The 110,912-nt window shown below is 59.3% G+C and carries 107 protein-coding genes and 1 riboswitch (1 of these 108 only partly in view); of the genes, 49 read left to right on the top strand and 58 right to left on the bottom strand.

Features of this window, described 5'->3' with window-relative positions; genetic code table 11:
• The 3 genes from ACZRMH_RS01295 to ACZRMH_RS01285 all read right to left on the bottom strand — a co-directional run.
• A protein-coding gene (locus ACZRMH_RS01295) for an SfnB family sulfur acquisition oxidoreductase (protein WP_464011806.1) crosses the window boundary here: on the bottom strand, positions 1-739 show its 5' portion. It extends 458 nt beyond the left edge of the window; only the first 739 of its 1,197 coding nucleotides appear in the window; the start codon lies at positions 737-739; its stop codon lies beyond the left edge, outside the window.
• Positions 740-753: 14 nt separating this feature from the next.
• Positions 754-1,995: an SfnB family sulfur acquisition oxidoreductase gene (locus tag ACZRMH_RS01290; protein WP_464011805.1), complete on the bottom strand. Its 1,242-nt coding sequence runs from the start codon at positions 1,993-1,995 to the stop codon at positions 754-756.
• A 219-nt stretch (positions 1,996-2,214) separates the two neighbouring features.
• The gene (locus tag ACZRMH_RS01285; RefSeq protein ID WP_464011953.1) at positions 2,215-2,979 is read right to left on the bottom strand and encodes a hypothetical protein; all 765 of its coding nucleotides are present in this window, start codon (positions 2,977-2,979) and stop codon (positions 2,215-2,217) included.
• 649 nt (positions 2,980-3,628) lie between these two features.
• Here ACZRMH_RS01285 and ACZRMH_RS01280 point away from each other — a divergent pair.
• The gene (locus tag ACZRMH_RS01280; RefSeq protein WP_464011804.1) at positions 3,629-4,561 is read left to right on the top strand and encodes an SdiA-regulated domain-containing protein; all 933 of its coding nucleotides are present in this window, start codon (positions 3,629-3,631) and stop codon (positions 4,559-4,561) included.
• A gap of 100 nt (positions 4,562-4,661) precedes the next feature.
• The gene (locus ACZRMH_RS01275; RefSeq protein ID WP_464011803.1) at positions 4,662-5,570 is read left to right on the top strand and encodes an SdiA-regulated domain-containing protein; all 909 of its coding nucleotides are present in this window, start codon (positions 4,662-4,664) and stop codon (positions 5,568-5,570) included.
• 118 nt (positions 5,571-5,688) lie between these two features.
• Here ACZRMH_RS01275 and rpiA read toward each other — a convergent pair whose 3' ends face one another.
• Complete coding sequence (gene rpiA, locus ACZRMH_RS01270) at positions 5,689-6,360, bottom strand: ribose-5-phosphate isomerase RpiA (protein WP_048361307.1); 672 nt, start codon at positions 6,358-6,360, stop codon at positions 5,689-5,691.
• A 141-nt stretch (positions 6,361-6,501) separates the two neighbouring features.
• Here rpiA and ilvA point away from each other — a divergent pair, with 141 nt between their 5' ends.
• Together ilvA and ACZRMH_RS01260 are read left to right on the top strand one after the other, a co-directional pair.
• A complete protein-coding gene (ilvA, locus tag ACZRMH_RS01265; RefSeq protein WP_464011802.1) occupies positions 6,502-8,019 on the top strand; it encodes a threonine ammonia-lyase, biosynthetic in 1,518 nt (505 codons plus the stop codon).
• Between the two features lie 37 nt (positions 8,020-8,056).
• The gene (locus ACZRMH_RS01260; RefSeq protein WP_464011801.1) at positions 8,057-8,485 is read left to right on the top strand and encodes a DUF2269 family protein; all 429 of its coding nucleotides are present in this window, start codon (positions 8,057-8,059) and stop codon (positions 8,483-8,485) included.
• Positions 8,486-8,603: 118 nt separating this feature from the next.
• On the opposite strand, the gene ACZRMH_RS01255 is transcribed toward ACZRMH_RS01260, so the two are convergent.
• On the bottom strand, positions 8,604-9,260 hold the full coding sequence (locus ACZRMH_RS01255) for a histidinol-phosphatase (RefSeq protein WP_464011800.1): 657 nt from the start codon (positions 9,258-9,260) through the stop codon (positions 8,604-8,606).
• Positions 9,261-9,403: 143 nt separating this feature from the next.
• Between ACZRMH_RS01255 and ACZRMH_RS01250 the strand changes: the two genes are divergently transcribed.
• Positions 9,404-9,883: an RNA pyrophosphohydrolase gene (locus tag ACZRMH_RS01250; RefSeq protein WP_003444551.1), complete on the top strand. Its 480-nt coding sequence runs from the start codon at positions 9,404-9,406 to the stop codon at positions 9,881-9,883.
• A gap of 21 nt (positions 9,884-9,904) precedes the next feature.
• Complete coding sequence (gene ptsP / locus ACZRMH_RS01245) at positions 9,905-12,184, top strand: phosphoenolpyruvate--protein phosphotransferase (protein WP_464011799.1); 2,280 nt, start codon at positions 9,905-9,907, stop codon at positions 12,182-12,184.
• Positions 12,185-12,313: 129 nt separating this feature from the next.
• Here the strand turns inward: ptsP and ACZRMH_RS01240 are convergent, their stop codons facing one another.
• Entirely contained in the window at positions 12,314-13,060 is a 747-nt protein-coding gene (locus tag ACZRMH_RS01240; RefSeq protein ID WP_464011798.1) for an NRDE family protein, read from the bottom strand.
• Positions 13,061-13,190: 130 nt separating this feature from the next.
• Here ACZRMH_RS01240 and ACZRMH_RS01235 point away from each other — a divergent pair, with 130 nt between their 5' ends.
• From ACZRMH_RS01235 to ACZRMH_RS01225, 3 genes are read left to right on the top strand one after another with little or no spacing between them, the layout of a single operon-like run.
• Complete coding sequence (locus ACZRMH_RS01235) at positions 13,191-13,973, top strand: sulfite exporter TauE/SafE family protein (RefSeq protein ID WP_464011797.1); 783 nt, start codon at positions 13,191-13,193, stop codon at positions 13,971-13,973.
• A 12-nt stretch (positions 13,974-13,985) separates the two neighbouring features.
• A complete protein-coding gene (gene lgt, locus ACZRMH_RS01230) occupies positions 13,986-14,789 on the top strand; it encodes a prolipoprotein diacylglyceryl transferase (RefSeq protein ID WP_464011796.1) in 804 nt (267 codons plus the stop codon).
• A gap of 53 nt (positions 14,790-14,842) precedes the next feature.
• Complete coding sequence (locus ACZRMH_RS01225; protein ID WP_095036207.1) at positions 14,843-15,814, top strand: thymidylate synthase; 972 nt, start codon at positions 14,843-14,845, stop codon at positions 15,812-15,814.
• A 122-nt stretch (positions 15,815-15,936) separates the two neighbouring features.
• Here the strand turns inward: ACZRMH_RS01225 and cadR are convergent, their stop codons facing one another.
• Positions 15,937-16,386 (bottom strand): Cd(II)/Pb(II)-responsive transcriptional regulator, encoded by a 450-nt coding sequence (gene cadR / locus ACZRMH_RS01220; protein WP_464011795.1) that lies wholly within the window; start codon positions 16,384-16,386, stop codon positions 15,937-15,939.
• Positions 16,387-16,472: 86 nt separating this feature from the next.
• Here cadR and ACZRMH_RS01215 point away from each other — a divergent pair, with 86 nt between their 5' ends.
• The 7 genes from ACZRMH_RS01215 to ACZRMH_RS01185 all read left to right on the top strand — a co-directional run bounded on the left by ACZRMH_RS01215 (position 16,473) and on the right by ACZRMH_RS01185 (position 25,397).
• Positions 16,473-18,713 carry a heavy metal translocating P-type ATPase gene (locus tag ACZRMH_RS01215; protein WP_464011794.1) on the top strand — a complete coding sequence of 747 codons (2,241 nt, stop codon included), beginning with the start codon at positions 16,473-16,475 and terminating at the stop codon, positions 18,711-18,713.
• A 16-nt stretch (positions 18,714-18,729) separates the two neighbouring features.
• The gene (locus ACZRMH_RS01210) at positions 18,730-19,593 is read left to right on the top strand and encodes a LysR family transcriptional regulator (protein WP_464011793.1); all 864 of its coding nucleotides are present in this window, start codon (positions 18,730-18,732) and stop codon (positions 19,591-19,593) included.
• A gap of 127 nt (positions 19,594-19,720) precedes the next feature.
• A complete protein-coding gene (locus tag ACZRMH_RS01205; protein WP_464011792.1) occupies positions 19,721-20,797 on the top strand; it encodes a putative 2-aminoethylphosphonate ABC transporter ATP-binding protein in 1,077 nt (358 codons plus the stop codon).
• Position 20,798: 1 nt separating this feature from the next.
• Complete coding sequence (locus tag ACZRMH_RS01200; protein WP_464011791.1) at positions 20,799-22,523, top strand: putative 2-aminoethylphosphonate ABC transporter permease subunit; 1,725 nt, start codon at positions 20,799-20,801, stop codon at positions 22,521-22,523.
• Between the two features lie 27 nt (positions 22,524-22,550).
• Positions 22,551-23,573, top strand: coding sequence for a putative 2-aminoethylphosphonate ABC transporter substrate-binding protein (locus ACZRMH_RS01195; RefSeq protein ID WP_464011790.1), 1,023 nt, complete (start codon positions 22,551-22,553; stop codon positions 23,571-23,573).
• 139 nt (positions 23,574-23,712) lie between these two features.
• The gene (locus ACZRMH_RS01190) at positions 23,713-24,840 is read left to right on the top strand and encodes a TIGR03364 family FAD-dependent oxidoreductase (RefSeq protein ID WP_464011789.1); all 1,128 of its coding nucleotides are present in this window, start codon (positions 23,713-23,715) and stop codon (positions 24,838-24,840) included.
• Positions 24,840-25,397 (top strand): phosphonate degradation HD-domain oxygenase, encoded by a 558-nt coding sequence (locus ACZRMH_RS01185; RefSeq protein ID WP_464011788.1) that lies wholly within the window; start codon positions 24,840-24,842, stop codon positions 25,395-25,397. The genes ACZRMH_RS01190 and ACZRMH_RS01185 overlap by 1 nt, the downstream gene beginning before the upstream one ends.
• A gap of 108 nt (positions 25,398-25,505) precedes the next feature.
• Here ACZRMH_RS01185 and ACZRMH_RS01180 read toward each other — a convergent pair whose 3' ends face one another.
• Entirely contained in the window at positions 25,506-26,870 is a 1,365-nt protein-coding gene (locus ACZRMH_RS01180; protein ID WP_464011787.1) for a DUF3482 domain-containing protein, read from the bottom strand.
• Positions 26,863-28,245, bottom strand: coding sequence for a DUF2868 domain-containing protein (locus ACZRMH_RS01175; protein ID WP_464011786.1), 1,383 nt, complete (start codon positions 28,243-28,245; stop codon positions 26,863-26,865). Before ACZRMH_RS01175 ends, ACZRMH_RS01180 begins: the two co-directional genes overlap by 8 nt.
• An 89-nt stretch (positions 28,246-28,334) precedes the next feature.
• Between ACZRMH_RS01175 and ACZRMH_RS01170 the strand changes: the two genes are divergently transcribed.
• Complete coding sequence (locus ACZRMH_RS01170; RefSeq protein ID WP_464011785.1) at positions 28,335-28,847, top strand: dihydrofolate reductase; 513 nt, start codon at positions 28,335-28,337, stop codon at positions 28,845-28,847.
• A gap of 102 nt (positions 28,848-28,949) precedes the next feature.
• Here the strand turns inward: ACZRMH_RS01170 and ACZRMH_RS01165 are convergent, their stop codons facing one another.
• Entirely contained in the window at positions 28,950-30,341 is a 1,392-nt protein-coding gene (locus tag ACZRMH_RS01165; RefSeq protein WP_464011784.1) for an L-cystine transporter, read from the bottom strand.
• Between the two features lie 221 nt (positions 30,342-30,562).
• Here ACZRMH_RS01165 and ACZRMH_RS01160 point away from each other — a divergent pair, with 221 nt between their 5' ends.
• Positions 30,563-31,618 carry an HAD family hydrolase gene (locus ACZRMH_RS01160; protein ID WP_464011783.1) on the top strand — a complete coding sequence of 352 codons (1,056 nt, stop codon included), beginning with the start codon at positions 30,563-30,565 and terminating at the stop codon, positions 31,616-31,618.
• Between the two features lie 138 nt (positions 31,619-31,756).
• On the opposite strand, the gene ilvD is transcribed toward ACZRMH_RS01160, so the two are convergent.
• A complete protein-coding gene (ilvD, locus tag ACZRMH_RS01155) occupies positions 31,757-33,604 on the bottom strand; it encodes a dihydroxy-acid dehydratase (protein ID WP_464011782.1) in 1,848 nt (615 codons plus the stop codon).
• A gap of 381 nt (positions 33,605-33,985) precedes the next feature.
• Between ilvD and ACZRMH_RS01150 the strand changes: the two genes are divergently transcribed.
• On the top strand, positions 33,986-35,677 hold the full coding sequence (locus tag ACZRMH_RS01150) for a DUF4153 domain-containing protein (protein WP_464011781.1): 1,692 nt from the start codon (positions 33,986-33,988) through the stop codon (positions 35,675-35,677).
• A gap of 108 nt (positions 35,678-35,785) precedes the next feature.
• Here the strand turns inward: ACZRMH_RS01150 and ACZRMH_RS01145 are convergent, their stop codons facing one another.
• The gene (locus tag ACZRMH_RS01145; protein WP_016782615.1) at positions 35,786-36,982 is read right to left on the bottom strand and encodes a class I SAM-dependent rRNA methyltransferase; all 1,197 of its coding nucleotides are present in this window, start codon (positions 36,980-36,982) and stop codon (positions 35,786-35,788) included.
• A 150-nt stretch (positions 36,983-37,132) separates the two neighbouring features.
• On the opposite strand from ACZRMH_RS01145, the gene mutM reads away from it, so the two are divergent.
• Positions 37,133-37,945, top strand: a complete 813-nt coding sequence (gene mutM / locus ACZRMH_RS01140; protein WP_464011780.1) for a bifunctional DNA-formamidopyrimidine glycosylase/DNA-(apurinic or apyrimidinic site) lyase — start codon at positions 37,133-37,135, stop codon at positions 37,943-37,945.
• Positions 37,946-38,085: 140 nt separating this feature from the next.
• Here the strand turns inward: mutM and ACZRMH_RS01135 are convergent, their stop codons facing one another.
• The 5 genes from ACZRMH_RS01135 to ACZRMH_RS01115 form a co-directional block, all read right to left on the bottom strand.
• Positions 38,086-38,337, bottom strand: a complete 252-nt coding sequence (locus ACZRMH_RS01135) for a YfhL family 4Fe-4S dicluster ferredoxin (RefSeq protein WP_016782613.1) — start codon at positions 38,335-38,337, stop codon at positions 38,086-38,088.
• Positions 38,338-38,436: 99 nt separating this feature from the next.
• Positions 38,437-38,919 (bottom strand): pantetheine-phosphate adenylyltransferase, encoded by a 483-nt coding sequence (coaD, locus tag ACZRMH_RS01130; RefSeq protein ID WP_016782612.1) that lies wholly within the window; start codon positions 38,917-38,919, stop codon positions 38,437-38,439.
• Positions 38,920-39,034: 115 nt separating this feature from the next.
• Positions 39,035-40,630, bottom strand: coding sequence for a GMC family oxidoreductase (locus ACZRMH_RS01125; RefSeq protein WP_464011779.1), 1,596 nt, complete (start codon positions 40,628-40,630; stop codon positions 39,035-39,037).
• A 136-nt stretch (positions 40,631-40,766) separates the two neighbouring features.
• Positions 40,767-41,312, bottom strand: coding sequence for a twin-arginine translocation pathway signal protein (locus ACZRMH_RS01120; protein ID WP_464011778.1), 546 nt, complete (start codon positions 41,310-41,312; stop codon positions 40,767-40,769).
• 12 nt (positions 41,313-41,324) lie between these two features.
• The gene (locus tag ACZRMH_RS01115; RefSeq protein ID WP_464011777.1) at positions 41,325-42,755 is read right to left on the bottom strand and encodes a coniferyl aldehyde dehydrogenase; all 1,431 of its coding nucleotides are present in this window, start codon (positions 42,753-42,755) and stop codon (positions 41,325-41,327) included.
• A 164-nt stretch (positions 42,756-42,919) separates the two neighbouring features.
• Between ACZRMH_RS01115 and ACZRMH_RS01110 the strand changes: the two genes are divergently transcribed.
• Together ACZRMH_RS01110 and ACZRMH_RS01105 are read left to right on the top strand one after the other, a co-directional pair.
• Complete coding sequence (locus ACZRMH_RS01110) at positions 42,920-43,588, top strand: TetR/AcrR family transcriptional regulator (RefSeq protein ID WP_464011776.1); 669 nt, start codon at positions 42,920-42,922, stop codon at positions 43,586-43,588.
• Between the two features lie 30 nt (positions 43,589-43,618).
• Positions 43,619-44,473, top strand: coding sequence for a sulfurtransferase (locus tag ACZRMH_RS01105; protein ID WP_464011775.1), 855 nt, complete (start codon positions 43,619-43,621; stop codon positions 44,471-44,473).
• A 514-nt stretch (positions 44,474-44,987) separates the two neighbouring features.
• On the opposite strand, the gene ACZRMH_RS01100 is transcribed toward ACZRMH_RS01105, so the two are convergent.
• The 7 genes from ACZRMH_RS01100 to ACZRMH_RS01070 form a co-directional block, all read right to left on the bottom strand.
• Positions 44,988-45,821, bottom strand: a complete 834-nt coding sequence (locus tag ACZRMH_RS01100) for a helix-turn-helix domain-containing protein (RefSeq protein ID WP_464011774.1) — start codon at positions 45,819-45,821, stop codon at positions 44,988-44,990.
• A complete protein-coding gene (locus tag ACZRMH_RS01095; protein WP_464011773.1) occupies positions 45,821-46,864 on the bottom strand; it encodes a hydrolase in 1,044 nt (347 codons plus the stop codon). The genes ACZRMH_RS01100 and ACZRMH_RS01095 overlap by 1 nt, the downstream gene beginning before the upstream one ends.
• A gap of 76 nt (positions 46,865-46,940) precedes the next feature.
• Entirely contained in the window at positions 46,941-48,368 is a 1,428-nt protein-coding gene (locus ACZRMH_RS01090) for a M16 family metallopeptidase (RefSeq protein ID WP_464011772.1), read from the bottom strand.
• Complete coding sequence (locus ACZRMH_RS01085; RefSeq protein ID WP_464011771.1) at positions 48,361-49,707, bottom strand: M16 family metallopeptidase; 1,347 nt, start codon at positions 49,705-49,707, stop codon at positions 48,361-48,363. Before ACZRMH_RS01085 ends, ACZRMH_RS01090 begins: the two co-directional genes overlap by 8 nt.
• A 198-nt stretch (positions 49,708-49,905) precedes the next feature.
• Positions 49,906-50,502, bottom strand: a complete 597-nt coding sequence (rsmD, locus tag ACZRMH_RS01080) for a 16S rRNA (guanine(966)-N(2))-methyltransferase RsmD (RefSeq protein WP_464011770.1) — start codon at positions 50,500-50,502, stop codon at positions 49,906-49,908.
• On the bottom strand, positions 50,502-51,992 hold the full coding sequence (locus ACZRMH_RS01075; RefSeq protein WP_464011769.1) for a M16 family metallopeptidase: 1,491 nt from the start codon (positions 51,990-51,992) through the stop codon (positions 50,502-50,504). The genes rsmD and ACZRMH_RS01075 overlap by 1 nt, the downstream gene beginning before the upstream one ends.
• Positions 51,985-53,340 (bottom strand): M16 family metallopeptidase, encoded by a 1,356-nt coding sequence (locus ACZRMH_RS01070; protein WP_464011768.1) that lies wholly within the window; start codon positions 53,338-53,340, stop codon positions 51,985-51,987. The genes ACZRMH_RS01075 and ACZRMH_RS01070 overlap by 8 nt, the downstream gene beginning before the upstream one ends.
• A 356-nt stretch (positions 53,341-53,696) precedes the next feature.
• On the opposite strand from ACZRMH_RS01070, the gene ftsY reads away from it, so the two are divergent.
• The 4 genes from ftsY (at position 53,697) to rpoH (ending at position 57,794) form a co-directional block, all read left to right on the top strand.
• Positions 53,697-55,139 carry a signal recognition particle-docking protein FtsY gene (gene ftsY, locus ACZRMH_RS01065; RefSeq protein WP_464011767.1) on the top strand — a complete coding sequence of 481 codons (1,443 nt, stop codon included), beginning with the start codon at positions 53,697-53,699 and terminating at the stop codon, positions 55,137-55,139.
• Complete coding sequence (gene ftsE, locus ACZRMH_RS01060) at positions 55,136-55,807, top strand: cell division ATP-binding protein FtsE (protein ID WP_464011766.1); 672 nt, start codon at positions 55,136-55,138, stop codon at positions 55,805-55,807. Before ftsY ends, ftsE begins: the two co-directional genes overlap by 4 nt.
• Positions 55,804-56,826, top strand: coding sequence for a permease-like cell division protein FtsX (gene ftsX / locus ACZRMH_RS01055; protein WP_464011765.1), 1,023 nt, complete (start codon positions 55,804-55,806; stop codon positions 56,824-56,826). The genes ftsE and ftsX overlap by 4 nt, the downstream gene beginning before the upstream one ends.
• 113 nt (positions 56,827-56,939) lie before the next feature.
• Entirely contained in the window at positions 56,940-57,794 is an 855-nt protein-coding gene (gene rpoH / locus ACZRMH_RS01050) for an RNA polymerase sigma factor RpoH (protein ID WP_004419731.1), read from the top strand.
• Between the two features lie 73 nt (positions 57,795-57,867).
• Here rpoH and mtgA read toward each other — a convergent pair whose 3' ends face one another.
• Positions 57,868-58,623 (bottom strand): monofunctional biosynthetic peptidoglycan transglycosylase, encoded by a 756-nt coding sequence (gene mtgA, locus ACZRMH_RS01045; protein WP_464011764.1) that lies wholly within the window; start codon positions 58,621-58,623, stop codon positions 57,868-57,870.
• 45 nt (positions 58,624-58,668) lie between these two features.
• On the opposite strand from mtgA, the gene ACZRMH_RS01040 reads away from it, so the two are divergent.
• The 4 genes from ACZRMH_RS01040 (at position 58,669) to trmB (ending at position 60,907) form a co-directional block, all read left to right on the top strand.
• Entirely contained in the window at positions 58,669-59,040 is a 372-nt protein-coding gene (locus ACZRMH_RS01040) for a DUF423 domain-containing protein (RefSeq protein ID WP_464011763.1), read from the top strand.
• A gap of 80 nt (positions 59,041-59,120) precedes the next feature.
• Positions 59,121-59,321 (top strand): sulfur carrier protein ThiS, encoded by a 201-nt coding sequence (gene thiS / locus ACZRMH_RS01035; RefSeq protein WP_016782550.1) that lies wholly within the window; start codon positions 59,121-59,123, stop codon positions 59,319-59,321.
• A 59-nt stretch (positions 59,322-59,380) separates the two neighbouring features.
• Positions 59,381-60,175: a thiazole synthase gene (locus ACZRMH_RS01030; RefSeq protein ID WP_019828053.1), complete on the top strand. Its 795-nt coding sequence runs from the start codon at positions 59,381-59,383 to the stop codon at positions 60,173-60,175.
• A 9-nt stretch (positions 60,176-60,184) separates the two neighbouring features.
• Complete coding sequence (trmB, locus tag ACZRMH_RS01025; protein ID WP_464011762.1) at positions 60,185-60,907, top strand: tRNA (guanosine(46)-N7)-methyltransferase TrmB; 723 nt, start codon at positions 60,185-60,187, stop codon at positions 60,905-60,907.
• Between the two features lie 136 nt (positions 60,908-61,043).
• Here the strand turns inward: trmB and ACZRMH_RS01020 are convergent, their stop codons facing one another.
• The 11 genes from ACZRMH_RS01020 to ACZRMH_RS00970 form a co-directional block, all read right to left on the bottom strand.
• Positions 61,044-61,367 (bottom strand): DUF3392 domain-containing protein, encoded by a 324-nt coding sequence (locus ACZRMH_RS01020; protein ID WP_016782547.1) that lies wholly within the window; start codon positions 61,365-61,367, stop codon positions 61,044-61,046.
• 9 nt (positions 61,368-61,376) lie between these two features.
• Positions 61,377-62,591: a radical SAM family heme chaperone HemW gene (gene hemW, locus ACZRMH_RS01015; RefSeq protein WP_464011761.1), complete on the bottom strand. Its 1,215-nt coding sequence runs from the start codon at positions 62,589-62,591 to the stop codon at positions 61,377-61,379.
• Entirely contained in the window at positions 62,588-63,184 is a 597-nt protein-coding gene (gene rdgB / locus ACZRMH_RS01010; RefSeq protein WP_464011760.1) for an RdgB/HAM1 family non-canonical purine NTP pyrophosphatase, read from the bottom strand. The genes hemW and rdgB overlap by 4 nt, the downstream gene beginning before the upstream one ends.
• Positions 63,181-63,618 (bottom strand): DUF4426 domain-containing protein, encoded by a 438-nt coding sequence (locus ACZRMH_RS01005; RefSeq protein WP_464011759.1) that lies wholly within the window; start codon positions 63,616-63,618, stop codon positions 63,181-63,183. Before ACZRMH_RS01005 ends, rdgB begins: the two co-directional genes overlap by 4 nt.
• A 25-nt stretch (positions 63,619-63,643) precedes the next feature.
• The gene (gene metW, locus ACZRMH_RS01000) at positions 63,644-64,264 is read right to left on the bottom strand and encodes a methionine biosynthesis protein MetW (protein ID WP_016782543.1); all 621 of its coding nucleotides are present in this window, start codon (positions 64,262-64,264) and stop codon (positions 63,644-63,646) included.
• 7 nt (positions 64,265-64,271) lie between these two features.
• Positions 64,272-65,411 carry a homoserine O-succinyltransferase MetX gene (gene metX, locus ACZRMH_RS00995; protein ID WP_464011758.1) on the bottom strand — a complete coding sequence of 380 codons (1,140 nt, stop codon included), beginning with the start codon at positions 65,409-65,411 and terminating at the stop codon, positions 64,272-64,274.
• A gap of 213 nt (positions 65,412-65,624) precedes the next feature.
• A complete protein-coding gene (locus tag ACZRMH_RS00990; protein WP_464011757.1) occupies positions 65,625-65,924 on the bottom strand; it encodes a DUF167 domain-containing protein in 300 nt (99 codons plus the stop codon).
• A complete protein-coding gene (locus ACZRMH_RS00985; protein WP_464011756.1) occupies positions 65,924-66,511 on the bottom strand; it encodes a YggT family protein in 588 nt (195 codons plus the stop codon). Before ACZRMH_RS00985 ends, ACZRMH_RS00990 begins: the two co-directional genes overlap by 1 nt.
• A 10-nt stretch (positions 66,512-66,521) precedes the next feature.
• Positions 66,522-67,340 (bottom strand): pyrroline-5-carboxylate reductase, encoded by an 819-nt coding sequence (gene proC / locus ACZRMH_RS00980; protein ID WP_464011755.1) that lies wholly within the window; start codon positions 67,338-67,340, stop codon positions 66,522-66,524.
• Between the two features lie 33 nt (positions 67,341-67,373).
• Complete coding sequence (locus ACZRMH_RS00975) at positions 67,374-68,060, bottom strand: YggS family pyridoxal phosphate-dependent enzyme (RefSeq protein ID WP_464011754.1); 687 nt, start codon at positions 68,058-68,060, stop codon at positions 67,374-67,376.
• Between the two features lie 155 nt (positions 68,061-68,215).
• The gene (locus tag ACZRMH_RS00970) at positions 68,216-68,863 is read right to left on the bottom strand and encodes a C40 family peptidase (RefSeq protein ID WP_464011753.1); all 648 of its coding nucleotides are present in this window, start codon (positions 68,861-68,863) and stop codon (positions 68,216-68,218) included.
• Between the two features lie 252 nt (positions 68,864-69,115).
• Between ACZRMH_RS00970 and ACZRMH_RS00965 the strand changes: the two genes are divergently transcribed.
• Complete coding sequence (locus ACZRMH_RS00965) at positions 69,116-69,532, top strand: NINE protein (RefSeq protein ID WP_464011752.1); 417 nt, start codon at positions 69,116-69,118, stop codon at positions 69,530-69,532.
• 398 nt (positions 69,533-69,930) lie between these two features.
• On the opposite strand, the gene ACZRMH_RS00960 is transcribed toward ACZRMH_RS00965, so the two are convergent.
• The 7 genes from ACZRMH_RS00960 to gshB form a co-directional block, all read right to left on the bottom strand.
• A complete protein-coding gene (locus ACZRMH_RS00960) occupies positions 69,931-71,202 on the bottom strand; it encodes a dihydroorotase (protein WP_464011751.1) in 1,272 nt (423 codons plus the stop codon).
• A complete protein-coding gene (locus ACZRMH_RS00955) occupies positions 71,199-72,203 on the bottom strand; it encodes an aspartate carbamoyltransferase catalytic subunit (protein ID WP_464011750.1) in 1,005 nt (334 codons plus the stop codon). The genes ACZRMH_RS00960 and ACZRMH_RS00955 overlap by 4 nt, the downstream gene beginning before the upstream one ends.
• 12 nt (positions 72,204-72,215) lie before the next feature.
• Positions 72,216-72,722, bottom strand: coding sequence for a bifunctional pyr operon transcriptional regulator/uracil phosphoribosyltransferase PyrR (gene pyrR, locus ACZRMH_RS00950; RefSeq protein ID WP_464011749.1), 507 nt, complete (start codon positions 72,720-72,722; stop codon positions 72,216-72,218).
• A gap of 83 nt (positions 72,723-72,805) precedes the next feature.
• Complete coding sequence (ruvX, locus tag ACZRMH_RS00945) at positions 72,806-73,246, bottom strand: Holliday junction resolvase RuvX (RefSeq protein WP_464011748.1); 441 nt, start codon at positions 73,244-73,246, stop codon at positions 72,806-72,808.
• The gene (locus ACZRMH_RS00940) at positions 73,246-73,818 is read right to left on the bottom strand and encodes a YqgE/AlgH family protein (protein WP_464011747.1); all 573 of its coding nucleotides are present in this window, start codon (positions 73,816-73,818) and stop codon (positions 73,246-73,248) included. The genes ruvX and ACZRMH_RS00940 overlap by 1 nt, the downstream gene beginning before the upstream one ends.
• Before the next feature lie 82 nt (positions 73,819-73,900).
• The gene (locus tag ACZRMH_RS00935) at positions 73,901-74,800 is read right to left on the bottom strand and encodes an energy transducer TonB (protein WP_464011746.1); all 900 of its coding nucleotides are present in this window, start codon (positions 74,798-74,800) and stop codon (positions 73,901-73,903) included.
• 75 nt (positions 74,801-74,875) lie between these two features.
• On the bottom strand, positions 74,876-75,829 hold the full coding sequence (gshB, locus tag ACZRMH_RS00930) for a glutathione synthase (protein WP_464011745.1): 954 nt from the start codon (positions 75,827-75,829) through the stop codon (positions 74,876-74,878).
• Between the two features lie 235 nt (positions 75,830-76,064).
• Between gshB and pilG the strand changes: the two genes are divergently transcribed.
• From pilG to ACZRMH_RS00890, 8 genes are all read left to right on the top strand, one after another.
• Entirely contained in the window at positions 76,065-76,472 is a 408-nt protein-coding gene (gene pilG, locus ACZRMH_RS00925) for a twitching motility response regulator PilG (RefSeq protein WP_464011744.1), read from the top strand.
• A gap of 42 nt (positions 76,473-76,514) precedes the next feature.
• Positions 76,515-76,892 carry a twitching motility response regulator PilH gene (gene pilH, locus ACZRMH_RS00920; protein ID WP_464011743.1) on the top strand — a complete coding sequence of 126 codons (378 nt, stop codon included), beginning with the start codon at positions 76,515-76,517 and terminating at the stop codon, positions 76,890-76,892.
• A 10-nt stretch (positions 76,893-76,902) separates the two neighbouring features.
• Positions 76,903-77,442: a chemotaxis protein CheW gene (locus tag ACZRMH_RS00915; protein WP_464011742.1), complete on the top strand. Its 540-nt coding sequence runs from the start codon at positions 76,903-76,905 to the stop codon at positions 77,440-77,442.
• 41 nt (positions 77,443-77,483) lie between these two features.
• The gene (locus ACZRMH_RS00910; protein WP_464011741.1) at positions 77,484-79,541 is read left to right on the top strand and encodes a methyl-accepting chemotaxis protein; all 2,058 of its coding nucleotides are present in this window, start codon (positions 77,484-77,486) and stop codon (positions 79,539-79,541) included.
• A gap of 27 nt (positions 79,542-79,568) precedes the next feature.
• Entirely contained in the window at positions 79,569-85,427 is a 5,859-nt protein-coding gene (locus ACZRMH_RS00905) for an Hpt domain-containing protein (RefSeq protein WP_464011740.1), read from the top strand.
• Positions 85,420-85,872 carry a chemotaxis protein CheW gene (locus ACZRMH_RS00900; RefSeq protein WP_464011739.1) on the top strand — a complete coding sequence of 151 codons (453 nt, stop codon included), beginning with the start codon at positions 85,420-85,422 and terminating at the stop codon, positions 85,870-85,872. Before ACZRMH_RS00905 ends, ACZRMH_RS00900 begins: the two co-directional genes overlap by 8 nt.
• Positions 85,873-85,945: 73 nt before the next feature.
• Positions 85,946-86,545 carry a nucleotidyltransferase domain-containing protein gene (locus ACZRMH_RS00895; protein WP_464011738.1) on the top strand — a complete coding sequence of 200 codons (600 nt, stop codon included), beginning with the start codon at positions 85,946-85,948 and terminating at the stop codon, positions 86,543-86,545.
• Positions 86,532-86,966, top strand: coding sequence for a hypothetical protein (locus tag ACZRMH_RS00890; RefSeq protein ID WP_464011737.1), 435 nt, complete (start codon positions 86,532-86,534; stop codon positions 86,964-86,966). The genes ACZRMH_RS00895 and ACZRMH_RS00890 overlap by 14 nt, the downstream gene beginning before the upstream one ends.
• Positions 86,967-87,003: 37 nt before the next feature.
• On the opposite strand, the gene ACZRMH_RS00885 is transcribed toward ACZRMH_RS00890, so the two are convergent.
• The 4 genes from ACZRMH_RS00885 to ACZRMH_RS00870 all read right to left on the bottom strand — a co-directional run bounded on the left by ACZRMH_RS00885 (position 87,004) and on the right by ACZRMH_RS00870 (position 89,419).
• Positions 87,004-87,318, bottom strand: coding sequence for a DUF6124 family protein (locus tag ACZRMH_RS00885; RefSeq protein ID WP_464011736.1), 315 nt, complete (start codon positions 87,316-87,318; stop codon positions 87,004-87,006).
• 340 nt (positions 87,319-87,658) lie between these two features.
• A complete protein-coding gene (locus ACZRMH_RS00880; protein WP_464011735.1) occupies positions 87,659-88,201 on the bottom strand; it encodes a chromate transporter in 543 nt (180 codons plus the stop codon).
• A 9-nt stretch (positions 88,202-88,210) separates the two neighbouring features.
• The gene (locus tag ACZRMH_RS00875; protein ID WP_464011734.1) at positions 88,211-88,756 is read right to left on the bottom strand and encodes a chromate transporter; all 546 of its coding nucleotides are present in this window, start codon (positions 88,754-88,756) and stop codon (positions 88,211-88,213) included.
• Positions 88,757-89,104: 348 nt separating this feature from the next.
• On the bottom strand, positions 89,105-89,419 hold the full coding sequence (locus ACZRMH_RS00870) for a DUF6124 family protein (protein ID WP_464011733.1): 315 nt from the start codon (positions 89,417-89,419) through the stop codon (positions 89,105-89,107).
• 538 nt (positions 89,420-89,957) lie between these two features.
• Between ACZRMH_RS00870 and trhA the strand changes: the two genes are divergently transcribed.
• Positions 89,958-90,575, top strand: coding sequence for a PAQR family membrane homeostasis protein TrhA (gene trhA, locus ACZRMH_RS00865; RefSeq protein ID WP_086795678.1), 618 nt, complete (start codon positions 89,958-89,960; stop codon positions 90,573-90,575).
• Positions 90,576-90,584: 9 nt separating this feature from the next.
• Here trhA and ACZRMH_RS00860 read toward each other — a convergent pair whose 3' ends face one another.
• Positions 90,585-91,433, bottom strand: a complete 849-nt coding sequence (locus ACZRMH_RS00860; protein ID WP_464011732.1) for a formate/nitrite transporter family protein — start codon at positions 91,431-91,433, stop codon at positions 90,585-90,587.
• A 194-nt stretch (positions 91,434-91,627) separates the two neighbouring features.
• Positions 91,628-92,029 (bottom strand): acyl-CoA thioesterase, encoded by a 402-nt coding sequence (locus tag ACZRMH_RS00855; RefSeq protein ID WP_464011731.1) that lies wholly within the window; start codon positions 92,027-92,029, stop codon positions 91,628-91,630.
• Positions 92,030-92,212: 183 nt separating this feature from the next.
• A riboswitch (S-adenosyl-L-homocysteine riboswitch) is annotated at positions 92,213-92,319 on the top strand.
• 22 nt (positions 92,320-92,341) lie between these two features.
• On the opposite strand from ACZRMH_RS00855, the gene ahcY reads away from it, so the two are divergent.
• The 3 genes from ahcY (at position 92,342) to ACZRMH_RS00840 (ending at position 96,888) form a co-directional block, all read left to right on the top strand.
• On the top strand, positions 92,342-93,751 hold the full coding sequence (ahcY, locus tag ACZRMH_RS00850) for an adenosylhomocysteinase (protein ID WP_464011730.1): 1,410 nt from the start codon (positions 92,342-92,344) through the stop codon (positions 93,749-93,751).
• 100 nt (positions 93,752-93,851) lie between these two features.
• Positions 93,852-94,697, top strand: coding sequence for a methylenetetrahydrofolate reductase [NAD(P)H] (gene metF / locus ACZRMH_RS00845; RefSeq protein WP_464011952.1), 846 nt, complete (start codon positions 93,852-93,854; stop codon positions 94,695-94,697).
• A 337-nt stretch (positions 94,698-95,034) separates the two neighbouring features.
• Positions 95,035-96,888, top strand: a complete 1,854-nt coding sequence (locus tag ACZRMH_RS00840; RefSeq protein WP_464011729.1) for a DEAD/DEAH box helicase — start codon at positions 95,035-95,037, stop codon at positions 96,886-96,888.
• A 130-nt stretch (positions 96,889-97,018) separates the two neighbouring features.
• Here the strand turns inward: ACZRMH_RS00840 and ACZRMH_RS00835 are convergent, their stop codons facing one another.
• Together ACZRMH_RS00835 and ACZRMH_RS00830 are read right to left on the bottom strand one after the other, a co-directional pair.
• A complete protein-coding gene (locus ACZRMH_RS00835) occupies positions 97,019-97,594 on the bottom strand; it encodes a YceI family protein (RefSeq protein WP_019828007.1) in 576 nt (191 codons plus the stop codon).
• A gap of 32 nt (positions 97,595-97,626) precedes the next feature.
• Positions 97,627-98,178, bottom strand: coding sequence for a cytochrome b (locus ACZRMH_RS00830; protein WP_464011728.1), 552 nt, complete (start codon positions 98,176-98,178; stop codon positions 97,627-97,629).
• Positions 98,179-98,452: 274 nt separating this feature from the next.
• Here ACZRMH_RS00830 and ACZRMH_RS00825 point away from each other — a divergent pair, with 274 nt between their 5' ends.
• Together ACZRMH_RS00825 and ACZRMH_RS00820 are read left to right on the top strand one after the other, a co-directional pair.
• Positions 98,453-99,859 carry an adenosylmethionine--8-amino-7-oxononanoate transaminase gene (locus ACZRMH_RS00825; RefSeq protein WP_464011727.1) on the top strand — a complete coding sequence of 469 codons (1,407 nt, stop codon included), beginning with the start codon at positions 98,453-98,455 and terminating at the stop codon, positions 99,857-99,859.
• Between the two features lie 133 nt (positions 99,860-99,992).
• Entirely contained in the window at positions 99,993-100,712 is a 720-nt protein-coding gene (locus tag ACZRMH_RS00820) for a 16S rRNA (uracil(1498)-N(3))-methyltransferase (RefSeq protein WP_237147576.1), read from the top strand.
• 25 nt (positions 100,713-100,737) lie between these two features.
• Here ACZRMH_RS00820 and ACZRMH_RS00815 read toward each other — a convergent pair whose 3' ends face one another.
• Positions 100,738-101,703, bottom strand: a complete 966-nt coding sequence (locus tag ACZRMH_RS00815; RefSeq protein WP_464011726.1) for a GlxA family transcriptional regulator — start codon at positions 101,701-101,703, stop codon at positions 100,738-100,740.
• A gap of 192 nt (positions 101,704-101,895) precedes the next feature.
• Here ACZRMH_RS00815 and ACZRMH_RS00810 point away from each other — a divergent pair, with 192 nt between their 5' ends.
• The 3 genes from ACZRMH_RS00810 (at position 101,896) to vapC (ending at position 103,308) form a co-directional block, all read left to right on the top strand.
• Positions 101,896-102,537: an HD domain-containing protein gene (locus ACZRMH_RS00810; RefSeq protein WP_464011725.1), complete on the top strand. Its 642-nt coding sequence runs from the start codon at positions 101,896-101,898 to the stop codon at positions 102,535-102,537.
• Positions 102,538-102,679: 142 nt separating this feature from the next.
• The gene (vapB, locus tag ACZRMH_RS00805) at positions 102,680-102,910 is read left to right on the top strand and encodes a type II toxin-antitoxin system VapB family antitoxin (RefSeq protein WP_464011724.1); all 231 of its coding nucleotides are present in this window, start codon (positions 102,680-102,682) and stop codon (positions 102,908-102,910) included.
• Positions 102,910-103,308, top strand: coding sequence for a type II toxin-antitoxin system tRNA(fMet)-specific endonuclease VapC (vapC, locus tag ACZRMH_RS00800; protein ID WP_464011723.1), 399 nt, complete (start codon positions 102,910-102,912; stop codon positions 103,306-103,308). The genes vapB and vapC overlap by 1 nt, the downstream gene beginning before the upstream one ends.
• Positions 103,309-103,326: 18 nt before the next feature.
• Here the strand turns inward: vapC and ACZRMH_RS00795 are convergent, their stop codons facing one another.
• Genes ACZRMH_RS00795 through ACZRMH_RS00785 form a run of 3 tightly spaced genes read right to left on the bottom strand, consistent with a single transcriptional unit; the run spans position 103,327 to position 105,866 of the window.
• Positions 103,327-104,229, bottom strand: coding sequence for a transporter substrate-binding domain-containing protein (locus ACZRMH_RS00795; protein WP_464011722.1), 903 nt, complete (start codon positions 104,227-104,229; stop codon positions 103,327-103,329).
• A 23-nt stretch (positions 104,230-104,252) separates the two neighbouring features.
• Positions 104,253-104,603: a RidA family protein gene (locus ACZRMH_RS00790; RefSeq protein ID WP_464011721.1), complete on the bottom strand. Its 351-nt coding sequence runs from the start codon at positions 104,601-104,603 to the stop codon at positions 104,253-104,255.
• Positions 104,604-104,633: 30 nt separating this feature from the next.
• Positions 104,634-105,866: a D-amino acid dehydrogenase gene (locus tag ACZRMH_RS00785; protein ID WP_464011720.1), complete on the bottom strand. Its 1,233-nt coding sequence runs from the start codon at positions 105,864-105,866 to the stop codon at positions 104,634-104,636.
• A gap of 109 nt (positions 105,867-105,975) precedes the next feature.
• Between ACZRMH_RS00785 and ACZRMH_RS00780 the strand changes: the two genes are divergently transcribed.
• Positions 105,976-106,884, top strand: coding sequence for a LysR family transcriptional regulator (locus tag ACZRMH_RS00780; RefSeq protein ID WP_464011719.1), 909 nt, complete (start codon positions 105,976-105,978; stop codon positions 106,882-106,884).
• Between the two features lie 119 nt (positions 106,885-107,003).
• Here the strand turns inward: ACZRMH_RS00780 and ACZRMH_RS00775 are convergent, their stop codons facing one another.
• From ACZRMH_RS00775 to ACZRMH_RS00765, 3 genes are all read right to left on the bottom strand, one after another.
• On the bottom strand, positions 107,004-108,992 hold the full coding sequence (locus ACZRMH_RS00775) for a pyrroloquinoline quinone-dependent dehydrogenase (RefSeq protein WP_464011718.1): 1,989 nt from the start codon (positions 108,990-108,992) through the stop codon (positions 107,004-107,006).
• On the bottom strand, positions 108,989-109,363 hold the full coding sequence (locus ACZRMH_RS00770; RefSeq protein ID WP_464011717.1) for a hypothetical protein: 375 nt from the start codon (positions 109,361-109,363) through the stop codon (positions 108,989-108,991). Before ACZRMH_RS00770 ends, ACZRMH_RS00775 begins: the two co-directional genes overlap by 4 nt.
• 196 nt (positions 109,364-109,559) lie before the next feature.
• Positions 109,560-110,819, bottom strand: coding sequence for a cation:proton antiporter (locus tag ACZRMH_RS00765; RefSeq protein ID WP_464011716.1), 1,260 nt, complete (start codon positions 110,817-110,819; stop codon positions 109,560-109,562).
• Positions 110,820-110,912 lie beyond the last annotated feature (93 nt).

Here is a 110,912-nt window from a genome sequence, read left to right as displayed (position 1 = left end):
TGTCGATGGCCGCGTGCAGTATCTGCGCCAGGGGGCCAACCGTGGTCGGGCGCTCAAAGGCGCTTTGAAACGGGATCACATCTTGTGCCGCGACCAGTACGTTGTCGAACACCACCGAGCCGCTGCCCGTGGTGCGCTGGCCAAAGCCGCTCCAGTCGTCTATCACGCTCAGGCCATCACTGTCGCGCTGCACAAACGCCAAATGCTGGATACCGGCATCGTCAACTACGGAGGTAGGAATACGTTGCGCATAGAGTGCGCCGGTGGCGTAGAACTTGCGTCCGGTAATGCGATAGCCGTGTTCGGCCTTGGCCAGGTGGGTGGTGCGCTCATGGGCGGTTTTGGTGCCGATTTCAGCAAGGGCATTGCCAAAGCGTTGCCCTGCCAACACTTCGCCATAGAGCCGCTGCTTTTGCTCGTGGCTGCCATTGACCCGCAGCACTTCGAGTGCATAAAAGTGGTTTTGCGGAATTTGCCCCAGCGAGGCGTCAGCGGCGGCGATTAGCGCAATCACTTGCGCCAGGGTGACATTGGACACGCCTGCGCCACCGTAGGCTTTGGGCACGCTGATGCCCCACAGGCCGGTATGGGAAAACAACTCCAGCTCATCAAAAGGCAGGCGGCGTTCGCGGTCGCGCAGGGCGCTGTCGCGTTTGAAATGTGCCGCCAGTTCACGCGCTACGCTCAGGGCCTCGGCATCGCTGTGGATAACCGGGACCTGTTTGGATATCAGTGACATGGGTGTCTCCGGGGTCAGATCCAGGAATGCCGGGCGGGCAGGGTGCCATTGAGGCGATAAGCGCCGATGGCGTGGTACTTCCAGCGCACCGGGTCATGCAGTGTGTGGACGCGGGCGTTGCGCCAGTGGCGATCAAGGTTGAATTCGGCAAGGCTGGCGCGGCTACCTGCCAGTTCGAACAGCTTTTCGCTGGCCAGCAATGACAGCTCAGTGCTCAGCACCTTGGCTTCGGCTACGGCGATCGAGGCGCGGGCAGCTGCGGCGGCGTCGATCGGCGCAGCGCTGACTTCATCGAGCACGCGACCGGCTTTGCGCAGCAACGCTTCGGCGGCGTGCAGTTCAATATGCAACTTGCCGATATCGGCAATCACATAGGGGTCATCGCTGTTGCGCTCGACCTTGGCGTCGATCCACGGCCGTGAGCGTTCGCGCACAAAGCTGATGGTGTCGGCAATGGCGCCGCGGGCGATGCCCAGGTCAATGGCCGCCTGGATCAGTTGCGACACTGCGCCCTGAATATGCGGGGTCTCGCCCAGGCGCCAGTTATCGAGCACCAGCTCGGCTTCAACCCGCACGTTGTTGAGCAAAACGGTGCCACTGGCGGTAGTGCGCTGGCCAAAACCGGACCAGTCATCCACAACCCGCAGCCCCGGGGTGCCACGGCGTACAAAGGCCATGACCTGTTTGCCGTCGTCATTGAGGGCCTTGACCGCGATCCAGTGGGCAAACAGTGCACCGGTGGAGTAAAACTTCTGGCCGCTGATAGCGAAATCTTCGCCATCAGCGTTGATGCGAGCCTGCATATCAAGGGTGTTTTTACTGCCGCGCTCCGGCCCGGCATTACCGATGCGCCAGCCTTGCAGCACGCTGGCGAACAACTGCTCTTTTTGCGGTTGGGTGGCGATGGCAGAAATCAGGTTGAGAATGCCAACCTGATTTTGCGGTATCTGACCCAGCGCCGGGTCGGCAGCCGAGATGATTGCGAACACCTCGGCCAGGGTCACGAATGACACCTGCGGCCCACCAAATTCCCGGGCAATGGAGATGCTTCCCAGCCCGCTACGGGTGAATTCTTCTATCAGCGACCAGGGCAGTTTGCGCTGCTGGTCGCGCTTGGCCGCGTGTTCACGGGCGCTGGCGGCCAGCTTACGGGCGGCTTCAAGGGCTTCGTTGTCGGTGCGCAGAACCTGCGCTGCGAGCAACAGAGGCGCGACATCCTGGTCGCTTTGCAGGTGTGCATTGGCCAAATTGGACATCAGTACCGCTCCTTGGCTGCACTCAATGCCCTGGCGTTATGCACAAGGGTGATTGTGTTACGGACCATACCTACCTCACGTTTCATGGGAGCGCCGCTTGAGCGGCGCGGATAAAAGTAGAGAGTCCGGTGGTCCGGTTCATATACCCTAATCGAGTATAAAAATTAAAAGAACTAACTTTTAGGAATATGAATAGATGATTCGATTGCTTGTCCGCCGCTAGCGGCGCCAGTTGGGCCGTGGTTCTGCGGCGCGTAACACCTCCCGTGGGGCCGGGTTGAGGTAGAGTCTTGGCGTGCCTACTCTGAGCATCCGTGCGGGCGCCCAGCGCGAATTGTTGCCCACGCGATCAATCACACAGTAAGTGACTTCCACGGTGGGGGCTTCGCCGGCCTCCTGGATGATGTGCGGGGGCACGAACACGCTGACGGGCTTGTCGATATCCACTTTGCGCAGTTTGGGCACGTCCAGCCGCACATCGCCCCAGAGCAGGGTGATTGCATCATCGCAAGCCATGTTGCGATAGGGTTCGATGGTCACGGGTACGCCGCGTTTCATCTGGCTGTGATTCACCCCGTAACGCTGGATGGGTTCCGGGATAATGAGCGGGGCGAGGCCCTGGTTTTCGTCGCCGATGGCTTCGCCACCAGGGCAGTCAAGTTTGACAAAAATTTTAAGTTGCGCAGAAAGAGCCGGGCTGCTGCCGATATGCATCACCCGGTAGTAAAGGCGTGCCGTACCATTTTGAATAAAACTCTGTGGCACTCTTAACAACACCGGCTGGCCGATGTCGGCCTTGTGAAGTTGTTGCGACGTGACATAACAACCGTCCCAGAACAACTCGACAAGGTCGCCTTCTTCCATGTTCGTGTAAGGGCTTATTGTAATAAGCAAATGTTCGGCAGCGTGGGCGCAAACAGTATGCCTGGCGGGGTTTGAGAGTGCAGGGGGCGCCAGTTTGTTGAGGCATGAGGTAAAGGGCATATTTAAAGATTCCTTTCCAGTATGTAAGGGAACGCTACACGTCTGCGCAGGCCGGGCACCCGGTTTATTGCCGAGGGTTACCTGCACCTTGATAACGTGATAAATAATGACTTGGCTTAACCGCCCGGGTTGATCGGTTTTTATTAGATAAGAGTCTGTAGCCATGAGTGTCAAGGGCGAATGGAGTTAATGTAAATGTCCCTCAGTTATTCGGAATGTTCCTACTGATAGAGTGCGATGAAGTTGTGCTGCAAGTCATTCTGGTGATGGGGTAGTGCATAATTAGCCTATAGGTATATAGGTTGTTTAATGGTCTGCTATCGACGACCTCTTGCACTTGCTCAATCACTGAGGGCCAGTGCGGTCATGATTTTTTTTGCGCTTTTGCCATTTATTTCACACTCCGTCTGCATAATCGCCAGGCGAGGCAGCCGGTCTGCCCGCTTTGTGATATCTAGTGTCCTGTCTCGCAAATACTGATCCCTTTTGACGGCGTCTGTTGTTGCCATGCTGCGTTGCCGCTCCTCCCCATAGCCAGCTATGAGTCGTCGCGGCGCCTTGCCTGACAACAACAGCCACTCGTCAAAAAAGGATCGTATTTGTGAGACAGGACACTAGATCTGGCCCAATTTTTCGGAAGCCCATACAAATGGCAACAGACCCACAGTTGATCCCGCCTGTACCCCGGTCCTCACGTTTGCGTATGCGCTGGTATTACTGGTTGTTACTGGTTGGCGCATTGCTCTATGTATTGGCGTCGGTCATGCATTGGGATGACCGCGGTGCGTTGTGGGTACTGGAGCGGTTTGAGAGCCCGACAGAACAGAGTGAAAGCATATGGCTGCCTGATTACACGGCAGTGATTGATGCCAAGGTATTGCCGGGCATGGAAAAGGACGAAGCGTCGGACCTGGCCTATAACCCGCTGACCAAAACGCTGTTTTCGGTCATGGGTAAGAACCCGTTTCTGGTGGAGCTAACCCTCGATGGTGACGTGTTGCGCAAAATCCCGCTGGTGGGCTGGAGCAACCCGGAAGGCTTGACGGTGATGGAGAACGGTCTGCTGGCCATTGTCGATGAGCGAGAGCATATGCTGAGCATCGTCAAGATCGATGCAGACACCAAAACCCTTAATATTGCCGACTTCCCCAAGTACGACCTGGGCCCTTCGGTAAACCAGAACAAGGCCTTCGAAGCCATTGCCTGGGACCCGCGCCGCCAGCAGCTGTTGCTGGGTGAAGAGCGTCCGCCACAGTTGTTTGTATGGAAAAGCGACGGCAGCCAGGTGCTCACCGGCAGCAAGCAGAAAGTACCCAGCGATGAGCTGGATCTGCGCAACCTGTCCGCCCTCAGCGTTGACCCGCGTACGGGGCATACGCTGGTGCTGTCGGCTGATTCGCATATGCTGCTGGAGCTTGATGAACTGGGTGAGCAAGTCAGCTTTATCACTTTGCTTGGTGGCTTCAATGGCCTGAAAAAAACCATTCCCCGGGCCGAAGGCGTTGCGATTGACGAGCACGGCACGCTGTATATGGTGAGCGAGCCGAACCTGTTCTATCGCTTCGAGAAAAAGGCCAGATAAGCGGTCGTTTTTGCTACAAGACAGGTTGTGTATTGAGGGTTAAGGTTGAATTCAGACAGTCGTGGTATTTCATTCGCCTGATCTGTTTAGAGTTCGACCCATGCGCCGTGTCAACCGTCCTACCGCTGTCACTTTTTTTATTGTGCTGGTGGCCCTGCTGGCCACCGGTGTAACCGCGCAACATTTTCGCCTGTTCGAACGAACCTGGTTCCAGATCAGCCAGATGTGGCACCCCGCCAACCCCAATGCCATCAACCTGGGTGACTATCGCGCCGTGTTGCAAGGCAAGGTCATCGAGGGGCTTGAGGATGATGTTTCGGCACTCACCTTCGATCCGCTGCGCAAAAGCCTGTTTACCGTAACCAACCAAAAAGCCGAACTGGTCGAGTTGTCCCTCGATGGCCGGATCTTGCGCCGGATCGCGCTGGTCGGGTTTGGCGATGCCGAGGCGGTCGAGTTTATTGGTGAAAATACCTACGTCATTACCGATGAGCGCCAACAGCGCCTGATCAAGGTAAAAATTGATGACAACACCAAGGTGCTGGATGCCCGCGATGCGGAGCAATTGACCCTGGGGCTCAATCGGTCAGGCAACAAGGGTTTTGAGGGGCTGGCCTACGACTCGGTGGGCAAGCGCCTGTTTGTGGCCAAGGAGCGCGACCCGATGCTGATCTATGAGGTGCGCGGTTTCCCTCAGGACAATCCGCAGCAGCCTTATGCCACCCATGTGGTGACCAACCCGCGACGTGATGCGCGGTTGTTTGTGCGGGACTTGTCGAGCTTGCAGTTTGACGAACGCACCGGGCATTTGCTGGCGCTGTCGGATGAGTCGAAATTGCTGCTTGAGCTGGATCTGGAAGGGCAGCCCATCAGCACCCTGTCCCTGAAAAAGGGCAAACAGGGTTTGACCCAATCAGTGCCACAAGCCGAGGGCGTTGCGATGGACGATGAAGGGACGATTTACGTGGTGAGTGAGCCGAATCTGTTTTACGTGTTCAAAAAACCTTAGCCAGTACAGAAACTACCTGTGGGAGCGGGCTTGCTCGCGATTGAATCGCTGCGGTGTAACCGTTACACCGCGTCGTTAGCATCGCGAGCAAGCCCGCTCCTACCAGTGTATGGCGGGGTTACTTGCTCAGGGTCTTCACGCCTTCAGGAGTGCCCAGCAACAGCAAGTCAGCCGGGCGGGCGGCGAACAGGCCGTTGGTCACCACGCCAACGATGGCGTTGATCTGACGCTCCAGCTCAACCGGGTTGGTGATCTGCATGTTGAACACGTCGATGATGATATTGCCGTTGTCCGTTACCACGCCTTCACGGTAAACCGGGTCGCCGCCCAGCTTGACCAGCTCGCGGGCCACGTGGCTGCGAGCCATCGGGATCACCTCAACCGGCAGCGGGAACGCGCCCAGCACGGGCACCAGCTTGCTGGCGTCAGCGATGCAGATAAAGGTCTTGGCCACGGCCGCGACGATCTTCTCGCGAGTCAGGGCTGCGCCGCCGCCTTTGATCAGGTTGAGGTTTTCGTCGCTTTCATCGGCGCCATCCACGTAGAACTCCAAGTCGCTGACCGTGTTCAGCTCATACACCGGAATACCGTGGCCCTTGAGGCGTGCAGCCGTGGCTTCGGAGCTGGCCACGGCGCCGTCGAATGCGCCCTTGTGCTGGGCCAGGGCGTCGATAAAGCAGTTGGCCGTGGAGCCGGTGCCGACCCCGACGATGCTCTTGTCATCCAGTTTTGGAAGGATGAAATCGACAGCAGCCTGGGCTACGGCCTGTTTGAGTTGGTCCTGGGTCATGCGGGCTCCGGGGCGGGAAGGGTAAACAGAAGGGCGCAAGTATAACTCAAGCTTGTAAAACCTTTGGATTCGTATGGTCGCCCGCGTAAACGCTGGGGTAGACTCCATGGTCCCTGCCAACCCGCCCAGTGAAGCTTTCCGATGCTCGAACAGTACGTTAAGAAGATCCTCACCTCGCGCGTTTATGACGTTGCCGTAGAAACCCCATTGCAAGCTGCCAATCAGCTGACCGCGCGGTTGGGCAATCAGATTTTGCTCAAGCGCGAAGACTTGCAGCCGGTGTACTCGTTCAAGATTCGTGGTGCCTACAACAAGCTGATGCACCTGACCGACGCCGAACGCGCGTGCGGTGTGGTGACCGCCTCGGCTGGCAACCATGCCCAGGGCCTGGCCCTGGCGGCGAAGGTGCTGGGGGTCAAGGCCACTATCGTGATGCCCAAGACCACTCCCGAGATCAAGGTTGAAGGCGTGCGCTCGCGGGGCGGTATTGTGGTGCTGCACGGTGATTCCTTCCCGGAAGCTCTGGCCTACTCGCTGCAACTGGTCGAGAAAGAAGGCTACGTCTACGTTCACCCCTACGATGACCCGCACACCATTGCCGGGCAGGGCACCGTGGCGATGGAAATTCTGCGCCAGCACCCGGCGCCGCTGGATGCGATCTTCGTCCCGGTGGGCGGTGGCGGGCTGATTGCCGGTATTGCGGCGTATGTGAAGTATCTGCGCCCGGACATCAAGATCATTGGCGTCGAGCCGGATGACTCCAACTGCCTGCAAGCCGCGATGGCGGCGGGCGAGCGCGTGGTGCTGCCAACCGTGGGGATTTTCGCCGATGGTGTGGCCGTGGGCCAGATTGGCCAGCACACCTTCGATATCTGCAAAGACTATGTAGACGAAGTGATCACCGTCAGCACTGACGAGATCTGCGCAGCCATCAAGGATATCTTCGACGATACCCGCTCGATCACCGAACCTGCTGGTGCGTTGGGCGTCGCCGGGATCAAGAAGTACGTTGAGCAACGCGGTGTTCGCGGCCAGACCCTGGTGGCGATCGACTCAGGTGCCAACGTCAACTTCGACCGCTTGCGCCATGTGGCCGAGCGCGCCGAGCTGGGTGAAGGCCGCGAAGCGATCATCGCCGTGACCATCCCTGAAGTGCCGGGCAGCTTCAAGGCCTTCTGCCAGGCAGTGGGCAAGCGTCAGATTACCGAGTTCAACTACCGTTATCACACCGGCAGCGAAGCGCATATTTTCGTTGGCGTACAGACTCACCCCGAGAACGACCCGCGCAGCGCACTGCTGACCAGCCTGACTGAGCAGGGTTTTCCGGTGGTCGACCTGACCGAGAACGAACTGGCCAAGTTGCATATCCGCCATATGGTCGGCGGGCATGCGGCCAAGGTCAGCGATGAATTGCTGTTCCGCTTCGAGTTCCCGGAGCGTCCGGGGGCGTTGTTCAACTTCCTCAACAAGTTGGGCGGGCGCTGGAATATCTCGATGTTCCATTACCGCAACCACGGCGCGGCCGACGGTCGGGTCATGGCGGGCCTGCAAGTGCCGGCTGATGAGCGCCATCTGGTGCCAGCGGCGCTCGAAGAAATCGGCTACCCGTATTGGGATGAAAGCGATAACCCGGCCTATCAGCTGTTTCTTGGCCGATAGGCGCTACGCTGGTTGAACGGATCAAGGGATTAATCAAATGGAAACGTTCACGGCGTTAAAACTGCTGCATGGCGTCTCGACACTGCTGTTGTTTGTCAGCGCCATTGCCTTGCTGGTGGTGGTGATTCGCCGCTGGCGGGCAGGGGATAAAAACCTGTCGGGCGGCGTGGTGCAGCGGCCCTGGGGATTTGTCTGGGCGTTGATGGGCCTGTGCTTGCTGGCATTGCCGGTCAGTGGCTGGTTTCTGGTGCATCTGGCCGGCTGGCCGCTGAGCCAGTTGTGGTTGCTGGCGGGCAGTTGTCTGTATCTGATGGGCGGTTTGAGCTGGTTGTGGCTGGTGGTGCGCCTGAATCGTTTACGGTTGGGGCGCGTGGCCAAACACCCCGGGTTCACCTTGGGCTTGGCGATTTTTTGTGCAATTTGCTTTATCGCCATTGCGGGATTGATGGGGGCAAAGCCGGTATAAGCACAATTGCTATTGTGGGAGCGGGCTTGCTCGCGATGCAGGCGCTGTGGTTTATCAGTTAAACCGAGCTGATGCCATCGCGAGCAAGCCCGCTCCTACAGATGTGGTTGTTTTTTGATCAGTCGCGCAGCGAGATCACCGGCCAGCCACGCTTGATAGCCTCAGCCCGCAGGTTCTCATCCGGGTCAACCGCCACTGGATGATCCACCTGCTCCAGCAGCGGCAAATCGTTCATCGAATCGCTGTAGAAGTAACTGTCTGCAAGGCTGTAGCCGTTTTCTTCGATCCAGCGGTTCAGGCGTGTCACCTTGCCTTCGCGGAAGCACGGCACGTCGGTGCTGCGCCCGGTGTAGCGGCCATCGACGATTTCACACTCGGTGGCAATCAGATGTTCCACGCCGAGTTTTTTCGCAATAGGGGCTGTCACCACACGGTTGGTGGCGGTGATGATCACCAGGATGTCGCCCGCCTCACGGTGCTTGGCCAGCAGGGCCTGGGCCTTGGGCAGCATCAGGCCATCAATGCAGTCGCGCATGAATTCGCGGTGCCACTGATCCAGTTGCGCCATGTCATGACGGCCAAAGATTTCCATGCTGAAATTAAGGTAGGCGGTGTTGTCGAGCTTGCCGGCCAGGTAATCCTGGTAGAACTCGTCGTTGCGCGCCTTGTAGGCGTCACCGTCGAGAATGCCGCGTTGGCACAGGTAGTCGCCCCAGGCGTGATCGCTGTCACCGCCCAGAAGGGTGTTGTCCAAGTCGAATAAAGCCAGACGCATTGAGGTTACCCGTTGAGTTGCCTGAGAAAAGGCCACAAGAATACGGTCTTTTAACAAGAGTGCACATAAGGCAGGAAGGCGCGTTGCTGCTTTCACAACCTTTGTGGAACAATGCGACGACATGCGTTTGCGAGGTTGTTGCCGTGATCGACCCCGATGGTTTCCGCCCTAATGTCGGGATTATTCTGACAAATGACGCTGGTCAGGTACTTTGGGCTCGCCGTATCAATCAAGACGCGTGGCAGTTTCCACAGGGAGGCATCAACCCTGATGAGACGCCGGAAGACGCCTTGTACCGTGAGCTGAACGAAGAAGTTGGCCTTGAACGCGAAGATGTAGAAATACTCGCCTGCACGCGAGGCTGGTTGCGTTATCGTTTGCCGCAACGCCTGGTGCGTACCCACAGCCAACCGCTGTGCATCGGCCAGAAGCAAAAGTGGTTTTTGCTGCGCCTGGTCTCTAACGAGAAGCGGGTGCGGATGGATTTGACCGGTAAACCGGAGTTCGATGGCTGGCGTTGGGTCAGTTATTGGTACCCGTTGGGCCAGGTGGTGACATTCAAGCGCGAGGTCTACCGTCGCGCTCTCAAAGAGCTTGCCCCGCGCCTTTTAACGCGCGCCTGACACGGAGTTCGACCCCGAGCCATGCTCAATACGCTGCGCAAGATCGTCCAGGAAGTTAACTCCGCCAAGGATCTCAAGGCGGCGTTGGGGATTATTGTGTTGCGCGTCAAAGAGGCCATGAGCAGCCAGGTCTGCTCGGTTTATTTGCTTGATCCAGAGACCAACCGTTTTGTCCTGATGGCCACCGAGGGCTTGAACAAGCGCTCGATCGGCAAAGTCAGCATGGCGCCCAACGAAGGCCTTGTCGGCCTTGTGGGTACCCGTGAAGAGCCTCTGAACCTCGAAAACGCCGCCGATCACCCGCGCTATCGTTACTTTGCTGAAACCGGTGAGGAGCGCTATGCCTCCTTCCTGGGTGCGCCGATCATCCACCACCGTCGTGTGGTTGGGGTTCTGGTCATCCAGCAAAAGGAGCGTCGCCAGTTCGATGAGGGTGAAGAAGCCTTCCTGGTGACCATGAGCGCACAGCTGGCCGGGGTTATTGCCCATGCCGAAGCCACGGGTTCGATTCGTGGCCTGGGGCGTCAGGGCAAGGGCATTCAGGAAGCCAAGTTCGTCGGCGTGCCGGGTTCTCCGGGTGCTGCGGTGGGTACGGCGGTGGTCATGCTGCCCCCAGCGGATCTGGACGTGGTGCCCGACAAGGCCATCACCGATATCCCCGCCGAAATTGCGCTGTTCAAGACCGCCCTCGAAGGTGTGCGCAACGATATGCGCGCGGTTTCGAAAAAACTCGCCAAGCAACTGCGCCCCGAAGAACAGGCGCTGTTCGATGTGTACCTGATGATGCTCGACGATGCATCGCTGGGCAGCGAAGTCAAAAATGTGATCAAGACCGGTCAGTGGGCCCAAGGCGCGCTGCGCCAGGTGGTGACTGATCACGTCAACCGTTTCGAATTGATGGACGACGACTACCTGCGTGAGCGGGCGTCGGATGTGCGCGACCTCGGGCGTCGCCTGCTGGCCTATTTGCAGCATGACCGCCAGCAAACCATGGTCTACCCCGACAACACCATTCTGGTCAGTGAAGAGCTGACCGCGACCATGCTCGGTGAGGTGCCCGAGGGCAAGCTGGCAGGCCTGGTGTCGGTACTGGGCTCGGGCAACTCCCATGTGGCGATCCTGGCTCGGGCCATGGGTATCCCGACCGTGATGGGCGTGGTTGACCTGCCGTACTCCAAGGTCGACGGCATCCAGATGATCGTCGACGGCTACCACGGCGAGGTCTACACCAACCCCAGCGAAGTGTTGCGCAAGCAATACGCCGAAGTGGTCGAGGAAGAGCGCCAGCTGTCCCTGGGGCTCGACGCCTTGCGCGAGTTGCCGTGCATCACCCCGGACGGGCATCGCATGCCGCTGTGGGTCAACACCGGCCTGCTGGCCGATGTGGCGCGGGCGCAACAGCGCGGCGCCGAGGGCGTAGGTCTGTACCGCACCGAAGTGCCGTTCATGATCAACCAGCGCTTTCCCAGCGAAAAGGAGCAGCTGGCGATTTATCGCGAGCAACTTTCCGCCTTCCATCCGCAACCGGTGACCATGCGCAGCCTGGACATTGGCGGCGACAAGTCACTGTCGTACTTCCCGATCAAGGAAGAAAACCCGTTCCTGGGCTGGCGCGGTATTCGCGTCACCCTCGACCACCCGGAAATCTTTCTGGTTCAGGCCCGGGCCATGCTCAAGGCCAGCGAAGGCCTGAACAACCTGCGTATTTTGTTGCCGATGATCTCCGGCACCCACGAACTCGAAGAAGCCCTGCACCTGCTGCACCGTGCCTGGGGTGAAGTGCGTGATGAAGGCACCGATGTGCCGATGCCGCCGATTGGCGTGATGATCGAAATCCCGGCTGCGGTGTACCAGACCAAAGAGCTGGCGCGCCAGGTGGACTTTCTCTCGGTGGGCTCCAACGACCTTACCCAATACCTGCTGGCCGTGGACCGCAACAACCCGCGGGTGGCCGATTTGTACGACTACCTGCACCCGGCGGTGCTGCAAGCCCTGCAATCGGTGGTGCGCGACGCCCATGCCGAAGGCAAGCCGGCGAGCATCTGCGGTGAAATGGCCGGTGATCCGGCGGCGGCGATCCTGCTGATGGCGATGGGCTTTGACAGCCTGTCGATGAACGCCACCAACTTGCCGAAAGTGAAATGGATGCTGCGCCAGGTCAGCCTGAGCCGCGCCAAGGAACTGCTGGCCGAAGTGATGACCATCGACAACCCGCAGGTGATTCGCAGCACGATCCAGTTGGCCCTGAAGAATATGGGGCTGACCCGGATGATGAATCCGGCGGCGATCAAACCGTATTAAAAAGGCCTCCCTTTGTGGGTGTGGAGGCATGTGTGGGAACGGGCTTGCTCGCGACAGGATCGACGCGGTGGTTCAGGCATACCGCGTCGTTTGCATCGCGAGCAAGCCCGCTCCCACAGGGTGTATGCCTCAGGCCTCTATCTTCACCTCGCCCAAACGCCCCCCTAGCGGCCCGAAGCTGTATTCCACCATCACCCTTGAGCCATCGGCATTCACAATCAACGCCGTACTGGCGCGGGTGCCGTAGCTGGGGCTGGCGATAAACACACTCGACAGCAAACTCTCCGTAGCCAGCCCTACGCCGGTGTCCGGCAGTTCGCTGAACGGTGCGGTCTGCGTATCTTTGAGCAAGGCCAGCAGCGCCTGCGGTTGCGGATCGCCCAGCACCTCGGCCAGGGCCGCCTTGGCCTTGAGCAACTTGGGCCAGGGTGTGTCCAGCCCGGCATTGGACAAACCATAAACCCCCGCGTCCAGTGGCTGCGGCGCCAGGTCTTTGGAATTGAAATGCCAGAGCTGATCGCGGGTGCCCAGCAGCAGATTAAACCCGGCATAGTCGACGGAACGTCGGCCAACGTGGGCGAAATATTCGGCAATTGACTGATTGCCGGTCAAAAAGTCCGCGACCAATTCACCCCGCGAGCGTCGCGAAGGCGGCTTGTGCGGTTCGCGAATATTGGTCAGGGCGGCAAAGCGCCCGTTGGCCCCCACCCCCAGCCAGGTGCCGCCTGCCTCAAGGTCGCGGCCGGCATACACCTGCGGTGCATTGGCCCACTGTGCCAATGGCTTGGCCGGGCGCGCATAGAATTCATCGCGGTTGGCCGCAACGACCAAAGGCTGTGCATGGCCGGGGCGCCAGGCGAAGACAATCAGACACATGGGCAGTCCTTAATGTTTTTTTAACCACACTACTTATAGATTGCTCAGGCGCCTTGCGCCATACCGTGCAGCGCAGTGGAGCCCAAGCCCTTGCTCCGTTACCATGCGGATCAAATTGGGAGGGGGCGTCATGGAATTTCTGCTCTATCTGGTGCTGGGAGGCTTTGCGGGTGTACTGGCCGGACTGTTCGGCGTAGGTGGTGGGATTATCATCGTGCCGGTGCTGGTGTTCAGCTTCACCTTGCAGGGTTTTAACAGCGAGGTGCTGACCCATCTGGCCGTAGGCACGTCATTGGCCACGATCATTTTTACCTCGATCAATTCGATTCGTGAGCACCACCGCAAAGGCGCCGTGCGCTGGCCGCTGTTTGTCTGGATGACCCTGGGCATCCTGATCGGCGCGGGTATCGGTGCGCTCACGGCAGAAGCCATTGCCGGCCCGCACCTGCAGAAAATCATTGGCGTGTTTGCCCTGGTGATTGCCGCACAAATGGCCTTTGGCTTGCAGCCCAAGGCCACTGGCACGGTGCCGGGCAAGTTAGGTCTGACCCTTGCGGGCACGGTGATCGGTTGGGCATCGGCGATTTTCGGCATCGGTGGCGGCTCGTTGACCGTGCCGTTCCTGAGCTGGCGTAGCGTGCCGATGCAACAAGCCGTGGCCACCTCGGCGGCCTGTGGATTGCCGATTGCCCTGGTAGGTGCATTAAGTTTCATGATCATAGGCTGGCATAACCCCGACCTGCCCGCGCATAGTCTCGGGTTTGTGTATTTGCCGGCGCTGCTCGGGATTGCCCTGACCAGCATGTTTTTCGCCCGTTTTGGTGCGCGGTTGGCCCACAAGCTTTCGCCACGCCTGCTGAAACGGCTGTTTGCCGCACTGTTGTTCTGTGTCGGTTTGAGTTTCCTGATCTAACAAGGAGTCGCAATGCTGCCTTACCCGCAGATTGACCCGGTGGCACTGGCCATCGGACCGCTGAAAATCCACTGGTACGGCTTGATGTACCTGATCGGCATTGGCGCCGCCTGGCTGATCCTGTCGCGCCGCCTTAACCGTTTCGACCCGACCTGGACCAAAGAGAAGCTCTCTGATCTGGTGTTCTGGGTGGCCATGGGTGTGATAGTCGGTGGCCGCTTGGGCTACGTACTGTTCTATGACCTGAGCGCCTATATCGCCAACCCGTTGCTGATTTTTGAAGTATGGAAAGGTGGCATGGCGTTCCACGGCGGTCTGATCGGCGTAATGCTGGCGGTATGGGGTTTTGGTAAGCGCAATGGCAAGTCGTTCTTCCAGATCATGGACTTTATCGCCCCTGTGGTACCGATCGGCCTGGGTGCTGGGCGTATTGGCAACTTTATCAATGCCGAACTGTGGGGCAAGGCCAGCGATGTGCCGTGGGCGATGATCTTCCCGACTGACCCGCAACAACTGGCGCGTCATCCGTCGCAGCTTTACCAGTTCGCCCTCGAAGGTGTGGCACTCTTCCTGATTCTTTGGCTGTACTCGCGCAAACCCCGTCCAACCATGGCGGTTTCCGGGATGTTCGCCCTGTTCTACGGCATCTTCCGCTTTATCGTCGAATTCGTCCGCGTGCCCGATGCCCAGCTGGGTTATCTGGCGTTTGGCTGGGTGACGATGGGGCAAATCCTCTGCATCCCGATGATCGCGGGTGGCCTGCTCCTGATCTGGTGGGCTTATCACCGCGACCCGGCGGCGCAAAAAGCTGCGTAACACATTCGAATGGCGGGGCTTGTAAGGCCCCGCATTCAAACGGTAGGAAAACCATGAAGCAATATCTCGACCTCGTTGCCAACGTCATTAAAAACGGCACCCTGCAAGCCAACCGCACCGGTGTGAAGACCATCAGTCTGCCCGGCGCCATGTTGCGCTATGACCTCAAGGAAGGCTTCCCGGCCATCACCACCCGGCGCATGGCATTCAAATCGGCCATTGGCGAGATGTGCGGTTTCTTGCGCCCGGTGAATAGCGCGGCAGATTTCCGCGCCTTGGGTTGCAAGGTGTGGGACCAGAATGCCAACGAAAATGCCCAGTGGTTGGCCAACCCATTCCGTCAGGGTGAAGACGACCTGGGCGAAATCTATGGCGTGCAATGGCGCAAGTGGCCAGCCTACAAGCAGGTCGATCGCAGCAATGTGGCCGCTATCGAGCTGTGCCTGAGCCAGGGCTATCGCCAGATTGCCGAAGGTGAAGAAGACGGTCAGGCCTACGTGGTGCTGTACAAGGCTATCGACCAAGTGCGTCAGTGTGTCGACACCATCATCAACGACCCGGGCAGCCGTCGTATTCTGTTCCACGGCTGGAACTGCGCCCAGCTCGATGAAATGGCTCTGCCACCGTGCCACCTGCTGTACCAGTTCCACCCGAATGTCGAGACAAAGGAAATCTCCCTGACCCTCTACATCCGCTCCAATGACCTGGGCCTGGGCACACCGTTCAACCTGACCGAAGGTGCTGCACTGTTGAGCCTGATCGGCCGCCTGACCGGCTACACGCCGCGCTGGTTTACCTACTTCATTGGCGATGCCCATGTGTATGAAAATCACTTGGACATGCTCAACGAACAGCTGACCCGCGAGCCGTTCCCGATGCCAAAACTGGTGATCTCGGATCGTGTGCCGGAATTCGCCAAGACCGGCGTGTACCAGCCAGAGTGGCTGGGCCTGATCGAGCCTGGCGACTTTAGCCTCGAAGGCTACCAGCACCACGCGCCAATGACCGCGCCAATGGCGGTGTAAAACACATCACCCACTCCACCCCCTGTGGGAGCGGGCTTGCTCGCGATCGCATCATCTCGGTGTTACAGATACATCGAGTTGCCTGCATCGCGAGCAAGCCCGCTCCCACAGGGTAGGGGGCGTCAATGCCCGTGGCTTCTGCCCACATGGCTTGGCTCGCCCTCCGGCGCGCTGACCGCCCCGCTGACTTCCAGCTGCTGCAAAATCCCGCAATGTTCGCCGTTCGGTCCTTCGCCACACTTTTGGCGCAGGTCGAGCAATTGCGCCTGCAAGGCCAGCAAACTGTCAACCCGTGCCTTGACGTGATGAATATGCTCGTCGATCAGTGCATTCACGCTTTCGCACTGGTCCTGCGGGCTGTCGCGCAGGTTGAGCAGGCTGCGGATCTCTTCCAGGGTCATGTCCAGGCTGCGGCAATTACGGATAAATGTCAGCCGCTCGACATGGGCCTGGGTGTACAAGCGGTAGTTGCCTTCACTGCGTGCAGGTTCCGGCAACAGCCCTTCGCGCTCGTAGTAACGGATGGTTTCGACCTGACAGTCGGTCAATTTCGCCAGCTCACCAATTTTCATCGTGCAGATCTCCAAAAGGATGCTTGACCCTATAGTGGCTACAGGGTCTTTACTTGGCAACAGGCACCTTTCCCGGACGCAACCTGATGAGCGATTCCATTCATACCCCGCACAAGCACGACCACGATCATGGCGACAAGCACGACCACGCCAGCCATGCCCATAGCTGCTGCTCGGCAGCGGCCGGGCCGAGTGTAATCAAGCTTGGCGCTACCTCCACGGCGGGCGCTCGCCTGAGCAGTTTTCGCATTGAAGCCATGGACTGCCCCACCGAGCAGACCCTGATCCAGAACAAACTGGGCAAGCTGGCGGGTGTACAGCAGCTTGAGTTCAATCTGATCAACCGGGTTTTGGGCGTGACCCACGACTTGCCGTCGACCGAGCCGATTATCGCGGCGATCAAATCCCTGGGCATGCAGGCCGACCCGATTGAAACCGGCGCGGATGCTGCGCCGGCTGCGCTACCTGCGAAAAAGCACTGGTGGCCGCTGGCCGTGGCCGGTGTCGGCGCGCTGGCTGCCGAAGTGCTGCACTTCACCGATGCTGCACCGACTTGGGTGATCGCGTTGGTGGCCCTGGTGTCGATTCTCAGCGGCGGCCTGACCACCTACAAAAAGGGCTGGATTGCCCTGAAAAACCTCAACCTGAATATCAATGCGCTGATGAGCATTGCGGTGACGGGTGCTGTGCTGATTGGCCAATGGCCAGAAGCTGCCATGGTGATGTTTCTGTTTACTGTGGCCGAGTTGATCGAAGCCAAGTCCCTGGACCGTGCCCGCAATGCCATCAGCGGGTTGATGCAAATGGCACCGGACAAGGCCACTGTACAAGAGGCAGATGGCTCCTGGGTGGAGCTTGAGGTCAAGGATATTGTCCTGGGCAGTCTGGTGCGAGTACGGCCAGGCGAACGGATCGGCCTGGACGGTGAGGTCGTGTCCGGCAGCTCGACGATCGATCAGGCGCCGATTACCGGCGAAAGCCTGCCTGTTGAGAAAACCCTGGGCGACAAGGTTTTTGCAGGCACCATCAACCAGTCCGGGGCCTTGGAATACCGGGTGACGGCCGAGGCCAGCCACTCGACCCTGGCGCGCATCATCCACGCTGTGGAACAGGCCCAGGGCGCACGGGCACCGACTCAGCGTTTTGTCGACAGCTTCGCGAAAATCTATACCCCGCTGGTGTTCGTATTCGCCCTGGCCGTGGCGTTGATCCCGCCGCTGTTTATGGGCGGCGTATGGTTCGACTGGATCTACCGCGCACTGGTCTTGCTGGTGGTGGCGTGCCCTTGTGCGCTGGTGATTTCGACTCCGGTAACCATTGTCAGCGGCCTGGCCGCAGCAGCCCGCAAGGGGATTCTGGTCAAGGGCGGGGTGTACCTCGAAAGCGGTCACAAGCTCGACTTTCTGGCCCTGGACAAGACCGGCACCATCACTCACGGCAAGCCGGTGCAAACCGATTACCTGCCCCTTGATCCGCTGGTTGCTGACAGCGCGCAACTGCTGGCCGCAAGCCTTGCCAGTCGCTCCGATCACCCGGTATCGCTGGCCGTGGCCAATGCGGCTGTGGATAAAAAGCGGCCATTGAGCGCTGTGGATAACTTCGCGGCGCTGGCCGGTCGCGGAGTGCGTGGCGAAATCGACGGCAAGCTCTACCACTTGGGCAATCACCGTCTGGTTGAAGAGCTGGGCCTGTGCTCTCCTGAGCTGGAAACCAAGCTGTTTGCGCTGGAAGAACAGGGCAAAACCGTGATCTTGCTGTGCGACAGTGCCGGCCCGCTGGCGCTGTTCGCCGTGGCAGACACAGTCAAGGAGACCAGCCGCGAAGCGATCCGCGAGCTGCATGAGTTGGGGATCAAGACCCTGATGCTTACCGGCGATAACCCGCATACCGCCAAGGCCATTGCCGCCCAGGTCGGCATCGACGAAGCGCAAGGCAACCTGTTGCCGGAAGATAAGCTCAAGGCGATCGAAGCGCTGTATGCCAAGGGGCATCACGTCGGCATGGTGGGTGATGGCATCAACGATGCCCCGGCGCTGGCCCGTGCCGAGATCGGCTTTGCCATGGCTGCAGCGGGTACAGATACCGCGATCGAGACCGCAGATGTCGCCCTGATGGACGACGATCTGCGCAAAATACCGGCATTTGTCCGCCTGTCACGGCAGACTTCGAGCATCCTCAAGCAGAACATTGCTTTGGCATTGGTCATTAAAGCGATCTTTCTTGGGGTAACCTTCCTCGGTATGGCCACCATGTGGATGGCCGTGTTTGCCGACATGGGCGTCAGCCTGTTGGTGGTATTTAACGGTTTGCGTCTGTTGCGCAAATAGACCAAGAGAGGCCGCTGTGCTGAGTGCCGAGCTGAAAGCGTTTTACCGGGTGGCCCAATTGGGCAGCATTACTCAGGCCGCAAAAAAGCTCGGGCTTAGCCAGCCGACCGTGACCACGCAGATCCGCAACCTTGAAAGCCAGTACGCGGTGGAGCTGTTCTACCGCGGTGGTCGGCGCCTGACCCTCAGCGATGACGGCGTGCGTCTGCTGCCGATGGTCAAGGCGCTGTTGCAGCAAGAAGCCGACATTGAGTTTTTTTTGCGCAACAGCGGCCAGGGCACTGGCACCTTGCGTATCGCGGCCACGGCGCCGTATTACATCCTCGATCTGGTCAAAGCCTTTCGCGAGCGTTTGCCGCAGATTGAAGTGTCGGTGGATATCGGCAATTCCCAGCAGGTACTGGAAGCGCTGGAGGAGTACCGGGTCGATATTGCCGCATCGTCGCAATTGCTCGAAGACCCACGGCTGATTCGCCGTGTGCTGGGCGCCGACCCGCTGGTGCTGGCGGTGCATCGCAATCATCCCTTGGCCAGTTTTGATCATGTGCCATTGAGTGCACTGGCCGGGCATTGTCTGTTGATGCGCGAGCAGGGCTCGACCACCCGTCAGTTGACCGAAGAGCTGCTGGAAAAGGCGGGCGTCGGTTTTGGTCCGCTGCTGGAAATCGGCAGCCGGGAATCGATCCGCGAGGCGGTGTTGCGCAATATCGGCATCAGCATCATTGCTCGCCAGGAGGTGCCTCATGACCCGCAGTTGCGGGTACTGACGCTGGAGAATGCGCCGGTGATCCATGAATACCTGTATTGCCTCAAAGAGCGGAAGGCCGCACGTTTGCCCGCAGCTTTTCTGGGGCTGGCGCAGGAAATGGCTCCGGCCTAGCTACAGGAATTCGGTAACCATCACACCCAAATCCACCAATACCACTATCGGCAGCTTTTGCCTTGCTGCCACATCTTGTACGCATTGCCTCTCTAGGATGACCCCATCTGCTTGATGAGGTGCATCCATGAACAGCTCGAACGCAACCGCTTTGACCCAACCCGGCGTGCCGATGAAGGTGCGCAATGTCAGCAAGCGCTTTGGCGCCTTTAGCGCGCTGGACAACGTCTCGCTGGACGTGGCCGCAGGTGAGTTGGTGTGCCTGCTCGGGCCCTCCGGCTGCGGCAAGACCACGCTGCTGCGCTGCATCGCCGGGCTTGAGCGTCAGGACAGCGGCGCGCTGTACCTGGGTGAGCGCGATGTATCCGAGCTTGCACCTCAAGCCCGTGACTACGGAATACTGTTCCAGTCCTACGCCCTGTTTCCCAATCTGACGGTTGAAGCCAACATCGCCTACGGCCTGGCCGGGAGCAATCGTGATGTGGTGCGCAAGCGGGTTGGCGACATGCTGGAACTGGTGGGTCTGACCGGCAGCGAAAAGAAATACCCGGGCCAGCTTTCCGGTGGCCAGCAACAGCGGGTCGCCCTGGCCCGTGCCCTGGCGCCGGCGCCATCCTTGCTGTTGCTTGACGAACCGATGTCGGCCCTCGACGCCCGGGTGCGCGAACATCTGTGTACCGAACTGCGCCAGCTGCAACGCAGCCTGGGCATCACCACCTTGATGGTGACGCATAACCAGGACGAAGCCATGCTGATGGCCGACCGTATTGCCGTGATGAACAACGGCAAGGTCGAGCAATACGCCACCCCGCAAGAAATCTACGATAAACCCGCTACCCCGTTTGTTGCCGAGTTTGTCGGCCAGGGCAACTGGCTGCCGTTCCAGCGCAGCAGCGCCAGCCATGCCCTGGTCGGCGGGATGAATATGCGTCTGGCAGACGATGCCGGGCGCGCAACCTCGGGCCGTCTGTTCTGCCGCCCCGAAGCCATCAGCGTCAACCCGGTGCTGCATCAGGAAAACCTGTTCCCGGCGCGGGTACGGGAAATCACCTTTCTCGGTAACCGCTGCCGCATGAGTTTTGAACTTAACCACTTGCCGGGTCACGCGCTGACTGCCGAAGTCGGCACCCAGGATTTGCCGCGCCTTGGCGCACCAGACATCTTTGTCGCCCTGCCGCCGGGCAGCCTGCAGGTGTTTGCCTGAGATGGCCGCTGAAATGGCCCTGCCACTGTCCGGCAAAATGCCCCGTAAAGCGTCAAGAGCGGAACTCGGTGACCGTATTTTCGTAGTCGGCGGCAAACTCCTGTTATTGCTGTTGTTGGGCGTTGCGGTGCTGATGCCGCTGCTGGCGATTTTCTGGCGCGGCTTCAGCGCCGAAGACGGCCAGGGCGGCGGTTGGGTCGCGGCCCGGGAACTGGTGACCAGCGCCAATTTCCACTGGCTGTTGGGCAATAGCCTTAAGGTTTCTCTTAGCGTGGCGGCGATTGTCGTACCGCTGGCGTATCTGTTTGCCTACGCCCTGCAACGCACCATGATCCCCGGCAAGCGCATCTGGCGTGGGCTGTCGCTGCTGCCGCTGATGGCGCCGTCGATGTTGCCGGGTATCGCACTGGTGTACCTGTTCGGTAACCAGGGCATGTTGCGCGGGCTGATTTCGGAGAATATCTATGGCTTCTGGGGCATTGTCCTCGGTGAAGCGATTTACACTTTTCCCCATGCGCTGATGATTTTGCTTTCGGCCCTGTCGCTGGCCGATGCGCGCCTGTTCGATGCGGCTTCGAGCATGGGCGCCGGACCATTCAAGGCGTTCCGCAGCATCACCTGGCCGGGCACCAAGCAAGCGGTATTCGCTGCGTTCTGTCTGGTGTTCACCCTGACCATCACCGACTTCGGTGTGCCCGTGGTGGTGGGTGGTGACTATCAAGTGCTGGCGCTGGAAGCCTACAAGGCTGTGGTCGGTCAGCAGCAATTCGGACGCGGCGCCTTGATCGGCATGGTCCTGCTGCTGCCTGCACTGTTCAGCTTCGGTGTTGATGCCTGGTTGCGCCGCCAGCATGGTGATTCCATGAGCGGCCGTGCCCAGGTGTTCAAGCCGGTGCCATCGAAGGTACGGGATCGCTGCTACCTGGCCATTGTGCTGTTGATTTGCGCCACGCTGCTGCTGGTGTTCGGCATGGCGGTGTACTCCTCGCTGGTCAAGTTCTGGCCGTACAACCTCTCGCTGTCGCTCAACCACTATCAGTTCAACGACACCGCAGGTGGTGGCTGGCTGGCCTATCGCAATAGCGTGACGATGGCGCTGTGTGCGGCGGTGATTGGCAGCGCGGTGATCTTCACCGGTGCCTATCTGATGGAAAAGAGCAAAACCCAGAAAGGCCTCAACCTGGCGCTGCGCATGCTCAGTTTTGTGCCGATGGCTGTGCCGGGGTTGGTACTGGGCCTGGGCTACGTGTTCTTTTTCAACCTGCCGGGCAACCCGCTGCATGTGCTCTACGGCACCATGACCCTATTGGTCGCCTGCACCATTGCTCACTATTTGACCACCGCACAAATGACGGCGACCACGGCCCTGCGTCAACTCGATAGTGAGTTCGAAGCCGCCGCGCTGTCACTGAAAGCGCCGCTGTATCGCCATTACTGGCGCGTCACCGTACCGATCTGCCTGCCCGCGCTGCTGGACATCATGCGTTACCTGTTTGTCTCGGCGATGACCACTGTGTCGGCGGCGATCTTCCTCTATAGCCCCGACACCATCCTGGCGGCGGTGGCAGTGCTGAATATGGACGACGCCGGCAACGTTGGCGGTGCGGCGGCCATGTCCACTTTGATTCTGTTCACCTCGGCGGGTGTGTCCCTGCTGCTGGCCTGGGCTTCGCGCGGTTTGCTGCGCCGCTCCCAGGCCTGGCGCCAGGGCGCTCCTGCTCAATAACCCACACAACCACAAAGGAACCGCACCATGTTCAAGCCACTTGCTCTTGCCGCTGCTGTCCTCACCGCTTTTAGCTTCAATGCGTTTGCTGCCAAAACCGAGCTGACCGTTTACACGGCTCTCGAAGCCGAGCAGCTGAAAACCTATAAGCAGGCTTTTGAGAAAGCCAACCCGGACGTCGAGATCAAGTGGGTGCGCGATTCCACGGGCATCATCACTGCCAAGCTGCTGGCTGAAAAAGCCCGCCCGCAAGCTGACGCCGTATGGGGGCTGGCAGCTTCCAGCCTGGCAATCCTCGATCAGCAAGGCATGCTACAAAGCTACGCGCCCAAGGACCTGGCCAAGATCGGCGGCAACTACCGCGATGCTGCCAACCCGCCTGCCTGGGTGGGGATGGACGTGTGGGCCGCGACCATTTGCTTTAACACCATCGAAGCTGAAAAACAGGGCCTGACCAAGCCGGTGAGCTGGCAGGACCTGACCAAGCCCGAGTACAAGGGCAAGATTGTCATGCCCAACCCGGCCTCTTCCGGTACCGGCTTTCTGGATGTGAGTGCGTGGTTGCAGACCTTTGGTGAGAAGCAGGGCTGGCAATTTATGGACGACTTGCATCAGAACATCGGCCAGTACGTTCACTCCGGCTCCAAGCCTTGCAAACTGGCGGCAGCGGGGGAGTTCCCGATCGGTATTTCGTTTGAATACCCGGCCGTACAGCTCAAACGCCAGGGCGCGCCGCTGGATATCGTGTTGCCAAAAGAAGGTTTGGGTTGGGAAATCGAAGCCACTGCGCTGATCAAAGGCTCGCCGCACGAAGAAGCGGCGAAAAAACTGGCTGACTTCTCCGCAAGCCCGGCGGCTATGGAGCTTTATAAAGAGAACTTCGCCGTTCTTGCCCAGCCTGGCATTGCCAAGCCGCAGACCGAACTGCCAGCGGATTATGAGCAGCGCCTGATCAAGAACGACTTCGCCTGGGCTTCGCAAAACCGCGACAGCATCCTGGCCGAGTGGCGCAAGCGCTATGACGGCAAGTCCGAGAAAGTGGCGCAGTAACTCCGGCGCTGCGAACAAACCTGTGGCAGCGGGCTTGCTCGCGATTGGTTCGCTGCGGTGCCCCAGATGCACTGCGGCGTTTGTATCGCGAGCAAGCCCGCTCCCACAAAAGAGTGAGGTTGCCTTTCAGGACATTGTTATGACTCAACCCATCCTTATCGTCGGCGCCGGCATTCTGGGCCTGTCCCATGCCTTCGCTGCTGCAAAACGCGGCCTTAAGGTGCATGTATTCGAGCGTACCGCCACGCCGCTAGGCGCTTCGGTACGTAACTTCGGCCAAGCGCTGGTCACTGGCCAGCCACCGGGGGTAATGCTCGATCTGGCCCGGGCCAGCCGCAGCATCTGGGCTGACTGGGCGCAGCGCGCCGGGTTTGATCTCAAGCGCAACGGTTCGTACCTGTTCGCTCGCACCGAAGCTGAAGAACACCTGCTCGAAGCCTTCTGCCAGGGCCGCGCCCGCGACCTTGGCTATCGCGTCGAACTGCTGCGCGGGGCGCAGATGGACGTGCTCTACGGTGGCCAATTCAGCCATCACCGTGCCGCCTTGCACGGTCTGGACGATCAGCAGGTTTACTCACGGGAAGCGATCCCGGCCCTGATCAGCTATCTGCAACGGGAGCTGGGCGTCGAGTTTCATTTTTCGACCCTGGTACGTGAGGTCGAGCCTGGTCAGGTCCACACCACAGCGGGCAGTTTCAAAGGCTCGCAGGTGATCGTGTGCTCCGGTCACGATTACCTGACGTTGCTGGCCGAGCCGCTGGCCAAACTGAACCCACGGATCTGCCGCCTGCAAATGCTGCGCGTGCGGCCCAAGGTCGACTTGAAGCTTGAGCATGCCCTGCTGACCGGCCTGAGCTGCGTGCACTACGGCGCCTTTGCCGACTTGCCGCAAGCGGCGGCGGTGCAGGCCGAAATCCTGCGCGACAGCCCGTATCTGGATGAGCATGGCATCCATCTGCTGATCAGCCCCACGCCTTACGGTGATTTGATCGTCGGCGATTCTCACGATTACAGTCGGGATCCATCGCCCTTCAGCGGTGAACAGGTTGATAACTGGATGCTGCAACTGTGCGAAGAAACCCTGGGCTGTGACGTGCAGGTGGTCGAGCGCTGGCAGGGCGTCTATGGTGCAAAAGGGGCCAAGCCGTTTACCTGGTTGCAGGTGGCGCCCGGCTTGAATGCGGCGTTGATGCACACCGGCGTGGGCATGAGCGTGGGCCCGGCGATGGCCGAGGGCAATATCGCCCGGATGCTGGAGGAGATGTGATGACACACGCACAGCAAGTGGTTGAAGAGGTTTTTGGGCTGTATCAGCAATATGGCACCGATGATTACATTGGCGAGCCGGTGTCGCAGATCGAGCATATGTCCCAGGCTGCGCAGCTGGCGCTGAATGAGGGCTGTGACGATGAAGTGGTGTTGGCGGCGTTCTTTCACGATATTGGGCACTTCTGCGTCAATGATGCGAAGAACATGGATGGTTATGGCGTAGTCAGCCATGAGCTGGTGGGCGCCAACTACCTGCGCCGTGCCGGGTTTAGCGAACGGCTGGCCAAACTGGTGGAATACCACGTGCAGGCCAAGCGATACCTGACCTTGCGCCAGCCGGGCTATTACGATTTGTTGAGCGAAGCCAGCATCCGTACCCTGGGTTATCAGGGTGGGGTGATGAGCGAGGCCGAAGCGGATGCGTTCGAGCAAGACCCTTTGTGCCAGCTCAGCCTGCGCATGCGGGTGTGGGATGAGCAGGCCAAGGAAGAGCATGTGCCGCTGATGGACCTGCAAATGCTCAAGGACAAGGCGATACGTTTGCTCGACGCCTGATCCCTGATTCTTGTGGGAGCGAGCCTGCTCGCGAAACAAACGACACGGTGCATCAGCGAACCAATCGCGAGCAGGCTCGCTCCCACAGGGAGGGGGTAGAGGTGGCGGTCATATCTGCTGGGCCAACATCTCGATCTGCTCCTGTCGCTCCGCCTGGCTCAGTTTGGGGTGCGGGTTTAGCGACGACCATTGCGGGTGCGCCCGGGCCTTGTTCAGGGCTTCGGGCAGTTTGCCTTCGCGCCAGGTCTTGTCCTGCGGGGTGGCGACCTTGATGCTGTCGACCGCCGCATGCCCTCGCGCATTCAGTGCATGCAGCAATTGCCGTTGGCGCAAGGCCAGCAGGCGCAGCACGCTGTCGTCCACCGTCAATTCGCGCTGACCCTTGAGCTTGCCCAGCAGGCGACTGCCATAACTGCGGGCGGTTTGCAGCGCGCCCCCGGCAATGGCTCCGGCCAGAGCGGCGGCACCCAGGGTCAGACCGCCGACCATCAAGTCCACACCCGCCCCGGCCGCCGCACCTGCGGCAATCCCGCTACCCACCCGTACGCCCAACTGCTTGAGGGTTTCGGGGTTGAACAGGTCATCGCCCCAACGCCCGTCGAGCAGCGGCAAGTCACTGGCCGCGGCGTCACTGGTGCGAAAGCCATACAGTTTGAGCAGGGTTTCAACGCAGCGCTGCTCACGCTGGCGAATCGCATCGCGCAGTTGGCTGATAGCCTGTTGTTCGGCAGTTTTTTCGCTGACCACACTACGGCGGCAGGCGGCGCAGTCGATCAGCAGTTCGGCGATCATGCGCAATGCGCTGTGCTTGCGGGCTTCGCGTTGCGCCTCCTGGTCATCGATCAGCCGTTGCAGTGCCCCGCGCGAATGCTCCAGCAGCAGCGCCAGGCTTTCATACAGGCGGCGCTCGCCATCTTCGGGCGGGGCCACGCTGTCAAAGCGCACCAGCGCATGCAAACCAAGGCGGGCCAGGGCTTCGCGCCACTCCGGCTCGCGGTGCTGCGGGCTGCTGACAAAGTTGAGCACCGGCAGCAGCGGCTTGCCGCAACTGGCCAGCACGCTGAGTTCGTCGCGGTACTTGGCCAGCACCGGTTCGCGGGCGTCGATCACATACAGCCCGGCGTCCGAAGCCAGCAACTGGCGCAGCACCTTGGCTTCCTGTTCAAAGCGCTGGCGTGCCTCGCTGCCTTCGAGAAAACGCGCCACCCGCGCCGGGCCATCGAGGCGTTCACCGGGGTGGTCGAGGCGCTCAAGGTAATCGAGCAGGGCGATGGCATCTTCCAGCCCCGGTGTGTCGTACAGCTCCAGCAGCGCTTCGCCGTCTACCGACAGCCGCGCCCCTTCGACATGACGGGTGGTGCTGGGGCGATGGGACACCTCACCAAAGCCGACATCCCGGGTCAGGGTGCGCAGCAATGAGGTTTTGCCGACATTGGTGTGGCCCACTACGGCCAGGGTCAGTGGCTTAGTCATGGCCTGTCTCCAGCCAGTTCAAGGGTGCGCTGGCAGCGAAGGGCAGCCCGAGTTTTTCCAGTGCGGCATGCCAGTCGCCCAGGCGGTCGGCGTCCAGCGCCTGGCCGGGTGGGGCTTGCAACAGCCATATGCGGGTATCGCGGGCACTGCGCGCCAGTTCGCCGATCAGCGCCAGGCTGCCGCGATCCGGCGAGCGGCGCGGGTCGCAGGCAATGGTCAGCCGTGCAGGGGGAAAGCGGGTCATTTGCTCCAGCAACTTTTGCCGGGATTCGCGGCTGTCGAGGATACCTGCGTCCTTCACCGTGGGGGGCAGTTTGGGTGGCCAGGGGTGCTGGTCGTCCAGCTCGATGGCGACAATCAAGGCACCATCGGTCTGCAAATCAGTGTGCCCGGCCTGCACATTGTGCAGTTGCTCCGGGGCAATATCGTTGACCCCCAGGCGTTCGCTGCTGGGCATCAGGCGTTCGCGCAACTGGCTGTAGCCGGGCAGGTTGAGGTCTAGTTGCAGGGCATTGCGTCCGCTTTTCCAGCGCCACAGGCAAAAGGCTGCCAGCAGCAGGCGCGGAATCACGCCGTAAATCAGGACCACGCCTACCAGCCACACGGCCCATGCCTGACGCACCAGTTCATTGTTATAGAGGCTGGTGTCGTTGCTGATGCGGATCATCTCCACGGTAGGCACGCTGAACCCCAGCCAGTTGGGCAGGGCGCCGAGGGCGCGAGTGGTGGCGACAAATATATCGGCTCCGAGAATCGTGGTTTCCCAGATAAAGCCGTAGCGGCGGGTGGCCATTAGCAGCAACATCATCACCAGCGCGCTGAGCATTGCCAGCAGCCATAGGCCATTGACCAGGGTACCGAGTGCCCAGCGATTGAGTTTGCGCCGTTGCAGCAACAGCAATAAGGCCGGGGCCAGTTGCGCGGCCTTGGCATCACGGGCAAATTTTTCGCTGAGCCACAACCAAAGACGCCCCAGGCTGGCGCCGTGGTCCCCGGCAAACAGCAGGCCCAATGCCCAGCTCAGCAGCAGGATCAGGTTAAGCCCGAGCAGGCTGCCCAGCGCCCAGAACACATTGACCGGGGTTTGACCGTCGCCCAGGGCGGCAAACGCAAGGCCTGCGCCACTGAGCACCGCCAGTACGGCCAGTACCAGCAGCGCCAGCCGGGCACCTTGCAGCCAGTGCTGCATGGCGCTGAGCAAACCGTCGCGCTCGGCCAGCCACAGGGCGCGGTTTTGCAGGCGTGTGGACAAGTCCCCGGCACTGCTGCGGGCACGGCGGTTGGCTTCAAGGTCGTCCAGGAGGCCTGCGTGTTCTTCGCGCAGGCGCACGGTTTCGGTCAACCAGAGGCGTTGTAATGGGGAAAGTTGAGTCACGCGACATTCCATTCAAGTGAGCCAAGAGCATAACCGCTGTTAGTCAGGCGGGGTACTGCCGGTGCGGGCGGCTCTGGTATCCTCGCGCCATGAAAAAATCACTCCCCCTTAGCCTGATCGCGGCACTCGCTGAAAACCGCGTGATTGGCGTCGACAACAGCATGCCGTGGCATTTGCCGGCGGATTTCAAATATTTCAAGGCCACCACGTTGGGCAAGCCGATCATCATGGGTCGCAAGACCTGGGATTCGCTGGGTCGCCCGCTGCCGGGTCGCTTGAACCTGGTGGTCAGTCGTCAGACCGGTTTGCAGCTCGAAGGTGCCGAGGTATTTGCTTCGCTGGAGGCCGCGGTTGAGCGTGCAGAAGAGTGGGCGCGCGAGCAGGGCGTTACTGAAGTGATGTTGATTGGCGGTGCGCAGCTGTACACCCAGGGCCTGGCGGATGCCGATCGGTTGTACCTGACGCGGGTTGGGCTGAGCCCGGAGGGTGATGCGTGGTTCCCTGAGTTCGATCAGGCTCAGTGGAAGCTGGTATCGCAAGAGCTGCATGCGGCGGTGGATGACAAACCGGCGTTCAGCTTTGAGGTGTGGGAAAGGGTTTAAGGTCAAGAGCCCCTCACCACCCCTCTCCCGGAGGGAGAGGGGACTAAAGTCAAAAGCAGATCTTTGCACCGCCACTAATTGGCTTGGGCTGAGGGCAAGCTTTTAAGCGTGCGCCAGATCACCATGATCGTCTTCAGCCAGAATGGCCTTGTCGGTCTGGTGCAGGATCTGGCTGGTCACGGTACCGGCCACCATTGAACCGCTGACGTTCAGTGCCGTGCGGCCCATGTCGATCAACGGCTCGACCGAGATCAGCAACGCCACCAGCGACACCGGCAAGCCCATCGCAGGCAATACGATCAGTGCAGCGAAGGTTGCACCACCACCAACACCGGCCACGCCCACCGAACTCAAGGTCACGATGGCCACCAGCGATGCGATCCACACCGGGTCCAGCGGGTTGATGCCGACGGTCGGGGCAACCATCACCGCCAGCATGGCCGGGTACAGACCGGCACAGCCGTTCTGGCCAATAGTGGCGCCAAACGAAGCAGCAAAACTGGCAATGGAAGACGGTATGCCCAGGCGGCGGGTTTGCGCTTCGATGCTCAGCGGGATGCTGGCGGCGCTGGAGCGGCTGGTGAAAGCAAAGGTCAGAACCGGCCATACCTTGCGGAAGAAACGCAGCGGGTTAACTCCGGAGAACGACAGAATCACGCCGTGAATCACAAACATCAGCGCCAGGGCGATGTAGGACACCACCACAAAACTGCCGAGTTTGATGATGTCCTGCACGTTGGACATGGCAACCACTTTGGTCATCAGGGCCAGCACGCCGTACGGGGTCAGTTTCATTACCAGGCGCACCAGACGCATCACCCAGGCTTGCAGGGTGTCGATGGCGCTGAGGATCTTGCCGCCTTTTTCTGGCTCGTCCTTGAACAGTTGCAGTGCGGCTATGCCCAGGAACGCAGCGAAAATCACCACGCTGATGATCGACGTCGGCTTGGCGCGAGCCAGGTCGGCAAACGGGTTTTGCGGGATAAACGACAGCAGCAGTTGCGGCACGTTGAGGTCCGAAACCTTGCCCACGTAGTCGCTCTGGATCACTTGCAGACGGCTCATTTCCGCAGCGCCGGCCACCAGGCCATCGGCGGTGAGGCCGAACAGGTTGGTCAGGCCGATACCGACCAGTGCCGCGATCATGGTTGTGAACAGCAGCGTGCCGATAGTCAGGAAGCTGATCTTGCCCAGGGATGAAGCATTATGCAGGCGCGCCACAGCACTGAGGATCGAGGCGAACACCAGCGGGATCACGATCATTTGCAGCAATTGCACATAGCCGCTGCCGACCAGATCGAACCAGCCGATGGAGGCTTTCAGGGTTGGGCTGTCTGCGCCGTAGGTCAGGTGCAGGCACAGGCCGAAAACTACGCCGAGAACCAGCGCCAGCAGGACTTTTTTCGCCAGGCTCCACGCGGTGTGGCGGGTCAGCGACAGGCCGAACAGCAACGCGAGGAACACCAGCAGATTGAGGATCAGCGGGAAATTCATGAAAGCTCCGAGGGGCGACTTGTACCAGTCTTAGGATGTAACAATTTCGAACCGGAAATGCTAACAGGTTGATATAGCTAGAAATATACCGATGTGGAATGACTACCTTGGTTTTTGGAATAAGGCGCTGTGGCGCATTCAGGACGTTGGCAGTCGTGCCCAAGTCAAAAACTGTCATGCAGGTTTGTTAGCGTCGATGCCTTTGACGAGGAGCATAGCTGATGAAACTGACCGCCAAGTTGATCGCTGCAACCCTGTGTCTGGGCCTTACGGGGCAGGCGCTGGCCACGGAACTCAAGCACTGGCCCGCCGAGCAGGCCAAACAACTGGAGGCGATGATCGCCGCCAACGCGAACAAGGGTAACTTCGCGGTCTTTGACATGGACAACACCAGCTATCGCAACGATCTGGAAGAAGCATTGCTGCCCTTTATGGAAAACAAGGGCCTGATCACCCGTGACAGCCTCGACCCTTCACTCAAGCTGATCCCGTTCAAGGACACTGCCGACCATAAGGAAAGCCTGTTCAGCTACTACTACCGCCTGTGCGAAGTCGACGACATGGTCTGCTATCCGTGGGTGGCCCAGGTCTTCTCCGGTTTCACCCTGCAACAGCTCAAGGGCTATGTGGATGAGTTGATGGCCTCGGGCAAGCCGGTGCCGGTCACTTACTTCGAGGGTGATGTGGTCAAGAGCTCCGAGGTGCAGCCACCGAAGGTGTTTACCGGTCAGGTCGAGCTGTTCAACAAGCTGATGGAGAGCGGCATCGAGGTCTATGTGATGACCGCTGCATCGGAAGAACTGGTACGTATGGTCGCGGCCGATCCCAAGTATGGCTACAACGTCAAACCGCAGAACGTGATTGGCGTGACCACCTTGCTCAAGGACCGTAAAACCGGGGAACTGACCACTGCTCGTAAACAGATCAGTGCCGGCACCTACAACGAAAAAGCCAACCTTGGGCTGGAGCTGACGCCGTATCTGTGGACCCCGGCGACCTGGATGGCGGGCAAGCAGGCGGCGATTCTGACCTATATTGATCAGTGGAAAAAACCGGTGCTGGTGGGTGGGGATACGCCGTCCAGTGATGGCTACATGCTGTTTCACGGCGTGGACGTGGCCAAGGGTGGGGTGCACTTGTGGGTTAACCGCAAGGACAAATACATGGCGCAGCTGGAAGGCATGATGGCCAAGAACGCGGCGGCGCAGGCCAAGGAAGGGTTGCCGGTGACGGCGGATAAGAACTGGGTGATCGTTAAACCGGATCAGATTCAGTAGCCGGTTAAATCAACAACCCCTGTATTAATGGCCCCTGTGGGAGCGGGCTTGCTCGCGATGGTATCGACGCGGTGTTTCTGATTAACCGAGGCGATCCCATCGCGAGCAAGCCCACTCCCACAGAAGGGGCATATTGGCTTACGGCACCAACTTGTCCAGCAGAGCTTTATCACGCACAGCACCCTTGTCGGCGCTGGTGGCCAGCAAGGCGTAGGCCTTGAGGGCGGTGGTGACTTTGCGTGGGCGCAGTTCGACCGGTTTCCAGCCTTTCTTGTCCTGCGCAGCGCGGCGAGCGGCCATTTCTTCGTCGCTGATCAACAGGTTGATCGAGCGGTTCGGAATGTCGATCAGCACTTTGTCGCCGTCCTGCACCAGACCAATCGCACCGCCCGCTGCTGCTTCCGGCGAAGCATGGCCGATGGACAGGCCCGAAGTACCGCCCGAGAAACGGCCGTCGGTGAGCAAGGCACAGGCTTTGCCCAGACCCTTGGATTTCAGGTAGGACGTCGGGTAGAGCATTTCTTGCATGCCCGGCCCGCCTTTCGGGCCTTCGTAGCGGATGATCACGATATCGCCAGCCTGCACTTCGTCCGCCAGAATGCCGCGCACGGCACTGTCCTGGCTTTCGAAGATCTTGGCGTTGCCTTCGAACACGTGGATCGACTCGTCAACACCGGCAGTTTTTACCACGCAACCATCCAGCGCGATGTTGCCGTACAGCACGGCCAGGCCACCTTCTTGCGAATAGGCGTGCTCGACACTGCGGATACAGCCGTTTTCACGGTCGTCGTCCAGGGTTTCCCAGCGGGTCGACTGGCTGAACGCGGTTTGCGTCGGGATACCGGCCGGGCCTGCCTTGAAGAAGGTGTGCACGGCTTCGTCGTCAGTCTGGGTGATGTCCCATTTGGCGATGCCTTCGGCCATGGTTTTGCTGTGTACGGTTGGCAGCTCGGTGTGCAGCAGGCCGCCGCGGGCCAGCGAGCCGAGAATGGAGAAAATGCCACCAGCGCGGTGCACGTCTTCCATATGGTATTTCTGGATATTCGGCGCCACTTTGCACAGTTGCGGTACATGGCGTGACAGACGGTCGATGTCTTTAAGGTCAAAGTCGATTTCGGCCTCTTGGGCCGCCGCCAGCAAATGCAGGATGGTGTTGGTCGAGCCGCCCATGGCGATGTCCAGCGTCATGGCGTTTTCGAACGCCTTGAAGTTGGCGATATTGCGCGGCAATACCGACTCATCGTTCTCGACGTAGTACTGGCGGCACAGGTCGACGATGGTGCGGCCAGCCTGCAGGAACAGTTGCTCGCGGTCGCTGTGGGTGGCCAGTGCCGAGCCGTTGCCCGGCAGGGCCAGGCCCAGGGCTTCGGTCAGGCAGTTCATCGAGTTGGCGGTGAACATGCCGGAGCACGAACCGCAGGTCGGGCAAGCGCTGCGCTCGTACTCGGCAACCTTCTCGTCAGAAGCGCTGGAGTCGGCGGCGATGACCATGGCGTCTACCAGGTCCAGACCGTGGCTGGCGAGTTTGGTCTTGCCAGCCTCCATCGGCCCGCCGGAAACGAAGATCACCGGGATGTTGAGGCGTAACGAAGCCATCAGCATGCCAGGGGTGATCTTGTCGCAGTTGGAGATACACACAATGGCGTCAGCGCAGTGGGCGTTGACCATGTACTCCACGGAGTCGGCGATGATCTCGCGGCTCGGCAGTGAATACAGCATGCCGTCATGGCCCATGGCGATGCCGTCGTCCACGGCAATGGTGTTGAATTCCTTGGCAACGCCGCCGGCGCGTTCGATCTCGCGGGCAACCAGTTGGCCCATGTCTTTCAGATGGACGTGGCCGGGTACGAACTGGGTAAAGGAGTTGGCAATGGCGATGATCGGCTTCTTGAAGTCGGCATCTTTCATCCCCGTGGCGCGCCACAATGCGCGGGCACCGGCCATATTGCGGCCGTGGGTGGAGGTTTTTGAACGATAGTCAGGCATGGAACAACTCCGGGCGGCTAATCAGGTAACAAACAGGGAAGTGAGCTTCTAATAACTGAGGGACCACACAGAAAATGACCACGTGTCCGAAAGCTGCCTTGAGCGCTGCGGGATCGCCGCGCGCCTGGGCCTGAGCTCATAAACCCGCCGGGGATGATTGGCGATGAATAGGTCGATTCTACACGGCTGGCGGCCGGAGGGAATGGGCCTGAGGGTTGCAGCAGGGTACAAATGAGCGACTCGGGATAATGCAGGGGTCGATGAGTTCTAGTAAGGCAGGGGCTACTTTTGTGTGGGAAAGAACTATTTTTTACAGGTGGCAGGATCATTTAATGGGAAACAAGCAATAGTGAGCGAATGGTTTTTCAGTGAGGGCTCCAAATGCTGACGCTTGAGCGATCCGTCATAACGTATCTGGCCATCGGTCTGGTGCAAGGCCTGTTGCTGTGGCTGGCTACGTCAATGGGCGATCCCGGGGTGTGGTATGCGCTGATTACAGCAGTGCTGGTGGGCGGTATTAACCTGTTGTTGCTCGGCGAGAATATTCGCCAGCACGGCGTCGTATGGCTGGTGCTCGGGCTCACGGCAGTCATGACGGCAATCAGCTCGTGGGTGTTTTGGGACGGCGATGAGTATTGGCGCTCCGGCAGCTGGCTGGTGGGCAGCTGGAGCTTCTTTGCCGTAGTCGTTACCTATGTGTGCACGGTTTTTATTCTGAGCTGGCCTACCCGAGAAGGGCGTTATCCGCGTTACGAAGACCTGTTCCGGCATGCCTGGGATACGGTTTTTATCGTCATGCTGGGCCTGCTGTTGAACGGCGTGTTCTGGGCATTGCTGCTGCTGTGGGGCGGGCTGTTCAAGATGCTCGGCATCGTGGCGCTCAACAAGCTGTTCGCAACCGACGGGTTTATGTGTGTCAGTTCGGCAATGGTCTTTGCCCTGGGCGTGCATATGGGCCGCGAAAAGGACCGGGTTATCGGCCTGCTACGGGGGATTTTGCTGGCGCTGTGCCGCTTTTTGCTGCCGTTGAGTGCGCTGATTGTCATTGTGTTCACTTTCGCCTTGCCCTTTACCGGGTTGGAACCGATCTGGGATACCGGTTATTCGACGCCGATCATGCTGTGGCTGGTGGCGGCCAATCTGTTTTTGCTCAATGGCGTGTTTCAGGATGGCACCCAGGGCAGTGGTTATCCGGCCTGGCTGGTGCGGGTCATCGACCTGTGTCTGTTGTGCTTACCGGTGCTGGTGGTGTTGGCGGGGTATTCGACCTGGCTGCGTATCGAGCAGTACGGCCTGACCCCGTCGCGGATTCTGGCCATGGTGCTGGTGCTGGTGATTTTTGTTCACAGCCTGGCAGCGGTTTGGGCCGTGTTTGCCTCCAGGGCTATCTGGCTGGGCAGCTTGCGCGCCAGCAATCCGCTGATTGCGCTGCTGTGTGTGGTGATCCTGCTGGGGCTGCATACGCCGTGGTTCAGTCCACTTAAGCTGAGTGCGAACAATCAGGTGCAGCGCCTGCTCAGCGGCAAGACGGCGGTGGATACCTTTGATGCAGATACCTTGCGCAATCGTCTCGGGCCACAGGGCAAGCAGGCGTATGACGCGCTGTTGGCGCAAGTCGAGCAGGGGGTGGTGCTGACCGAGCCGGGGCGGCAAGTGTTGCTGAAACGACTTAAGGAAGTGGGTACTGGCAATGGTCCCAGAGGGTCCGAGCGGTTGCTGGAATGGATCGGGCCCAAGGTCGAGGGTAGCGAGCAGTTTGAGGACAAGGGGTTTGACGGGCAGTTGTGCCTGACGCCGGGTTGCGCCCTGTGGGCCGTGGATCTGGATCAGGACGGGCAGCCGGAGGTGCTGCAATTACCCAAGAACAAGTGGTCTGAACCGCTGCACTTCTTCAAGCGTGATGCCCAGGGTAAATGGCGCAGAGCCGGGACATATGTGGGCGGCGAGAATTCGCTGGAGCTGATTGATCAGATCCGTGAAGGGAAGGTGAAGGTGGTGAAGCCGAGTTATCAATCGCTGCAGATTGGCGAAGTTGAGCTGACGCCGAGGCTGGAGAAACCTCACAAGCCCTGACCTGCTCTGTAGTCGCTGCCGCAGGCTGCGAGGGATTGCGCAGAACCTTAAGGAAACGGGTTGCTTCGCAACCCTTCGCAGCCTGCGGCAGCGACTACAGATTTTTACTTAGCTGTTAGGCAGCAAACGGCAGGTGATGCTCTTGATGTAGCGTGTTTCCGGGATGGCCGGGTGTACCGGGTGGTCCGGGCCCTGGCCGCCGCGCTCCAGCAACTGCATGTTGCGGTCCAGATGGCGGGCGCTGGTCAGCAGGATGTTTTGCAGGTCGTCTTCTGGCAGGTGCATCGAGCACGATGCGCTGACCAGAATGCCGTCCTTATTGAGCAGGCGCATGGCTTGCTCGTTCAGGCGGCGGTAGGCGCCTTCGCCGTTTTTCAGGTCTTTCTTGCGTTTGATAAAAGCCGGCGGGTCAGCCACGATCACGTCGAAACGCTCTTCGTTGGCTTTGAGCTCTTTAAGAGCTTCGAACACATCGCCTTCCATGCAGGTAACTTTCTCGGCAAAGCCGTTCAACGCAGCATTGCGCTCAACACCGTCGAGGGCGAAGGACGAAGCGTCGACGCAGAACACTTCGCTGGCGCCAAAGGCACCGGCCTGGATGCCCCAGCCGCCGATGTAGCTGTACAGGTCCAGTACGCGCTTACCCTTGACGTAAGGGGCCAGGCGGGCGCGGTTCATGCGGTGGTCATAGAACCAGCCGGTTTTCTGCCCGGCGATCACCGGTGCTTCAAACTTCACGCCGTTCTCTTCCAGGGAAACCCACTCCGGCACCAGGCCGAAGACGGTCTCAACATAACGCTCAAGGCCTTCGGCATCACGGGCAGCCGAGTCGTTCTTGAACAGGATGCCGCTTGGCTTGATCACTTGCACCAGGGCCGCGATCACGTCGTCTTTGTGCTGCTCCATGGTGGCTGAGGCCAGCTGAACCACGAGGATATCGCCAAAACGGTCGACAACCAGGCCCGGCATCAGGTCGGAATCGCCGTACACCAGGCGGTAGTAAGGCTTGTCGAACAGGCGCTCGCGCAGGGACAAGGCCACGTTCAGGCGGTGTACCAGCAGCGACTTGTCCAGTGGCAGCTTGATGTCGCGTGACAGCAGTCGGGCGCAGATCAGGTTGTTGGGGCTCATGGCAACGATGCCCAGCGGCTTGCCGCCGGCGGTTTCGAGTACCGCTTGGTCGCCGGCCTTAAAACCGTTAAGCGGTGTGGCGGCTACATCGATTTCGTTGCTGTAGACCCACAAGTGGCCGGCGCGCAGGCGTCGATCGGCATTGGCTTTAAGGCGCAGGCTTGGCAGGGACATGACGTCGCTCCGGGTATTGAAAAGGGCGCGATTATAGCCTTAGACACAACCCTGAGGTTTGGCTGATTCACCGCATTGCGTCGGATCACGGAGCCAGTGGCGCAGAAATTTCCGCTAGAATCGCCAGCTATTCCAGAGTACGGAGCCCCCATGCCTGAATTACCTGAAGTCGAAACCACCCGCCGCGGCATCGCCCCGCACCTTGAGGGGCAGCGGGTCAGTCGGGTGATTGTGCGCGAGCGTCGTTTGCGTTGGCCGATCCCCGAAGACCTTGATGTGCGCCTGTCCGGGCAACGCATTGTGCTGGTCGAGCGGCGGGCCAAATATCTGCTGATCAATGCCGAGGTCGGCACGCTGATCAGCCATCTGGGGATGTCGGGCAACCTGCGGCTGGTGGAGGCAGGGTTGCCTGCCGCCAAGCACGAACATGTGGATATCGAACTGGAGTCCGGGCTGGCCTTGCGCTACACCGACCCGCGCCGGTTTGGAGCGATGCTCTGGAGCCTGGACCCGCTGAATCACGAACTGCTGGTACGCCTGGGGCCGGAGCCGCTGACCGACCTGTTTGATGGCGATCGTCTGTTTCAGCTGTCGCGCAAACGGTCGATGGCGGTCAAGCCGTTCATCATGGACAACGCCGTGGTGGTGGGGGTGGGCAATATTTACGCGACTGAAGCGCTGTTTGCCGCCGGCATTGATCCGCGCCGCGCCGCCGGAAGCATTTCCCGGGCGCGCTATTTAAAGCTGGCGATTGAAATCAAGCGGATTCTGGCTGCCGCCATTGAGCGTGGCGGTACCACCCTGCGCGACTTTATCGGTGGCGATGGCCAGCCCGGTTACTTCCAGCAGGAGCTATTTGTGTACGGGCGTGGTTATGAACCGTGCAAGGTCTGCGGTACCGAGCTGCGTGACGTCAAGCTGGGCCAGCGCGCGAGCGTGTTTTGCCCGCGTTGCCAGAAGTAGCCGCATGTGATGTGGTAAAGCTAATGTGGGAGCGGGCTTGTTCGCGATGCTGACGACGCGGTCTGTCAGGCAAATTGCAGTGATGCAATCGCGAGCAAGCCCGCTCCCACAAACGCCGCAAAGCTGTTCTGATAGCCGAATCAGGCCTTGCCGGTAATCGCCCGGTACTTTTCCATCAGCTGTTCTTCGGTTTCCGGGTGGGCTTCATCCAGCGGGATGCAGTCAACCGGGCAAACCTGCTGGCATTGCGGCTCGTCGTAATGGCCGACGCACTGGGTGCACAGGTTGGGATCGATCACATAGATCTCTTCGCCCTGGGAAATGGCAGCGTTCGGACACTCGGGTTCGCAGACGTCGCAGTTAATGCAATCGTCGGTGATGATCAGGGACATGGGTACTCCGGCCGGGGCGCTCGGCCCGGGCAACTGAAATCGAATGCGTCAATTGTGCCGCATTGGCGCCCGCAGTGCACGCGGGCGCCGCTTCAGTGGTCATTTCTTGCGAAAACGCTCGGTCAGGGCATCGGCTACAACCGGGTGCACAAACTTGGTGATATCGCCGCCTAATGCTGCGATTTCCCGCACCAATGTCGACGATATAAACGAATAACGCTCTGACGGCGTGAGGAACAGGCTCTCGACATCGGGTGCCAGTTGGCGGTTCATGTTCGCCAGCTGAAACTCGTACTCGAAGTCCGACACGGCGCGCAGGCCACGCAGAAACACATTGGCATTCTGTTCTTTGGCAAAGTGCGCGAGCAGCGTCGAGAAACCGACCACCTCAACATTGGGCAGGTGTTTGGTGACTTCACGAGCCAGCTCCACACGCTGTTCCAGAGGGAATAGCGGGTTTTTCTTGGTGCTGGCAGCGACAGCAATGATCACGTGATCGAACAGGCGCGAAGCGCGTTCGACCAGATCGCCATGGCCCTTGGTAATAGGGTCGAATGTACCTGGGTACAACACTCGGTTCATCGCGTCGTCCTGGCGGGAATCCGTTGGGGAGTCGGATGGTATCGCAGCATTCCCGGTCGGCCAAGTCGCCATTCGCAGAAGAAAGCACTATAGACGCGACGAAATAACTGCTTTTTCATGAATTTTTCAGGCGTTCAGCCAGTAGCGTTGCGAGTTTTGCCGTCAGACCGTACACCGACAATTGTGGGTTGGCGCCAATGCTGGTGGGGAATAACGAGCCATCGTGGATAGATAGATTGCGCAATTGATGATGTCGCCCGAGGCTATCGGTGACAGCCATTTGCGAATTTTCCCCCATCGTACATCCACCCATGACATGGGCACTGGCCAGACGGGTTCGATACAACTCAAGGCTCAAACTGTCGATCAGGTAACGGGTTTCGCGCAGGCCGGTTTTGTAACCGGCATCACTGTGCAGCGGCATGACTGCGCTGGCGCCGGCGGCGAACTGGATTTCGGCCATGCTGTGAAAGGCCCGTTTGAGGCCCTCCCAGCCATAGGGTGTGAGGCTGTAATCGAGCACGGGCGTGTCATCGTTGCGCAATTGCACATTGCCACCAGGGCTGTCGGGGTGAAAACCGTCGCGCATCAGGGCCAGCATCATATGGGTGTTGGGCAATTGCGCCATTTGTGCGGCGCTTTCCTGGCCAAAACCGGCAAACAGGGTGGCGGCCAGGGCCGGGTGTAATGGGGGGACTTCGAGTTTGTAGCCCATGGGCCCTGTGGCGCCGTCTTTCCATTGAAAATGGTCGGAGTAGATCGACTGCGGTGCACCGTAAAAAGGGTTAATGGCAGCAGGGAATTGCGCAGCCGAGAAGTTGACCAGATGCAGAAACGTCCGCTTGCCTAGTCGTTTGTGCGGGTCGGGTGCATCGGAGCGCATCAGTAGGCCGGGGGTATTGATGCCGCCGCCCGCTAGCACGTAATGGCGGGCTTTGACCGTTATCTTGTGGCCAGTGGGCGCTACGCAACGGCTATCCATGGCCTGGCACTCCAGGCCGCTGATCTGCTCACCAGTGATCAATAACCGCCAGGCGCGGGCCAGATAGAGCAACTCGCCGCCTTTTTCGAGGGTGGCGGGGATGGTGGTGACCAGCATCGATTGCTTGGCATTGGTCGGGCAGCCCATGCCGCAATAGCCCAGGTTCCAGCAGCCGCGCACATTACGCGGGATCACATTCCAGCTGTAGCCGAGCTTTTCGCAGCCATTGCGGATCACTTCGTTGTTGGCGTTGGGCGGGACTTGCCAGGGCGCGACGCCCAGGCGCTGCTCCATTTGCTCGAACCAGGGGGCCATTTGCTCTGGGCTATGGCCCTCGACGGCGTGCTCGCGGGCCCAGTGTTCCAGAGTTGGTGCCGGAGTGCGAAAGCTTGAGGTCCAGTTGACCAGCGTCGTGCCGCCCACGGCCCGGCCTTGCAGAATGCTGATGGCGCCGTCTTTGCTCATGCGCCCGACGCCTTCTTGATAGAGGCTGGCGTAGGCCTCGTCTTCGAGCAATTTGAAATCGCTGCTGGTCTTGAGCGGGCCTTCTTCGATTAGTAAAACCTTGTAGCCTGCTGCGCTGAGTATCTCAGCTGTGGTGCCGCCGCCCGCGCCACTGCCGATAATGGCGACGTCAGTTTCCAGGGTCAGGTCGCTGTCGAGTTGCGAGCCATCATGGACTTTCCAGCCTTTGGCCAGGCCTTCGCGAAACGGGTCAGGTACGGGCATAGGTGGTTCTCGATGGGCGAACGATAGGTTTTTGTGGGAGCGAGTTTGCTCGCGATGGCATCCCACTCGGTTTGCCTGGAGTACCGCAGCGCCTGAATCGCGAGCAAGCCCGCTCTCACAGGTTTTTTTGTATTTCTTATATTTTTGGAGGCCCGGGATAGCCACAGGCAGCCCATGCTTGCGGGCTCTCGTACCAACTCATCATCACCAATTGCACTAGTGAGCCATGACCCATTTTCAGCAGGTTCAGGCTGCTGTTCTGCCAGCGCTGCAGAAAGTGGCGGATCTGCTGCGCATCGGCGTTCTCCCAGCGGCCCCACACCCCGGTCAACGGGCCGCGTGTTATGGGCATGGCCAGTACGTCGAACAGTCGTTGGGTCAGCGTTAGCAGTGCAGGCGACAAGTGATTGAGGTTGTCGTCCAGTTTGTTCAGTGTGTCTTTGGCTGCTTCGGGCATTGCTGCTGTTGCCACGCTGCCAGCGAGCATGACCGGGATCAGCGCCCGCAAGAAAGCCAGGTCGCTGCTGCGCAACACAGAAAATCCGCGGGCACTGCTGCTGGCCGAGCAGCCGCTGAGGCTGGCGGTCAGCCCGGCGGTGGCCAGTAATGCACTGGCACACAGGCCGACCTTCAAGACTCCGCGACGTGAAAGCAGAGCATTATCAACACTGACTTCAGGCATGGCCGGACTCCGCTAGCGGATAAACAGCTTCTGGATGATGCGTACCAATTTTCGGCCATAAGGCGGGTAGATCATCAGAGAGCTGTTCAAGCGCTGCTTGACCAACACCCCCTTGGCCTTGCTGAAGGTCAGGAAGCCTTCGTGGCCGTGGTAATGGCCCATGCCCGAATGCCCGACACCGCCAAAGGGCAGGTCGTCGATGGCCACATGCAGCAGTGTTTCGTTGATGCTCACGCCGCCCGAGCGGGTATTGTGAATAACCCGCTGTTGCTCGGCCTTGTTGTAGCCGAAGTAATACAGCGCCAGAGGGCGGGGCCTGCGGTTGATGTAGGCCATCGCCTGATCCAGATTGGAGTAGGGCACTACGGGCAGCAACGGACCGAATATTTCGTCCTGCATGACCTGCATCTCGTCGTTTACATCCAGCACCAACACATGGGGCATGCGCCGCCCCTGGCCTTGTTCATACAGCCCAATCAGGCGGGCGCCTTTGAGTTTCGCATCGGCCTGCAACCGTTCAAGACGCGCCAGTTGGCGATCGTTGATGATTGCGGTGTAGTCCGGGTTGTCAGTCAGGGTCGGATAAAAACTGTGCACAGCCTGGCGGTAAGCGTCGACAAAACCTTCAACCCGATCTTGTGGCACCAGCACGTAGTCCGGAGCGATACAGGTTTGCCCGGCGTTCAGGGTCTTGCCCCAGGCGATTCGCTGCGCGGCGTCTTTAAGCGGAACATCGGCTGACACGATGGCGGGAGATTTACCACCCAGCTCCAGGGTGACTGGAGTCAGGTTTTCAGACGCTGCGCGCATCACTTGCTTGCCCACATGGGTCGAGCCGGTAAACAGCAAGTGATCAAACGCCAGCCCGGAGAACGCTACGGCCACATCGGCCTCGCCCAGTACCACGGTAACCATGTCCTCGGGGAAAATGCGGCCCAGCAGATCCTTGAGCAAACGCCCGGTGGCCGGGGTGAATTCGCTGAGCTTGAGCATGACCCGGTTACCGGCGGCCAGGGCGCCAACCAAAGGGCCTATCGCCAGGTACAGCGGGTAGTTCCACGGCACGATAACGCCGACTACGCCCAGCGGTTGATAGATCACTTTGGCGCTGGCGGGCGCAAACATCATGCCCACGCTGCGTGACGAAGGTTTCATCCAGCGTTTGAGGTGTTTTAAGGTGTAATCAATGCTGTGCAGGCAAGGCATCAGCTCGGCAAACAGGGTTTCGTCGGGGCTGCGGTGGCTGAAATCCTGGCTGATGGCATCGATCAGGACTTCTCGCTCGGCACTTAGCAAATGACGCAGGCTTTTCAGCCATTGTTGGCGCTGTGCAAGGGGTGGATATGGATGGGCTGCGTAGGCCTGACGCTGTTTGTCGAGCAGGGAATGGAGATCGTCCAGCAGGGCTGAGGCGTCGTGAACGTGAGTGCTGTCGACAGACATGGTGGCTCCAGGCGGTTTTTTTATGGGGTTTTATCGTTGGAGAGCAATCAAGTTTTTAGAGCCTATGCTCTAACTTGTCAATCGCAACGCCTGCCACCCGTGTTGTTTATGGATTCAAGGTTAGGCCGTAAGATGCCTTTCGTTTTTAATTTAAGCGCAAGCCCATGGCCATACGACTAAAAACCAGCCAGCGCATCGCCAACAGCAGCCTGGAGCTTTTTAACCAGCTGGGCGAACGCAGTGTCAGCACCAACCACATTGCGGCCCATATGGAAATTTCCCCGGGCAATCTGTACTACCACTTCCCCAACAAGCAGGCGATTATCTCGGTGTTGTTCAGCGAGTACGAGGTGCTGGTATTGAGCTTTTTGCATCCGCCCCGGGGGCGCTTGCCAACCGTTGCCGACAAGCGCCTTTACTTGCAGCAACTGCTCGATGCCATGTGGCGCTACCGGTTTTTGTATCGCGATATTGAACATCTGCTGCATAGCGACACGGAACTGGCAATCCGCTATCGACGCTTTTCCCAGCACTGCCTGGCGCAGGCGCAGGCCATCTATGCCGGTTTTGTTGAAGCTGAAATTCTGCGCATGACCCCTCAGCAAATTGAGTCCTTAAGCCTGAATGCCTGGATTATTCTTACCTCTTGGGTAGGCTTTTTATGCACCACCCGTGAGAACAGTGACCAGCTCAGCGAGCAGGCGATCAAGCGCGGGGTGTATCAGTTGCTGGTGCTGGAGTCGGGCTTTGTTACCGACCAGTGCCGTGAAGCGGTCGATGAATTGATCAAGGAATACTACGTCCCTCTGGAACATGCGCTGTACGCTCAATAACTGCATTTCACCCCCTCACAGGAGTTCACTATGCCCGTTGCGCAATTGATCAGCCCTCAAGCCCTGAATGAACGTCAGGCGCAGCCCGGCCTGGTTATTCTGGATTGTCGCTTTGCCCTCGAAGACCCGGATTACGGCCGTTGCAGCTATGCCGAGGGGCATATTGCCGGTGCGCAGTTTGCCGACCTTGAACGCGACCTGAGCGGGCCTGTGATCAAGGGCGTGACCGGCCGTCATCCATTGCCCGATCCGCGAACTCTGGTTGAGCGACTGCAGGCCTGGGGCATCAATGCAGACAGCGATGTGGTGCTGTATGACGATGGCCCCGGGGCTTTTGCAGCCCGGGCATGGTGGCTGCTGACCTGGCTGGGCAAGCGTGACGGTGTGTTTATCCTCGATGGTGGTCTCAAGGCCTGGCATGGCGCGGGTTTCCCCCTGAGCCTGGATGCGGCTCCGACCTTGCGTGGCACTTTTGAAGGCCACCCTGACAGCCATATGCTGCTGAGCGCCGAACAACTGGGGAAACGCCTGGTCAAGCCGGGCCTGACCTTGATTGATGCCCGTGCCCAGCCGCGCTTTCGCGGCGAGGTCGAGCCGATTGATCCGATTGCCGGGCATATTCCGGGCGCGCAATGTGCCGCCTTCAGTGAAAATCTAGACGGTACGGGGCGCTTTTTGCCTGCGGTGCAGCTCAAGCAGCGCTTCGCCGAAAAACTTGCGGGGCGCTCCCCCGAGGAGTTGGTGGCCTATTGCGGTTCTGGCGTGACGGCTTGCCACAACCTGTTTGCAATGGGCCTGGCGGGTTATCCACTGGGCAAGCTGTATGCGGGTTCATGGAGTGAGTGGATCAACGATCCGGCGCGGGGCATTGCTACTGGAGATTGATCGCAGGCATCAGACTTTGTGTCCGGTACAAAGCCTGCGATGGCAGCAACGCGATTTGCCTGCCAGACCGCACCGCCTGCATCGCGAGCATGCCCGCTTCCACAATGTTCCCTGCCAAGTTTGAAGTTTGTAGGTGCCACAAAACCTGTGGGAGCAGGCTTGCCTGCGATGGCAGCAACGCGGTTTGCCTGCCAGACCGCGCCGCCTGCATCGCGAGCAAGCTCGCTCCCACAATGTTCCCTGCCAAGTTTGAATTTTGTGGGTGCCACAAAACCTGTGGGAGCAGGCTTGCCTGCTATGGCAGCAACGCGGTTTGCCTGCCAGACCGCGCCGCCTGCATCGCGAGCAAGCTCGCTCCCACAATGTTCCCTGCCAAGTTTGAAGTTTGTAGGTGCCACAAAACCTGTGGGAGCAGGCTTGCCTGCGATGGCATCAGCACGGTGCTTCAGGCAAACCTCACTGCCTGCATCGCGAGCAAGCTCGCTCCCACACTTGGTCCTGCATGCCTCAGATTTTATGTATTGGCACTGGCCAATCGATAGGCGCCGGGGCCAACGCCGTAGACCTTCTTGAATTGCCGGCTCAGATGGCTCTGGTCGGCAAAGCCCAATTGCGTCGCGACCTGTAGTGGCAAGCAGCCCTGTTGCAGCAAGGCCCGGGCATGGGCGATGCGTTGCTGCATCAGCCAGGTGTGCGGCGGCATCCCGGTAGCTCGTTGAAATACGCGGGCAAAGTGGAATGGCGACAAATTGACCGCCGCAGCCAGCTCTTCCAGGGATGGCGGCTCAGCCAGCCGGGCTTGCAGCAGTTCCTTGGCCCGGCTTACGGCGCGGTGCTCGAGCCCGGGCTTTGCCGGCAATGGCAGGCAGGCATGACGGTTGAGCAGGGCAAGCATCATCTGGCGCCATGCGGTTTGTTGATGCAGTGCGGTTTGCGGCCCTTCGAGCAATTGATGCAGCTGGAACAACCCGTGGAACAGATCGCAGTCGTACAGCAGCGTGTCCTTGAAGGTTGGCAAGTGCGTGGTCGGCAGCTCCAACTCTTCCAGTAACTGGTGAATTTGCGTGTTGTCGGGATAAAACGCCCGGTAGCGCCAGCCGGCATCATGGCCTTTGTGGCCATTGTGGACTTCATCCGGGTTGATCAGTACCAGGGTGCCGGTAGCGGCCAGATGCTCGGCGCCGCGATAGCGATAACGCTGGGCGCCCTCGACGATCATGCCGATCACAAAACCATCATGCACATGGGGTACGAAGCGGTGTTCGATATAGCGCGCTGTCAGCAATTCCACCCCCGTAAGGGGCGGCGTTTGCCAGAAGCGGATCGACTCACCCTTCTCGGCGTCCATCAGGCAGACTCATGCCGCAGCGTTGCCAGCCATTGCGGAATCCGTCGTTCGAGGTAATACCCCGGTTTGCCTGGCGAGCCTTCCAGAAATCCCACGTGCCCGCCCTTGGCGTGCAACTCCAGTTGCGTGCAGGTCGACAGCTCGCTGGCCTCGGGGATGCTGTGGCTGAACACGAAGGGATCGTCAGTGGACTGGATAATCAGCGTCGGGGTATCGATGGCACCAAGGAAGTAACGGCTGGAGGCGCGGCGGTAGTAGTCATCGACATTGAGATAGCCGTTTAGCGGTGCGGTCACGCGGTCATCGAACTCCCAGAACGTGCGCATTTTGCTCAGTGCTTCCACAGTTCCCAGCCTGGCCAGACTGGCGAGGCCTTCGTGCTGGTCGTCGAGCTGAAAACGGCGCTTCTTGTTTTTGACGTAGGCCAGCATTTCGCGCATGAAGTGGGCTTGATAGACCCTGGAAAACCCTAGGCCAATGCGGTCGGCGCACTGGTCAAGCCGGAACGGTACCGAAACCGCGACGGCGCCTTGCAATCCGCTGTCACTGCCGCTTTCGCCCAGATACTTGAGCAGCACATTGCCCCCTAGTGAGTAGCCCACGGCATACAGCGGCGCCAGTGGATGACTGGCGCGCAATTGCGCCACAGCCTCGGCCAAGTCTTCGCTGGCCCCTGAGTGATAGCTGCGGGCCAGCAGATTGGGCTCGCCCGAGCACCCGCGCCAGTTCAGTGCCGCACTGGTCCAGCCCCGCGCCGCGAGGGCGTTTTGCAGCCCCAGAACATAGTGTGAGCCTGATGAACCGGTCAGCCCGTGTAGCACCAGCACCACGGGGGCATGGGCCGAGGGGGTGCCGTGCCAGTCCAGGTCGAGAAAATCGCCATCCTTGAGCCACAAGCGTTCACGACGATGTTCAATGACGGGTTTGGTGCGCCATAACGGCCCCCATAACGTTTGCACATGGGGGTTGCCGAGGCCCAAAGCCGCGGTAAACGGCTTGAGGGGTGATGCATGGCTGGCTGAAAAGGGCACTGTGGTTCTCATCGCGTGACAGGTACGGCGGATGTCTAAATTGCCACATCAGGGCTCGGCACCCAAGTGTTGCGTGTTGGTTACCGGGTTATCTGATGGCTGGCATACAACTTTGCTCCATCATCGCCTTTGCTGCCATCACGTCCGGCAAAGGCAGTTGTTCAACACTGGGGCCCACGGTCACGCTGACCCAGCCGTCTGCCTTGAAGTGACGGTTCATTGCCGTTTTGATCTGCTCACGGGTCATGGCCTGAACCTGTCGGGTTTTGTAGTCGAAGGTCAGGGGCTGGTTAAAACGGTTGATCATGGATAGCTCGTTGCGCATCTCCAGATTGCTGGCCGTGAGCTGAGGCAGCGCCCGCAACAGGTATTGCTTGATGTCGTCCAGTTGCGCATCGCTGGGCCCGTCGTTCAGGTATTGGGCAAACAGGGCCTTGATATGGGTCAGGGCGCTTTGGCTGTAGCGCGACGGGGTATTGAGACTGATGATCCAGGGTGTTAGGCCTTGTGCATGGGGGATGTCCGAGAGCACCCCATAGGTGATGCTGCGTTCCTCCCTCAAAGATTCATTGAGGATATGGCTGAAGATAATATGCCCGGCGCGAATAGCGACCCCGTCCGGATGCTGATTGGGCAAGGCGTTTTGAGCCAGCATCAACAAGGTGTGGGTTGCTTCATCTTCTATGTGCAGCGCTTTGCCGGCGTTTGGTGGTGCCGGTGCGGGCTGAGGATCAGGCAGTGCCTGGCCGTCAGGTAAGGCATTGGCCAGTGAGCGGCTGAGGCGCTGTGCCTGCTGCAGGGTTAGGTCGCCGACAATTACGATCTGCGCGTTGGCCGCTGTATAAGCGCGACGGTAAAAATCTCTGAGCTGAGTTTCATCAATTCGCTCAATGCTTTCTGCTGTGCCGTATTTCGAACGGGCAAAAGGGTGCCCGGGGTAGAGTTCGTTATGGATCAGCGTTTGGGCGAGAGAGAGAGGGTCATCCTTGTCTATTTTTAGCCGGGTCAGCAGCTCATTTTTAACCCGTCGCAGGCCAGCGACAGTAAAGCCCGGTTGGGCCAGCATCTCGGTGAACAATTGCATGGCCGGTTCGCGGATGTGGGCGGCACTCAGGCAGCGCAGGGTGAAAAAGCTCTGTTCTTTACTGATACCGTTGCCCAGTTCCACGCCCAGCCGGTCAAAGCCCTTGGCCAGCGCATTGGCGTCATTGAGGGCCGAGCCTTCGTTAAACAGGCTCAGGACCATCGCCGCCAGGCCGGGTGAGTTGCCATCGTGATTACTGCCTGCGGCAAAGCTGATCTGCACGTCGATCATGGGCAGGGTGTGGTTTTCGACAAATAACACTTTGGTGTTCTGCGACAGCTTCCAGGCCTTGATTGTCGGCAAACGGGTGGCTGGCGCGGGGGGTGGCAGTTCAAGCAATGATTTCAGTCGTGTTGGCGGCTCTACCGCGCTGGCTTGCGTGCAGGCAGCGACAAGCACGAGCAGGGCGACGATCAGCTGAGGCTTATTCATGGCGGGACTCCTTGGGCAGCACATGGCTGACGGTCAGCCTGTCGTGAGTAAGAAAGGTTTGCGCGGCGTGCTGAATGTCCTGGGGGGTGATTGCCTTCAAGGTTTGCAGTCGCTCTTCGTCTTGCTCAGGCGACAGCCCTGCGATGTCCAGTTCTCCCAGATAAAGGGCGCGGTTTTGCAAATCATCCCGACTGAAAACATGCCTGGCGATGATTCGTGTCTGCGCGCGCTCAAGGTCGCTGGCAGAGGGGGGGGCGTTTTTCAGCGATTCGATTACGGCCCAAATCCGCTCCTGTACCTCGCTCAGGGGCTTCATTTTTTTAAGGTTGAGGGTGGCGGCAATGGTAAGCAGCTCATCTCCGCGACTGATACCGCTGTAGTGTGAGCCGACGCTGATCAAAAGTTCCTCACCTCGCCACAATTTGCTTTTGAGCTCTGAGCTGTCACCACCACCCAGCAGTTCGCTAAGCAGCTCCAGCGCCGGAGCCGAGCGCGGATTGGTCTGGGTACTCAGGCTTGGTACGTTGAACGCCATGCTCAGGTTGGGGATTTGATGATCGATGTACTGGATGATGCTGCGTTCGCCCGGAGCCGCCAGCTCAAGCGGTGGTTTGATGACCGGTAATTCGCGGCGGGCAATCGGCCCGAAGTAGCGCGTGGCCAGCGTCCTGACCTGCTGGGTGTCTATATCGCCGACGATGACCAGGGTGGCGTTATTGGGCGCGTACCAACTGTGATACCAGTGCTTGAGTTCATCGACTTGCATGCGTTCGAGGTCGTGCATCCAGCCGATGACCGGGCTGCCTGAAGCACTGGTGGGGAATGCCAGGCGTCGGGGCAGTTCCAGTGACCGTTGCTGCAGATCATTGTCGACGCTTTCGCTGCGCTCGCTTTTGATCACTTCCCGTTCACCCTCCCAATGGGCGGCGGACAGGTGAGCAGTGTTCATCTGGTCAGCCATCACTTCCAGAGCGACACTCAGGGCGTGGGGCGGCAAGGTTTGAAAGAAAACAGTGGCGTCATTTTGTGTGGACGCGTTGTCTGTAACGCCCAGGCTTTGAAAAATGTGGTCCGATTCGCCCGCGCAGAGTTTGCTGCTGCCTTTGAAGACCATGTGTTCAAGGGCGTGGGAAAGTCCGGATTGGCCCGGTGGTTCATAGCTGGAACCGACCCGGTACCAGAGTTGCGAATGGACCACAGCGGCACGATGGTCTTCGTGAACGATGACCTTGAGGCCATTATCCAGGGTGAAGCGGTGGGTAGAAGGTTCGCTGCTGGCCAGGGCCATCAGCGGTTGCAACATAAGGCCGAGAGCCAGCCCGGCGAGGGGGTGTTTCATGGTGAGTGTCCTGACTGTTGATAGTCAGAACAGAGTGGGCTTGCGAGGGAATGAGCGGGCGTTACATAGATATTTTGTGTTGAATGACAGCAGGCGAACCTGTGGGAGCGGGCTTGCTCACGATTGGGTCACCGCGGTGCTTTAGGCAAACCGCAACCGCTTGCATCGCGAGCAAGCCCGCTCCCACACGTTCAGTTGTTACTGTGCTACTGCTTCGCGTTGCCACAGGGCGTAGTTCACGCCCCCGGCTTTTTGCTCGCGGTGCAGGCGCCAGTTGGCAGGCAGGCCCAGTTCCGACGGGCGCAACTCGCTTTCGGTGTAAACCCAGGCGTCCTCGGTCAGCCAGCCGCGTTGCTCAAGCAGCTCGCAAGCTGGTTTGAGCAGGTCCTTGTTGAACGGCGGGTCGAGGAATACCACGTCAAAGGTGTCGCTCGGAGTCGCGTCCAGATAACGCAGGGCGTCGGTCTGCTGCACTTCGCCGACGGTGCAGCGCAGGATGCCCATGTTCTCGCGGATATTGGAAATCGCGTCGCGGTTGCTGTCCAGTGCCACGCCCTTGGCTGCGCCGCGGGACATGGCTTCAAGGAACAGCGCGCCGCTGCCGGCGAATACATCCAGTACCTTGGCGCCGCCGATATGCGGAGCCAGCCAGTTGAACAGGGTTTCACGCACGCGGTCGGGCGTAGGGCGCAGGCCCTCTACATGGGGGAAGTCCAGCTTGCGGCTGCGCCATTCCCCGCCAATGATGCGTAACTGACCCGCACCCGAGTGCGATGTGTTTTTTGGCTTTGCCATTAATGCTCCGGAACCCCAAGAGGTTGCTCTGAAGGTTTGTCGGTAGGAGGTGGCAGTGGTTTTTGCGGCACGGTTGGGCCGGCGGTCACTACGACCATTTTGTCGGCGCTCAGGTGCTTGTTCATGGCGTCCTTGACCTGTTCGGTGGTCAGGTCCTGGGACTGCTGCATAAAGGTTTCCAGGTAATCCAGAGGCAAATCATAGAAGCCCATTGCGCCAAGTTGGCCGACGATGGCTGCGTTGCTGGCAGTGGACAGCGGGAAGCTGCCGGCCAGTTCACGCTTGGCATCGTCGAGTTCTTTTTGCGTCGGACCGTTTTTCAGGTAGTCGGCGAGAATGTCTTGCACCAGCTTGAGCGTACCTTCGCTCAGTTCGGCACGGGTTTGCAGGTTGATCATAAATGGGCCACGGGCCTGCATCGGGCTGAAACCGGAGTACACGCCGTAGGTCAGGCCGCGTTTTTCCCGTACTTCAGTCATCAGGCGCGTACCGAAACCGCCGCCGCCCAGGATGCTGTTGCCCAGCGCCAGTGCTGCGTAGTCGGGGTCGTCACGGTCGATACCCAGTTGGGACAGCAGCAGGTGGGTCTGCTTGGACGGGAACTCGATATGGGTTGGCCCCGCCTTTGGCTCGGTCGGCTGCGCGGTTTTGGCAACGGCCGGGCCTTTTGGCAAGGCAGCAGAAACCTGGGCCGCGATGGCTTCGGCTTCAGCGCGAGAAAGGTCACCCACGATCGCGATCACTGCGTTGCCAGCGGTGTAGGCCTTGTTGTGGAAGGCCTTGAGCTGATCAATGGTGATCGAGGTGATGCTCTCAGGCGTGCCGTCGCTGGAGTGTGCATACGGGTGGTTGCCGTACAGACGTTTGAACAGTTCATTGCTGGCCAGTTTGCCGGGGTTTTGCTTCTGGAACTCGAAGCTGGCCAGCAACTGGTTTTTGATACGCGCCAGGGAGTCGGCCGGGAATGTAGGCTTGCCTACAACCTCGGCAAACAGATTGAGGGCAGGGGTGCGTTTGTCGACGTCGCTCAGGCTGCGCAGCGAGACAACGGCCATGTCACGATAGGCGCCATTGCCGAAGTCCGCGCCCAGGCCCTCAAAGCCCTGGGCGATGGCCCCCACATCTTTACCGGCCACGCCTTCATTGAGCATGGCGTTGGTCAGCAGGGCCAGGCCGGGGGTGTTGTCGTCCTGGCTGCTGCCGGCAGCGAAGGTCAGGCGCAGGTCGAACATCGGCAATTGTCGGGCTTCGACAAACAGCACCTTGGAGCCTTCGGCGGTTTTCCAGGTTTGCACGTTCAGTGCACGGTGGCTGGGGGCTTTGCCATCGAGTTCGGCCAGGGATTCGAGCTTGTGTTCGCTCTTGGCCTGATCCAGCGCCTGGCTGGCAACCGACTGGTCGGGGTTGGCGAAAAAGTAGCCGAGTGCACCAACCAGTATGGCGGCGCTCAGACCGAGCAGGGCGTAGCGGGGACCTTTACGCTCACTCATGGGTTTTCTCCTCGGGCAGTACATGCGCAACGCTGAGACGGTCGCGAGTGAAATAGGTGCGGGCAGCCTGCTGGATATCGGCCGGCGTGACCTTTTGCAGGTCAGCCAGCTCGGAGTCCATCAGCTTCCACGACAGGCCGACGGTTTCCAGCTGACCAATCGAAGTGGCCTGGCTGGTGATCGAGTCGCGCTCGTAAACCAGGCCGGCAATTACCTGGGCGCGTACACGTTCCAGTTCTTCAGCGGTCGGTGGGGTCTTTTTCAGGTCGTCGAGCAAGCGCCACAAGCCAGCCTCGGCCTGGGCCATGGTGACTTTCTTCTGGCTGTTGGGCATTGCCGAAAGCATGAACAGGCTGTCACCACGGGTGAAGGCGTTGTAGCTGGACGATGCACCGGAGACCAGCTCTTCGCCGCGCTCAAGCTGGGTTGGCATGCGGGCGCTGTAGCCACCGTCCAGCAGGGCGGAGATCAGGCGCAGGGCATTGGCGGTGATCGGGTCCTTGGCCGTGGCAATGCTTGGCACGTTAAAGCCCAGCATCAGGCTTGGCAGTTGGGTCTGGACGTGGATCTTGAGCAGGCGCTCGCCAGGGGTCGGCAGCTCCAGCGGGATTTTGGCCACCGGGATTTCGCGTTTTGGCACCTTGCCAAAGTAGCGCTGGGCCAGGGCTTTGACTTCGTCCGGGGTGACGTCACCGACCACCACCAAGGTGGCATTGTTGGGCGCGTACCACTCTTCGTACCAGTCGCGCAGTTCGCCGACGCTCATGCGCTCCAGGTCGACCATCCAGCCGATGGTCGGGGTATGGTAGCCGCTGGAAGGGAAGGCCATGGCACTGAACAGCTCGTAAGCCTTGCTCATCGGCTGGTCGTCGGTGCGCAGGCGGCGCTCTTCCTTGATCACTTCGATCTCGCGCTTGAACTCTTCAGGCGGCAGGCGAAGGCTGGCCATGCGGTCGGCTTCAAGTTCAAAGGCCACGCCCAGGCGGTCGCGGGCCAGTACCTGGTAATACGCGGTGTAGTCGTCGCTGGTGAAGGCGTTTTCCTGGGCGCCGAGGTCGCGCAGGATCAACGAGGCTTCACCGGGGCCGACCTTGTTGCTGCCTTTGAACATCATGTGTTCAAGAGCGTGGGACAGCCCGGTCTTGCCGGGTGTCTCGTAACTTGAACCCACTTTGTACCAGACCTGGGACACCACCACCGGGGCACGATGATCTTCGCGCACGATGACTTTCAGGCCATTGTCCAGACGGAACTCATGGGTAGGCTGCGGTTCGGCGGCGAGGGCCGAAAGCGGTACTAAAACTGTGCTGAGCAACAGGCCAGCAGCGCGGCGGGCTAGAGCATTCATTCGTTTTTAAACCTGTTGGGCTGCCCGCTTGGCCTTAGCGTCTGCGGGTGAGGAGGTGCTAGGATACTGATCCGTTTTACTGGCGGCCACGCCTATCAGGCCTTTGAAGATCAGACTCTGTGTGATCGGGCAGTATAGGAGCCCGTTTGGAAGTGTGGATATATCACGGTAAATTTCGCTTTTTTGCCGATTTTCCCGTTCCAGACCCGAGTTAAGACGAAGTTTACGAGGTGTGTTTTACCCTCGAATTACAGTTGCGTGCGAACAAGCTGACAAAATTACAGTCTGTTTCACACCGAATATTATTTGCCGGGGCGCCACAGTGGCGCGTCGCTACGATGAGATAGCCGTCCTCCATGTTTGGTTCCAACGACGACAAGAAGAACCCAGCTGCGGCTGGCGAGAAAAAAGGCCTGTTCGGATGGCTGCGCAGAAAGCCGCAGGAAACCGTCGTGGAACAACCCGCGCCGGTTCCTGAAATCACTCCTGAGCCGTTGGTCGAGGCCACTCCGGTGGTTGTCGAGCCAACCCCTGAAGTGGTTGTGGTTACGGCTGCGCCAGTTGTTGAACCTGCCTCCGAGCCGCATATCGTGCCTGAGCCGGCCCCGTGGCCGCCCTTGCCCGTTGCCGAAGAGCCGGTAGCGCTGGTCGAAGACGTGCAGGCGGCGCATATCGTGCCGCCGATTCCGGCGCCTGTGGTTGAAGTGCCTGCAGTGCTCGAAACTGTTGTCGAGCCAGAGCCAGAGCCAGAGCCAGAGCCAGAGCCAGAGCCAGAGCCAGTAGCCGTTATTGAGCCGGTAGTGGTGCCAGCGCCTGTTCCTGTGCTAGTTGAAGTGGTGGCCCCGGTGGCAGCAGCACCTGCAGCCAAGACCGGCTTCTTCGCGCGCCTCAAGCAAGGCCTGTCCAAGACCAGCGCCAGCATCGGCGAAGGCATGGCCAGCCTGTTCCTGGGCAAAAAAGTCATTGATGACGAGCTGCTCGAAGAGATTGAAACCCGTTTGCTGACCGCCGATGTGGGCGTTGAGGCAACCTCGGTAATCATTAAAAACCTGACGCAGAAGGTCGCCCGCAAGCAGTTGACTGATGCCGATGCGCTGTACAAGTCGTTGCAGGACGAGCTGGCCGCCATGCTCAAGCCGGTTGAGCAGCCGCTTAAGATCGAATCGCAAAACAAGCCATTCGTGATTCTGGTCGTGGGCGTCAACGGTGCGGGTAAAACCACCACCATTGGCAAGCTGGCGAAGAAGCTGCAGCTTGAAGGCAAAAAAGTCATGCTGGCTGCCGGTGATACTTTCCGCGCCGCCGCTGTCGAGCAATTACAGGTGTGGGGCGAACGCAACAATATCCCGGTGATTGCCCAGCACACCGGCGCCGACTCAGCCTCGGTGATCTTTGACGCCGTACAGGCGGCCAAGGCCCGTGGTATCGACGTTTTGATTGCCGATACCGCCGGTCGCCTGCACACCAAAGACAACCTGATGGAAGAACTGAAAAAAGTTCGCCGGGTGATCGGCAAGCTCGACGAAGACGCCCCGCACGAAGTGCTGCTGGTGCTCGATGCCGGTACCGGGCAGAACGCTATCAGTCAGACCAAACAGTTTGATCAGACCGTTGCCCTGACTGGCCTGGCGCTGACCAAGCTCGATGGCACCGCCAAGGGCGGGGTGATTTTCGCCCTGGCCAAGCAATTCAATATCCCTATTCGCTTTATCGGTGTTGGTGAAGGCATCGATGATTTGCGTGATTTTGAGTCCGAACCCTTTGTCCAGGCACTGTTTGCGGAGCGGGAGCGTCCATGATTCGATTCGAGCAGGTCGGTAAGCGCTATCCAAATGGACACGTGGGCCTGCACGAGCTGAGCTTTCGGGTCCGTCGAGGCGAATTCCTCTTTGTGACCGGCCACTCCGGCGCTGGCAAAAGCACACTGTTGCGCCTGCTGCTGGCGATGGAGCGTCCGACCAGCGGCAAATTGCTGCTGGCAGGGCAGGACCTGGGGCAGATCAGCAACGCGCAGATCCCGTTTTTGCGTCGCCAGATCGGCGTGGTGTTTCAGAACCACCAATTGCTGTTCGATCGCACGGTGTTCAACAACGTCGCCTTGCCGCTGCAGATTCTCGGGCTGTCCAAGGCCGAGATCGCCAAGCGGGTCGACTCGGCGCTGGAGCGCGTGGCGTTGTCGGACAAGACCGATCTGTACCCCGGTGATTTATCCACAGGTCAGCAACAGCGTGTCGGCATTGCCCGCGCTATTGTTCACCGTCCGGCCTTGCTGCTGGCCGATGAACCCACCGGTAACCTCGACCCGCGTCTGGCGGCGGAAATCATGGGCGTTTTCGAAGACATCAACCGTCTGGGCACCAGCGTACTGATTGCCAGCCACGACCTGGCCCTGATCGCACGCATGCGTCACCGCATGCTGACCTTGCAGCGCGGGCGATTGATCGGTGACGGGGAGGCCGCGCAATGAGTGCCACCCGCAGCTCCAAAGTGTCCGAACGCGTAGCGCCCAAGGCTGCCGACCCGCAGCCGCCGAAGAAAAAACACGACGAAGACGATGGCCCGACTTTCGCCATGCTGTTTCACGCCTGGGTCGAAGCCCACCGTGCCAGCCTGCTCGACAGTCTCAAGCGCCTGGGCAAACAGCCGATAGGCAGCTTTTTTACCTGCCTGGTGATGGCCGTTGCCTTGAGCTTGCCCATGGGCTTGTCATTGTTGCTGAACAACGTCGAGCGCCTGGGCGGTTCGTGGCAACGTGCGGCGCAGATTTCCCTGTACCTGCAAATGGATGCCAGCAGCCAGCAGGGTGAAAATCTCAGCGATCAGATAAAAGGTATGGCGGGGGTGGCTGACGCGGAATTTATCAGCCGCGAAAAGGCCCTCGAAGAGTTCCAGCAGCAGTCAGGGCTGGGCGAAGCGCTTAAAGAACTCCCCGATAACCCGTTGCCCGGTGTGGTGCTGGTAACCCCGGCAGAGGTCGATAAAGCGACTCTTGAAGCCCTTCGCGAACGCCTTGCGCAGTTGCCGAAGGTACAACAGGCGCAACTTGATCTAGTCTGGGTCGAGCGTTTGGCGGCCATCCTGAAATTGGGTGACCGTTTTGTGTTTGGCTTGACGGTGTTGCTGGTATCCGCTTTGCTACTAGTTATCGGTAATACGATTCGTTTGCATATCGAGAATCGTCGTATCGAAATTGAAGTTATCAAGCTGGTCGGCGGTACTGACAGCTATGTGCGCAGGCCCTTTCTGTATATGGGTGCGCTTTATGGTTTTGGTGCCGGTGTGCTTTCGTGGGGAGTTTTGGCATTCGGCTTGAACTGGCTTAATGACGCAGTGGTGGGGTTGGCCGGTTTGTACGGCAGCAACTTTGCTCTGGCGGGTGTGCCGGTAGCCGATGGTCTGTCTCTCTTGCTTGGCGCTGTGCTGTTAGGGTATATCGGTGCATGGATTGCAGTAGCGCGTCACTTGCGTGAGCTTTCGCCCAAGTAGTGTCTTTACACCTGTTGACCTTTTCAGCTTTTTTTGGGAACTTTTTTCTGAATTCCCGGTCAACTTTCGCAGTGCTGAACTGCACGAGTTATGTGAGACGGAGGTTTTTTCGTATGACCACTTCTTTGCAACCTGCGTATGCGTTGGTCCCTGGTGCGAACCTCGAGGCCTATGTAAACACGGTGAACAGCATTCCATTGCTGACACCGGAGCAGGAGCGTGAACTGGCCGAGAGTCTCTACTATGAGCAGGATTTGGGGGCGGCTCGGCAGATGGTGCTCGCCCACCTGCGTTTTGTTGTACATATTGCCCGTAGTTATTCGGGCTATGGCCTGGCTCAGGCAGACCTGATCCAGGAAGGCAACGTCGGCCTGATGAAGGCGGTCAAACGCTTCAACCCTGAAATGGGCGTGCGTCTGGTGTCGTTCGCCGTGCACTGGATCAAGGCAGAGATCCACGAGTTTATTCTGCGTAACTGGCGGATCGTGAAAGTCGCGACCACCAAGGCTCAGCGCAAACTGTTCTTCAACCTGCGCAGCCAGAAAAAACGCCTGGCCTGGCTGAACAACGATGAAGTTCATCGTGTGGCTGAAAGCCTCGGCGTAGAACCTCGTGAAGTGCGCGAGATGGAAAGTCGCCTGACCGGTCATGACATGGCGTTCGACCCGGCAGCCGAAGCTGACGACGACAGTGCGTTCCAGTCGCCAGCCAACTACCTGGAAGACCACCGGTATGATCCGGCGCGCCAACTGGAAGATGCTGACTGGACCGACAATTCCACCAGCAACCTGCACGAAGCGCTGGAAGTGCTGGACGACCGCAGTCGCGACATTCTGTATCAGCGCTGGTTGGCTGAAGAGAAAGCCACGCTGCACGACCTGGCGCAGAAGTACAACGTGTCTGCCGAGCGGATTCGTCAGCTGGAAAAAAGCGCGATGAACAAGCTCAAACTGTCGATCGCCGCCTAAACCGGGCCCGACAAAAAAACGCCCCGATCTGATCGGGGCGTTTTTGTTTGTGCGGTATTAAAAGCCCTTCAGGTCACCCGGCCCAAGGCGCCTTGCGCGAAGAGTTCAGTGTGGTGAGATAGCTGTCGCCACCCAACTGGCTCATCTGCTGGCGAATCCAGCCAGCGCGGCGGCTGACATAGGTGCTGGGGTGGCTGGCGCTCCAGTTCAGCGGGCTGGGCAACACGGCCGCCAGATAACTGGCCTGTTGGCGCGAAAGGTTTTTGGCGCTCACGCCAAAGTGATGTTGCGCCGCCGCCTCTGCGCCGAACACGCCTTCATCCCACTCCGCGCTATTAAGGTACACCTCAAGAATCCGCTGCTTGGGCCACAACACTTCAATCAATGCGGTAAACCACGCCTCCAGGCCTTTGCGCAGCCAACTGCGGCCGGACCACAAGAACAGGTTCTTCGACACTTGCTGGCTCAATGTACTGGCACCGCGCACCGTACCGCCCTGCTCGTTGTGGATCAGCGCGGCGCGGATCGCACCAAAGTCAAAACCCCAATGCTCGGGGAATTTCTGATCTTCACCGGCCATGACCGCAACCTTCAGTTCGTCGGATATTTCATCCCACGGCCGCCAACTGCGCTGCAAGTCGATGGGTTGGCCACCGAGCCACGATTCGACCTTGCGCTCGACCATCAGCGCCGTACCGGGCGGTGGCACCCAGCGAAAAATCAGCACCAGCAATGCGCTGCCCACTGCGAACCAGAGCAGGACCTTGAGAAAGCGATGAACCAGAAAACGCAGCATGGATGACTTGGCCGAACCCGTTGAGCGGGCCATTATACAGACCCTGCGCCATTCCATGATCCTGACTGGAGTTACCCCATGCTGCGCGTTTTCTTGATGCTGGCTGCATTCTTCGGCTTTACCGGTGTTGCCCTGGGTGCTTTCGCCGCCCACGGCCTGAAAGGTCGTTTGACTGAACAGTATCTGGCTATTTTTCATACAGGCGTGACCTACCAATTGGTACATACCCTGGCCCTGTTCGGCGTGGCCCTGCTGGCCACCCACCTTCCCGGACGTCTGGTGACCTGGGCAGGTTTCTGTTTCGCCCTCGGGATCGTGTTGTTCTCCGGCAGCCTGTACTTGCTGACCATGACCGGCATCAGCAAGCTGGGGATCATTACACCCTTCGGTGGTCTGGCCTTTTTAGCCGGCTGGTTGTGTTTGGGACTGGCCGCCTGGCGCCTGAGCTGAGCCTGCAAGATGAATGGCTTGGGTCGGCCTGACTGATCGGGCTAGAATGCTGGCCCCTTAAAATGAAGGCAGCGTCGCGCATGCTCATTCAGTTGAACGGTGAATCCTTTGAACTACCGGACGGCGAAACCGTCGCCGACTTGCTGGCCCGTCAGGAACTGACCGGCCGCAGGGTCGCGGTCGAGCTGAACCTGGACATTGTCCCGCGCAGCCAGCATGCCGAGACGGTACTCAAAGCTGGTGACCAGGTTGAAGTGGTGCACGCCATCGGTGGTGGCTAGGTTTTCGCCCTGCCCATTACGTTCACCCCCGCAGTGCACATAATTAAAGAGGATTCCCGATGAGCAACGTTCGCAGCGACAAGCCTTTTACCCTGGCTGGCCGTACTTACCAGTCGCGCCTGCTGGTGGGCACTGGCAAGTACCGTGACCTTGAAGAAACCCGCCTGGCCATCGAAGCCTCGGGTGCGGAAATCGTCACCGTTGCCGTGCGTCGCACCAACATCGGTCAGAACCCGGGCGAGCCGAACCTGCTCGACGTATTGCCGCCGGATCGCTACACCATCCTGCCCAACACCGCCGGTTGCTATGATGCGGTTGAAGCCGTGCGTACCTGCCGCCTGGCCCGTGAGCTGCTCGACGGCCACAAACTGGTCAAGCTGGAAGTGCTGGCAGACCAGAAAACCCTGTTCCCCAATGTGATCGAGACCCTCAAGGCCGCCGAGATTCTGGTCAAGGACGGTTTTGACGTGATGGTGTACACCAGCGATGACCCGATCATTGCCCGCGAACTGGAAGCCATGGGCTGTATTGCCGTGATGCCACTGGCGGGTCTGATTGGCACCGGTCTGGGGATCTGCAACCCGTACAACCTGCGCATCATCCTTGAAGAAGCAAAAATTCCGGTGCTGGTCGATGCGGGTGTGGGCACTGCCTCCGACGCGACCATCGCCATGGAAATGGGCTGCGAAGCGGTGCTGATGAACTCGGCCATCGCCAATGCCCAGCATCCGATCATCATGGCTGAAGCCATGAAACACGCCATTGTGGCGGGCCGTCTGGCGTATCTGGCCGGGCGCATGCCGAAAAAACTCTATGCCAGCGCCTCTTCGCCGCTGGATGGTCTGATCAAGTAAGAGCCACTGATGACTGAATCACTAGACACCCCAATCCCGGAAGAAGGCGACGATCGCCAACACCGTCGCATCAAGAGTTTTGTGATGCGCGCCGGGCGCATGACCGAAGGCCAGCAACGCGGCCTCGATCAAGGCACGCCGCTGTACGTGCTGCCGCTGGCAGATGCGCCGGTCGATTTCGACCAGGTGTTCGGTCGCTCTGCACCGCGCACCCTGGAAATCGGCTTCGGCATGGGCCACTCCCTGCTGGAAATGGCGGCTGCTTCGCCTGAGCAGGACTTTATCGGGGTGGAGGTTCACCGTCCGGGTGTTGGCGCGCTGCTTAACGGCGTGTTGACCCAGGGCCTGACCAACCTGCGGGTTTACGATTGCGATGCGATCGAAGTACTGACCCGTTGTGTGGCTGACAACAGCCTTGACCGTCTGTTGCTGTTCTTCCCGGACCCATGGCACAAGAGCCGTCACCACAAACGCCGGATCGTGCAAGCGTCCTTCGCCGAACTGGTGCGTTCCAAGCTAAAGGTTGGCGGCGTGCTGCATATGGCGACCGATTGGGAACCGTATGCTGAATACATGCTGGAAGTGATGAACGTCGCGCCGGGCTACCGCAACCTGGCCGAAGACGGCCGGTGTGTACCGCGTCCACCTGAGCGCCCGGTGACCAAGTTCGAACGCCGCGGCGAACGTCTTGGGCATGGCGTGTGGGATTTGAAGTTCGAAAAACTGGCGTAAGCGGTTTTTCTATACCGGAATACGCACAAAACCTGTGGGAGCGGGCTTGCATCGCGATGCAAGCGCCGCGGTGTATCAGCTACATCGCGGTGATGCTATCGCGAGCAAGCCCGCTCCCACACCGGTTGCATGGCCTTCAGCGCCGATCAGCAACCACCCCGATCAACACCAATACCACCAGCAGCACCGGCGCCAGGCTGTAGTTGTTGAACTGGCTCAGTCCGCGCTCAACCCACGGGGTGGCATAGATCAAAGCTGCACCGCTGCCGATCAGGCACAGCAATGCCATCAATGGCACGCGCAAGGCACCGGCAATGCTGCCCAGGCGTTGTTCGACCCAGCCCTTGAAGTCGGCACCAAACAGCACCAGCACACAGCCAATCAACGCCAGAGCAATCTCCGAGAGATGGCTGCGGCTCCAGCGCGATACGTTGGCAAGCAGGTCAAGTACCAAGTCCATTCGAATTCCTTAAGTCAAAAAGTGCTGCAACAAGTCGTTGAGAAACAGCTGGCCTCGGGTAGTAGCCGCCAGTCGTGACGGTTCGACCTGCAACAAGCCACTTTGTTCGGCTGCTTCGCGTCCCGTTTTCAGGCTGTCGAGCGCCAGTCCGGTGCGCTGCGGGTAGAGTACCGAGTCGACCCCATCGGTCAGGCGCAAGGCGTTCATTAGAAACTCAAAAGGCAGTTCTTCGGCTGTAAGGGTTTTCTCGCCTGCTTGAAAGTTTTTGGCTGGATTAAGGTAGTCCTTCGGCAGGCGGGTTTTCCAGGTCCGTATGATCCGGCCATCGGGATGGCTCAGTTTGCCGTGTGCGCCGGCGCCGATGCCGATAAAGTCGCCAAAGCTCCAGTAGTTGAGGTTGTGCCGTGCCGGGCGACCGGGCTGGGCATAAGCCGAAACCTCATACTGGGCGTAGCCGTGCTCGGCGAGCAGCGCCTGACCGGCTTCCTGAATGTCCCACAGGGTGTCGTCCTCAGGCAGCACCGGTGGCTGGTTCCAGAACACCGTGTTGGGCTCCAGCGTCAGCTGATACCACGACAGGTGCGTCGGCTTCAGGGCGATGGCCTGGCGCAGGTCGCTCAGGGCGTCGTCCAGGGACTGATCGGGCAAGCCGTGCATCAGGTCCAGGTTGAAGTTGTCAAAGCCCGCCTGGCGCGCCATCCCGGCCGCACGTATGGCCTCGTCTCCATTGTGGATACGGCCCAGGGCCTGCAGCTTCTCTTGCTGGAAGCTCTGGATACCGATCGACAGGCGATTGATCCCCAGCTTGCGGTAGGCCACGAACTTTTCCTGCTCGAAGGTACCGGGGTTGGCTTCCAGGGTGATTTCGATATCACCGGCAAACGGGATACGTGCTTCCACGCCCTTGAGCAGGCGCCCCAATGCTTGCGCGCTGAACAGGCTCGGCGTACCACCGCCAAAGAAGATCGAACTCAGCTCCCGGCCATAAACTGCGTGCAGATCCTGATCCAGATCGGCCAGCAGTGCGTCGACGTATTCGTCTTCGGGCAGCACCGGGCTTGCAGTGTGGGAGTTGAAGTCGCAATACGGGCATTTGCGCACGCACCACGGAATATGGATATACAGCGACAGGGGGGGCAATTGGCTCAGCGGCGCGCGTGGCGCCTGCTGGGTAAAGCCAGCCGCGCCCAGGTAGAGCGGCTGTGGAGGTGTGTCGTGGGTCATTTCAGGCCCAAACGCTGACGCAGCAGAACCATGGCCCGGGCACGATGGCTCAGCTGGTTTTTCTCCGTCGGGCTCAGCTCGGCGCTGGAGCAATTGCGCTCCGGCACCCAGAACAGCGGGTCATAGCCAAAACCGTGGGCGCCGCTGGCGGTAGGCAGGATGCGCCCGTGCCACAGGCCTTCGCAGATGATCGGCAGCGGGTCGTCGGCATGCCGTACCAATGCCAGTACGCAAACAAACTGTGCGCCGCGTTCGGCCTCGGGCACGTTCTTGAGGGCTTCAAGCAGTTTGGCATTGTTCGCCGCGTCGCCTTTGCCATCGGCATAACGTGCCGAGTAAATACCCGGCGCGCCGCCGAGAAAGTCCACGGCCAGCCCCGAGTCGTCGGCCAGTGCCGGCAAACCCGAGATACGCGCCGCATTGCGGGCTTTGAGAATCGCGTTTTCAACAAACGACAAACCGGTTTCATCCGGCTCGACGCTGCTGAACTCTCCAATCGAGCGCAACTGCACCGACTCGCCGAGCATGGCCTGAAGTTCTTTGAGTTTGCCGGCGTTGTGGCTAGCCAGTACCAGTTGCGTGAGGTTCATCATTCGATTGGAGCGACCATTTGAGAAAATTGGATGGTTTCAGACGTTGCGCCGCCAGCCTTCACATCCACCTTGAAGGTGAAGGTCTGCGGCCCGGCCACCGGGAACTGGGCCAGATAATTGATTTCGCCGTTCCTGCCCACCTGACGGAAAGTCAGCGGCACCGGCTTGGCATCACCGGTCTTGACCGTGCCCTGAACGTTGGCCGCAATGTTCTTGCCGCCCTTGTTCAGGGTGATGTTCAGCACCGCGTTGGTTTTGCTGCGGGTGACTTCAAATTCGTTGGCGATTTCCGGCGTCAGGAAGGTCGACGGGAACGCGTTGTAATACACCGTTGTGTCGCCAAACGTCTGCTGACGTTGAGCAGATGTGCCATCAGCGGCAATAGCCTGCGCGCCAAAACACATCGAAAGCAGTAGTAATCCAATACGACCCATTGTCATTCTCCTTGAACGTGCGGATTCAGACCGCGACTTGATGATCCTGAAGGCCAGGACTGCTGACACGATAAATGCCAATCTCGCCCAACAGGTTAGGCCATATCTTGCTCGCCCACCCGTGTCGATGTTGTTGATCCACGGCAAGGCGGTTGATCACTTGTGCTTCACGCTCGCGACACAGCGCCTCGAAGTCCTCGAAGGTGCAGAAGTGGATGTTCGGCGTGTTGTACCAGGTGTAGGGCAGAAACTCGGATACCGGCATCCGCCCCTTGCTGGCCAGGTACCAGCGGCAGCGCCAGTGACCGAAGTTGGGGAAAGTGATGATGCATTGACGACCCACCCGCAGCATTTCGTCAAGAATGCGGTCGGGGTAATGCACGGCCTGCAGCGCCTGGGTCATGACCACGATATCGAAACTGTTGCTGGCAAAGTTGCCCAGCCCCTTGTCCAGATCCTGCTCGATGACGTTGATGCCCTTGGCGACGCACTCGGCGATATTGTCCGGGTCGTTTTCCAGGCCATAGCCGGTGACTTGCTTGTTGTCGCGCAGCCAGCTCAGCAGTTCGCCATCACCACACCCGAGGTCGAGTACGCGACTGCCGGCGGGGATCCAGTCTTGGATGATTTCCAGGTCGGCTCTCATGGCGTTCTCACAGTTCTATGCGGTTCATGTAGTTGCTGAAGGCTTGCAGGTAGCGCGGGATCGGGATCAGGAAGGCGTCATGGCCTTGCGGAGCGTCGATCTCCAGATAGCACACGTCTTTTTTCGCCGCCATCAGGGCGTCCACCAGCTCCCGCGAACGGGCGGGCGAGAAGCGCCAGTCGGTGGTGAACGACATCACGCAAAAGCGCGCCTTGGCCCCGGCAAAGGTTTTCGCCAGGTCGTCGTCGAAGTTGGCCGCCGGGTCGAAGTAGTCCAGCGCCTTGGTCATCAGCAGGTAAGTGTTGGCGTCGAAGCGCCCGGAGAACTCTTCGCCCTGATAGCGCAGGTAGCTCTCGACCTGAAACTCGACGCTGTGGAAGTCGTAGTTGAGGTTTTCATTCTTCAGGCCACGGCCGAATTTTTCACCCATCGAGTCATCGGACAGGTAGGTGATATGCCCGACCATGCGCGCCAGCATCAAACCGCGCTTGGGGATCACGCCTTTTTCCTGGAACGAACCGCCGTGGAACTCGGGGTCGGTGAGGATGGCCTGGCGGGCGACTTCGTTAAACGCGATATTTTGCGCGGAAAGTTTGGGTGCCGAGGCAATCGCCAGGCAATGGCGCAGGCGCTCCGGGTAGCTGATGCTCCACTGCAGGGCCTGCATGCCGCCCAGGCTGCCACCGATCACGGCGGCCCACTGGTTGATGCCCAGGCGATCAGCCAGGCGTGCCTGGCTGTGGACCCAGTCTTCCACGGTCAACACCGGGAACTCGGCGCCAAACGGGCGGCCGGTTTCGGGGTTGATACTGCTCGGGCCGGTAGAGCCGTTGCAGCCGCCCAGATTGTTCAGGCTGACGACGAAGAACTTGTTGGTGTCGATAGGCTTGCCGGGGCCGATGCAACTGTCCCACCAGCCGGGCTTGCGATCATCGGCGCTGTGATAGCCCGCCGCATGATGGTGCCCTGACAGCGCGTGACAGATCAGCACGGCGTTGCTGGCCGAGGCATTGAGCTGGCCATAGGTTTCGTAAATCAGGTCATAGGCAGGCAGTGAGCGACCGCAGGCTAACGCCAGGGGCTCGTTGAAGTGTGCTGTTTGCGGCACAACCAGACCAACGGAATCGGGGGGAAAGGCAGCTGGCATCGACCCTGCTCTCATTTAAATGAGGCGTAAGTCTAATGAGCGGGGGGCGCAGCAGCAAGGACAAGAAATTCCGTAGCAGCTGCCGTAGGAACGAGGCTGCGTTCGGCGGCGAAGCCGTCGTAATTTCAGGCAATGCGGTGTGTCAGTTAAAAAGGATACTCTGGTTTTACGATCGCTTCGCAATCGAACGCAGTCTCGTTCCTTCGGCAGCTGCTACGAACGCGTGGGCCTGGCCAGCCCCGGCAAATCCGGCAGTTTTTTCGGTGCATGCAAACGCACGCGTTTCTGCCGGTTCAGTTCGCCGCTGACCAGGCTCACCTGGCTTTTGGCAATGCCGAACGCCTTGGCCAGAAAGGCCATCAGGTGGGCGTTGGCCTTGCCTTCTACCGGAGGGGCGGTGAGGCGGATTTTCAGACGGTCACCGTGCAGGCCGGCGAACTCGTCGCTGCTGGCCTTGGGTTGCAGGTGGCAGTCGAGAATCAGATCCTCGCCGTCCCAACGGTAGTAGCTCATCAGATCAGGCCGAACAGGATGACCGGCATGCCGACGTACATAGCCAAAGGTGGAATCACGAAGCTCTGGATCAGCTGGATGACCATAAACGCCAGGATCGGCGAGATATCCAGGCCGCCCATGCTCGGCAGAAAGCGGCGGAACGGTGCCAGGGCCGGCTCGGTGATCTGGTTGACCAGTTCAGCACCAGGGCTGGTGCTGCCCGGAGCTACCCACGACAGGATCACGCTGATGATCAAGGCAAAGAAGAACACCTTCAAAAACAGCGCGGTTACACCAATGATTGCCCAAAGCAGCAGGCCAAACACGTTGAACGACATGTAGCTGAGCGTCATCACCACGGCGAAAATCACCATCTGCACGACGATCGCCAGTACCAGCGACGACATGTCCAGGCCGAACAGGCTGGGGATCACCCGGCGCAAAGGCTTGAGTAGCGGCTGGGTGGCCTTGACCGTGAACTGGCACAGCGGGTTGTAGAAGTTGGCTCGTACCAGTTGCAGGATAAACCGCAACAGAACGATCAGCAGGTAGAGGCTACCCAGGGTTTGAATGACAAAAATGGCTGCGCCATTGAGTCCTGACATCATGTACTCCTTATTGACCCAGTTGTTCGGCCATTTCGGCCGAGCGGTGCGCGGCGGCACTCAATGCTTTTTCGACCGTGGCGGCAAAGCCGTTGGCCTGGAATGATTTGATTGCAGCTTCGGTGGTCCCGGCTGGCGAAGTTACGCGGCGGCGCAGTTCGGCGGCGTCGACATCGCTGCTCACGGCCATATGCGCGGCGCCAAGGGCAGTCTGTTCGGCAAGCTGCTTGGCCACTTCGCGGGGCAGGCCGAGTTTGACGCCGGCGTCGGTCATCGCCTCGATCAGCAGGAAGAAGTACGCCGGGCCGCTGCCGGACACTGCGGTCACGGCATCGATCTGCGCTTCGCTATCAACCCACACGGCAATGCCCACGGCACTGAGCAGTTGCTCGGCCAGTTGGCGCTGTTCGGCGCTGACTTCGGCGGTGGCGTACAGGCCGCTCACGCCCTTGCCCAGCAATGCCGGGGTATTGGGCATGCAACGTACCAGCGGCTGGTTGCCCAGCCAGTTGAGCAGGCTGGCGCAGGTAATGCCGGCGGCAATGGAGACCAGCAGTTGATGCGGCAACAGGTGCGGGCGCAGGTCCTGGCACACGGCCTTCATGGCCTGTGGCTTGACCGCGATCACGATCACGTCGGCGTCTTGAATGGCTTGCGCGTTATCGGCAAACAGCTCGATACCGTGTTCGGCAGCCACTTTGGCCCGAGTCTCGGCACCCGGATCGCTGGCGCGGATCTGTGCAGCATCCAGGCCCTTGGCCAGCAGGCCGCCGATCAGGCTGGAAGCCATGTTGCCGGCGCCGATAAAGGCAATACGCGTTTTGCTCATAACCGATCCTTATAAAAAATAAGAGAGGCCCTTTCAGGCCTGACCATAGTCGCGGGCGCCAAATAATGCAGTGCCAATACGCACCCAGGTGGCACCTTGGGCAATAGCTGACTCCAGGTCGTGGCTCATGCCCATTGAAAGTGTATCGAGGCCCATGTTCAGGCTCTCTTGCAGTGTGCGTACCCTCGCAAACGCAGCGTCCTGTTCGGCGCGGTCTTCTGTCGGTTCCGGAATGGCCATCAAACCGCGCAATTTCAAGTGCGGCAGGGCGCTGATAGCAGCCGCCAGCGCAGGCAAGTCGGCCGGGGCACAGCCTGACTTGCTGGCTTCACCACTGACATTGACCTGGATGCAGATATTCAGCGGCGGCAGCTCTGCCGGGCGTTGTTCTGACAAACGCTGGGCAATTTTCAGCCGGTCCACGGAATGCACCCAGGCAAAATGCTCGGCGATATCGCGTGTCTTGTTCGATTGAATGGGGCCGATGAAGTGCCAACACAAGGGCAGGTCAGCTAATTCGACCTGTTTGGCGCGGGCCTCCTGCAGGTAGTTCTCGCCAAAGTCGCGGACCCCGGCAGCATAGGCCTCACGCAGCGCAGCGGCTGGTTTGGTCTTGCTGACAGCAAGTAAATGAATGCTCGTTACATCACGTTGCACAGCCAGTGCTGCGGCACGGATACGAGCCTCAACCTGGGCAATGTTACCTGCTATCGTGGACATTCGTTTAAGCCTGCCGTTGTGAAAGTCTGCGGCATTCTACTGGAATTGGGAGGGGGGATGGATATCGCCGACCTGTTGGCGGGCGAGGGATCATTGAAGTGCTGGGGGGCGGGGGTTGAGGGAGCTGGCAGCTCCCTCACAATCAAGATCTGTATTTAGCGTTGCACAACCTGCAGTGCGCCTTTCTCTTTAGGCAGTACACGCTTGGCGACTACATAGTGGCTCTGCCAGTAAGGCTTTTTCAGGGTGTCGATGGTTACCGACTTGCCGCGACGCGGGGCGTGGATAAAGCGGTCATTGCCCAGGTAGATGGCTACGTGGTTGACCTTGCGGCTCTTGATGTTGAAAAACAGCAAGTCGCCAGGCTTCAAGTCCTTGCGCTCGACCTTTTGCCCATGACCGCTGGCCATTTCGCTGGAGGTCCGCGGCAAATCAACGGCGGCAACGTCATTAAAGGCATATTTGACCAGCCCGCTGCAGTCGAACCCTTTACTTGGGCTGCTGCCGCCCCAACGATAAGGGGTACCCAACACGTTTACAGCGCGGCTCAGGACCGTGCTGCTCTGCTTGTTGGCGGCGGCCAGGGAAGCGGTCGCCATTTTGCCCGGGGCCTTGCGCTGGGCTTTACTGCTCGCAGGGCGTGCTACGGTCTTGCTGGTAGAGGCAACATAAGTGGCACCCGCAGATGATTTTGCGGTGTAGCCCGTGAAGCCTGAAGGAAGATGTTGCTCACGATTGGTGGCGTGGGCGGCCAGTGGCAATAATAGGCAAATGGTTAGCCATGTCTTGAATATAGGACGCATTCGGCAGGGCTCAATGGTTATAAACGCGAAACTTTATAACAGCTTTTTTGTCCTTTCTCAGGCCATTTGTCAGATGGACTGTAGGGTCAAATTTCGCAAAGGTGATGGCAAATTGTCGCATGGCGAGGGTGCAGGTCAGGCCCTACAAGGCTTTGCGCCAATTCCTGTAAGACACTTTTACCTTTTGCACGACAGTAAAAAAGTCACAAAAAACTTCACAATATTTTTCTATCAGTAGCAAAGAGGGCATTTATGAGCGGCTATCGAGACGATGTGCGGCGCGATACTCACAGCAAAGTGCTGGGTTACTTGCTGTGGATTTTTGGTTTTCTGGGAGCGCACCGCTTCTATTACGGCAAGCCGGTGACCGGGACGATCTGGTTTTTCACCTTGGGCTTGTTGGGTATTGGCTGGTTGATCGACCTGTTCCTGATCCCGAGCATGGATCGTGAGGCTGACTTGCGTTTCACCGCAGGTGACACCGACTACAGCGTGGCCTGGATTCTGCTGACGTTTCTAGGGTTGTTCGGTGTGCATCGCATGTACATGGGCAAATGGATCACTGGGATCATTTACCTGTTCACCGGTGGTTTGTTCCTGATCGGTGTTCTTTATGACTTCTGGACCTTGAATACGCAGGTCTCGATCAAGAACGCCGAGCGGCGGTAAGCCTCATGCTTGCGGTTTCACCATCTGTGGGAGGCTTGCCTGTGATGCAGGCGCTGCGTGTCAGGCGAACCGCAGTGATGCCATCGCGAGCAGGCTCGCTCCCACATAATGATCCCGGCAAGGCCCGAACTTTGTGAGCACCGCAAAACCTGTGGGAGCAGGCTGCCTGTGATGCAGGCGCTGCGGTCTGTCAGGCGAACCGCAGTGATGCCATCGCGGGCAAGCCCGCTCCCACATAATGATCCCGGCAAGGGCCGAATTTTGTGAGCACCGCAAAACCTGTGGGAGCAGGCTTGCCTGCGATGCAAACAGCGGGGTGTATCTGAAGAACCGCAGCGCCAGCATCGCGGGCAAGCCCGGCTCCCACAGGTTTTGTGCAAGCCGGGCGTCAGCAGCTATTAGCCTTCGTAACTGATCCGGCCATCCACCAGCGTGTAACGCACGGCACTCGGCAGGCAATGGCCGAGGAACGGGCAGTTGTCGCCTTTGGAATGCCATTTCTCGCCAACCAGAGTCGAAGCTGCCAGGTCAAACAGCACCAGATCCGCCGCCGAACCCACCGCCAGCTTGCCCGCTGGCAGGCGCAGTGCCTGGGCCGGGCCTGCGCTCAGACGCGAAAGCAAGGTCGGCAAGTCGAGCAAGCCGTCTTCCACCAGAGTCATCGCCAACGGTAGCAATATTTCAACACTGCTCATGCCCGGCTCGGTTGCGCCGAACGGTGCCAGCTTGGCGTCGCGTTCGTGGGGCTGGTGATGGCTGGATATGGCTTGCACCACTCCAGACTTCACCGCCTCGCGCAGGCCGTCGCGGTCGGCACGGGTGCGCAGCGGCGGCTGCACGTGGTAAACGCTGGAAAAATCCACCAGCGCTTCGTCAGTCAGGATCAGCTGATACAACGCCACATCCGCAGTGACTTTCAGGCCGCGAGCCTGGGCCTGAGCAATCAGGGCCACACCACGGGCACTGGTCAACTGGCTGAAGTGTGCGCGCACGCCGCTTTGCTCAACCAGCAGCAGGTCGCGGGCCAGGGCCACGGTTTCGGCGGTTTCCGGAATACCCGGCAAACCACGGAATGCAGCCATCGCGCCGTCGTGGGCAATGCCGCCTTCAGCCAGATCACGATCCTGAGAGTGGAAAATCACCGTCAGGTCGAAGGTGGCCGCGTATTCCAGCGCCCGGCACAGGGTACGGGTGTTGGTGAAGCTGTTGAGGCCATTGCCAAACGCCACACAGCCGGCATCGCGCAAGGCAATCAGCTCAGCCAGTTGCTCGCCGTCCAGACCTTTGCTCAGCGCCCCGATCGGGTACACCTTGCAGTTGCCGGCTTCGCGGGCACGGTCAAGGATCAGCTCGGCGACGGCCGACGTGTCCAATACCGGTTTGGTCTGCGGCGGGCAGCACAGGCTGGTGACGCCACCGGCTGCAGCGGCGCGGGTTTCGCTGGCAATGGTGCCTTTACGGCTGTAACCCGGCTCGCGCAGGGCAACGTTCAGGTCAACCAGGCCGGGAGCGGCCACCAGGCCTTTGGCCTCGATGGTTTGTGTCGGGGTAAAACCGGCTGGTGCTGCACCGATGGCAATGATCTTGCCAGCTTCCAGATGCAGGTCAGTCACTTGATCCAGCTGGCTGGTCGGATCAATTACACGGGCGCCGAGAATGCTGAGCTTCACTGGGCGTTCTCCTGTTCGAATTGGCGCTGGGCGGTTTGCCCGCTCATGGTCATGGACAACACCGCCATGCGTACGGCAATGCCGTAAGTCACCTGGTTGAGGATCACCGAGTGCGGGCCGTCGGCCACGGCGGATTCAATCTCGACGCCGCGGTTGATCGGGCCCGGGTGCATCACGATGCAATCAGGCTTGGCACCGGCCAGACGCGCAGTGGTAAGGCCGAACAGGCGGTAGAACTCACCTTCGCTCGGCAGCAGGCCACCGGACATGCGCTCGCGCTGCAGGCGCAGCATGATCACCACGTCGACGTCTTTGAGGCCTTCGGCCATGTCGGTGTAGACCTTCACGCCGTATTGCTCGATACCGATCGGCAGCAGGGTTTTCGGCGCGATGACGCGGATGTCCTTACAGCCCAGGGTCTTGAGGGCGATCATGTTCGAGCGCGCTACCCGCGAGTGCAGGATGTCGCCGACGATGGCCACCGACAGGTTCTCAAAACCGCCCTTGTGCCGACGGATGGTGAGCATGTCGAGCATGCCCTGGGTCGGGTGGGCGTGACGGCCGTCGCCGCCGTTGATGATCGCCACCTGCGGGCACACGTGCTCAGCAATAAAGTGCGCGGCACCGGAGTCACCGTGGCGTACCACGAACATGTCGGCGGCCATGGCTTCAAGGTTGCGCAGGGTGTCGAGCAGGGTTTCACCCTTGCTCGCCGACGAGGTGGACACATTGAGTGTGATCACGTCGGCAGACAGGCGCTGGGCTGCCATTTCAAAGGTGGTGCGGGTGCGGGTGGAGTTCTCGAAGAACACGTTGCACACGGTCTTGCCGCGCAGCAACGGGACTTTCTTCACCGCCCGGGCACCGACTTCGAGGAACGAGTCGGCAGTATCGAGGATTTCAGTCAGCAGCTCACGGGGCAAACCGTCAAGCGACAGAAAGTGGCGCAGCTGGCCCTGATCATTGAGCTGCAGCGGGCGCTTGGCGTCTGTAGGCGTCATCGCAATGGTCTCTTAGAGGGCTAGGTCTTGAAGTTCGAGTGTCAGTGGCGCGGGGCCGGACAATTTTACCCGCTCGCTCGGTTTGAGTGACAAGGTCGCGCCCACCACATTCGGGCGGATCGGCAGTTCAGCCGCATCCAGGTCCAGCAGACTGACCAGGGTTACGCTGGCCGGACGACCATAGTCGAACAACTCGTTCAGCGCTGCGCGAATAGTCCGACCGCTCATCAGTACGTCATCGATCAGCACCAGATGCTGGCCTTCGATTTCGAATGGCAGCTCGGAAGGGCGCACTTGCGGGTGCAGGCCGTTCTGGCTGAAGTCATCGCGGTAGAACGACACGTCCAGCGTGCCCAGCGGTGCGTCGCTGCCCAGCGCCTTGAGCAGCGCCTGGGCAACCCAGATGCCGCCGGTGCGGATACCGATGTAACGCGGCTCGGTGATGCCGCGACGGGCCAGATGGGCCTTGAGATCAAGGGCCATCTGGGAGATCAGTTCAGCGGGAACAGGCAGGATCATGGTGGCTCCTTAAAAGGCCCGCGCAGCAGAACGTGCAGCGGCGGGCGCAAACAATGAGGCGGGTCAATGGTACAAGCGCCGGGTCAGTCTTGAGATTGCGCCGGGTTTTCGTCGAGCCAGCCTTGCAGCACCAGTTTGGCGGCGATGGCATCAACGGGGTTGTCGCGGTAGCTGCCGCGCTGGCCGCCCTGGGCCCGGCGTTCGCCTTTGGCCTCGAAGGTGGTCAGGCGTTCATCATGGGTAAAAACCGGCAAATTGAAGCGGCCATTGAGGCGATTTGCAAATTTTTGCGCACGGGCACAGAAGTCGCTCGGGGTGCCGTCCATGTTCAAGGGCATGCCGACCACCATCGCGTCGGGCTGCCATTCCTTGATCAGCTTTTCGATCTCTTCCCATTTGGGAATGCCGTTTTCGGCTTTCAGGTTGCACAGCTCACGGGCCTGGCCGGTAATCATCTGGCCAACGGCAACGCCGATGGAGCGGGTGCCGTAGTCAAAGCCCAGCAGTAAACGAAGGCTGGCCATCAGGAATGGCCTGCTTGGGTGCTTAACAAATTGAGGTTCACTCCGAGGTGCTTGGCGGCCGCGTCGAGGCGCAGCTCGCTTGGGGTATCAAACAGGATATGAGCAGAGTACGGGCAGGTCAGCCAGGCGTTGTCGATCAGTTCGGCCTCCAGCTGGCCAGGCTCCCACCCGGCATAGCCCAGGCAGATCAGGCTGCGATTGGGGCCGCGGCCATCGGCAATACTGAACAGCGCATCGGCGGTGGTGCTCAAGGCCAGCCCGTCCTCAAGTTCGACCGTGGCGTCAAAGTTCATGCTGGCTGGATGCAGGACAAAGCCCCGGTCGATCATGACGGGGCCGCCGCCGAAGATCGGTACGTGCTGGCACAGGGGTGAAGAAGGTTTTTCCGGGCGCAACTGCTCAAGAATATCCGCCAGGCTCAGCTCCAGCGGACGGTTGATCATCAGCCCCATGGCGCCATTGGCCGTGTGCTCGACGATGTAGGTCAAGGAATGGGCAAAGTTCGGGTCGGCCATATGCGGCATGGCGATCAGGAAGTGATGCTTGAGGTAAGTCGGCGCGTGCTTTTTCATGAGTCTTAGTGTGGCGCTGGCAACGTGAACTGACAAGTTTGATGCTTAAGATTACATGGTCCCACAGGGGGGGCGCTGTGAATCAGTTACTCGAAAGCCGGTCGCCCTCGGCGAATCGCCAGGTGCGGATGATTTCAAGCCGGTCGATATCTGCCAGATCGCCAGTAAACGGCGCAAAAGGCGCAGCCAGGCGCACGATGCGCTGGGCGGCCTGGTCCAGCAGCGGCTGGCCCGAGGACTCAAGCACCAGCACTTCATGCAGCGAGCCGTCGCGGTTGATCGACACCAGCAGGCGCAGCTTGCCGTAGATCTTTTCGCGGCGGGCCTGTTCGGGGTAGTTGAGGTTGCCGATGCGCTCGATTTTCTTGCGCCAGTCCTCTTTGTACCACGCGCCCTTGTCGCGCATGGTCGAGGCCGCACTCATGCGGTAGATCTTCGGACGTTTGGCATACAGCTGCTGCTCGTTGGCCAGTTCGGCTTCGAGGCTGGAGATCTCGCTGGACAGCTGGGAGCTGTCGAACGTTGGAATGCTGGCCTTGGGCGCCGCTTCGGTTTTGACTTTCTGCGGCTGGCTAGGGGCTTTTTTCGGCGCGGGCGCCACGCTGGTCACGGCAGCCTTGGGTGCGGTCTGGGTCTGCTCTGGCTTGGCGGCAGGCGGCGGAGTGACCTTTTTGACGCTGTTGTCCTGGAAAGGGGCAATTTCCGTGGTCTTGGGTACGGCTTTCTTGTCCAGCGTGCCGCTGCCCTGCTGGTTTTCCTGGGCCAGAAAGTCGGCTTTATCCGGGGCTTTTTCGCTTTTGAACGTGGAGAGGGTGATCTCCAGGGTTTTGCTGATCTGTTTGGGCGCTTCCATGCTGAACCCCACGCCGACGATCACTGCGATATGCAGCAGCGCCGCGACAAACAGGGTAAATCCGAGGCGATCGGCTGCGCTCACGCCTTTATGGCTGAGTTCGGGGGGCAGGTCGCTGGGGAGTGTCATGACAAAAAGACCAACATCGCGGGTTTCACAGGTGCGCATGATAGCGCAATGTTGGTCTGTTACAGGGCTTGCAGATCAGCGCGCAGCGAGCTTGCGCTCAATGGCGTCCATCAACAGGGCGCCGATATTGGTGCCGAATGCATTGTCGATCTCGCGGATGCAGGTCGGGCTGGTAACGTTGATTTCGGTCAGATGCTCACCGATAACGTCCAGGCCGACAAACAGCAGGCCTTTTTCACGCAGCGTCGGGCCGACCTGAGCGGCAATCCAGCGGTCCTTTTCGCTCAACGGGCGGGCTTCGCCACGACCGCCTGCTGCGAGGTTGCCACGGGTCTCGCCTTGCGCCGGAATACGCGCCAGGCAGTAGTCCACCGGCTCGCCGTCGATCATCAGAATGCGCTTGTCACCGTCCTTGATTGCCGGCAAATAGCCCTGAGCCATGATCTGCTGGGTGCCGTTGGCAGTCAGGGTTTCGAGGATCACCGAGAGGTTCGGGTCGCCCACGCGGTGACGGAAAATCGACGTGCCGCCCATGCCGTCCAGCGGCTTGAGGATAACGTCGCCGTGCAGGGCGGCGAATTCGCGCAACACGTCGCTGCGCCGGCTGACCACGGTCGGCGGCGTGCACTGGGTAAATTGCGTGGCGAACAGCTTTTCGTTGCAGTCGCGCAGGCTCTGCGGCTTGTTGACGATCAGTACGCCATCACGCTCGGCCTGTTCCAGCAGGTAGGTGGAATACACAAACTCCATGTCGAAGGGCGGGTCCTTGCGCATCAAGATCACGTCCAGATCGCTCAGGGCAGTATCGGTCTCGGCGTCCAGCTCAAACCATTTTTCCGGGTTGGCGAACACCTTGAGCGGCTTCATACGTGCCCGCGCCTTGCCTTCATTCAGGTAAAGGTCCTGCTGTTCCATATAGAACAGGGTCCAACCGCGATCCTGGGCGGCCAGCAACATGGCCAGCGAGCTGTCCTTTTTATAGGAGATGCCCGCAATGGGGTCCATGACAATCCCGACTCGAACGCTCATGGCAAATTCCTTAAATAAATAGTGGTCGCAAAGGCTTTGAAAAGTGGCGCCAGAGTGGCGCTGAGTGTGGCCTCGGTCAAGGAAAAACCACTGCTTGGACCCTTCGATAGATTGAAGGTCGTGACTGTGCTAAAAAGACTCGCACAGTGCTTACAACCCTTGTCCATCAAGGAGTTGGGGTTTTAAGCCGCACAGTTGTTACAAAATGGGTCGCCGTGGCGATGGTAGAGCACATATGCAAAAGCATTCCAGCGCCTTGAAGGTGATGGTGATCGACGATTCGAAAACCATTCGCCGCACCGCCGAAACGCTGCTGAAAAACGTCGGCTGCGAGGTTATTACCGCCATCGACGGTTTTGATGCGCTGGCCAAGATTGTTGATCATCATCCGCACATTATCTTTGTCGACATCATGATGCCGCGTCTGGATGGCTATCAGACCTGCGCACTGATCAAGAGCAACCGGGCGTTCAAGTCGATCCCGGTGATCATGCTGTCGTCCAAGGACGGCTTGTTCGACAAGGCCAAGGGGCGGATTGTGGGTTCTGATCAATTTTTGACCAAGCCCTTCAGTCGCGACGAATTGCTGAGCGCGATCAAGGCTCATGTGCCAGCCTTCAATATTGTACCCAGTGCCCAATGATGCCCGGCCAGCCGGCCAACCACCTGATTAATGGGGAACACCATGGCTCGCATTCTGATCGTCGATGATTCGCCGACTGAAATGTACAAATTGTCCGGCATGCTCGAAAAGCACGGCCATGAAGTGCTCAAGGCAGAAAACGGCGCCGATGGCGTTGCCCTGGCACGTCAGGAAAAACCCGATGTGGTGTTGATGGATATCGTGATGCCGGGCCTGAACGGCTTTCAGGCTACGCGCCAGCTTACGAAAGATCCGGAAACCAGCTACATCCCGGTTATTGTTGTGACTACTAAAGATCAGGAAACCGACATGGTTTGGGCTCAGCGCCAAGGCGCCAAGGGCTACCTGACCAAGCCGGTGGATGAAGAGCAACTGATCTTGAAGGTGAAAAAAGTCCTGGAAGAAAACCCTCCAAAATGACGGCCACCTTATGTCTGGTGCACTGACTGCCTTTGAACTGCTGCTTGAGATCGACCAGCGTTGTCGCTCGCTGGCAGCGGGCCTGGTGCCTGCGCAAGCGCAGCTCGACACTTGGAGCGGTATCGGTTTTCGCATCGGCGAGCATTGTTTTGTGGCGCCGATGGGCGAAATTGCCGAAATCCTCCATGAGCCGCGCTTCACCCTGTTGCCCGGTGTAAAGCCCTGGGTCAAGGGTGTGGCCAATTTGCGCGGGCAACTGCTGCCGATCATGGATCTGTGCGGTTTTTTCGGGATCGAACTGTCACCTTTGCGCAAGCAGCGCCGGGTGCTGGTGCTGGAATACAAAGATGTGTTTGTCGGCTTGCAGGTCGATGAAGTGCAAGGCATGCAGCACTTTGCCCATGCCGACCTCAATACCGATATCCAAACCTTGCCCCTCCCGGTGTTTACCCCTTTTGTGCAAGGGCACTTTACAGCTGAGCACCCCTGGTGGGTTTTCAGCCCGTTTGCCCTGGCCCAGGCGCCACAGTTCTGGGCGGTGGCCGTGTGAACAGGCTTTCAGCTTTAAAACGGGATCTCAGGACCTGATTGATGACCACAGCCAATACCGCTAAACCAATGGAAGGGTCGCGCAGTCGTTCGCAGATCATCGTGCTTTTTATCGCCCTGATCGTGTTCATCATGCTGTTGTTCGCCAACTTTGCTTACCTCAACACTCAATCCAACTACGACAAGCAGTACATCAGCCACGCGGGCGAGTTGCGGGTGTTGTCCCAGCGTATCGCCAAAAACGCTACTGAAGCCGCCGCTGGTAAAGCTGCGGCGTTCAAGTTGCTGATCGATGCGCGCAACGATTTCAGCCAGCGCTGGGGCTATCTGAAAAAAGGTGACCCGGCCACTGGCCTGCCGCCTGCCCCTGCAGCCGTGCACAAGGAAATGCAGGCGGTGCAGCGTGACTGGGAACTGCTGCTCAATAACGCCAACGCCATTCTGGCCAGCGAGCAAACCGTGCTGTCGTTGCATCAGGTGGCCGCGACACTGGCCGAGACCGTGCCGCAGTTGCAGGTCGAATACGAAAAAGTCGTCGAAATCCTTTTGCAGCGCGGCGCCCCTGCCAGTCAGGTAGCGTTGGCCCAGCGCCAGTCGTTATTGGCCGAACGTATTCTGGGGGCGGTCAATACTGTGCTGGCTGGCGACGAAAATGCCGCCCAGGCCGCCGGTGCTTTCGGGCGTGATGCCAATCGCTTCGGGCTGGTGCTCAACGGCATGCTCGAAGGCAATGAGGGGATGAGAATCACCCAGGTTGAAGACAAGGATGCCCGCGCCCGCTTGCAGGAGATTTCCGAGCTGTTCCAGTTTGTGTCCGGCTCGGTGGATGAAATCCTCGAAACCTCGCCGCAGCTGTTCCATGTACGTGAAGCCGCGAACAATATTTTCAGCCTGTCGCAAACCCTGCTGGACGAAGCCTCGACCCTGGCCAACGGCTTTGAAAACCTCGCCAGCGGGCGTTCGCTCGACATTATTGGTGGTTATGTTCTGGGCTTGCTGGCACTCGCATCAATCATCCTGATCGGCCTGGTGATGGTGCGCGAAACCAATCGCCAATTGCGCGAAACCGCCGAAAAGAACGAGCGCAACCAGAACGCGATCATGCGCTTGCTCGACGAGATTGCCGATCTGGCCGATGGCGACCTGACCGTGACCGCCTCGGTTACCGAAGACTTCACCGGTGCTATTGCCGATTCGATCAATTACTCCATCGACCAATTGCGCGAGCTGGTGGCCACCATCAACCTGACGGCTGGGCAAGTAGCGGCGGCGGTGCAGGAAACCCAGGCCACCGCCATGCAACTGGCCGAAGCCTCCGAGCATCAGGCCCAGCAGATTGCCGAGGCCTCCGGGGCGATCCAGGAAATGGCTCATTCCATCGACGAAGTGTCGGCCAACGCTTCCGAGTCTTCGGCGGTGGCCGAGCGCTCCGTGGCGATTGCCAACAAGGGCAATGAAGTGGTGCACAACACCATTCACGGCATGGACAATATTCGCGACCAGATCCAGGACACCGCCAAACGGATCAAGCGATTGGGTGAGTCTTCCCAGGAAATCGGCGACATTGTCAGCCTGATTGATGATATTGCCGATCAGACCAATATTCTGGCGCTCAACGCAGCCATTCAGGCTTCGATGGCCGGGGATGCCGGACGCGGGTTTGCCGTGGTGGCCGACGAAGTTCAGCGCCTGGCCGAGCGCTCATCGGCGGCGACGCGACAAATCGAGACGCTGGTGCGGGCCATTCAGGCTGACACCAACGAAGCAGTGATTTCCATGGAGCAAACCACCAGCGAAGTGGTGCGTGGTGCCCGCCTGGCCCATGACGCCGGGGTCGCGCTGGAGGAGATCGAAGGGGTGTCGCAAAATCTGGCGGATCTGATTCAAAGCATCTCCAACGCCGCACAAAAGCAGACCACCTCGGCGGCGCAGATTTCCCTGACCATGAACGTCATTCAGCAAATCACCAACCAGACCTCATCCGGCTCCACCGCAACTGCCGAGAGCATCGGTAACCTGGCCAAAATGGCCAGCCAGTTGCGACGTTCGGTGTCCGGCTTCACCCTGCCTGCTGCGCCCCAAGACCCCGAGCCACAGTGATGCGCTGCAATTTTGACTGGAGTCGTTATGGTTGACCGGCACGACTATGTGGCCCTTGAGTGGGTCAAAGGCGAAATTGCCCACACCCTGAAGCAGGCCCGGGTGGCGCTGGACACCTACGCCCAGCAACCGGCAGTGGATGCACTGGAGCAATGCCTGGCCTGCATCCATGAGGTGCATGGCAGTCTGCTGATGGTCGAGTTCTACGGCGCGGCCTTGTTGGCGGAAGAGATGGAGCAACTGGTGATTGCCTTGCAAGAAGGCCGTGTCAGCCAGCTCGATGAAGCCTTGCGCATGTTGCAGCAAGCCTTCAGCCAATTGCCGCTGTACCTGGACCGCGTTCACAGCGCCCGGCGCGACTGGCCGTTGGTGGTGCTGCCATTGCTCAACGATTTGCGCAGCGCCCGTGGCGAAGCCCTGCTCTCGGAAACCAGCCTGTTCAGCCCGCCGTTGCAGGTATTGCCGGCCCTGGACGCAGACGCACTGGCCCGTTTGCAGCCCTCTGATTTGCCGCGTGAATTGCGTGCTTTGCGCCATAGCCTGCAGGCCGCTTTCCTGGGCTTGCGTCGTGGCGAAGCGGTGCAGGCCAATCTGGAAATAATGGCGGGGGTGTTCGCCAACCTTCAAAGCCTGTGTCTGGGCTCGCCGCTCAATGCCTTGTGGAAAATCGCCGCTGCGCTGGTTGACGGCATGCTTAAAGGCCGAGTGCCCAACAGCCCGGCCTTGCGTAGTCTGCTAAAAAAATCCGACAAGGAACTCAAGCGTCTGCTGGAGCAGGGTATAGAAGCCATCAACCAGCCCGCACCCGAAGAACTGCTCACCAGCCTGCTGTTTTACATTGCAAAGGCTGAACACCCAACGACGAAAATGCTCGCGTTGAAAAACCACTACGAGCTGGATCAGGCCATGCCCGATGCAGCGATGGTCGATGAAGAGCGGGCGCGGCTGGCCGGCCCCGATCGCGATGCCATGCGTTCGGTGGTGGCGGCGTTGTGCGAAGAGCTGGTACGGGTCAAGGAGCGTCTCGACCTGTTTGTGCGCAGCGACCGCTTGCATGTTTCCGAGCTGAGCAGCCTGATGGCGCCGTTGCGCCAGATCGCTGACACCCTGGCCGTGCTGGGGTTTGGCCAGCCACGTAAAGTCATTATCGATCAACTGGCTGTGGTGCAGAGCCTGGCCCAGGGGCAGCGTGAACCGACGGATGCAGTGTTGATGGATGTTGCCTCGGCCCTGCTGTATGTCGAAGCCACTCTGGCGGGCATGGTCGGCAGCGTCGAGCCTTCGCAGCGCGAAGAGAGCCGCTTGCCTACCACTGACCTGATGCAGATTCACCAACTGGTGATCAAGGAAGCACGCATCGGTCTTGAAGAAACCAAAGACCTGATTGGCGATTATCTGGCGGCCGACCACGACCGCCAGCACCTGCAGCCCGTGCCCGCATTGTTGACGCAAATCCGTGGCGCATTGGCGATGATCCCCCTGAACCGCGCTGCCAGCTTGCTGCAAGCCTGCAATGAATATGTGCACGAGCGCTTGCTGCAAGGCCCTGATCAGCCCACAGGCGAGCAACTTGATCACTTGGCGGATGCCTTGATCAGCATCGAATATTACCTGGAACGCCTGGCCCAGGACCCCGGTGCATCGAGCGAGCGAGTACTGGACCGCGCCGAGGGTAGCCTGGCCGAGCTGGGTTACTCTCCGGCCCAGAACCCCGTGCCGTTGCCCGCTGACATGCCCGGCCCCCAGGATCTGCAAGCACAAAGTCTGGCCGAGGTGTTGGCTATCCCGCTGTCGGCGCTCAACCCGCCTGCGCAACATATGCCAGCCAGTTTGCTGCCGCCCCCGGTGGACGAAGCGCCGCTGGACGAAGAACTGCTGGAAGTCTTTCTCGAAGAGACTGACGAAGTTCTGATCACCCTGCACGACTGTTTGCCGCAGTGGGTCGCCAACCCGGCGGACAGTGCTGCGCTGGCTGAGTTGCGGCGCGGTTTCCACACCCTCAAGGGCAGCGGGCGCATGGTACGTGCGCTGGTGCTGGCCGAGCTGGCGTGGGCGGTCGAGAACCTGCTCAACCGGGTGATTGAGCGCAGCGTGGCGCCGTCTGCGGAAATTTTCCAACTGCTCGAAGATGTACTGGTCATGCTGCCCGAACTGATTCAGGCGTTTGCCGAGCAAAGCCAGCGCCAGCGCGAAGACGTCGATCAACTGGCAGCACGCGCACAGCGCCTGGCCAAAGGCGAGCCACAACCGCTGTTGATCGCTCAGGACGACAGCAGTTTCGACCCGCAGTTGCTGGATATCTTCCGTCAGGAAGCACAAACCCACCTGGAGCGTCTTGATCGCTTTCTGGAGCAGGCCCGGGTGCAGATGCCACTGCATGCCAGTGACGATTTGCAACTGGCCATGCACACCCTCAAAGGGAGTGCGCATATGGCGGGAGTGGTGCGCATGGCTGAGCTGGCCGCACCGCTGGACCATCTGGTGCGTGAATACAAGGCCCACAATCTTGCATTGGGGGCGGATGAAATCGACCTGCTGCTGGAGGCTGACGGCCTTCTGCATCGCGGCCTCAAGCAACTGGATAGCGACCCGCTGGCCGAAATCCATGGTGCCCGTTCCCTGATCGAGCGCACCGAGCAACTGATTGCCAGCCGCCTGGATACCTTGCTCAATGGTCCTGCCAGCAACTGGGTGGCCAAGCGTGATCCGCAGCGTACTGCCGAGTTTCTGGCCGAGAGCATGGATATGCTGCTCGATGCCGAAGAACTGCTTAAAACCTGGCACCAGAACCCCCACGAGCGCGATGGCCTGGACACCCTGCTGGACCAACTGACCACCCTTGGCGAGTCGGCCCACCTGCTCGATTTACAGCCCATTGATGCCCTGTGCGAAGCCTTGCTCGACCTCTATGGCGCCGTAGAAGAAAGTAGCCTGGCGCCCAGTGAGCGGTTTTTCGAGGTGGCAGATGACGCCCATGAAGCCCTGATCAGCATGCTCGACCAGTTGGCGGCGGGGCAGGAAATCACCCCTCAGCCGCAGTTGGTGCAGACCCTGCATGCGCTGTTGCACGAAGGGCTGGCGCCTGACGCTACGGGGCTGATTCGCCGCGATGGCGGGCAGGCCACCGAACTGGGTGCCGCCACCGACCAGCTGGGCGCGGGGCAGGACGAGGAGTTCGACGAAGAGATCGTCGAAATCTTCCTCGAAGAGGCCGTGGATATCCTCGAAAGTGCCGGGCTGGCCCTGCAGCGTTGGCTCGGCGCTCCCGACAGCCTGGCTTCGCTGTCCTCCTTGCAGCGCGATTTGCACACCCTCAAGGGCGGTGCGCGCATGGCCGGAATTGAACCCATAGCCGAGCTGGCTCATGAGCTTGAACATTTGTATGAAGGCCTGTTGGACCGCCGCTTGAGCGACAGCCCGGCATTGGCTCGCCTGCTGGAGCGCAGCCACGAGCAACTGGCGCTGATGCTTGAAAAACTGCTGCATCAGCAGCCGTTGAGCGAGCCCTATGACCTGATCGAGGCCATTCGCGGCTTTCGTCTTTATAGTGCCCCCTTGCCTGGGCCTGCAGGCGTTGTTGCAGAAGCGACGCCGAGTAATGAAGACCCGCAATTACAGGAAATTTTCCTCGACGAAGCCTTCGATATCCTCGAAAGCTCGGGCGCGGCCCTGACGCGCTGGCAAGCCGACCCGCAGAACCATCTTGAAGTGGAAAACCTGCTGCGCGACCTGCACACCCTCAAAGGTGGCGCGCGCATGGTGGAGGTTGCCGCTATTGGCGACTTTGCCCATGAACTCGAAACCCTGTTCGAGGATATTTCGGTGGGCTCCCTTGCCCCGGACACCGAGCTGTTTGTGTTGCTGCAACGTTGCCATGACCAGCTTGCTCAGATGTTCGATGCACTGCGCAGTGGTCAGCCGCTGCCTTCGCCCCGGGCGCTGATCGAACAGATTCGCCAGATCGAGCGCCACACCGGGCAGGAACCACCCGCACCGGTGAAGCCCGAACCTGCCGTGGCGCCACTGCCCGAAGGTGAGCGCACCGGGCTGGACACCCTCAAGGTCCCGGCCGAGCTGCTGGAGGACTTGGTCAACCTGGCAGGCGAAGCCTCGACCATTCGCGGGCGTGTAGAACAGCAAGTCAATGACGGGCAAGTGGCGCTCAACGAAATGCAGACCACCCTTGAGCGCATGCAGGACCAGCTGCGTCGCCTCGACAGCGAAACCCAGGGGCGCCTGCACAGCCGTGGGCACACCGAAGCCGATGGCGTGGCCTACGACGAATTCGACCCGCTGGAAATGGACCGTCACTCCCTTCTGCAGCAACTGTCCCGTGCTCTTTTCGAATCGGCCTCGGACCTGCTCGACCTCAAGGCCACACTGGCGGCGCGCTGCCAGGATGCCCACGGGCTGCTGCAAAAACAGGCGCGGGTGAATACCCAGTTGCAAGAAGGTTTGATGGGCACGCGCATGGTGCCTTTCGAGCGCGTGTTGCCGCGCCTTAAACGGGTCGTACGCCAGGTGGCCACTGAACTGGGCAAGCAGGTTGAATTCAGCGTAATCAACGCCGAGGCCGAGATCGATCGCAATGTCCTGGAACGCATGGTGGCGCCGCTGGAACACATGCTGCGTAACGCCGTCGATCACGGCCTTGAGCCGGCCGACGTGCGTCACGCCAGTGGCAAGCCGGAGCAGGGCCTGATTACTCTGGAGCTGTCCCATGAAGGCGGCGACGTGGTGTTCGACATGCATGACGATGGTGCCGGCGTACCCCTTGAAGCCGTGCGCCGCAAAGCCATTCTGCGCGGCCTGCTGGACCCCGAAGCGACGATCAGTGATCGCGAAGTGCTGCAGTTTATCCTGCAGCCGGGGTTCTCCACCGCCGAAAAAATCACCCAGATCTCCGGGCGCGGTGTCGGCATGGACGTGGTGCACGAAGAGGTTCGTCAGTTGGGCGGCAGCATGACCATCGACTCGGTGGTCGGGCAGGGCGTGCACTTTCAGATCCGCCTGCCCTTCAGTGTCTCGCTCAATCGGGCCTTGATGGTGCAATGCGCCGACGAGCAATACGCGATTTCCCTCGATACTGTCGAAGGCATCGTGCGGGTCATGCCCAACGAACTGGAGGGCTACTATCAGCTCAACCCACCGCTGTATCACTACGGCGGGCAAACCTACGAACTGCGTTACCTGGGCGAGTTGCTGCAAACCGTGGGCAAACCCAAGCTTGTGGGCCAGAGCCATTCGGTGCCGGTGCTGCTGGTGCATTGCCAGGATCAGCGCGTGGCCTTGCAGGTTGACGCACTGGCGGGTTCGCGTGAAATCGTGGTCAAAAGCCTCGGCCCGCAATTTACCGGGGTGCAGGGGCTTTCGGGCGCGACCATTCTGGGTGATGGCCGGGTGGTGCTGATCCTTGATTTACTGGCCTATATTCGCGCTCATCAGGCGCGCCAGCCGTTGCAGCGCGCGCATCACGAGGCGGTCGGCGCGCTGGAGTTCAATCCGGCCGTGCGCCCGCCGCTGGTGCTGGTGGTAGACGACTCGGTCACCGTGCGCAAAGTCACCAGCCGCCTGCTGGAACGCAATGGCATGAACGTCATCACGGCCAAAGACGGCGTGGATGCCATGAGCGTGCTTGAAGAGCACACCCCTGACCTGATGCTGCTGGACATTGAAATGCCGCGCATGGACGGCTTTGAAGTGGCCACCCGGGTGCGCAACGACCCGCGCCTCAAAGACCTGCCGATTATCATGATCACCTCGCGCACCGGGCAAAAACACCAGAACCGGGCGATGGCCATTGGCGTCAACGACTACCTGGGCAAACCGTACCAAGAGTCGGTGTTGCTGGAGCGCATCGCCTACTGGAGCAACTTTCATGCTTGAACATCGTGTGGGTAGCCTGACCTGCTTGCTATTGCCGTTGGCGGACCGTTACCTGCTGTTGCCCAACGTGGCGATTGCCGAACTGATTGGCTGGCAGCACGGTGATCCGAGCAGTGACTCCCCGCCCTGGCACCTGCGCCAGATCACCTGGCGTGACCGTGAGTTGCCCTTGATCAGCTTTGAAGCGGCCTGTGGCAGCCCGGTGGTCATAGGCGAGCGGGCGCGCATCGTGGTGCTCAACACTTTGGGTGGCGACCCTCGACTCAAGTTTATCGCCATGGTGGTGCAAGGCATTCCGCGCTCGTATCGTCTCGACAGCCAGCTGAGCTTTGTTGACGTGCCGCTTAGCCCGCTGGAGCGTGCGGCGGTGCAGGTGGGCGATCACGTGGCAAAGATCCCGGACTTGCTGGCGCTGGAGCGACTGGTGCTGGGCGAGAAGGATTGACGGCCAACCTGCTTGATAAGTCCTTGAAAGGGACCTATCGTTCCCTTTTTGGGACTTTATGGTGGGATCGATCATGCTGTCGCTTAGCGAAGCGCTATTCACTACGACACAGCAAAAAGTACTGGGTTTGCTGTTCAGCAAGCCTGACCAGAGTTTCTACGTGAATGAAATTGCCCGCTGGGCTCAGGTAGGAAAAGGCAGCCTGACACGCGAATTAAGTCGTCTTGAGCAGTCAGGCATTCTGACAATGACTCGTAGGGGCAATCAGGCTCACTATCAGGCCAACCCACAATGTCCGATCTATCACGAACTGCTGGGTATCGTGCGCAAAACTGCGGGGCTCTCTGATCCGCTGCGTCTGGCCCTGGAACCCTTCGTTGCGCAGTTGCAATGGGCATTTGTGTACGGTTCCATTGCCAAGGATCAGGCCCATGCGGGCAGCGATATTGACCTGATGCTGATCGGTGAAAACCTGCACTACAGTGATGTGATGGAACACCTGATGCCGCTTGAAGAATCGCTGGGCCGCACCATCAATCCAACGCTCTATACCCCTCAGGACTGGGCCGCCAAAATGGCAGTAGGGAACAGTTTTGTGTTGAGAGTTGCGCAACAGGAAAAAATCACGCTGACGGGTCAAGATCCAATGGAGTCCAGGGATGGAGAAAAATGAAAGTCTCGAAAATCTGGTACGTACGGGAGGTCTGAAAGTTGAACCGCCAGACCGTAAAGAGTGCGAAGGCCTTATGCGTTCTGCAGTTGCCCGTCTGAAAGATGCGGGCAGCACACAGCTGTCATTTGCCAGCCGTTTTGATCTTGCCTACAACGCCGCCCATGCCATAGCACTGACGGCTTTGCGATTGTGTGGCTATCGATCGGATCGTCGCTATCTGGTTTTCCAGAGTCTGATTCACACCTCGGGTGCAGGCAAAGTACAGGTGCGTCTTTTTGCCTTGTGCCATGAGCGACGCAATCTCGCTGAATACGAGGGTTATATGGATGAGGATGAAGCATTGCTGGCCAGCTTGCTGAGTAATACTGAGCAATTATGTGAGCAAATCGAGATGTTGCGAGTGAAGGTGTTTGCCTGCTAATGAGGCGCGCCTGCTGTCAGCCAGGCGCGTGTTTGTTTCAGCGGGCCGTGAGGCTGTTCAAGGCTTGGTCGACCTTTGTTCTGGTCATGTCCACCAGATACAGCACCGATAAAACTCGATCACGTTGCGTACCGTCCAGGTGGCTGCTTGCTTCAACCGCCGAGACGCTGGCGCAGCGCAACAGGCTTGATGCCTGAACCAAAGCGTCCTCTATATCGACGCCGGGTGCCGGTTTATCGCGCAGGTAGTGGCCCAGAGCACGCGCAACGGCTGCGCGGTCTTTGAACAGGTCGTCAACGGGCGCTGAATCAAACGTCATTTCTTGCGGTGGATCAGGGGTGATCTTGAGCATGGCTACGATCTCCTTACGTCTATGGGACCGACACACTCGCGACTAAACGAGGGGTGGCGGCTGAACGCAGGTTAGTCGACCGGGACGTAAGGAATCCGGCGCACCCGAAGATGCCCTGCGCACAGCCACCATAAAATTCAGGCTCGAAAGCGCCTGTTTAAGAGGGCGTTGCACTTCATTACGTCATCCGAGCGACCAAACCCGATCACCGATATTCGGCGATGGGGCGAGACTAGGCGCGTTGATTGTCAGGCGCAATGCACTCGGGATTGTCTCGGAAAGTTCATGCAAGGGAAAGGGATCAGTCCTATTTTTGATCGTCGACGTGCAGCTTCTGCGATCAAAACCAATTCATGTCAAAACCTGCGCTCAACAACCCCAAACCCACACCTGACAATATCAACCAGATGGCGTTGAGTTTGCTGAAACACACAATCAGGGCGCTGAGCACCAGCAACAGGAGACTTAAGCGGCTTTGCTCCAGGCTGCTGATCAAAATGTAGCTTGCGGCCAGGATCAGCCCGATGGACACCGGCATAAGGGCGCGCTTGGTCAGTTGCACCCAGGGTGTGGCGCTATGTTTTTCAAGCCAGCCGGCGCCGAACCATGTCAGCGCAGAGCATGGCAGCAACTTGGCGGCCAGGGTAACCAGTGCGCCGGGTATGCCAGCAACGTGTTGGCCGATAAATATCAGAAACATCCCGTTCGGGCCCGGCAATGCCTGGGAGAGGGCAAAGAAGGCAACGAACTGCGTATCGCTGACCCAGCGCATATCAGTCACGGCATAGCGATGGATATCGCCCAGTGCGACGGTATTGCCGCCAATGGCCATCAACGACCACAAGCCGCATTGGAGCATCAGGTGCAGCAGTACATTTTGCATGGCCGCACCTCAGGCTTTACGGTCTACAAAGCGCAGTGCGATTGAACCGCTGATACTGATCAACAGTACGCACCATAAGGGAACTGCGATTAGGCCCATCAGCACGAAGGTGAGTACAAACACGCTGTAGTTGGTCATGTTGCGAGGCATGGCGGCCAGCAGACGTAGCGCAGTCCCCAGCATCAGGCCCGTGGCAATGGGCATGATGGCGCCGAACACTTGTTGCACTACGGCATGCTGCCACCAGGTGGCGTAGGCGAACCCCGCGAAGAGGGTGATGATTGAAGGGAACAGATACAGTCCGACAACTGCCAAGCATGCGCCCGACAGGCCGTGCTGTTTGCGCGCATAGATAATTGCCACATTGCACACGTTAGGCCCAGGGAAGAACTGACCGACTGCCAGCAGCTCATTGAATGCCTGCTCACTGACCCAGCCCCGTCGATCAACCATCATCTGCCGCGCCCACGGCAGAACACCGCCAAAGCCAAAAAGCCCTACCAGCGCGAAGTTGTAGAAGAGTTGCCATCGTGTGGGCGTGGTGCTCTTGAGCATCGTTAGTAGCTCCTTGTGCCTATGGAGACTGAACGCAGATGTATGCCAATTGAGCGAGGCTAGGCTCACTAACCGTGAGCGGCAACATGCTCCGGATTGCCTCGGAAAATTCACTCTGCAAAATGGGATTGGTCCCATGAGATTGAGCTATTCAGCCATTCGTAGGCGTTGAGACAAAACTTGTAGACGCTGACGAGGAACGAGGCTGCGATGGGCAGCGAAGCGGCCCCGGTTTTTGAAGGTCCTGCGGCCCTTATCGCAGCCTCGCTGCGCTCCTCAGCGGCTACAAGAGGGATTGTTCTGCGATATACGCAAACGCGCCTGCTGTCAGCCAGGCGCGTGTTTGTTTCAGCGGGCCGTGAGGCTGTTCAAGGCTTGGTCGACCTTTGTTCTGGTCATGTCCACCAGATACAGCACCGATAAAACTCGATCACGTTGCGTACCGTCCAGGTGGCTGCTTGCTTCAACCGCCGAGACGCTGGCGCAGCGCAACAGGCTTGATGCCTGAACCAAAGCGTCCTCTATATCGACGCCGGGTGCCGGTTTATCGCGCAGGTAGTGGCCCAGAGCACGCGCAACGGCTGCGCGGTCTTTGAGCGGGTCGTCAGCGGGCGCTGAATCAAACGTCATTTCTTGCGGTGGATCAGGGGTGATCTTGAGCATGGCTGAAAACTCCTAACGTAGTTGGAGGCTGCCAGATTCGCTGCTAAACGATGGGTGGCAGCCGAGCGCAGGTTAGCAGGCCGGTACGTTAGGAACCCGGCGCACCCGAGGGTGCCCTGCGCACGGCCACCATAAAAATCAGGCCAATAAAACGCCTGTTCTGAAGGAGCGATGTGCACCTAACGTTATCCGGGCTGCTAAACCCGATCACCAATATTTGGCGATGGGGCGAGACTAGGCGCGTTGATTGTCAGGCGCAATGCACTCGGGATTGTCTCGGAAAGTTCATGCAAGGGAAAGGGATCAGTCGTATGCAGACTTTATGTGCAACACAAAATTAATGTGGGAGCGGGCTTGCTCGCGATGCAGGCGACGCGGTGTATCTGTCACACCACTGCGATCCAATCGCGAGCAAGCCCGCTCCCACAAGAGCACCTCGATTCGACGATCGCCGCATTGCCCTTTAACTTCGCAACCCTGACCCTTATCTAGTACCGAGGTGACACAGTCGCACTATCAGTCTTTGAGGATGTTGCACATGTATCACGGTGAGAAGTTAAACGCCTGGACCCATCTGGTGGGGGCAGTGGCGGCAGCTGTGGGCAGTATCTGGTTGCTGGTAATGGCATGCCTTGACGGCAGCCCGCAGAAGATTGTCAGTGTGGCCATCTATGGCGTCACGCTGGTGCTGCTCTACAGCGTATCGACCGTGTACCACAGCGTGCGCGGGCGCTCGAAGGTGATCATGCAGAAGTTTGATCATCTGTCGATTTACCTGCTGATCGCCGGCAGTTACACGCCGTTTTGTCTGGTCACGCTGCACGGGCCCTGGGGTTGGTCGCTGTTCGGGATTGTCTGGGGCATGGCGGTGATCGGCATGCTGCAGGAGATAAAACCACGCTCCGAAGCACGCATTCTGTCTATCGTGATTTACGCCGTAATGGGCTGGATTGTGCTGGTAGCGGTCAAGCCGTTACTGGCGGCGCTGGGCACCGCCGGCTTTATCTGGCTGGCCACGGGCGGGGTGATGTACACCGTGGGGATCATCTTTTTTGCTCTGGATCACCGTCTGCGCCATGCACACGGCATCTGGCACCTGTTTGTGATTGCCGGCAGCCTGCTGCACTTCGTGGCCATCGCCCATTACGTGATCTGACCCGGGCAGTTAGGCCTCTGGCTTGGGCTTTTTGGTGTCGCTGCGAATCTGCGCGTGGCTGATCAGGGCAAAGATAAAACTGCCACCGATGATGTTGCCGGCCAGGGTCGGGCCGGCAAATATCAGCCAGAAGTCTTTCCATGCCAGCTCACCGGCAAATACCAGATACGACACTTCGGCCGTACCGACCACGATATGGGTGAAGTCGCCCAGCGCCATCAGGTAGGTGATCAGGATGATGATCCACATCTTGGCGCTTTCCATGGACGGGATCATCCACACCATTGTCGCGATCATCCAGCCCGAGATGATGCCCTTGGCAAACATCTGGCTGGTATCGTTTTCCATGACCTTGCGGCCTATTTCCAGAAAAGCCTTGTCGGTTTGCGTGTCGAAAATCGGCAGGTGCAACATCACATAGGCCACCAGCAAGGTGCCCATCAGATTGCCCACCAGCACCACGGCCCACAATCGGAACAAACGCCCGAAATTGCCCAATGTGGGCTTGCTCATGATCGGCAGTACGGCGGTGAGGGTATTTTCGGTGAACAACTGCTGGCGCGAGAGGATAACGGCCAGAAAGCCTGCGCAATAGCCGAAGCTGGCGATGACCTTGAAGGCCTCGTCGCTGGGCAGGCGTGAGTTGAGCAAACCCATGGCCATCAGCGACAGGCCCATGGTCAGCCCGGCGGCCAGGGCCGACCAGAATAAAGCGGCGATGCTGCGCTCCAGCTCCTGATCACCCTGCTGACGAATGATCTCGTGCAGCACGGCGGCGCGCGGCGGCTGGTTTTTGCTGATGTCGTGCTTTTCGTCAGCCGTCAGGTTGGGGGTCTTGCCGGAGTTTTGCGTGGCCATGAGCTTTATCACCGTAGCGAGGGTAAAGATACGACACGCTGGGTGTGAAGCTGTTCACTCATTGACCTGTAGTCGGTTTGCATTGAGTGGGAGCGGGCTTGCTCGCGATGGTATCGCCTCGATTTACCTGACAGGTCGAGTCGTCTGCATCGCGAGCAAGCCCGCTCCCACAACAGTATTCCAGTTGTTGAGGGTCAGACCTGCTCGTCATCCTGGAACTGGTCTTTGACGTATTTAATCTCGGTACGTCCGTGCGGTGCCGGCAGGCCGTCCTCGCCCAGGTTGACGAATACCATCTTGTCCACGGTCAGGATGCTTTTGCGGGTGATCTTGTTGCGCACTTCGCAGGTCAGGGTGATTGAGGTGCGACCGAACTCGGTGGCGGTGATGCCCAGTTCGATAATGTCGCCCTGGCGCGAGGCGCTGACAAAATTGATTTCGGAGATATATTTGGTCACCACGCGCTGGTTGCCCAACTGGACGATGGCGTAAATCGCGGCCTCCTCATCGATCCAGCGCAGCAGGCTGCCGCCGAACAGGGTGCCGTTGGGGTTTAGGTCTTCGGGTTTAACCCATTTGCGGGTGTGGAAATTCATATTCGCTCCTGACCGTCTTGCCTTAGATGCCGACCATGATGTCAGACCACGGCCCATAGCTCTATTAGGCTTGGACTATGGTCTCGATAAGCGCAAAGAAAAAGCCTTGGGATCACTTGCCCGGATGGCTATAATGCCCGTCGCTTCAAAACGGTCATATTTACCCAGTACCGTTCCCGCCACCTGTCCGAGGGGCGCTGCAGCAGGTTCAACCTGTCAGGCTCGGATGGGGCGTTGTTTGTTCAGGGCTCCCTGTTCAGGCATTAAACGCACAACGGCGCCCATTCGCGATTAAACGAATGGAGGCTCTTGATGAGCGCTGTAAACACGCCTGCAGGTTTTACCGACTATAAAGTCGCTGATATGTCCCTTGCCCAATGGGGCCGTCGCGAAACCTTTATCGCCGAGTCCGAAATGCCGGCCCTGATGGGTCTGCGCCGCCGTTATGCCGCAGAACAACCGCTCAAGGGCGCGAAGATTCTGGGCTGCATCCACATGACCATTCAGACCGCCGTGCTGATCGAAACCCTGGTTGCCCTGGGTGCCGAAGTACGTTGGTCGTCGTGCAACATCTTCTCGACTCAGGATCAGGCTGCTGCCGCGATCGCTGCTGCCGGTATCGCGGTTTTCGCCTGGAAAGGCGAGACTGAAGAAGAGTACGAGTGGTGCCTTGAGCAAACCATCCTCAAAGATGGCGAGCCTTGGGATGCCAACATGATCCTCGACGACGGCGGCGACCTGACCGAGCTGCTGCACAAGAAATACCCGGCCATGCTGAAAAAGATCCACGGCGTGACTGAAGAAACCACCACCGGTGTTCACCGCCTGTTGGACATGCTGGCCAAAGGCGAGCTGATGATCCCTGCGATCAACGTCAACGACTCGGTGACCAAAAGCAAAAACGACAACAAGTACGGCTGCCGTCACAGCCTGAACGATGCCATCAAGCGTGGTACTGACCACTTGCTGTCCGGCAAGCAAGCGCTGGTGATCGGCTACGGTGACGTGGGCAAGGGTTCGGCCCAGTCCCTGCGTCAGGAAGGCATGATCGTTAAAGTGTCGGAAGTTGACCCGATCTGCGCCATGCAAGCGTGCATGGACGGCTTTGAAGTGGTTTCGCCGTTTATCAACGGCCAGAACGACGGCACTGCTGCCAGCATCGACGCTGCACTGCTGGGCAAGATCGACCTGATCGTGACCACCACCGGTAACGTCAACGTGTGCGACAAGAACATGCTGGCTGCGCTGAAAAAACGCGCTGTAGTGTGCAACATCGGTCACTTCGACAACGAAATCGACACTGCTTTCATGCGCAAGAACTGGGCATGGGAAGAAGTGAAGCCACAGGTTCACAAGGTTCACCGTACTGGCCTGGGCGAATTCGACCCACAGAACGATGACTACCTGATCCTGCTGGCCGAAGGCCGTCTGGTTAACCTGGGCAATGCCACTGGCCACCCAAGCCGCATCATGGATGGCTCGTTCGCCAACCAGGTTCTGGCTCAGATCTTCCTGTTCGCCCAGAAATACGCTGACCTGCCAGCCGCGCAGCAAGCCGAACGTCTGACCGTAGAAGTGCTGCCGAAGAAGCTGGACGAAGAAGTGGCGCTGGAAATGGTTCGTGGTTTCGGTGGCGTTGTAACGCAACTGACCCAGCAACAGGCTGACTACATCGGCGTAACCGTCGAAGGCCCGTTCAAGCCAGACGCTTACCGCTACTGATTAAAGAAAGGCGGTCAGGCTTGTACTGACCGCCTTTTTTTGTGTGAAAGTTCAGCGTCAGGGGCCGTCCATGACCTCTCGCGCACGCCAGGGTATTCCCATGTCTCAAGACCGTCGTTACAGCTTCGAGTTCTTCCCGACCAAGACCGATGCTGGACATGAAAAACTGATGAACACGGCTCGCCAGCTGGCGACCTACAACCCCGATTTTTTCTCCTGCACCTACGGTGCCGGTGGCTCGACCCGCGACCGCACGATCAATACCGTGCTGCAGCTGGAGAGCGAAGTAAAAGTGCCTGCGGCACCGCATCTTTCTTGCGTGGGTGACAGCAAGGCTGATTTGCGCGGCCTGCTGGCCCAGTACAAGGAGGCGGGCATCAAGCGCATCGTTGCGCTGCGTGGCGACCTGCCTTCGGGTATGGGTATGGCCAGCGGCGAGTTGCGCTACGCCAATGATCTGGTGAGCTTCATTCGTGAAGAAACCGCTGACCACTTTCATATTGAAGTGGCCGCTTACCCGGAGATGCATCCGCAAGCGCGCAACTTCGAAGACGATATCAACAATTTCGTGCGCAAGGCCCATGCTGGTGCCGACAGTGCGATCACCCAGTACTTCTTCAACGCCGACAGCTACTTCCGTTTTGTCGAGCGCGTAGAGGCAGCGGGCGTGATGATTCCAATCGTGCCGGGCATCATGCCAATCACCAACTACAGCAAGCTGGCACGCTTCTCCGACGCCTGCGGTGCTGAAATCCCGCGCTGGATTCGCAAGCAACTGGAAGCCTACGGCGACGATACGCAGAGCATCCAGGCGTTTGGCGAACAGGTAATCAGCGAAATGTGCGAACGCCTGCTTGAGGGCGGCGCACCGGGGCTGCACTTCTACACCCTGAACCAGGCCGACCCTAGCCTGGCAATCTGGAACAACCTGAAGCTGCCACGGTAAATGGCTGCATGATTCTTGTGGGAGCAGGCAAGCCAGCTCCCACAATGTCCCGGCTCCCACAGGTTATGTCTCGTTCCCACTAGCCGTTGGGCAGCATGAAATCGGCGCGCCGCGAATGCTCTGTTATACTCCGGCCTTTCCGCCAGGCTTACGCCCGGCCGCTCGTCCTTGTACAAGCCACTCAACCCCGCTACTGCGCAGCTCTTGCCCGCGCGAGCGGTGCGTATGAGCCTTGTGGACTGGAGCAGGACCGGACGGGATTGCGTCACCTTAAACGCCATTCACGCCAGGCAAGACTATCCCTTTGGGCCAAGCCCTAACTAGAACAGGATTTCTCATGTCCTTTGCTTCCCTCGGTCTCTCCGAGGCTTTAGTCCGCGCCATTGAAGCTGCGGGCTATACCGAGCCTACTCCGGTGCAACAGCGGGCCATTCCCGCCGTGTTGCAAGGTCGCGACCTGATGGTTGCGGCTCAGACAGGTACTGGTAAAACCGGTGGCTTCGCTCTTCCGATTCTGGAAAAGCTGTTTCCCAATGGCCACCCGGACAAATCCCAGCGCCACGGCCCACGCCAACCACGCGTGCTGGTCCTGACTCCGACTCGCGAACTCGCCGCCCAGGTGCACGAGAGCTTCAAGCTCTATGCCCGCGACTTGAAGTTCGTCAGCGCCTGCGTGTTCGGCGGTGTCGGCACCAACCCTCAAGTGCAGGCCCTGGCCCGCGGTGTTGACGTGCTGGTTGCCTGCCCGGGTCGTTTGCTCGATCTGGCTGGCCAGGGCAGCGTTGACCTGTCCCACGTTGAAATCCTGGTGCTTGACGAAGCTGACCGCATGCTCGACATGGGCTTTGTCCATGACGTGAAAAAAGTCCTCGCCCGCCTGCCGTCCAAGCGTCAAAACCTGCTGTTTTCGGCGACGTTCTCCAAGGACATCACCGATCTGGCCGGCAAGCTGCTGCGCAACCCGGAACGTATCGAAGTTACGCCGCCGAACACCACGGTCGAGCGTATCGAACAGCGTGTTTTCCGTCTGCCGGCGACCCACAAGCGTGCCCTGCTGGCGCATTTGATCACCGCAGGCGCCTGGGAACAGGTGCTGGTCTTCACCCGTACCAAGCACGGTGCCAACCGTCTGGCTGAATACCTGGACAAGCACGGCCTTACCGCTGTGGCCATCCACGGTAACAAGAGCCAGAACGCCCGGACCAAAGCCCTGGCCGACTTCAAGGCCGGTGCCGTACGCATTCTGGTAGCCACCGATATCGCCGCTCGCGGCCTGGATATCGATCAGCTGCCGCACGTGGTCAACTTCGAACTGCCTAACGTCGACGAAGATTACGTTCACCGTATCGGCCGTACTGGCCGTGCCGGTCGTTCGGGCGAAGCGATCTCGCTGGTGGCTCCGGACGAAGAAAAACTGCTGAAAAGCATCGAGCGCATGACCAAGCAGAAAATCGCCGATGGCGATCTGATGGGTTTTGACTCCAGCACTATCGAAGCAGAAAAGCCTGAAGTGCGTGAGCGTCCGGATGTGCGTAACCCGCGCAACCCTCCACGTGGCCCACGTGGCGACGGTCCGGGCAACCCAGGCGGTGGCGGCGGTCGTAAAGACAAGGGCAAGGAAAAAAGCAAAGAGAAGCCTGCAGCCGCTCGCGGCGAGCGTCCAGCTCGTGAGCAGAAGCCACGCGAAGCTCAACCTGCTCGTGAACAGCGCCAGCCAACGCCTCGTGCCGATGCCAACCGTGCGCCGGACGAGTTCCGTGATGACGATGTGGATAACTTTGGTAACCGCGCTGATTACGTTAGCCCGTACCAGAACAAGAACAACCAGAGCCGTGGCCGTCGTCCGGGCGCTCCAGCTCAGGGTACTGGCACTGGGACCGCGCCAGCCGCACGTACCGGTGGCCGTCAGAATGCTCCGCGCACTGGCAGCGGCGCCAGCACTGGCACTCCGCCAGCCAAGCGCGGCGGTCCACGCAGCGGTGCCCCGCGTGACGGTCAAGCCCGTCGCGAAAACCGCCCGGCCCGTGACGATGCCCGTCAAGAGCCAGCGGTTAAAGGCCCACGCGAGAATCAGCCGAAGATCATGCACAAGGAGTCGAAAAGCGATCGCTTCCCGACACCTGAGCAGCTCGATCAACTGCCGAACCGCCCTCGTGGCGAGAAGCCAGCGCTGTTGACGCGTAACCGCTGAGTCAAAAGCACCCTCACCCCAGCCTCTCCCGGAAGGAGAGGGGGTGGGTGAGGGGCTCTTGATTCACGCACAAAAAAACGCCCCGGCTCTCGCAAGCCGGGGCGTTTTTTTTAGCCGTATAAAAGCGCTATTACTTGGCCTTCACGCCTTCCAGCGAGATGTCCAGGGTCAGAGTCTGGTCTTTGCCCGGGGATTTGATGCCGAAGTCGTTCAGGTTCACGGTAGTGGTCGCGTTGAAGCCAGCGCGTTCGCCACCCCATGGATCCTTGCCTTCGCCGTTGAACGTTGCCTTGAACGTTACTGGCTTGGTCACGCCGTGCAAGGTCAGGTCGCCGGTTACGTCAGCTGTTTTGTCGCCAGTTGGCACAACCTTGGTCGACTTGAAGGTCGCTTCCGGGTACTTGCTCACGTCCAGGAAATCTTTGCTGGCGATGTGCTTGTCACGTTCTGCGTGGTTGGAGAACAGGCTGGCAGTTTTCAGGGTGACGTCGATTTTGCTGTCAGCAGGCTTGGCTGCGTCCCACGAGAAGGTGCCGCTCCAGTCCTTGAAAGTACCGTGGATAAAGCTGAAGCCCAGGTGGCTGACTTTCCAGTCGATAAAGGCGTGCTGGCCTTCCTTGTCGATGGTGTAGTCAGCCGCCATGGCCTGACCTGCGGTCAGCAGTGCAGTACCGAGAGCCAGCGCAGCGAGGGTCTTTTTCAACATGCGGTCTATTCCTTTTGAGTTGAGATTGAACATCAGGCTTTGCGGCCCAGCATACGAACCAGGGTCGCATCACGATCTATAAAGTGGTGCTTCAAAGCGACTAGACCATGAAGACCGGCAAAAATCACCACGGCCCACGCCAGATACAAATGCACGACGCCGGCCACATCGGCCTGATCGGGCAAGTTGGAAATCAGTGCAGGTACTTCAAACAGGCCAAATACCGGGATGCCCACGCCTTCAGCAGTGGAAATCAGATAGCCGGCGATCATCAGGGCAAACAAACTTAGATACAAAAAACCGTGGCCAAGTTTGGCGCCTATACGTGTTGCCTTGCTATAGCTGGCCAGTGCCGGTGGGGCCGGGCTGATCCAGATCCATATCACCCTTAGTACCATTACTGCGAGCAGCGTCAGACCAATACTTTTATGCAGGTCGGGCGCTTCTTTACGCCAAGGGCTGTAGTAGTCGAGACCAACCATCCACAGGCCCAGGGCGAACAGTCCGAACACCGCCAACGCAACGGACCAGTGCATGAAAATGCTGACTGCACCATATCGAGAAGAAGAGTTACGTAGCTGCATTGCCAACACCCTGTGGGAACTTGAGCCTAAGACTAATGGTTTACCTATCGATTGAAAGCGCATTTTTTCGCTGCAAGCTATCGATAAATACGATCTGTAGCCTGTGGGGTGATGATTAAGCAAACGTTAACAAGATTTAGTGTCGCTCTGGTGAGTTTGCCAGCGTCTGTAAGAGGCGGGAATTTGTAATAGGTTGTGACGCGACGGCGGATTGCATAGGCTTGCGCGATTGTTTACCCGTACATATCGGGAGCCAGCGCCAGGAGAGTCGGAAATGGGCCTGAATAATCAGTGGATGCAGCGTGATCTTGCCGTGTTGTGGCACCCCTGCACCCAAATGAAGGATCACGAGCAACTGCCGTTGATCCCGATCAAGCGCGGCGAAGGCGTGTGGCTGGAAGACTTCGAGGGCAAGCGTTACCTGGATGCCGTGAGCTCCTGGTGGGTCAATGTGTTTGGCCACTGCAACCCGCGCATCAGCCAGCGCATCAAGGATCAGGTCGACCAACTGGAGCATGTGATCCTTGCCGGTTTCAGCCATCAGCCGGTGATCGAACTGTCCGAACGCCTGGTCAAAATGACGCCAGCAGGCCTGACCCGCTGTTTCTACGCCGACAACGGTTCGTCGTGCATCGAAGTCGCGTTGAAAATGAGCTTTCACTACTGGCTCAACCGTGAGCAGCCGAACAAAAAACGCTTCGTCACCCTGACCAACAGCTACCACGGCGAAACCATGGCGGCGATGGCAGTGGGTGATGTGCCGCTGTTTACCGAGACTTACAAGGCGCTGTTGCTGGACACCATCAAGGTGCCGAGCCCCGACTGCTACCTGCGCCCTGAAGGGGTGAGCTGGGAAGCCCATTCGCGCACCATGTTTCTGGCCATGGAGCAGACCCTGGCTGAGCATCACGATACGGTTGCGGCGGTGATCGTCGAGCCGTTGATCCAGGGCGCGGGTGGCATGCGCATGTACCACCCGGTGTACCTCACGCTGCTGCGCGAAGCTTGTGACCGCTACGGCGTGCACCTGATCCTCGATGAAATCGCCGTGGGCTTTGGCCGTACCGGGACCATGTTTGCCTGTGAACAGGCAGGTATTACCCCGGACTTCCTGTGCCTGTCCAAGGCGCTGACCGGTGGCTATTTGCCCTTGGCGGCTTGCATGACCACAGACGAGGTGTACAGCGCGTTCTACGACGACTACCCGACCTTGCGCGCCTTCCTGCACTCCCATAGCTACACGGGCAACCCGCTGGCCTGTGCGGCGGCATTGGCAACGTTGGATATTTTCGAAGAAGACAACGTGATCGAGAACAACAAGGCCCTGGCCCAGCGTATGGCCAGTTCGACGGCCCATCTGGCCGACCACGCCCATGTCTCGGAAGTGCGTCAGACCGGTATGGTTCTGGCCATTGAAATGGTTCAGGACAAAGCCAGCAAGACAGCTTATCCGTGGCAGGAGCGCCGTGGCCTGAAAGTCTTCCAGCACGCCCTGGAACGTGGCGCGCTGTTGCGTCCGTTGGGCAGCGTGGTGTATTTCTTGCCGCCTTACGTGATTACCCCCGAGCAGATCGACTTTCTGGCTGAAGTGGCCAGTGAAGGGATCGATATCGCGACCCGCAGCGACATCAGCGTGGCCGTGCCGGCGAACTTTCATCCGGATTTCCGCGACCCGGGTTAATCACAACTTTACCCCTACTGTGGGAGCGGGCTTGCTCGCGATGCAGGCGACGCGGTCTGTCTGTCAAACCGTGTTGATACTATCGCGAGCAAGCCCGCTCCCACAGCAAGAACACCATTTTTAGAGAACCCCTATGAGATTGTCCCGCTTTTTTATCGACGCTCCCTTGAGCCTTGGTGAACACGAATTGCCTGAGGCCCAGGCGCATTACATTGGCCGCGTGCTGCGCATGGCCGAGGGCGATGCCCTGCAAGTGTTCGACGGCTCGGGTCAGGAGTTTCTCGGGCGTTTGCTGGAGGTCGGCAAAAAGCGCGTGCGCGTGCTGTTGGACGAAACTTTCGCCGGGCAAGTTGAGTCGCCATTGGCCATTCACCTAGGTCAGGGCCTGTCCCGTGGTGAGCGCATGGACTGGGCGATTCAAAAGGCCACCGAGCTGGGTGTCACCGAGATCACGCCGATCATGAGCGAGCGCTGCGAAGTACGGCTCAAGGACGAGCGCGCTGACAAGCGCCTGGCCCATTGGCGGCAAGTGGCGATCAGCGCCTGTGAACAGTGCGGCCGTTCGCGGGTGCCCGTTATCCATCCGCCGGTGTTGCTCAGTGACTGGATCAAAACCACCGAGGCCGACCTCAAGCTGGTTTTGCACCCGGTATCAGAACCGCTGGCCAGTCACGCCAAACCTGCGCGTCTGGCGTTTTTGATCGGCCCTGAAGGCGGCCTGACCGACAACGAAATCGATCTGGCCCAAGCCGCTGGCTATCAGCCTGCACGCCTTGGCCCACGGGTACTGCGCACAGAGACCGCGCCGGTTGTGGCCCTGGCCGTGGCCCAGCAGTTGTGGGGCGATTTCTAAAGCCCACAGGGATGTGATGTATTGGTTATGTCATCGCCGCAAAGTTCATCCGGAACTGCTGCGGCGATACCCCCAGCCGGCGCATAAACACGCTGCGCATATGGTGTGCATCGCGAAAGCCGCATTCGTAAGCCACGGTCTTGAGCGCCAGCCCGGGGTTTTCGAGCAGGGCGCGGGCTGCATCTACCCGTGCACCTTCAACGAACTGCGCCGGGGTAACTGCGGCCTCACGGGCAAACACCCGTGAGAAATTGCGCGGGCTCATCAGCGCCGCTTGCGCCAGTTCAGCAATGGTCAAATCCCCGCGCAGATTCTCCAGCACATGGCGCTGTACGGCGGCCACCGGTGAGCCAGGGTGCGTGGCCTGGGTCAAAAACGGGCTGAACTGTGACTGCCCGCCCGAACGCTGAGTAAACACCACCAGCCGCCTGGCCACATTCAGCGCCACTTGCGGGCCGTGATCCTGGCTCAGCACATACAACGACAGATCAATCCCCGCCGTCACCCCGGCCGACGTGAATAGATTGCCATCTTGCACATACAGGCGATCGGCCTCCAGGGTCGCACTGGGGCAAAGGCGGGCGAGGGCGGCCACGTCACTCCAGTGGGTGGTCACGCGCCGACCATCGAGCAGCCCGGCGCGGCCGAGCATCAGCGCGCCATTGCAGATCGAACCGAAGCGCCGCGATTTTCGGCATACGCCCCGCAGCCATGCGTAAAACCCGGGGCCGAAATCCTGATCGGGCAACCCCGGGCCGCCTGCGCAGAGCACCAGGTCATAAGCGCTTTTGGCCTGGCCGAAATGGCGGTGGGCCTGAATTGACAAGCCGTTCGAGCACGCCAGCAAACCCGACTCCAGCCCCAGCACCTCAAGCTGATAGCGTTCGCCCGGAGGTAGAAAGGCATTGGCCTCGGCGAATACATCCATAGGCCCAGTCACATCCAGGGACTGCACGCCGGGGAAAACAATCAAGGCTACGGTCAGAGTCATCGGGGTTGGCCGTGATGTGTGTGTCAGATGAAATACCGCACTCATCCCCTGTGGGCAAGTCTGCTCGGGGACGTGGCTGGTATTGGTATGTGATTGGCACGAATCGCCCTGGCATGTCGATTGTTGCCAATGTTGTTCGGGCACAGACTTGATTCCACGGCGCCATCCCGGCGCTTGATCGAGGAGTTCGCCATGAATCAGACCATCGCAGGCATCGTCATCCCGGACAGCGCCCTGGCCAAAGCCACCACTGAATACATCCGTGACGTTGAGTCCGACTTGCTCTACAACCACTCGCGGCGGGTGTTTCTGTTTGGTGCCCTGAGCGGTCAGCGCAAGCAACTGGCCTACGACCCGGAGCTGCTTTATGTGGGAGCGATGTTCCACGATCTGGGCCTGGTTGAAGGCCATCGCAGTGACAACGAGCGCTTTGAAGTCGACAGTGCCAACAGCGCCAAAGCCTTTATGAAACCGTTCGGCCTGAGTGACGACGATGTCGAGCAGGTATGGCTATCTATCGCCTTGCATACCACTCCTGGCGTGCCGCAACACTTGCGCCCGAACGTGGCGCTGGTGACTGCCGGGGTTGAAATGGACGTACTGGGCATCGATTACGCGGCATTCCCCATAGAACAGCGCGAAGCTGTGGTACATGCCCACCCGCGTGGCGAGGGCTTCAAGGAATGCATCCTGTGCGCCTTTGCCAACGGCTTCAAACACCGCCCCGACACCACCTTTGGCACGGTTAACGCCGATGTGCTGGTGGATGTGGACCCGAGCTTCAAACCGATGAATTTTGTCGAGATCATTCGTAAGTCACCTTGGGTGTCTTGAGGCTTGCCAATAGAGACGATTTGGTCCATTGCCAGTCTCTGCCGCCCGTCGTTTGGCGTAGGCGTTTCAGGGCTCAGCCATTGACTTGCTGATGACTGAAACTACGATGGGATATACAAGAGGCATATCCCGGAGGGCGGTCATGGAGCAAGGTTCGGTTTTTCAGAGCAATCGCAGTCAGGCAGTACGTTTGCCCAAGGCGGCGGCGTTACCCGACGACGTCAAGCGGGTTGATATTGTGGCTGTTGGTAGAGCTCGCATCATCACGCCTGCAGGTGAGTCCTGGGACAGCTGGTTTGAAGGTGAAGGTGTGACAGCTGACTTCATGACAGATCGTGAGCAGCCCGCAGATCAACGGCGGGATGATTTTTGATGCTTAAATTCATGCTCGATACCAACATCTGCATTTTCACCATCAAAAACCGTCCTGAGGCCGTACGCATGGCTTTTATGGCCCATCACGGGCAACTTTGCATCAGCACTGTAACCTTGATGGAACTGGTCTATGGGGCCGAAAAATCCTCCAGCCCGCAGCGTAATCTCGCTGTGGTTGAAGGCTTTGCCGCCCGACTGGAGGTTTTGAACTACGATCAGGATGCGGCGATTCATACAGGCCAACTTCGCGCCGAGCTAGCCCTTTTGGGCAAACCTATTGGCCCCTATGACCAGATGATTGCTGGCCATGCGCGATCACAGGGGCTGATTTTGGTTACCAACAACACCCGGGAATTTGAGCGTGTGCCCGGTTTGCGCATTGAGGATTGGGTTTAAGTGCTCTAAAAAATATCCTTACTCCACCGGATCACTCACCGGCGAGGCGATGATTTTCTTCAGCTCGGCGGTCATCGGAAACTCCAGATTCAGGCCATTGGGCGGGATCGGTTGTTCGAACCAGCGCTGGTAGATGCTGGTGATTTCCCCGGACTGGTACAGCTCAGCCAGGGTCTTGTTGACCACGGCAAGGAATTGCGGGTCGCCCTTGCGCACCATGCAGCTGTAGATTTCCCGCGACTGCTCGTCCCCCACCACCACCCATTTATGCGGATCGCGGGCTTTGGCCCGTTCACCGTAGAGCAGCGCGTCATCCATGTAAAAGGCCACGGCGCGACCGGTTTCGAGCATTTTGAACGCTTCGCCGTGGTCTTTGGCGCTGATCACGTTCATGCCCATCTTGTGGTCGGCACTGTAGCTTTTGATAAAGCGCTCATTGGTGGTGCCAGCGGTGGTCACTACGTTTTTCTCGCGTAAATCATCGAAGCCCTTGATGCCGCTGTCCCTGGCGGTCAGCAGTTGGCCTTTGACATAAATAAACCCGTACGAAAACGCTACCTGCTTCTGCCGCTCTGCCGTTACCCCGGTCGATCCGCATTCAAGGTCGACAGTACCGTTCTGTACCAGCGGGATGCGGGTTTGCGAGGTCACCAGGTTGTATTTGACCTTCAGCGGTTTGTCGCCCACTTGCTGCTGGATACGCTCGACAATCTTGTTGGCCAGCTCCACCGAATAGCCCATTGGCTTGCCGCTGTTGTCACCGACATACGAAAACGGCACCGACGCATCGCGATAACCCAGGGTAATACTCCCGGAGTCGGCGATTTTCTTGAGCGTGCCCTGCAGTGGGGCCTCATTGGCTTGCACGTTATGGCTGATCAACAGGCCCAGGGTGCAACTGATCAAGGTGAGTTTTTTCATTTTGTTTTTTCCCCTAAAACAGATTAGTGACGTACTGCAATCACGCTGATTTCCACCAGCACCTGCGGCCGCGCCAGTTCGGCTTGCAGCGTGGTACGGGTGGGTGCTTTGCCTGCTGACAGCCATGCGGACCACACGGCATTCATGGCCGCAAAATCGCGTTGAATGTTCTGCAGGTAAATCGTGGCGTTAACAATGTGGTCCTTGTCGCTGCCGGTTTCGGCCAGCAGCGCGTCGATCTTGCTCAACACCTCTTGGGTCTGCGCGGTAATGTCTTCGCTTTGCGTGGGAACTTGTCCGGACAGAAACACCAGCGCCTCAAAGGTCGCGGCAGCGCTCAAACGGTCATTGCTGTTGATGCGGTGAATCGTCATCGGGCTTTCCTTGTGGTGGGGGTGGCGCACTCAAGCCGCCAGACCTTGCATATCAATGGAGGTTTTACGCTGGGCAATCAGCTCGCTGAGCAGGCGCCCGCTGCCGCAGGCCAGGGTGAAGCCCAGCGCGCCGTGGCCCAGGTTGAGCCACAGGTTGCGATAGCTGCTGGCGCCAAGAATGGGTACGCCACTGGGCGTAGCAGGGCGCATGCCAGCCCACTCGGTGGCGTCGTCATAGTTGCCCGCATCCGGGAAGGTGCTGCGGGCCAGCTGGCGCATTTGCGCCAGGCGCTTGGGGTCCGGGGCGGGGTCGAAACCGACAATGTCGACCATCGCGGCAATGCGCAGTTGTTCACCAATACGGGCGTAAACAATCTTGCGGTCGTAGTCGGTGATGCTCACTTGGGGTGCCTTTTGCGGGTCGCGCAGGGCCAGGGTGAGGCTGTAACCCTTGAGCGGGTACAGTGGCAGGTTCAGCCCTGGCAGGCGCAGGGCCGGGCTGTTGTGGCCCGCGGCGAGTACCAGTTGATCGACGGCCAGTACCTCGTCGCCCATTTCCACTGCCTGTACCGCACCATTGGCATGACGAATGCGGGTGACGGTTTTCCCCAGCATAAAGGTGCAGCGGCCGCTTGCTTGCAAGCGGGCGACCAGTTGCTGGCAGAACGCGTGACAGTCGCCGACTTCTTCGCTGGGGGTGTAGATGCCGCCGACAAAGGCCGAGCCCTGCAGCCCGGGCTCCAGGCTGACGCACTCGATGGCAGTCAGGGCCTGTTGAAATGAACTGTGGATAACTTTTTTGCGCGCCTTGTCGAAGTTGGCGCGCTCACGGAACGCCACCAGTTTGCCGTTGCGCTGCCAGGCGAAGCCATCCAGCTGATCTTCTTCGCGCCATTGCTGCAAGGTGGCCTGGCTGAGCAAGGCCAGACGCAGCAGATGCGCACCATTGCGCTGATTCACCGAACCCCGGCATGCGCCGATAAACGACGCCAGCCAGCGCCATTGCGCCGGGTCCATGCGTGGTCGCAGCTTGAGCGGCGAGTCACCGCGCAGCATCCAGCCCATCGCCTGCCAGGGCACTCCCGCATCAGCCAGCGGTGCAACATAGCGGTAGGAAAGCTGGCCGCCATTGGCGAAGCTGGTCTGGCTGCCCAGAGTTGGCTGAGCTTCGATCACGCTCACTTCAAAGCCGTCGCGCACCAGCGCATACGCTGTGGCCAGCCCGATAACGCCCCCGCCGATGATGCAAACTCGCTGTGTCATGTCAGTCCTTGGCCCGCTATTGAACGGGCTTCAGGTTAGGGGCAGGTGACAGGCGGCGAACAATGAATAAAGATGGCTCTCCCATAAACAAAGGTTATGGACTGCTGCCATGCGCTTGCGTCATATCGAAGTGTTCCAGGCGATTCGCCAAACCGGTTCTGTCAGTGCGGCTGCGCAGTTGCTGCATGTCTCGCAGCCTGCGGTGAGCAAGGTGTTGCAACACGCTGAGCAGCGCTTGGGCTTCCCGTTGTTTCTGCGGGTACGCGGTAAATTGCAGCCCACCCCCGAAGCGCTGTTGCTGGAGCGCGAAGTCGACAAGGTGACCGAGAGCCTGCAAGGCGTGCAGCGTCTGGCGCAAAGCCTGCGGCGCACGCCGGGGCATCGTTTGCGGATTGGCAGTACGCCTGCGTTAGCACTCGCGCTACTGCCGCCGGTGATCAGCGAGTGGAAGCGCCGATATCCTGAGATCAACTGTGAACTGGCCAGTGCTCATACCCGTGAGCTGATCCAGAACCTGCTGATGCGCGAACTGGACGTGGCTCTGACCTTCAAGCTGCCCGAGCATCCAGGGCTCAAGGCCCAGGCGTTGGCCCACGGTGTGCTGGTAGCGCTGGCACCGCGCGGGTTCTGGCCGGATGCAAGTGAGGGCGTGCCGCTGGCGCTGGATGAGCTGGCAGATGCGCCTTTGATCGGGCTGAGCAGTGTGGACCCTCTGTTTGCACGGCTGGACAACTACCTGCAAGCGGTAGAGCCACCACCCCGTATCAGCATTGCAGTACAGACCTATTCGCTGGCGCGGGCGATGGTGGAGGCCGGTGCAGGGTTGGCGGTGATTGATCCGTTTACGGCGTTGGGGGCTTCGCGGGAGAGTACTGTGATCCGGCCATTGACACCGGCGCTGCCGATTACGCTGTATGCGCTGACCCGGGCCGATGAAGCCCCGGCGCATATGCTCGAAGGGTTGCTGCAACTGTGCGCCGAGCGGGCTGGCGAGCAGTTGCAGCGGTTGGCGGGCTAATCACAAGTATCAAGAATGTGGGAGCGGGCTTGCTCGCAATGCAGGCAGCGCGGTTTGTCTGATACACCGCGTTGATGCAATCGCGAGCAAGCCCACTCCCGCAGGGGGAGGGCGGTGGGTTATTTGGGCAATGCGTACACCACCACCTGATCACCCACCTGGTCTTTCATGATCGAGTTGCCGCCCGCGACAAACGCCACATATTGCCGGCCCTTGTATTCATAAACGGCAGGGTTGGCCACGGCAGGTGCCATGACGATGTCCGACCATAGCTCCTTGCCGTCATCCAGGGCGTAAGCGCGTACCTTGGCATCCATCGAAGCGCCGATAAATACCACGCCGCCTGCAGTCACCGCAGGGCCGCCAATGGTCGGTGAGCCCATGTCTTCAGGCATGTACCAGCCCCACTGCTGCACCGCACCCATTGGCCGACGCCATTTCACGTCACCGCTGCGCATGTCGATCGCCACGATTTCACCGAAAGGCGGGGCCCAGCACGGCATGCCGGCCCAGTTCTGGGCATTGAGCAAGCTCATCCCGTACGGTGCGCCGATCTGCGGATAGAAGCCGTTTTCGTTGCCCGCGGTTTTCGGCTGTTTGTCGTAGGACGCGCGATCCCACAGCTTGATCATCTGCACGATATGCGAGGTGTTGACGATGGCGACCTGGCTGACCGGGTCAAACGCGACACCGCCCCATTGCACGCCACCCGCACTGTCCGGGTAGGCCAGTACGCCGTTGCCCTTGGTGCTGGGCGGCGAGTACATACCGTTGTATTCCAGGCCGTCCCACATTTTCGTGCACTGACCAAAACCGACGATATCGGCGATTTTCCAGATGGCCGGTTTTTTCGACTGATCCATCAACGGTGCAGGTTTGGTCGGGAAAGGCTGGGTGGGCGAGTAAACTTCGCCGGGGATATCGCCCTGTGGCACCGGGCGTTCTTCGATCGGCCACACGTCTTCACCGGTGCGGCGGTCAACGGTGAACAAGAAACCCATCTTGGTCGCTTGCACCAAGGCGGCCACCGGCTTGCCGTTGACGGTGATGTCCATCAGCGTCGGTGCGGAGTTGATATCGTAATCCCACAAGTCGTGGTGAACCCACTGACGGGACCATACGACTTTGCCGGTGTTGATATCCAGCGCGGTGGTCGAGGTGCCCAGCGGAATCGGCTTGGTGCGGTTGCCGCCCCAGTAGTTGGGCGAAGGCGAGGACACGGGGATATACAGCAAGCCCAGCGCCGGGTCGTAGGACATGGCCGTCCAGATATTGGCAGTACCGGTTTTGCCTGCTTCTTCATCGGGAATCGGTTTGAATTCCCATTCCAGCTCGCCGGTGCGGGCATTGAGGGCGAACAACGAACCCGGTGATTCGACTTCATATTCCCAGTCTTTACCGGCCCAGCCGACGATCAGCCTGTCACCGATAACGGTGGGCGGTTGTAGCTGTGACAGCGGCCATTTGGCGTTGACCTTGTTCCATTGGTTGACGTCCACCACACCGTTTTTGCCGAAACCTTCGCACGGCTTGCCGGTGTCGGCATCCACCGCATACAGCTGCGCGGTCATGTTGCCCAGGTACACCATCTTCTGACAGGCCACGCCCTGCTGTGGGGCTTTCTCCTGCCAGTAGGCCACGCCCCGTGATTTCAGCGCGGGCTGGGTTTCGGCCACCAGTTTCGACTTGGTGTCGTAGGTCCACTTTTCTTTGCCGGACTCGGGGTCGAGGGCAATGATGCGGTAAAAAGGCGTGCCGACGTACAGCGTGTCATTGGCAAAAATCGGCGTGGCGGACCACACAGACGGTGGGATCTTGCCGGTGCCGGTAGACATGTCGCCGGTGAAGTACTGCCAGACCTTGGTCAGTTTGCCGACGTTGTCCTTGTTGATTTGGGTCAGGGGCGAGTACTTCTGCGCGCTCAGCTGCCCGTGGAAACTGTCCCACTCCTTGCCGTTCGGGATGGGTAATTTAGCCTCCTCGGCAGAGATGCTGGACGGTGCCAGCAACGGCGGCGGGACCGTGTAGGTTTCTGCCTGAGCGTTGGACACACCAGCCAGCAGGCACAGCGCTGGAGCTGCGATTAAATGTTTTTTGATCCCGTTCATATCGCGCTCCTTGATGGCTTGGCGGCAAAGGTTTCAATCACAACACCCACGGCGTAGACCACCAGCACGGCAACGGTCCACCAACCGTGCAGCAGGCTGGCGGCAAAGATTGTCCCTATTGCACCAACCCAGGCCAAAAACACGACGAAGCTGCGCAGGCCTCCTGCCCTGGTCTGAACCAGCAGCACGCCCAAAACAAAGAGTACAAACTCGGCAAGCATCGTGGTCATTGCGCCCCCGGAGTCCGTTACGCCAGAGAGGGGCGTAAAGAATCGCCAGGCCGTGATGGCCAGGGCGACCAGCGCCGCAATGATCATGATCTTGGCACCCAGATGGCGCCTGGGCTGTGCATAAGCAGCAGAAGTACTCATCCCTTTCTCCTTTGCGTGTCATGCCTTCGGGCATCAGGAGGGTGAGTGTAGCCAAGGGTAGAGAAAAGACAGGGAAGAGGTGCTGACAGAAACCTGTAGTCGCTGCCGAGGCACGAAGGCTGCGATCGCAGTGGCGTACCACCCCCGATCGCAGCCTTCGTGCCTCGTCAGCGACTACAGCAATAGCAGGCGCGGACTAATGCGCGTGATCGGCCTCAAGCGGCGCATCTTTGGTCACATGCTTGACCAGTTTGCCAATGGTCAAGCCCTGGAACAGGATCGAGGACAGCACCACGATATAGGTGATACTCAAAATCAGATCGCGCTCCGGGCCCAGCGGCAAGGCCAATGCCAGTGCCACCGAAACCCCGCCGCGCAGGCCGCCCCAGGTGAGGATGCGGATGGTGCCGCGAGGCACGGTACGCCAGCGGCGCAGCAGCACAATGGCCGGGGCCACGGTCAGCAGGCGCGACAGCAAGATGGCCACCGCCAGAACGCTGGCCGCCAGCAAATGCAGCCATGAGAATGGCAGCAGCAACAGTTCCATACCAATCAGCGCAAACAGCAGGGCGTTGAGCATGTCATCGAGCAACTCCCAGAAACCGTCCATATAACGACGGGTCATTTCGTTCATGGCCTTGTTGCGGCCCAGGTTGCCGATGATCAGACCGGCAACCACCATCGCAATCGGCGCCGACACATGCAGCTCACTGGCCATGGCCGACCCGCCGATCACCAGTGCCAGGGTCAGCATCACTTCGATCTGGTATTGCTCGATGCTTTTGATCATCCGGTACACCAGGTAACCGATCAAACCACCGAACACCACGCCGCCGATGGCTTCGTGCACAAACAGCATCGCCGTGGCACTCAAGCTCGGGGTTTCACCCAGTTGCACGATGCCCAGCAATACGGTGAACACCACAACGGCGGTGCCGTCGTTGAACAGGCTCTCGCCCACAATGGTGGTCTTCAGCGGCTTGGAGGCGTTGGCGGTACGCAGCACACCCAGCACGGCAATCGGGTCGGTGGGGGAAATCAGGGCGCCGAACAGCAGGCAGTAGAGGAAGCTGATATGCCAGCCGAACAGGCCGAAAATCCAGTACGCCAGGCTGCCGATCACAGTGGTGGCGATCAACACGCCAACGGTGGCCAGCAGGCCGATGGGCCAACGGTAGCTGCGCACGTCGCTGAAGTTTACGTGCAAGGCACCGGCAAACAGCAGGAACGACAGCATCCAGTTCATCAGCAGGTCGCCGAAGTCGATCTGTCCGATCAGTTGCTCTACACGTTCTTCAAGGCCAGGGTAGCCAAGAAAGCTCAAGCCTTGCAGCAACAGGGAAAACATCAGGGCAGTGACCATCACGCCAATCGTCGGCGGCAGGCCGATAAAGCGGAAGTTCACGTAAGTGAGTAGTGAGGTCAGGCAGATAAACGCAGCAACAAGCTCAAGCATCCGGGATCCTGTGGTGGCGAGAGTGAATGGATGCCCGATCGGTTCGGGCAGTATTTGGATGCAAAAACGGGCGTCAGGGGCACATCCCGGGGG

This window comes from Pseudomonas sp. B414, from assembly GCF_055408445.1.
This window is presented reverse-complemented; position numbering and strand designations above follow the sequence as displayed.

What these genes read in the sequence shown, in the direction of transcription:
- ACZRMH_RS00840 (WP_464011729.1), top strand. Translation starts at nt 95,035, where the DNA reads ATGTCCTTTGCTTCCCTCGGTCTCTCCGAGGCTTTAGTCCGCGCCATT.
- trmB (WP_464011762.1), top strand. Translation starts at nt 60,185, where the DNA reads ATGACTGAATCACTAGACACCCCAATCCCGGAAGAAGGCGACGATCGC.
- ACZRMH_RS01085 (WP_464011771.1), bottom strand. Translation starts at nt 49,707, where the DNA reads ATGAAACACCCCCTCGCCGGGCTGGCTCTCGGCCTTATGTTGCAACCG.
- ftsX (WP_464011765.1), top strand. Translation starts at nt 55,804, where the DNA reads ATGAGTGCCACCCGCAGCTCCAAAGTGTCCGAACGCGTAGCGCCCAAG.
- ACZRMH_RS01190 (WP_464011789.1), top strand. Translation starts at nt 23,713, where the DNA reads ATGACTCAACCCATCCTTATCGTCGGCGCCGGCATTCTGGGCCTGTCC.
- pyrR (WP_464011749.1), bottom strand. Translation starts at nt 72,722, where the DNA reads ATGATCCTGCCTGTTCCCGCTGAACTGATCTCCCAGATGGCCCTTGAT.
- ACZRMH_RS00880 (WP_464011735.1), bottom strand. Translation starts at nt 88,201, where the DNA reads ATGCAAAATGTACTGCTGCACCTGATGCTCCAATGCGGCTTGTGGTCG.
- rpiA (WP_048361307.1), bottom strand. Translation starts at nt 6,360, where the DNA reads ATGACCCAGGACCAACTCAAACAGGCCGTAGCCCAGGCTGCTGTCGAT.
- metX (WP_464011758.1), bottom strand. Translation starts at nt 65,411, where the DNA reads ATGCCAGCTGCCTTTCCCCCCGATTCCGTTGGTCTGGTTGTGCCGCAA.
- ACZRMH_RS00875 (WP_464011734.1), bottom strand. Translation starts at nt 88,756, where the DNA reads ATGCTCAAGAGCACCACGCCCACACGATGGCAACTCTTCTACAACTTC.
- rsmD (WP_464011770.1), bottom strand. Translation starts at nt 50,502, where the DNA reads ATGGCAAAGCCAAAAAACACATCGCACTCGGGTGCGGGTCAGTTACGC.
- mtgA (WP_464011764.1), bottom strand. Translation starts at nt 58,623, where the DNA reads ATGGCCCGCTCAACGGGTTCGGCCAAGTCATCCATGCTGCGTTTTCTG.
- rpoH (WP_004419731.1), top strand. Translation starts at nt 56,940, where the DNA reads ATGACCACTTCTTTGCAACCTGCGTATGCGTTGGTCCCTGGTGCGAAC.
- ACZRMH_RS01095 (WP_464011773.1), bottom strand. Translation starts at nt 46,864, where the DNA reads ATGAGAACCACAGTGCCCTTTTCAGCCAGCCATGCATCACCCCTCAAG.
- ACZRMH_RS01205 (WP_464011792.1), top strand. Translation starts at nt 19,721, where the DNA reads ATGAACAGCTCGAACGCAACCGCTTTGACCCAACCCGGCGTGCCGATG.
- ACZRMH_RS01235 (WP_464011797.1), top strand. Translation starts at nt 13,191, where the DNA reads ATGGAATTTCTGCTCTATCTGGTGCTGGGAGGCTTTGCGGGTGTACTG.
- ACZRMH_RS01030 (WP_019828053.1), top strand. Translation starts at nt 59,381, where the DNA reads ATGAGCAACGTTCGCAGCGACAAGCCTTTTACCCTGGCTGGCCGTACT.
- hemW (WP_464011761.1), bottom strand. Translation starts at nt 62,591, where the DNA reads ATGACCCACGACACACCTCCACAGCCGCTCTACCTGGGCGCGGCTGGC.
- ACZRMH_RS00835 (WP_019828007.1), bottom strand. Translation starts at nt 97,594, where the DNA reads ATGTTGAAAAAGACCCTCGCTGCGCTGGCTCTCGGTACTGCACTGCTG.
- metF (WP_464011952.1), top strand. Translation starts at nt 93,852, where the DNA reads ATGTCTCAAGACCGTCGTTACAGCTTCGAGTTCTTCCCGACCAAGACC.
- ACZRMH_RS01240 (WP_464011798.1), bottom strand. Translation starts at nt 13,060, where the DNA reads ATGTGTCTGATTGTCTTCGCCTGGCGCCCCGGCCATGCACAGCCTTTG.
- ACZRMH_RS00855 (WP_464011731.1), bottom strand. Translation starts at nt 92,029, where the DNA reads ATGAATTTCCACACCCGCAAATGGGTTAAACCCGAAGACCTAAACCCC.
- pilG (WP_464011744.1), top strand. Translation starts at nt 76,065, where the DNA reads ATGCAAAAGCATTCCAGCGCCTTGAAGGTGATGGTGATCGACGATTCG.
- ACZRMH_RS01290 (WP_464011805.1), bottom strand. Translation starts at nt 1,995, where the DNA reads ATGTCCAATTTGGCCAATGCACACCTGCAAAGCGACCAGGATGTCGCG.
- ACZRMH_RS01020 (WP_016782547.1), bottom strand. Translation starts at nt 61,367, where the DNA reads ATGGACTTGGTACTTGACCTGCTTGCCAACGTATCGCGCTGGAGCCGC.
- ACZRMH_RS00785 (WP_464011720.1), bottom strand. Translation starts at nt 105,866, where the DNA reads ATGACACAGCGAGTTTGCATCATCGGCGGGGGCGTTATCGGGCTGGCC.
- ACZRMH_RS01075 (WP_464011769.1), bottom strand. Translation starts at nt 51,992, where the DNA reads ATGAGTGAGCGTAAAGGTCCCCGCTACGCCCTGCTCGGTCTGAGCGCC.
- ACZRMH_RS00905 (WP_464011740.1), top strand. Translation starts at nt 79,569, where the DNA reads ATGGTTGACCGGCACGACTATGTGGCCCTTGAGTGGGTCAAAGGCGAA.
- ACZRMH_RS01070 (WP_464011768.1), bottom strand. Translation starts at nt 53,340, where the DNA reads ATGAATGCTCTAGCCCGCCGCGCTGCTGGCCTGTTGCTCAGCACAGTT.
- ACZRMH_RS01170 (WP_464011785.1), top strand. Translation starts at nt 28,335, where the DNA reads ATGAAAAAATCACTCCCCCTTAGCCTGATCGCGGCACTCGCTGAAAAC.
- ftsY (WP_464011767.1), top strand. Translation starts at nt 53,697, where the DNA reads ATGTTTGGTTCCAACGACGACAAGAAGAACCCAGCTGCGGCTGGCGAG.
- ACZRMH_RS00890 (WP_464011737.1), top strand. Translation starts at nt 86,532, where the DNA reads ATGGAGAAAAATGAAAGTCTCGAAAATCTGGTACGTACGGGAGGTCTG.
- ACZRMH_RS01200 (WP_464011791.1), top strand. Translation starts at nt 20,799, where the DNA reads ATGGCCGCTGAAATGGCCCTGCCACTGTCCGGCAAAATGCCCCGTAAA.
- ACZRMH_RS00770 (WP_464011717.1), bottom strand. Translation starts at nt 109,363, where the DNA reads ATGAGTACTTCTGCTGCTTATGCACAGCCCAGGCGCCATCTGGGTGCC.
- ACZRMH_RS01135 (WP_016782613.1), bottom strand. Translation starts at nt 38,337, where the DNA reads ATGTCCCTGATCATCACCGACGATTGCATTAACTGCGACGTCTGCGAA.
- ACZRMH_RS01165 (WP_464011784.1), bottom strand. Translation starts at nt 30,341, where the DNA reads ATGAATTTCCCGCTGATCCTCAATCTGCTGGTGTTCCTCGCGTTGCTG.
- ACZRMH_RS01215 (WP_464011794.1), top strand. Translation starts at nt 16,473, where the DNA reads ATGAGCGATTCCATTCATACCCCGCACAAGCACGACCACGATCATGGC.
- ACZRMH_RS00830 (WP_464011728.1), bottom strand. Translation starts at nt 98,178, where the DNA reads ATGCAGCTACGTAACTCTTCTTCTCGATATGGTGCAGTCAGCATTTTC.
- trhA (WP_086795678.1), top strand. Translation starts at nt 89,958, where the DNA reads ATGTATCACGGTGAGAAGTTAAACGCCTGGACCCATCTGGTGGGGGCA.
- metW (WP_016782543.1), bottom strand. Translation starts at nt 64,264, where the DNA reads ATGAGAGCCGACCTGGAAATCATCCAAGACTGGATCCCCGCCGGCAGT.
- ACZRMH_RS00975 (WP_464011754.1), bottom strand. Translation starts at nt 68,060, where the DNA reads ATGTCCACGATAGCAGGTAACATTGCCCAGGTTGAGGCTCGTATCCGT.
- ACZRMH_RS00895 (WP_464011738.1), top strand. Translation starts at nt 85,946, where the DNA reads ATGCTGTCGCTTAGCGAAGCGCTATTCACTACGACACAGCAAAAAGTA.
- ACZRMH_RS01160 (WP_464011783.1), top strand. Translation starts at nt 30,563, where the DNA reads ATGAAACTGACCGCCAAGTTGATCGCTGCAACCCTGTGTCTGGGCCTT.
- mutM (WP_464011780.1), top strand. Translation starts at nt 37,133, where the DNA reads ATGCCTGAATTACCTGAAGTCGAAACCACCCGCCGCGGCATCGCCCCG.
- ACZRMH_RS01145 (WP_016782615.1), bottom strand. Translation starts at nt 36,982, where the DNA reads ATGTCCCTGCCAAGCCTGCGCCTTAAAGCCAATGCCGATCGACGCCTG.
- ACZRMH_RS00970 (WP_464011753.1), bottom strand. Translation starts at nt 68,863, where the DNA reads ATGCGTCCTATATTCAAGACATGGCTAACCATTTGCCTATTATTGCCA.
- ACZRMH_RS00915 (WP_464011742.1), top strand. Translation starts at nt 76,903, where the DNA reads ATGTCTGGTGCACTGACTGCCTTTGAACTGCTGCTTGAGATCGACCAG.
- thiS (WP_016782550.1), top strand. Translation starts at nt 59,121, where the DNA reads ATGCTCATTCAGTTGAACGGTGAATCCTTTGAACTACCGGACGGCGAA.
- ACZRMH_RS01195 (WP_464011790.1), top strand. Translation starts at nt 22,551, where the DNA reads ATGTTCAAGCCACTTGCTCTTGCCGCTGCTGTCCTCACCGCTTTTAGC.
- ACZRMH_RS01180 (WP_464011787.1), bottom strand. Translation starts at nt 26,870, where the DNA reads ATGACTAAGCCACTGACCCTGGCCGTAGTGGGCCACACCAATGTCGGC.
- ACZRMH_RS01225 (WP_095036207.1), top strand. Translation starts at nt 14,843, where the DNA reads ATGAAGCAATATCTCGACCTCGTTGCCAACGTCATTAAAAACGGCACC.
- ACZRMH_RS01185 (WP_464011788.1), top strand. Translation starts at nt 24,840, where the DNA reads ATGACACACGCACAGCAAGTGGTTGAAGAGGTTTTTGGGCTGTATCAG.
- coaD (WP_016782612.1), bottom strand. Translation starts at nt 38,919, where the DNA reads ATGAACCGAGTGTTGTACCCAGGTACATTCGACCCTATTACCAAGGGC.
- ACZRMH_RS00860 (WP_464011732.1), bottom strand. Translation starts at nt 91,433, where the DNA reads ATGGCCACGCAAAACTCCGGCAAGACCCCCAACCTGACGGCTGACGAA.
- ACZRMH_RS01090 (WP_464011772.1), bottom strand. Translation starts at nt 48,368, where the DNA reads ATGAATAAGCCTCAGCTGATCGTCGCCCTGCTCGTGCTTGTCGCTGCC.
- ACZRMH_RS00935 (WP_464011746.1), bottom strand. Translation starts at nt 74,800, where the DNA reads ATGACACTCCCCAGCGACCTGCCCCCCGAACTCAGCCATAAAGGCGTG.
- ACZRMH_RS00940 (WP_464011747.1), bottom strand. Translation starts at nt 73,818, where the DNA reads ATGAAAAAGCACGCGCCGACTTACCTCAAGCATCACTTCCTGATCGCC.
- ptsP (WP_464011799.1), top strand. Translation starts at nt 9,905, where the DNA reads ATGCTCAATACGCTGCGCAAGATCGTCCAGGAAGTTAACTCCGCCAAG.
- ACZRMH_RS00870 (WP_464011733.1), bottom strand. Translation starts at nt 89,419, where the DNA reads ATGCTCAAGATCACCCCTGATCCACCGCAAGAAATGACGTTTGATTCA.
- pilH (WP_464011743.1), top strand. Translation starts at nt 76,515, where the DNA reads ATGGCTCGCATTCTGATCGTCGATGATTCGCCGACTGAAATGTACAAA.
- ACZRMH_RS01280 (WP_464011804.1), top strand. Translation starts at nt 3,629, where the DNA reads ATGGCAACAGACCCACAGTTGATCCCGCCTGTACCCCGGTCCTCACGT.
- vapB (WP_464011724.1), top strand. Translation starts at nt 102,680, where the DNA reads ATGGAGCAAGGTTCGGTTTTTCAGAGCAATCGCAGTCAGGCAGTACGT.
- vapC (WP_464011723.1), top strand. Translation starts at nt 102,910, where the DNA reads ATGCTTAAATTCATGCTCGATACCAACATCTGCATTTTCACCATCAAA.
- ACZRMH_RS01105 (WP_464011775.1), top strand. Translation starts at nt 43,619, where the DNA reads ATGCCCGTTGCGCAATTGATCAGCCCTCAAGCCCTGAATGAACGTCAG.
- ACZRMH_RS00765 (WP_464011716.1), bottom strand. Translation starts at nt 110,819, where the DNA reads ATGCTTGAGCTTGTTGCTGCGTTTATCTGCCTGACCTCACTACTCACT.
- proC (WP_464011755.1), bottom strand. Translation starts at nt 67,340, where the DNA reads ATGAGCAAAACGCGTATTGCCTTTATCGGCGCCGGCAACATGGCTTCC.
- ACZRMH_RS00910 (WP_464011741.1), top strand. Translation starts at nt 77,484, where the DNA reads ATGACCACAGCCAATACCGCTAAACCAATGGAAGGGTCGCGCAGTCGT.
- rdgB (WP_464011760.1), bottom strand. Translation starts at nt 63,184, where the DNA reads ATGATGAACCTCACGCAACTGGTACTGGCTAGCCACAACGCCGGCAAA.
- ftsE (WP_464011766.1), top strand. Translation starts at nt 55,136, where the DNA reads ATGATTCGATTCGAGCAGGTCGGTAAGCGCTATCCAAATGGACACGTG.
- ACZRMH_RS00825 (WP_464011727.1), top strand. Translation starts at nt 98,453, where the DNA reads ATGGGCCTGAATAATCAGTGGATGCAGCGTGATCTTGCCGTGTTGTGG.
- ACZRMH_RS00900 (WP_464011739.1), top strand. Translation starts at nt 85,420, where the DNA reads ATGCTTGAACATCGTGTGGGTAGCCTGACCTGCTTGCTATTGCCGTTG.
- ACZRMH_RS00790 (WP_464011721.1), bottom strand. Translation starts at nt 104,603, where the DNA reads ATGACGATTCACCGCATCAACAGCAATGACCGTTTGAGCGCTGCCGCG.
- ACZRMH_RS01255 (WP_464011800.1), bottom strand. Translation starts at nt 9,260, where the DNA reads ATGCGTCTGGCTTTATTCGACTTGGACAACACCCTTCTGGGCGGTGAC.
- ahcY (WP_464011730.1), top strand. Translation starts at nt 92,342, where the DNA reads ATGAGCGCTGTAAACACGCCTGCAGGTTTTACCGACTATAAAGTCGCT.
- ruvX (WP_464011748.1), bottom strand. Translation starts at nt 73,246, where the DNA reads ATGGCCAGCCTTCGTTTACTGCTGGGCTTTGACTACGGCACCCGCTCC.
- ACZRMH_RS01125 (WP_464011779.1), bottom strand. Translation starts at nt 40,630, where the DNA reads ATGCCCGTACCTGACCCGTTTCGCGAAGGCCTGGCCAAAGGCTGGAAA.
- cadR (WP_464011795.1), bottom strand. Translation starts at nt 16,386, where the DNA reads ATGAAAATTGGTGAGCTGGCGAAATTGACCGACTGTCAGGTCGAAACC.
- ACZRMH_RS01275 (WP_464011803.1), top strand. Translation starts at nt 4,662, where the DNA reads ATGCGCCGTGTCAACCGTCCTACCGCTGTCACTTTTTTTATTGTGCTG.
- ACZRMH_RS01285 (WP_464011953.1), bottom strand. Translation starts at nt 2,979, where the DNA reads ATGCCCTTTACCTCATGCCTCAACAAACTGGCGCCCCCTGCACTCTCA.
- ACZRMH_RS00795 (WP_464011722.1), bottom strand. Translation starts at nt 104,229, where the DNA reads ATGAAAAAACTCACCTTGATCAGTTGCACCCTGGGCCTGTTGATCAGC.
- ACZRMH_RS00780 (WP_464011719.1), top strand. Translation starts at nt 105,976, where the DNA reads ATGCGCTTGCGTCATATCGAAGTGTTCCAGGCGATTCGCCAAACCGGT.
- ACZRMH_RS00775 (WP_464011718.1), bottom strand. Translation starts at nt 108,992, where the DNA reads ATGAACGGGATCAAAAAACATTTAATCGCAGCTCCAGCGCTGTGCCTG.
- ilvA (WP_464011802.1), top strand. Translation starts at nt 6,502, where the DNA reads ATGCTCGAACAGTACGTTAAGAAGATCCTCACCTCGCGCGTTTATGAC.
- ACZRMH_RS01005 (WP_464011759.1), bottom strand. Translation starts at nt 63,618, where the DNA reads ATGGGTCGTATTGGATTACTACTGCTTTCGATGTGTTTTGGCGCGCAG.
- ACZRMH_RS01110 (WP_464011776.1), top strand. Translation starts at nt 42,920, where the DNA reads ATGGCCATACGACTAAAAACCAGCCAGCGCATCGCCAACAGCAGCCTG.
- ACZRMH_RS01115 (WP_464011777.1), bottom strand. Translation starts at nt 42,755, where the DNA reads ATGTCTGTCGACAGCACTCACGTTCACGACGCCTCAGCCCTGCTGGAC.
- ACZRMH_RS01040 (WP_464011763.1), top strand. Translation starts at nt 58,669, where the DNA reads ATGCTGCGCGTTTTCTTGATGCTGGCTGCATTCTTCGGCTTTACCGGT.
- ACZRMH_RS01260 (WP_464011801.1), top strand. Translation starts at nt 8,057, where the DNA reads ATGGAAACGTTCACGGCGTTAAAACTGCTGCATGGCGTCTCGACACTG.
- ACZRMH_RS00815 (WP_464011726.1), bottom strand. Translation starts at nt 101,703, where the DNA reads ATGACTCTGACCGTAGCCTTGATTGTTTTCCCCGGCGTGCAGTCCCTG.
- ACZRMH_RS01120 (WP_464011778.1), bottom strand. Translation starts at nt 41,312, where the DNA reads ATGCCTGAAGTCAGTGTTGATAATGCTCTGCTTTCACGTCGCGGAGTC.
- ACZRMH_RS00985 (WP_464011756.1), bottom strand. Translation starts at nt 66,511, where the DNA reads ATGTCAGGACTCAATGGCGCAGCCATTTTTGTCATTCAAACCCTGGGT.
- ilvD (WP_464011782.1), bottom strand. Translation starts at nt 33,604, where the DNA reads ATGCCTGACTATCGTTCAAAAACCTCCACCCACGGCCGCAATATGGCC.
- lgt (WP_464011796.1), top strand. Translation starts at nt 13,986, where the DNA reads ATGCTGCCTTACCCGCAGATTGACCCGGTGGCACTGGCCATCGGACCG.
- ACZRMH_RS00820 (WP_237147576.1), top strand. Translation starts at nt 99,993, where the DNA reads ATGAGATTGTCCCGCTTTTTTATCGACGCTCCCTTGAGCCTTGGTGAA.
- ACZRMH_RS00955 (WP_464011750.1), bottom strand. Translation starts at nt 72,203, where the DNA reads ATGACGCCTACAGACGCCAAGCGCCCGCTGCAGCTCAATGATCAGGGC.
- ACZRMH_RS00965 (WP_464011752.1), top strand. Translation starts at nt 69,116, where the DNA reads ATGAGCGGCTATCGAGACGATGTGCGGCGCGATACTCACAGCAAAGTG.
- ACZRMH_RS00810 (WP_464011725.1), top strand. Translation starts at nt 101,896, where the DNA reads ATGAATCAGACCATCGCAGGCATCGTCATCCCGGACAGCGCCCTGGCC.
- ACZRMH_RS00990 (WP_464011757.1), bottom strand. Translation starts at nt 65,924, where the DNA reads ATGAGCTACTACCGTTGGGACGGCGAGGATCTGATTCTCGACTGCCAC.
- ACZRMH_RS01100 (WP_464011774.1), bottom strand. Translation starts at nt 45,821, where the DNA reads ATGGACGCCGAGAAGGGTGAGTCGATCCGCTTCTGGCAAACGCCGCCC.
- ACZRMH_RS00885 (WP_464011736.1), bottom strand. Translation starts at nt 87,318, where the DNA reads ATGCTCAAGATCACCCCTGATCCACCGCAAGAAATGACGTTTGATTCA.
- ACZRMH_RS01150 (WP_464011781.1), top strand. Translation starts at nt 33,986, where the DNA reads ATGCTGACGCTTGAGCGATCCGTCATAACGTATCTGGCCATCGGTCTG.
- gshB (WP_464011745.1), bottom strand. Translation starts at nt 75,829, where the DNA reads ATGAGCGTTCGAGTCGGGATTGTCATGGACCCCATTGCGGGCATCTCC.